General features: G+C 59.5%; 105 protein-coding genes and 1 pseudogene (2 of these 106 only partly in view). 61 read left to right on the top strand and 45 right to left on the bottom strand.

The genetic code is table 11. The features are described from left to right. Both HF327_RS03685 and HF327_RS03680 read left to right on the top strand, forming a co-directional pair. Positions 1–1019: the 3' portion of a GntP family permease gene (locus HF327_RS03685; RefSeq protein ID WP_169106930.1), read on the top strand. Its footprint begins 319 nt before the window's first position; 1019 of the gene's 1338 nt are visible here — the last part of the coding sequence; the start codon falls outside the window, past its left edge; its stop codon occupies positions 1017–1019. Between the two features lie 17 nt (positions 1020–1036). Continuing rightward, positions 1037–2179, top strand: a complete 1143-nt coding sequence (locus HF327_RS03680) for a glycerate kinase (protein WP_169106929.1) — start codon at positions 1037–1039, stop codon at positions 2177–2179. Positions 2180–2265: 86 nt separating this feature from the next. Here HF327_RS03680 and HF327_RS03675 read toward each other — a convergent pair whose 3' ends face one another. Beyond that, the gene (locus HF327_RS03675) at positions 2266–2724 is read right to left on the bottom strand and encodes a helix-turn-helix domain-containing protein (protein ID WP_169106928.1); all 459 of its coding nucleotides are present in this window, start codon (positions 2722–2724) and stop codon (positions 2266–2268) included. Positions 2725–2844: 120 nt separating this feature from the next. On the opposite strand from HF327_RS03675, the gene HF327_RS03670 reads away from it, so the two are divergent. Further along, positions 2845–3351 (top strand): hypothetical protein, encoded by a 507-nt coding sequence (locus HF327_RS03670; protein ID WP_169106927.1) that lies wholly within the window; start codon positions 2845–2847, stop codon positions 3349–3351. A 69-nt stretch (positions 3352–3420) separates the two neighbouring features. On the opposite strand, the gene HF327_RS03665 is transcribed toward HF327_RS03670, so the two are convergent. The 3 genes from HF327_RS03665 to HF327_RS03655 form a co-directional block, all read right to left on the bottom strand. Further along, complete coding sequence (locus HF327_RS03665; protein ID WP_169106926.1) at positions 3421–8262, bottom strand: DUF3320 domain-containing protein; 4842 nt, start codon at positions 8260–8262, stop codon at positions 3421–3423. Positions 8263–8417: 155 nt separating this feature from the next. Further along, positions 8418–8846: a hypothetical protein gene (locus HF327_RS03660; protein ID WP_328701754.1), complete on the bottom strand. Its 429-nt coding sequence runs from the start codon at positions 8844–8846 to the stop codon at positions 8418–8420. Between the two features lie 223 nt (positions 8847–9069). Beyond that, positions 9070–10368, bottom strand: coding sequence for a DEAD/DEAH box helicase (locus tag HF327_RS03655; RefSeq protein ID WP_169106924.1), 1299 nt, complete (start codon positions 10366–10368; stop codon positions 9070–9072). A gap of 123 nt (positions 10369–10491) precedes the next feature. Here HF327_RS03655 and HF327_RS03650 point away from each other — a divergent pair, with 123 nt between their 5' ends. Continuing rightward, entirely contained in the window at positions 10492–11487 is a 996-nt protein-coding gene (locus HF327_RS03650; RefSeq protein ID WP_169106923.1) for a quinone oxidoreductase family protein, read from the top strand. A gap of 333 nt (positions 11488–11820) precedes the next feature. Here HF327_RS03650 and HF327_RS03645 read toward each other — a convergent pair whose 3' ends face one another. From HF327_RS03645 to HF327_RS03615, 7 genes are all read right to left on the bottom strand, one after another. Then, positions 11821–13131: a citrate synthase gene (locus HF327_RS03645; protein WP_099736231.1), complete on the bottom strand. Its 1311-nt coding sequence runs from the start codon at positions 13129–13131 to the stop codon at positions 11821–11823. A 29-nt stretch (positions 13132–13160) separates the two neighbouring features. Further along, positions 13161–13454, bottom strand: coding sequence for an FAD assembly factor SdhE (locus tag HF327_RS03640; RefSeq protein WP_099736232.1), 294 nt, complete (start codon positions 13452–13454; stop codon positions 13161–13163). Then, positions 13454–14158 carry a succinate dehydrogenase iron-sulfur subunit gene (locus tag HF327_RS03635; protein ID WP_099736234.1) on the bottom strand — a complete coding sequence of 235 codons (705 nt, stop codon included), beginning with the start codon at positions 14156–14158 and terminating at the stop codon, positions 13454–13456. Before HF327_RS03635 ends, HF327_RS03640 begins: the two co-directional genes overlap by 1 nt. A gap of 27 nt (positions 14159–14185) precedes the next feature. Continuing rightward, positions 14186–15991 carry a succinate dehydrogenase flavoprotein subunit gene (sdhA, locus tag HF327_RS03630; RefSeq protein ID WP_169106922.1) on the bottom strand — a complete coding sequence of 602 codons (1806 nt, stop codon included), beginning with the start codon at positions 15989–15991 and terminating at the stop codon, positions 14186–14188. Positions 15992–16024: 33 nt separating this feature from the next. Then, the gene (gene sdhD / locus HF327_RS03625; RefSeq protein WP_169106921.1) at positions 16025–16390 is read right to left on the bottom strand and encodes a succinate dehydrogenase, hydrophobic membrane anchor protein; all 366 of its coding nucleotides are present in this window, start codon (positions 16388–16390) and stop codon (positions 16025–16027) included. A gap of 40 nt (positions 16391–16430) precedes the next feature. After that, a complete protein-coding gene (sdhC, locus tag HF327_RS03620; RefSeq protein WP_169106920.1) occupies positions 16431–16856 on the bottom strand; it encodes a succinate dehydrogenase, cytochrome b556 subunit in 426 nt (141 codons plus the stop codon). Positions 16857–17001: 145 nt separating this feature from the next. Further along, entirely contained in the window at positions 17002–17793 is a 792-nt protein-coding gene (locus HF327_RS03615) for a GntR family transcriptional regulator (RefSeq protein ID WP_169106919.1), read from the bottom strand. Positions 17794–18033: 240 nt separating this feature from the next. Between HF327_RS03615 and HF327_RS03610 the strand changes: the two genes are divergently transcribed. From HF327_RS03610 to HF327_RS03585, 6 genes are all read left to right on the top strand, one after another. Further along, a complete protein-coding gene (locus HF327_RS03610; RefSeq protein WP_169106918.1) occupies positions 18034–19023 on the top strand; it encodes a malate dehydrogenase in 990 nt (329 codons plus the stop codon). An 8-nt stretch (positions 19024–19031) separates the two neighbouring features. After that, positions 19032–19838, top strand: a complete 807-nt coding sequence (gene tam, locus HF327_RS03605; RefSeq protein ID WP_169106917.1) for a trans-aconitate 2-methyltransferase — start codon at positions 19032–19034, stop codon at positions 19836–19838. Next, entirely contained in the window at positions 19835–20830 is a 996-nt protein-coding gene (locus HF327_RS03600; protein ID WP_169106916.1) for an HpcH/HpaI aldolase/citrate lyase family protein, read from the top strand. Before tam ends, HF327_RS03600 begins: the two co-directional genes overlap by 4 nt. A 41-nt stretch (positions 20831–20871) precedes the next feature. Further along, positions 20872–21441 carry a hypothetical protein gene (locus HF327_RS03595; RefSeq protein WP_169106915.1) on the top strand — a complete coding sequence of 190 codons (570 nt, stop codon included), beginning with the start codon at positions 20872–20874 and terminating at the stop codon, positions 21439–21441. Between the two features lie 99 nt (positions 21442–21540). Then, positions 21541–24126 (top strand): bifunctional aconitate hydratase 2/2-methylisocitrate dehydratase, encoded by a 2586-nt coding sequence (gene acnB / locus HF327_RS03590; RefSeq protein ID WP_169106914.1) that lies wholly within the window; start codon positions 21541–21543, stop codon positions 24124–24126. Positions 24127–24844: 718 nt separating this feature from the next. Continuing rightward, positions 24845–27757 (top strand): aconitate hydratase, encoded by a 2913-nt coding sequence (locus tag HF327_RS03585; protein WP_169106913.1) that lies wholly within the window; start codon positions 24845–24847, stop codon positions 27755–27757. A 64-nt stretch (positions 27758–27821) separates the two neighbouring features. Here the strand turns inward: HF327_RS03585 and HF327_RS03580 are convergent, their stop codons facing one another. The 6 genes and pseudogenes from HF327_RS03580 to HF327_RS03555 form a co-directional block, all read right to left on the bottom strand. Next, the gene (locus HF327_RS03580) at positions 27822–28217 is read right to left on the bottom strand and encodes a VOC family protein (RefSeq protein WP_169106912.1); all 396 of its coding nucleotides are present in this window, start codon (positions 28215–28217) and stop codon (positions 27822–27824) included. A 147-nt stretch (positions 28218–28364) separates the two neighbouring features. Next, positions 28365–29477 (bottom strand): PepSY-associated TM helix domain-containing protein, encoded by a 1113-nt coding sequence (locus HF327_RS03575; RefSeq protein ID WP_169106911.1) that lies wholly within the window; start codon positions 29475–29477, stop codon positions 28365–28367. Positions 29478–29544: 67 nt separating this feature from the next. Next, a pseudogene (locus tag HF327_RS03570) lies at positions 29545–31758 on the bottom strand (TonB-dependent receptor family protein). A 238-nt stretch (positions 31759–31996) separates the two neighbouring features. After that, complete coding sequence (locus HF327_RS03565; RefSeq protein WP_169106910.1) at positions 31997–32857, bottom strand: ParB N-terminal domain-containing protein; 861 nt, start codon at positions 32855–32857, stop codon at positions 31997–31999. A 194-nt stretch (positions 32858–33051) separates the two neighbouring features. After that, on the bottom strand, positions 33052–34440 hold the full coding sequence (gene trhP / locus HF327_RS03560) for a prephenate-dependent tRNA uridine(34) hydroxylase TrhP (RefSeq protein ID WP_169106909.1): 1389 nt from the start codon (positions 34438–34440) through the stop codon (positions 33052–33054). 27 nt (positions 34441–34467) lie between these two features. Further along, the gene (locus tag HF327_RS03555) at positions 34468–35370 is read right to left on the bottom strand and encodes a LysR family transcriptional regulator (protein WP_169106908.1); all 903 of its coding nucleotides are present in this window, start codon (positions 35368–35370) and stop codon (positions 34468–34470) included. A 146-nt stretch (positions 35371–35516) separates the two neighbouring features. On the opposite strand from HF327_RS03555, the gene HF327_RS03550 reads away from it, so the two are divergent. Beyond that, positions 35517–36275 (top strand): sulfite exporter TauE/SafE family protein, encoded by a 759-nt coding sequence (locus HF327_RS03550; protein ID WP_169106907.1) that lies wholly within the window; start codon positions 35517–35519, stop codon positions 36273–36275. 353 nt (positions 36276–36628) lie between these two features. Here HF327_RS03550 and tolA read toward each other — a convergent pair whose 3' ends face one another. From tolA to HF327_RS03505, 9 genes are all read right to left on the bottom strand, one after another. Further along, positions 36629–37774, bottom strand: a complete 1146-nt coding sequence (tolA, locus tag HF327_RS03545) for a cell envelope integrity protein TolA (protein WP_169106997.1) — start codon at positions 37772–37774, stop codon at positions 36629–36631. Between the two features lie 66 nt (positions 37775–37840). After that, positions 37841–38275: an ExbD/TolR family protein gene (locus HF327_RS03540; protein WP_169106906.1), complete on the bottom strand. Its 435-nt coding sequence runs from the start codon at positions 38273–38275 to the stop codon at positions 37841–37843. Positions 38276–38299: 24 nt separating this feature from the next. Continuing rightward, positions 38300–39004, bottom strand: a complete 705-nt coding sequence (tolQ, locus tag HF327_RS03535; RefSeq protein WP_169106905.1) for a protein TolQ — start codon at positions 39002–39004, stop codon at positions 38300–38302. After that, positions 39001–39417 carry a tol-pal system-associated acyl-CoA thioesterase gene (ybgC, locus tag HF327_RS03530; protein ID WP_169106904.1) on the bottom strand — a complete coding sequence of 139 codons (417 nt, stop codon included), beginning with the start codon at positions 39415–39417 and terminating at the stop codon, positions 39001–39003. Before ybgC ends, tolQ begins: the two co-directional genes overlap by 4 nt. Before the next feature lie 6 nt (positions 39418–39423). After that, positions 39424–40617, bottom strand: a complete 1194-nt coding sequence (locus HF327_RS03525; RefSeq protein ID WP_198460399.1) for a pyridoxal phosphate-dependent aminotransferase — start codon at positions 40615–40617, stop codon at positions 39424–39426. Positions 40618–40802: 185 nt separating this feature from the next. Beyond that, the gene (nusB, locus tag HF327_RS03520; RefSeq protein WP_169106903.1) at positions 40803–41348 is read right to left on the bottom strand and encodes a transcription antitermination factor NusB; all 546 of its coding nucleotides are present in this window, start codon (positions 41346–41348) and stop codon (positions 40803–40805) included. Continuing rightward, the gene (gene ribH, locus HF327_RS03515; protein WP_169106902.1) at positions 41341–41814 is read right to left on the bottom strand and encodes a 6,7-dimethyl-8-ribityllumazine synthase; all 474 of its coding nucleotides are present in this window, start codon (positions 41812–41814) and stop codon (positions 41341–41343) included. Before ribH ends, nusB begins: the two co-directional genes overlap by 8 nt. 17 nt (positions 41815–41831) lie before the next feature. Next, on the bottom strand, positions 41832–42953 hold the full coding sequence (gene ribBA / locus HF327_RS03510; RefSeq protein WP_169106901.1) for a bifunctional 3,4-dihydroxy-2-butanone-4-phosphate synthase/GTP cyclohydrolase II: 1122 nt from the start codon (positions 42951–42953) through the stop codon (positions 41832–41834). A gap of 343 nt (positions 42954–43296) precedes the next feature. Then, positions 43297–43596, bottom strand: coding sequence for a 2Fe-2S iron-sulfur cluster-binding protein (locus HF327_RS03505; protein WP_169106900.1), 300 nt, complete (start codon positions 43594–43596; stop codon positions 43297–43299). A 556-nt stretch (positions 43597–44152) separates the two neighbouring features. Between HF327_RS03505 and HF327_RS03500 the strand changes: the two genes are divergently transcribed. From HF327_RS03500 to HF327_RS03490, 3 genes are all read left to right on the top strand, one after another. Beyond that, positions 44153–45064, top strand: coding sequence for an SDR family NAD(P)-dependent oxidoreductase (locus HF327_RS03500; RefSeq protein WP_169106899.1), 912 nt, complete (start codon positions 44153–44155; stop codon positions 45062–45064). Between the two features lie 313 nt (positions 45065–45377). Next, positions 45378–46904, top strand: coding sequence for a glutamate--cysteine ligase (gshA, locus tag HF327_RS03495; RefSeq protein WP_169106898.1), 1527 nt, complete (start codon positions 45378–45380; stop codon positions 46902–46904). Positions 46905–47061: 157 nt separating this feature from the next. Continuing rightward, entirely contained in the window at positions 47062–48702 is a 1641-nt protein-coding gene (locus tag HF327_RS03490; protein ID WP_236024028.1) for a methyl-accepting chemotaxis protein, read from the top strand. Positions 48703–48718: 16 nt separating this feature from the next. On the opposite strand, the gene HF327_RS03485 is transcribed toward HF327_RS03490, so the two are convergent. Together HF327_RS03485 and HF327_RS03480 are read right to left on the bottom strand one after the other, a co-directional pair. Then, positions 48719–48937: an oxidoreductase-like domain-containing protein gene (locus tag HF327_RS03485; RefSeq protein WP_198460398.1), complete on the bottom strand. Its 219-nt coding sequence runs from the start codon at positions 48935–48937 to the stop codon at positions 48719–48721. Further along, entirely contained in the window at positions 48934–49158 is a 225-nt protein-coding gene (locus HF327_RS03480; protein WP_099736288.1) for a hypothetical protein, read from the bottom strand. The genes HF327_RS03485 and HF327_RS03480 overlap by 4 nt, the downstream gene beginning before the upstream one ends. 153 nt (positions 49159–49311) lie before the next feature. Here HF327_RS03480 and ylqF point away from each other — a divergent pair, with 153 nt between their 5' ends. The 4 genes from ylqF to HF327_RS03460 all read left to right on the top strand — a co-directional run bounded on the left by ylqF (position 49312) and on the right by HF327_RS03460 (position 55031). Beyond that, positions 49312–50262 carry a ribosome biogenesis GTPase YlqF gene (ylqF, locus tag HF327_RS03475; RefSeq protein WP_169106897.1) on the top strand — a complete coding sequence of 317 codons (951 nt, stop codon included), beginning with the start codon at positions 49312–49314 and terminating at the stop codon, positions 50260–50262. 170 nt (positions 50263–50432) lie between these two features. After that, positions 50433–51071, top strand: a complete 639-nt coding sequence (locus HF327_RS03470) for a hypothetical protein (protein ID WP_169106896.1) — start codon at positions 50433–50435, stop codon at positions 51069–51071. After that, a complete protein-coding gene (locus HF327_RS03465) occupies positions 51072–52676 on the top strand; it encodes a putative bifunctional diguanylate cyclase/phosphodiesterase (RefSeq protein ID WP_169106895.1) in 1605 nt (534 codons plus the stop codon). Between the two features lie 57 nt (positions 52677–52733). Continuing rightward, on the top strand, positions 52734–55031 hold the full coding sequence (locus HF327_RS03460; protein WP_169106894.1) for a putative bifunctional diguanylate cyclase/phosphodiesterase: 2298 nt from the start codon (positions 52734–52736) through the stop codon (positions 55029–55031). 64 nt (positions 55032–55095) lie between these two features. Here HF327_RS03460 and HF327_RS03455 read toward each other — a convergent pair whose 3' ends face one another. Beyond that, entirely contained in the window at positions 55096–56292 is a 1197-nt protein-coding gene (locus HF327_RS03455) for a M20 aminoacylase family protein (RefSeq protein ID WP_169106893.1), read from the bottom strand. A 303-nt stretch (positions 56293–56595) separates the two neighbouring features. Here HF327_RS03455 and HF327_RS03450 point away from each other — a divergent pair, with 303 nt between their 5' ends. After that, positions 56596–57618, top strand: coding sequence for a DHH family phosphoesterase (locus HF327_RS03450; protein WP_169106892.1), 1023 nt, complete (start codon positions 56596–56598; stop codon positions 57616–57618). A gap of 65 nt (positions 57619–57683) precedes the next feature. On the opposite strand, the gene HF327_RS03445 is transcribed toward HF327_RS03450, so the two are convergent. Then, positions 57684–58442: a pseudouridine synthase gene (locus HF327_RS03445; protein ID WP_169106891.1), complete on the bottom strand. Its 759-nt coding sequence runs from the start codon at positions 58440–58442 to the stop codon at positions 57684–57686. Between the two features lie 262 nt (positions 58443–58704). Between HF327_RS03445 and rarD the strand changes: the two genes are divergently transcribed. Both rarD and HF327_RS03435 read left to right on the top strand, forming a co-directional pair. Further along, positions 58705–59595: an EamA family transporter RarD gene (gene rarD, locus HF327_RS03440; RefSeq protein WP_169106994.1), complete on the top strand. Its 891-nt coding sequence runs from the start codon at positions 58705–58707 to the stop codon at positions 59593–59595. Positions 59596–59675: 80 nt separating this feature from the next. Further along, positions 59676–60671, top strand: a complete 996-nt coding sequence (locus tag HF327_RS03435) for a diaminopimelate dehydrogenase (protein WP_169106890.1) — start codon at positions 59676–59678, stop codon at positions 60669–60671. Positions 60672–60773: 102 nt separating this feature from the next. On the opposite strand, the gene HF327_RS03430 is transcribed toward HF327_RS03435, so the two are convergent. Continuing rightward, the gene (locus HF327_RS03430) at positions 60774–62069 is read right to left on the bottom strand and encodes an MFS transporter (RefSeq protein WP_169106889.1); all 1296 of its coding nucleotides are present in this window, start codon (positions 62067–62069) and stop codon (positions 60774–60776) included. Next, a complete protein-coding gene (locus HF327_RS03425; protein ID WP_169106888.1) occupies positions 62044–62391 on the bottom strand; it encodes a hypothetical protein in 348 nt (115 codons plus the stop codon). Before HF327_RS03425 ends, HF327_RS03430 begins: the two co-directional genes overlap by 26 nt. A gap of 11 nt (positions 62392–62402) precedes the next feature. Here HF327_RS03425 and HF327_RS03420 point away from each other — a divergent pair, with 11 nt between their 5' ends. Beyond that, positions 62403–62750: a MoaF-related domain-containing protein gene (locus tag HF327_RS03420; RefSeq protein ID WP_099736296.1), complete on the top strand. Its 348-nt coding sequence runs from the start codon at positions 62403–62405 to the stop codon at positions 62748–62750. Between the two features lie 438 nt (positions 62751–63188). On the opposite strand, the gene HF327_RS03415 is transcribed toward HF327_RS03420, so the two are convergent. Continuing rightward, a complete protein-coding gene (locus tag HF327_RS03415; RefSeq protein ID WP_169106887.1) occupies positions 63189–64013 on the bottom strand; it encodes an META and DUF4377 domain-containing protein in 825 nt (274 codons plus the stop codon). Positions 64014–64345: 332 nt separating this feature from the next. Here HF327_RS03415 and HF327_RS03410 point away from each other — a divergent pair, with 332 nt between their 5' ends. Then, a complete protein-coding gene (locus HF327_RS03410) occupies positions 64346–64912 on the top strand; it encodes a DUF2242 domain-containing protein (RefSeq protein ID WP_198460397.1) in 567 nt (188 codons plus the stop codon). A gap of 111 nt (positions 64913–65023) precedes the next feature. Here HF327_RS03410 and HF327_RS03405 read toward each other — a convergent pair whose 3' ends face one another. From HF327_RS03405 to HF327_RS03395, 3 genes are all read right to left on the bottom strand, one after another. Next, positions 65024–65881 (bottom strand): peptidoglycan DD-metalloendopeptidase family protein, encoded by an 858-nt coding sequence (locus tag HF327_RS03405; RefSeq protein ID WP_407927020.1) that lies wholly within the window; start codon positions 65879–65881, stop codon positions 65024–65026. A gap of 273 nt (positions 65882–66154) precedes the next feature. After that, complete coding sequence (locus HF327_RS03400; RefSeq protein ID WP_169106886.1) at positions 66155–67567, bottom strand: YdgA family protein; 1413 nt, start codon at positions 67565–67567, stop codon at positions 66155–66157. A gap of 329 nt (positions 67568–67896) precedes the next feature. Continuing rightward, positions 67897–69714 (bottom strand): glutamine--tRNA ligase/YqeY domain fusion protein, encoded by a 1818-nt coding sequence (locus HF327_RS03395; RefSeq protein WP_169106885.1) that lies wholly within the window; start codon positions 69712–69714, stop codon positions 67897–67899. A 192-nt stretch (positions 69715–69906) separates the two neighbouring features. Between HF327_RS03395 and HF327_RS03390 the strand changes: the two genes are divergently transcribed. The 4 genes from HF327_RS03390 to arfB all read left to right on the top strand — a co-directional run bounded on the left by HF327_RS03390 (position 69907) and on the right by arfB (position 72202). Then, positions 69907–70269 carry a hypothetical protein gene (locus tag HF327_RS03390; protein ID WP_169106884.1) on the top strand — a complete coding sequence of 121 codons (363 nt, stop codon included), beginning with the start codon at positions 69907–69909 and terminating at the stop codon, positions 70267–70269. 135 nt (positions 70270–70404) lie between these two features. Beyond that, positions 70405–70848: a type II 3-dehydroquinate dehydratase gene (gene aroQ / locus HF327_RS03385; RefSeq protein ID WP_169106883.1), complete on the top strand. Its 444-nt coding sequence runs from the start codon at positions 70405–70407 to the stop codon at positions 70846–70848. 74 nt (positions 70849–70922) lie between these two features. Further along, positions 70923–71795, top strand: a complete 873-nt coding sequence (locus HF327_RS03380; protein ID WP_198460406.1) for an alpha/beta fold hydrolase — start codon at positions 70923–70925, stop codon at positions 71793–71795. After that, positions 71792–72202: an alternative ribosome rescue aminoacyl-tRNA hydrolase ArfB gene (arfB, locus tag HF327_RS03375; protein ID WP_169106882.1), complete on the top strand. Its 411-nt coding sequence runs from the start codon at positions 71792–71794 to the stop codon at positions 72200–72202. The genes HF327_RS03380 and arfB overlap by 4 nt, the downstream gene beginning before the upstream one ends. On the opposite strand, the gene HF327_RS03370 is transcribed toward arfB, so the two are convergent. Next, entirely contained in the window at positions 72193–72402 is a 210-nt protein-coding gene (locus HF327_RS03370) for a hypothetical protein (protein ID WP_169106881.1), read from the bottom strand. The two genes, arfB and HF327_RS03370, sit on opposite strands and share 10 nt — an antisense overlap. Here HF327_RS03370 and HF327_RS03365 point away from each other — a divergent pair. Beyond that, positions 72401–73087: an alpha/beta hydrolase gene (locus HF327_RS03365; RefSeq protein WP_169106880.1), complete on the top strand. Its 687-nt coding sequence runs from the start codon at positions 72401–72403 to the stop codon at positions 73085–73087. The two genes, HF327_RS03370 and HF327_RS03365, sit on opposite strands and share 2 nt — an antisense overlap. Here the strand turns inward: HF327_RS03365 and HF327_RS03360 are convergent. The 6 genes from HF327_RS03360 to HF327_RS03335 all read right to left on the bottom strand — a co-directional run bounded on the left by HF327_RS03360 (position 73081) and on the right by HF327_RS03335 (position 79043). Beyond that, a complete protein-coding gene (locus HF327_RS03360) occupies positions 73081–73413 on the bottom strand; it encodes a DMT family transporter (protein ID WP_169106879.1) in 333 nt (110 codons plus the stop codon). The two genes, HF327_RS03365 and HF327_RS03360, sit on opposite strands and share 7 nt — an antisense overlap. A 138-nt stretch (positions 73414–73551) precedes the next feature. Then, on the bottom strand, positions 73552–74358 hold the full coding sequence (gene map / locus HF327_RS03355) for a type I methionyl aminopeptidase (RefSeq protein WP_169106878.1): 807 nt from the start codon (positions 74356–74358) through the stop codon (positions 73552–73554). Next, positions 74355–74624: a ParD-like family protein gene (locus HF327_RS03350; RefSeq protein ID WP_169106877.1), complete on the bottom strand. Its 270-nt coding sequence runs from the start codon at positions 74622–74624 to the stop codon at positions 74355–74357. Before HF327_RS03350 ends, map begins: the two co-directional genes overlap by 4 nt. Positions 74625–74715: 91 nt before the next feature. After that, complete coding sequence (locus HF327_RS03345) at positions 74716–76332, bottom strand: phospholipase D family protein (RefSeq protein ID WP_169106876.1); 1617 nt, start codon at positions 76330–76332, stop codon at positions 74716–74718. Between the two features lie 44 nt (positions 76333–76376). Further along, positions 76377–77984, bottom strand: coding sequence for an alkaline phosphatase D family protein (locus HF327_RS03340; RefSeq protein WP_169106875.1), 1608 nt, complete (start codon positions 77982–77984; stop codon positions 76377–76379). Positions 77985–78065: 81 nt separating this feature from the next. After that, on the bottom strand, positions 78066–79043 hold the full coding sequence (locus HF327_RS03335; protein WP_169106874.1) for an NADPH:quinone oxidoreductase family protein: 978 nt from the start codon (positions 79041–79043) through the stop codon (positions 78066–78068). Positions 79044–79154: 111 nt separating this feature from the next. On the opposite strand from HF327_RS03335, the gene surE reads away from it, so the two are divergent. The 32 genes from surE (at position 79155) to HF327_RS03175 (ending at position 112948) form a co-directional block, all read left to right on the top strand. Further along, a complete protein-coding gene (surE, locus tag HF327_RS03330) occupies positions 79155–79922 on the top strand; it encodes a 5'/3'-nucleotidase SurE (RefSeq protein ID WP_169106873.1) in 768 nt (255 codons plus the stop codon). Beyond that, complete coding sequence (locus tag HF327_RS03325; protein ID WP_169106872.1) at positions 79919–80704, top strand: protein-L-isoaspartate(D-aspartate) O-methyltransferase; 786 nt, start codon at positions 79919–79921, stop codon at positions 80702–80704. Before surE ends, HF327_RS03325 begins: the two co-directional genes overlap by 4 nt. Positions 80705–80717: 13 nt before the next feature. After that, positions 80718–81554 carry a peptidoglycan DD-metalloendopeptidase family protein gene (locus HF327_RS03320; RefSeq protein ID WP_169106871.1) on the top strand — a complete coding sequence of 279 codons (837 nt, stop codon included), beginning with the start codon at positions 80718–80720 and terminating at the stop codon, positions 81552–81554. A 2-nt stretch (positions 81555–81556) separates the two neighbouring features. Beyond that, positions 81557–82615, top strand: a complete 1059-nt coding sequence (locus tag HF327_RS03315; RefSeq protein WP_169106870.1) for an RluA family pseudouridine synthase — start codon at positions 81557–81559, stop codon at positions 82613–82615. A gap of 97 nt (positions 82616–82712) precedes the next feature. Next, complete coding sequence (gene scpB / locus HF327_RS03310) at positions 82713–83825, top strand: SMC-Scp complex subunit ScpB (protein WP_169106869.1); 1113 nt, start codon at positions 82713–82715, stop codon at positions 83823–83825. Further along, on the top strand, positions 83822–85363 hold the full coding sequence (locus HF327_RS03305) for a pseudouridine synthase (RefSeq protein WP_169106868.1): 1542 nt from the start codon (positions 83822–83824) through the stop codon (positions 85361–85363). The genes scpB and HF327_RS03305 overlap by 4 nt, the downstream gene beginning before the upstream one ends. Positions 85364–85483: 120 nt before the next feature. Further along, positions 85484–85909, top strand: coding sequence for a nucleoside-diphosphate kinase (gene ndk / locus HF327_RS03300; protein WP_099736313.1), 426 nt, complete (start codon positions 85484–85486; stop codon positions 85907–85909). Positions 85910–86040: 131 nt separating this feature from the next. After that, a complete protein-coding gene (gene rlmN, locus HF327_RS03295) occupies positions 86041–87162 on the top strand; it encodes a 23S rRNA (adenine(2503)-C(2))-methyltransferase RlmN (protein ID WP_169106867.1) in 1122 nt (373 codons plus the stop codon). Between the two features lie 73 nt (positions 87163–87235). Continuing rightward, entirely contained in the window at positions 87236–88042 is an 807-nt protein-coding gene (gene pilW, locus HF327_RS03290) for a type IV pilus biogenesis/stability protein PilW (protein WP_198460396.1), read from the top strand. After that, positions 88035–89021 (top strand): helix-turn-helix domain-containing protein, encoded by a 987-nt coding sequence (locus HF327_RS03285; protein WP_169106866.1) that lies wholly within the window; start codon positions 88035–88037, stop codon positions 89019–89021. Before pilW ends, HF327_RS03285 begins: the two co-directional genes overlap by 8 nt. 20 nt (positions 89022–89041) lie before the next feature. Further along, positions 89042–90325, top strand: a complete 1284-nt coding sequence (gene ispG / locus HF327_RS03280) for a flavodoxin-dependent (E)-4-hydroxy-3-methylbut-2-enyl-diphosphate synthase (protein WP_169106865.1) — start codon at positions 89042–89044, stop codon at positions 90323–90325. A gap of 243 nt (positions 90326–90568) precedes the next feature. Continuing rightward, entirely contained in the window at positions 90569–91837 is a 1269-nt protein-coding gene (hisS, locus tag HF327_RS03275; RefSeq protein ID WP_236024035.1) for a histidine--tRNA ligase, read from the top strand. A 49-nt stretch (positions 91838–91886) separates the two neighbouring features. Beyond that, complete coding sequence (locus tag HF327_RS03270) at positions 91887–92564, top strand: YfgM family protein (RefSeq protein WP_169106863.1); 678 nt, start codon at positions 91887–91889, stop codon at positions 92562–92564. 2 nt (positions 92565–92566) lie between these two features. Further along, the gene (bamB, locus tag HF327_RS03265; protein ID WP_198460395.1) at positions 92567–93742 is read left to right on the top strand and encodes an outer membrane protein assembly factor BamB; all 1176 of its coding nucleotides are present in this window, start codon (positions 92567–92569) and stop codon (positions 93740–93742) included. Between the two features lie 15 nt (positions 93743–93757). Beyond that, complete coding sequence (gene der / locus HF327_RS03260; RefSeq protein ID WP_169106862.1) at positions 93758–95098, top strand: ribosome biogenesis GTPase Der; 1341 nt, start codon at positions 93758–93760, stop codon at positions 95096–95098. Positions 95099–95202: 104 nt separating this feature from the next. Beyond that, positions 95203–95463: an RNA chaperone Hfq gene (hfq, locus tag HF327_RS03255; RefSeq protein WP_099736322.1), complete on the top strand. Its 261-nt coding sequence runs from the start codon at positions 95203–95205 to the stop codon at positions 95461–95463. Positions 95464–95561: 98 nt separating this feature from the next. Then, positions 95562–96725, top strand: a complete 1164-nt coding sequence (hflX, locus tag HF327_RS03250) for a GTPase HflX (RefSeq protein ID WP_169106988.1) — start codon at positions 95562–95564, stop codon at positions 96723–96725. Positions 96726–96796: 71 nt separating this feature from the next. Beyond that, positions 96797–98185, top strand: coding sequence for an FtsH protease activity modulator HflK (gene hflK, locus HF327_RS03245; RefSeq protein ID WP_169106861.1), 1389 nt, complete (start codon positions 96797–96799; stop codon positions 98183–98185). Between the two features lie 11 nt (positions 98186–98196). Then, positions 98197–99087 (top strand): protease modulator HflC, encoded by an 891-nt coding sequence (gene hflC / locus HF327_RS03240; protein WP_099736324.1) that lies wholly within the window; start codon positions 98197–98199, stop codon positions 99085–99087. Positions 99088–99148: 61 nt separating this feature from the next. Beyond that, positions 99149–99337, top strand: a complete 189-nt coding sequence (locus HF327_RS03235) for a DUF2065 family protein (protein ID WP_169106860.1) — start codon at positions 99149–99151, stop codon at positions 99335–99337. A 93-nt stretch (positions 99338–99430) separates the two neighbouring features. After that, the gene (locus tag HF327_RS03230; RefSeq protein ID WP_169106859.1) at positions 99431–100579 is read left to right on the top strand and encodes an ATP phosphoribosyltransferase regulatory subunit; all 1149 of its coding nucleotides are present in this window, start codon (positions 99431–99433) and stop codon (positions 100577–100579) included. Between the two features lie 37 nt (positions 100580–100616). Next, the gene (locus HF327_RS03225) at positions 100617–101993 is read left to right on the top strand and encodes an adenylosuccinate synthase (protein WP_169106858.1); all 1377 of its coding nucleotides are present in this window, start codon (positions 100617–100619) and stop codon (positions 101991–101993) included. A 41-nt stretch (positions 101994–102034) separates the two neighbouring features. Beyond that, the gene (locus tag HF327_RS03220; protein WP_169106857.1) at positions 102035–102559 is read left to right on the top strand and encodes a phosphoribosyltransferase; all 525 of its coding nucleotides are present in this window, start codon (positions 102035–102037) and stop codon (positions 102557–102559) included. A 303-nt stretch (positions 102560–102862) separates the two neighbouring features. Beyond that, positions 102863–104014 carry a YncE family protein gene (locus tag HF327_RS03215; protein ID WP_456236852.1) on the top strand — a complete coding sequence of 384 codons (1152 nt, stop codon included), beginning with the start codon at positions 102863–102865 and terminating at the stop codon, positions 104012–104014. Positions 104015–104097: 83 nt separating this feature from the next. Continuing rightward, positions 104098–104922: a polysaccharide deacetylase family protein gene (locus HF327_RS03210; protein ID WP_169106856.1), complete on the top strand. Its 825-nt coding sequence runs from the start codon at positions 104098–104100 to the stop codon at positions 104920–104922. Between the two features lie 21 nt (positions 104923–104943). Continuing rightward, a complete protein-coding gene (locus HF327_RS03205; protein WP_169106855.1) occupies positions 104944–105924 on the top strand; it encodes a sterol desaturase family protein in 981 nt (326 codons plus the stop codon). A gap of 14 nt (positions 105925–105938) precedes the next feature. Further along, positions 105939–106817: an EI24 domain-containing protein gene (locus HF327_RS03200; protein ID WP_169106854.1), complete on the top strand. Its 879-nt coding sequence runs from the start codon at positions 105939–105941 to the stop codon at positions 106815–106817. Between the two features lie 286 nt (positions 106818–107103). Then, entirely contained in the window at positions 107104–108519 is a 1416-nt protein-coding gene (gene glnA, locus HF327_RS03195; protein WP_169106853.1) for a type I glutamate--ammonia ligase, read from the top strand. 178 nt (positions 108520–108697) lie between these two features. Beyond that, positions 108698–109213, top strand: coding sequence for a hypothetical protein (locus HF327_RS03190; RefSeq protein ID WP_169106852.1), 516 nt, complete (start codon positions 108698–108700; stop codon positions 109211–109213). Between the two features lie 36 nt (positions 109214–109249). After that, on the top strand, positions 109250–110359 hold the full coding sequence (glnL, locus tag HF327_RS03185) for a nitrogen regulation protein NR(II) (RefSeq protein ID WP_198460394.1): 1110 nt from the start codon (positions 109250–109252) through the stop codon (positions 110357–110359). Positions 110360–110405: 46 nt separating this feature from the next. Then, positions 110406–111923: a nitrogen regulation protein NR(I) gene (ntrC, locus tag HF327_RS03180; protein WP_169106851.1), complete on the top strand. Its 1518-nt coding sequence runs from the start codon at positions 110406–110408 to the stop codon at positions 111921–111923. 284 nt (positions 111924–112207) lie between these two features. After that, entirely contained in the window at positions 112208–112948 is a 741-nt protein-coding gene (locus tag HF327_RS03175) for a hypothetical protein (RefSeq protein WP_236024033.1), read from the top strand. A 36-nt stretch (positions 112949–112984) separates the two neighbouring features. Here the strand turns inward: HF327_RS03175 and xth are convergent, their stop codons facing one another. Continuing rightward, positions 112985–113761: an exodeoxyribonuclease III gene (gene xth / locus HF327_RS03170; protein WP_169106984.1), complete on the bottom strand. Its 777-nt coding sequence runs from the start codon at positions 113759–113761 to the stop codon at positions 112985–112987. Positions 113762–114117: 356 nt separating this feature from the next. Between xth and HF327_RS03165 the strand changes: the two genes are divergently transcribed. Beyond that, on the top strand, positions 114118–114561 hold the full coding sequence (locus tag HF327_RS03165) for a lipocalin family protein (RefSeq protein ID WP_328701756.1): 444 nt from the start codon (positions 114118–114120) through the stop codon (positions 114559–114561). A 54-nt stretch (positions 114562–114615) separates the two neighbouring features. Here HF327_RS03165 and HF327_RS03160 read toward each other — a convergent pair whose 3' ends face one another. Next, a protein-coding gene (locus HF327_RS03160; protein WP_169106983.1) for a metallophosphoesterase crosses the window boundary here: on the bottom strand, positions 114616–115343 show its 3' portion. It continues 355 nt past the right edge of the window; only the last 728 of its 1083 coding nucleotides appear in the window; the start codon falls outside the window, past its right edge; it ends in the stop codon at positions 114616–114618.

Here is a 115343-nt window from a genome sequence, read left to right as displayed (position 1 = left end):
TGGCCTGGACGGGTTTCATCCCCGGCCTGACCATCTTCTGTGACACGGGCTACATCATTCTGAGCGGCATCGCCCGCAGCATCAGCGCCAGCTCCAAGGTGCCCATGCCGCTGATCGCGTCCATTCTGGGGACATCGCTGTATGCCGTGCACTGCCTGGTGCCCACGCACCCCGGTGCACTGGCCGCAGCCACCACGCTGAATGCCAATCTGGGTCTGCTGGTGCTGGCTGGCGTGCTGTTTGCCATTCCCGGCCTGCTGGCGGCTTACTACTGGGCCAACTGGATGTGCAAGGGCAAAGACTACGCACCTGCCGTGGCTGAAGACAGCGAGCAGCAATCCACCGCCAACCTGCCATCGTTCGGTTTCTCCCTGCTGCCCGTGGTGCTGCCACTGGTGCTGATCTCCATCTCTACATTGCTCACCACACTGGGCTACAAAGATGGCTTTGCCACCATTTTTCACTTCATGGGCAACCCCCCTGTCGCCTTGCTGGTAGGCATGTTGTGCGGCATGTGGCTGCTGGCCTGCAACGGCGGCAAAAAGGGTGACTTCAGCGCCGTGCTGGAAGAGGCCATCATCAAGTCCGGCCCCACGCTGATCATTACGGCTGCAGGTGGCATGTTCGGAGCCATCATCAAAGAAACCGGCGTGGGTGGCGCACTGGGCCAGGCTCTGGGCAATGCCTCTATCGGCCTGCTGGTGCCGTTCATCATTGCTGCGCTGCTCAAGACGGCACAGGGTTCGTCCACCGTGGCTGCGCTGACATCGGCGGCCATCATTGCGCCAAGTCTTGCCACCTTTGGTCTGGATTCAGAAACCGGCCGCATCTTTGCGGTGCTGGCCATTGGTGCTGGTTCCATCGTGGCGTCGCACGCCAATGACTCCTACTTCTGGGTGGTGACCAAGTTCTCCCAGATCGAAATGGAAGACTCGCTGCGCGTGTTCACCACCTCCACCATCGTCATGGGCATGGTCAGTTTTGCTTGCATCTGGGTGGCCAGCGCCTTCATGCTCTGAACCGGTAGGACTGCATCATGAAAATTGTGATCGCCCCCGATTCCTACAAGGAAAGCCTGTCCGCGCTGGAAGTGGCCACGCAGATCGAGCTGGGATTCAAGGAAATTTTCCCGGACGCCGAATACGTCAAAGTGCCCATGGCCGATGGCGGCGAGGGCACGGTGCAAGCCATGGTCGAAGCCACGCAGGGCCGTCAGGTTGACGTCGTAGTGACGGACCCGCTGGGCCAGCGCATCACCGGCTTCTACGGCCTGACGGGCGACGGCCGCACCGCCATGATCGAAATGGCTGCGGCCAGCGGTCTGGCCCTGGTGCCACCCGCGCAGCGCAATCCCAACATCACCACCAGCTACGGCACGGGTGAGTTGATCATCGCTGCGCTGGATGCGGGTGCCCGCCACTTGATTCTGGGCATTGGCGGCAGCGCCACCAATGACGGCGGCGCTGGCATGTTGCAGGCGCTGGGCGTGCAACTGCTGGATGCGCAAGGCGTTGAACTGGCACGCGGCGGTGCGCCGCTGGCTCAGCTGGCGCGCATTGACATGAGCGGCTTGGACATGCGCCTTGCCGAATGCCAGATCGAAGTGGCCTGCGACGTGGACAACCCGCTGACTGGCGAGCGCGGTGCATCGGCCATCTTTGGCCCGCAAAAAGGTGCAATGCCTGACATGGTGCAGTCGCTGGATGCCGGCCTCAAGCACTTTGCGGCCATCATCGAGCGCGACTTGGGTGTGGCCGTGGATGCCGTGGCGGGTGCTGGTGCCGCAGGCGGCATGGGCGCGGCCATGATGGCTTTCCTCAAAGGGCAGCTACGCCCTGGCTGCGAAATCATTGCGCGTGCCGTGGGTCTGGAAGCTGCTGTGCGTGATGCTGACCTGGTCATTACCGGCGAAGGCCGTATTGACCAGCAGACCATCTTCGGCAAAACGCCCTTTGGTGTGGCCACCGTGGCCAAGCAGTTTGGCAAACCTGTCATTGGCATTGCCGGTGGTCTGGGTGCCAATGCGCAAGTGGTGCATGAGTATGGCATTGACGCCATCTTCAGCGTGCTCAGCCGTATCTGCACCTTGCAAGACGCGCTGGCCGAGGCCGAGCACAATGTGCGCTCATCGGCACGCAATATTGCCGCCGTGCTGGCCATGGGGCAGCGCATGGGCTGAAGCGCTTTACCAGGCGCTTTGCCAAGTGTTATCCAAAGCCAAAACCCGGTCGCTAGCGCAGGCCGGGTTTTTTTGTTTTCAGAACTTCAAAATGGCGGGCTTTTGAAGAAATCCAGCGCCGCCTTGGCCGCCGCAAAGTTGCGTTCAATCTGCGCTTGCTGTTCTATGGCGGCGGCCTTGCTAGAGACTTCTTTTTGCAGTTTGGAGTCTTTTTGGCTTCTAGCCTTGGTACTGATTGCGCTAGCAGCTATGGTAATGGAAGCGTTTGGGGCACATGCCTGGCTCTCTTTGGCCGGGAGTAATTGCCCCAGATCCAGCGCCGGGTTGAGCTGCCACAGGCAAGAGACATAAGTCGCCATCGCCACCGCCGGGTCCCCGCGCTCAATTCGTGCCATGGTCGGCTGAGAGATACCGAGTTTGCTCGCCCACTGGGCCTGCGTCTCCCCCCGGCTTTTGCGCTGGGCCACGATGCTCTGGGCAAGTTGCTCGATCTGCGCAAGGATGGCTGGCGGAAAGTCTGCGGGGCTGGTGTTCTGGCGAGGCATATGCCAATGGTAGTGGTCCTGAAGGCTGATCCCGGGCTTGCCGGTGCTGCTACTGACAATTCCCTACGAGCAGACCAGGGCTGTAGTGCAAATATCGACGAAGTACCCAGGAGCGCACCCATGAAAATTCTGCACGCTGTTTTTATTGCCCTGCATTCTTTGATTGCCTTGTTGTTCGCGCTTGCCGCCGTGGCCCTGGTCTGGGTGGCGGCCAGCAAAGGCTGGCAGGTGGTTCATGGCGGTATGGAGGGCAGTGTCACGCTGCACCTGGTCGAAGCGCTGGGTACGCTGGCCTCCGGGGTCGTGGCCTTGCAGATTGCGCAGACCGTCATGGAAGAAGAGGTGATGCGCGATGCCCATATCAGCGGCCCGACGCGGGTGCGCCGTTTTCTGTCGCGCTTCATGGTGGTGCTCGTGGTGGCCTTGGCGATAGAGGGTCTGGTGGCCACCTTCAAGGCGCAGGAAGAGCCCGAGAAGCTGCTGTATTCCGCTGCCTTGCTGGTGTCGGTGGGCGTTCTGATGGGCGGCTGGGGCCTATTCGTGCACCTGAACCGCTCTGCCGAAGAGCTGGAGCCCGAAGCCATGGAGGATGCCAAGAGCGAGGACCACAAGGTGGACAAGGGCTGAAGCTGTTTTGCATGACAGGCATGCCAGACGCCCTGAAGATCTCAGGGCGTTTTTTCTGCAAGTCTCCAATCAGGCAGGCAACTGGTACAGCGTGCCGTTGAATCGGACCTCGGCGCTGTGGTGCAGTGCATCGAGCTGTCCCAGAATCATCTCGCGCACCGAGGCGGTGACGGCGTTCAGTCCCAGCATGCGCGCTACGGCCGCAGGCAGCTCGTCGCGCTGGCCGCCCAGGCTGGACTGCAGCGCCTGCTTGATGGCCTGGCGCACTTCTGAGGGCGGCAGGCAGTCGGGACGGCGCAGATTGGCCGAGCTGAGGGCAGAGCGGTCGCGCACGCGCACCGTGCGGCCCGGCAGATCGAGAAAGTCGGTTTCGGCGGTGATGACGCCGTCGGCCAGCAGCGATTGGCGGGCGGCATCCAGCGCATCGCGTACGCGGCTGCCCGCGCGTTGCAGACCCCAAAGGGTGCGCATGCGCGTGGTGAGCTCGTCGAAGTGAACCGGGCCTTCCTGCTCCACCACCTGCAGCACCAGTTGCGCCAGAAGCGAGGTCGGTAGGCTGTGCAGATCCCTGGGTGGCACATCCAGGCGTGCCTCGGCATAGACGGATTCGGGCGCGTCCTTGCCGCGGCTGCCGGTATCTTCCGCAGATTCTGCCTCTATGGCTTCACGCTCTATCACTTCCATAGCTGCTGGCGCAGGTGGAGTCTGGGCTTGCGGCAGATTGGGCTCAAAGTTTTGCTGCGCACGCTGCACGGCGGCCAGCACTTTTTCCGTCTCGGCGCGTGGCTGGCGGAACCAGTCGCAGCCCCAGATGCGCAGCAATCTCCAGCCCTGACTCTCCAGCACCGACTGGCGCAGACGGTCACGGTCACGGGCGGAGCGGCTGTGGTGGTAGCTCATGCCATCACACTCGATACCCAGCAGATAGCGGCCCGGCTGTTTGGGGTCCACCACGGCAAGGTCGATAAAGAAACCGGCAATCCCAATCTGCGTTTCGATCTGCAGGCCTTGCGCGGTCAGCGCCTCGTAAACATCTTCTTCCAGTGGCGATTCCAGATCGCGTCCGCTGATGCTCGCCACAGCCAGCTGGCCCGTGGCGGCGTATTGCAAAAACACCTTGAGCGAGGCAACGCCCTTGCCTTTGCCGCGCTCCAAGTCAATATCGTCAGCGGTGATGGAGGAGAACACTTCGCAGCGCTGCTTGGCGCGCGAGATCAGCACGTTCAGGCGGCGTTCACCCCCATCGGCGCTGACAGGGCCAAAGCGCATGGGCAGATAGCCTTGGGCGTTGCGTGCATAGGCCACCGAGATAAAGATCACATCGCGCTCGTCGCCCTGCACGTTTTCCAGGTTCTTGATGAAAAAGGGTTCATTGGGGTGGGCGACGAAGAAAGACTCGGCTTCGGGCTGCTGGCGGCGCAACAACTCCAGCTCATCCTGAATGGCGATCTTTTGCTGCAATGAGAACGCCGCCACGCCCAGACTGAGCTGAGGTGTTTGCAGTGCGTGCGCCATGATGGCACGCGCAATGGTCTGGGCCTCGATGCGGTTGATGCGCGTGGCACCGCTGTCAAACCGGCCCTCAGGGATGTGGTGAAAACGCAGGCCCATGCCCGCGCGCGCCGTGTAGGGGCTGGGCACGATGAACAGACCGCTGTTGTAGAACTGCTGGTTGGACACCGCAATCAGCGACTGGTGGCGGCTGCGGTAATGCCAGCGCAGCATGAGCTGGGGCATGCCTTTGGCCAGACACAGACTCAGAATGCTTTCCACATCTGCGGCGCCGGCGATGAGCTGCTCTTCATCGTCGTCGTCGAACTCGTCCTGCTCGCTGGTCATTCGCGAGAAGAAGCGCGTGGGCGGCAGCTGGCGGTCATCGCCCACCACCACCAGCTGCTTGCAGCGGGCCATGGCACCCAGCGCATCCACAGGCTCGATCTGGCTGGCCTCGTCAATGACCAGCAGGTCGAACTCGACCGCGCCAGGCTCCAGAAACTGGGCCACGGACAGCGGGCTCATCATGAACACCGGCTTGATGGCCTGCACCGCCTCGCCCGCTAGCTTGAACAGCTTGCGCAGCGGCATGTGGCCGCGTTTGCGGGCAATCTCGCCGTTGATGACACCCAGCGGCCCGATGCCAGAGGCCGTGCGCGGCACCTGTTCGTAATGCGATAGCGCGGACTGGGCGCGTGCCAGTTCAATGCGTTCGATATCCAGTGCGCGGAACTGGCGCACCTTCTGGCTGTGCTGGTCGCCGTTAAAGGCCACCAGCGCAGGATGCGTCTGTGTGGCCTGGCGCAGCAGTGCTTCGTAATAGGCGCGCTCAAAGCTGGGCGACATGGCATCCAGCGTGATGGCGTCCAGCTCCAACTGCTCGACCAACGGGGCCAGCCCCGAGGCGCGAGCCTGCTCGCGGGTGGCGTGGTATTGGGTCCAGTCCAGCAGGGCGGCGGGCTGGGCTATCCACTGTGCCAGTCGCGCATTCAGTGCGGTAAAAGCAATGCCGGATAGCGCTGGAGCACCAAAGGCTTCTGGCGTATCTAACTGGTAATTGGAGAGCATGGCCGACGCTGCTTGCTCAAATCTTTGTAGCGATGCTGTCGCTGTTGCGGCCAGCTCCGCACAGTGCGCAGGCGATGGCAGCTGGGCATAAAGCTGACGAAAGGACTCGCTACGGCCTTGACCGTCCGGGCCGCTCATCCAGCGCAGCACCGCCTGCAGCTGGCTCCAATCGCTTTGCTCGCCCAGCCAGAGCTGGCCAAAGGCGGCCGTTCCATCGGCGCTTTGCTGGGTCAGTGTCTGGCGCAGTCCTTGTGCCTGCAGCAGCGCATCCAGCCACTGAATACGCTCGGTCTTGGTTTTGGGGAGCGCCTCTTTGAGATGCGCCTTGACGTTGGCAATCGCCTGGCGGTAGCCGCCGTTGAAGAGGCGAAACAGTGAATCGCCATGGGCGGCAATGCTTTGGCGGGCGCTGTTCCAGTCCTGGTTCCAGGCCGACTCTGCAAAGCGGCTGCGTAGGCCTTGTGCCTGCTGGCTGAATTGCAGGCCCGTTTCCAGCAACTTTTGCAACTGGCCCAGGCCATGGCTCCAGATGGCACTGGCGACAGACTGCCTGTCTAGCGTGGGCGCAGAGGCCAGTTGCTGAGCGAGTGCAATCTGCTCTTCAATACCTTGAATGTTTTGTGGCGTTAGCGCATTCAGTGATTGCGCGAGTTGCTCACTATTTTGTAGCATCTGCTGCAGAAAATTCTGCACAGCAGGTAGTTGCTGGGCAAAGCGTTCGGCATCCATTTTGAGCAGGGCGGGGTGGCGGACGCCGCGCCATGGATGCTGCTGAACGGGCATGACCTTGCTGGCGGCCTGGCGCAGCGCCTGCACGGTTTGCTGGCGTGCAGAAAAGTCCGTGGGTGTCCAGTCCTGAGCACCTTGCAGCAAGTCGGGCAGGTGGGCAATTTGCACCGCATCGAGCTTTGCCAGCTGGCCCAGAATTTGATAAGGCGTCAGCGTGCAGGGCATCATCGCCTGATGCATGACCTCGCTGTGCGCATTGAGCTGCTGCTGTACGTGGGTCAGCTCGTTGATGATCTGGTCGCGGTGCTCCACACGCGGGCGGCCCAGGTCACGCGTGGCCTTGAGTTCTTCGAGAACCTTGCGCTTGTTGGTGTGGTGGCTGTGTAGTTCCAAGCAGGCGGGGCCAAGGCCCACGGCTTTCAGGCGGCGGTTGACCACCTCCAGCGCCGCCATTTTTTCGGAGATGAACAGCACCTTCTTACCATCGGCAATCGCGGCGGCAATCACGTTGGTGATGGTCTGGGACTTGCCGGTGCCGGGGGGGCCTTGAATGACGAGATTCTCGCCGCGGCGCACGGCTTCGATGGCCAGCGATTGCGAGCTGTCCGCATCCACCACATGGCGCTGGCTGACGACGGGAATCAATTCGTCCACATCGGCATCTTCGGGAAAGATCTGCACGCTGGCCTCGAAACCATGCTGCAGCGCAGAAGTAATCAGCGCCTGCTGATCCAGCCGCTTCTCTGGCGGCCAAGTGCTCGCATCCAGGTCGCGGTACATGAGGAACTTGGCAAAGCTGAAAAACCCCAGCGTCATCGCATCGGGCAGCACTTGCCAGCCGGGCTGGGCAGACGCCATGGTGCTGACGGCTGCCAGATAGGCGGCAGGGTCAAAGTCATCACCGGGCTTGAATTCAGGCAACTCCAGGCCAAAGTCGGCCTTGAGCTTGGCCGCCAGCGAAAGGTTTTCAGTCGCATCTTCCTGCAGCCAGCTCAAGGTAAAGCGCTCGGCAGCGCTTTTGCGCTCCAGTGCCACGGGCAGCAGGATCAGCGGCGCAAAACGCGGCTTGTCTGGCGCATTGCGGTCAAACCATTGCAGATGGCCCAGTGCCAGAAACAGGATGTTGACGCCTTGCTCTTCCAGAAAGGTGCGGGCATCGGAATGCATGTCCAGCAGGCGGCGCTGCAGCTTTTCGCTGCTAAGGCGCGTCTGCAGCTTCAGGTCACGGTGGCGCTGTGCCACGCCGCGCTCGTCGCGTTCTGCGATGGCATCGTCTTCGGGTTGGGGCAGGACGGAAGGCTGCGCTTCGGTGGGGTCCTGCGCAGTCTCGTCGGTCTTGCTCGGCACAAAGCGCATGGCCTTGCCATCCGTCACCAGCAGGCGATAAACCTCGGGCGTCAACTCATCGGCAAAGTGCAGCAGCTTGGCCGTGGCGGCCTGCGGCAGGCTCAGCAGCCGGTTGCGTGTGGACAGGTCCAGCAGTGACTGGCGGCTTTTTTCGAGCTGGCGGGAGATGGGGGTGGAGGGCAAAGCGATTGCAACTGGCGCAGCGGCGATGGCATCGCCAGACGCGCAGGCTTCCGAGCCAGAGGCTGCGCTTGAATTCTCATTGGCGGACATGGGTTTCCCAGATCAATCAGTTGGCACTGACTGTACTGGGAAAAGTAGATGGCTCCAGCGCTGTAAAGCTCTGGGCTAGCGGTACAAGTTACCTTTGGGCTTGCCGAGACGGGATCCCCAAAGTGGTTGGCACGCGCGACCCCATGACTTTCCAATCAGAACTTCCAGCCCAATTCAGCGCTGACAAACCCAGAGCAGTAGCTGCAGGTTTTGGGGCTCAGGCGGCCGGTAATTTCGATGTGCTCTGTGACACGCCACCGGACGAGCGCACCACCAGCGAATTCGACGGGTTTTTTGTAGTGGGTTCGAATGCCTGCAAACAAGCCTGCATCGAAGCTGCCGACTGAAAGGGGCGAATACTCTGCAATGGCATAGGTGCTCCACTTGCTGAGACTGTTTTTGTAGAAGCCCGCCTGAATGGAGAAGTCATTGCCGAAGTCTCTTCGAAGGCCGAGACCTGGGTTGGTGCCATTCCATGTTTTGCCATGTTCTCTTTCCGAGAAGTGATGGCTGAACGTATGCAGATTGAGGGACCAAGTCTCCTCAGCGTGAAGCGCCGAGCAGAAGATCAACAGAGATGACACCACAAGTACTTTAGGGCATTTCATCGATTTTCAGCGCTTAGGCTGCCTTGTTGAGAAATCAGCTTGCTTCGTCTGATTGCAGCTTATCGATGACCAATTTTGTAAAGTTACAAATGAGTCCCGTGAAGATGTAATCAAATGTCTTCATCTGGGGTAGCTCTCTGAGGAACGGCCACAAAAAAGCCGCATTGCTGCGGCTTGTGGTTTGAATGCGAGGCCAGATTTAGATCTTGCTGGTGCCGTTGACTGGTAAAAGTCCTGCAGCGCGCAGCTTGTCTTTCTTGCTGGGTCTGCGGCCCTTGATGCCGCCGTTACCGTCTTGTGCAACGGGCGGTGGCGGCACCTCTTCGGTGGGCTCGAAACCTTCAATTTGTTCCAGTGCGATGTCGAGCTGGTTACGTTTGCAGATCAGCTCCCAGTGCGCAGTTTCTGCGGGCGGGACAAAAGTGATAGCGGCTCCCGCATGTCCGGCGCGGCCTGTGCGGCCAATACGGTGAATATAGTCGGCGGGCGAGCGTGGCAGGTCGTAGTTGATGACCGTAGGCAGCTGCGCAATATCAATGCCGCGCGAGGCCAGATCAGTGGTGATCAGCAACTGCCAGCGTTTGGACTTGAACTGCTCGAGCACATCTTTGCGGGCTCCCTGGCTCATGTCGCCATGGAAGGTGGTGGCGAAGATGCCGGCCTTGTACAGCTTGTCCGCCAGCATTTCTGCGGTGTGGCGCTTGGCGACAAAGACCAGTGCACGCTCCCACTCGGGTTGGCCTTCGCCATCCTTGACCAGCTTGCGCAGCAGCTGGGCGCGGCGCGGGCTGTCCACGGCAATGGCGCGCTGGGTGATGTTTTCGGGGCTGGCCGAGTGTTCGGTAGTGCTGTCAGCATCGACCTGCACGCGCACGGGGTCGTGCAGCAGCTGGGTGGCCAGCGCTTCTACGTTCTGTGGGAAGGTTGCAGAGAACAGCAGGGTCTGGCGCTTGGCGGGCAGCAGGGCCAGCAGGCGGTTGAGTTCTTCGGCAAAGCCTTGATCCAGCAAGCGGTCAGCCTCGTCCAGCACCAGATGTTGAACAGCATTCAGGCGCACGGCGTTGCTGCTGACCAGATCGAGCAGACGACCGGGCGTGGCGACCAGAAAGTCGGCGCTGCCGCGCATCTGCATCATTTGCGGGTTGATGGAGACACCGCCGTAAACCACGCGGCTGCGAGGCTGATCTTGCAGCTTGCGCGTCAGGTCGCTCAGGCTTTCATGCACCTGCTGAGCCAACTCGCGCGTGGGCACCAGAATGAGGGTGGCCAGTGGGCGCACAAAGCCGGTGTGGCTGCGCTTTTGCGCCATCCAGCCTTGCAGCAGCGGCATCAGGTAAGCCATAGTCTTGCCCGAGCCCGTGGGCGCACAGGCCCAGAGGTCACGCCCGGCCAGTACGGCGGGGATGGCCTGGGTCTGGATCGGCGTTGCGTTGTGCAGGCCCAGGTCCTGGGCAGCATTCAAAAGCTCGGCGCGCAGGCCTAGAGGGGCAAAAGACATAGAGGCAGGATGAAAAGAATCAATAGCGGTGTGCAGGAGGCGCATTGTGCGGGAATTACCGCGTCGCAGCAGGGCGCAGGGACAAGCTACAGTCATTCCATTCAAGAAGCAAGGAGCAAAAACATGAGTCAGGCCATGCATCAAGCGATTGTGATTACCGAGTACGGAGGCCCAGAAGTGCTGAAGATGGCTCCCGTGGCCTCGCAGGCTCTGGCGGCGGGTCAGGTCCGCGTGCAGCACACGCGCATTGGTGTGAACTTTCACGATGTTTATGTGCGTTCAGGCCTGTACAAGATGCTGGCGCTGCCTGGCACGCCCGGTATCGAGGCTGTGGGCGTGGTCGCTGAAGTCGGTGAGGGCGTGAGCCGCTTCAAAGTGGGTGAGCGGGTTTGTTATATCTCTGCGGCCTATGCCATTTACGCGGCAGAGCGCGTGATTGCGGCCAGTGAGCTGATCGCCGTGCCCGATGATTTGAGCGACGCACTGGTTGCATCCAGCTTGCTGCGCGGGCTGACGGCTGATGTGCTGCTGCACCGCGTCGCCCAAGTGGGGCAGGGCACGCGCATTCTGGTGCAGGCGGCGGGCGGTGGCATGGGTCAGATTTTGAGCCAGTGGGCCACCCGGCAGGGTGCGATGGTGATTGGTACTGCAGGCAGCGATGCGACAGCGAAAAAGGCCGATCAGGCCGGTTGTGTCGAGGTGATTCGCTACCGGGGTGAGGGTGCTCAGGATGTGGCGGCCCGCGTGCTGGAGTTGACGCATGGCGAAGGCGTCGATGTGGCTTATGACGCCGTGGGCAAGGTCAGCTTTGATGGGTCGCTGGCCAGTTTGAATATTGGCGGGCAGCTGGTGATGTATGGACAGTCGTCCGGCCCGGTGCCTGCGCTGGAGATTGCGCGGCTTGCGGCCAAGTCAAACAGCGTGAGTCGGCCTATGGTGTTCCACTTTGTGAAAAAGCCTGCCGAGCGCGAAGCCATGGCAGCGCGCGTGTTTGAGGCGCTGCGTAAAAAGCACTTCCGCATGGGCGAGCCGCAGGAGTTTGCGCTGGCAGATGCCGCAGCAGCCCACCGCGCACTGGAGGCGCATGGTGCCGTGCAGCCTATCTTGCTGGTGCCTTGACAGCTGCGAACATGACCCTTGATACGTCGTTGCTTCGCCTGTCGTACGCTTGTACTGTCTGCGACTTCGTGCCTCGTTTCGACGCAAACCTCTGATTTGCTGAGTAGTGTTAGCAGCTCTAAGTGAAGCAGCTTGCGATGAATAAGTGAGCGGGTTGCGCTAGAACTGCCCTGGTTTTGAAGGTGAAAGAGGCTGAAGTGATTTGATCATGAGCGCTAACAGCTTCTGTTTTTGTAGCTATGCAGCTGAAATCTCAAAAAAAGCCCGCCAGCTTTTGCAAGCTGCGGGCTTTTGGGCACCTTGGCAAACCCGGCGAGCCGGGTTTGAGGGTGATTAACGCTTGCCGATAGGCTGAACGTCGCGCTGAGCGGCGCCGGTGTACAGCTGGCGAGGACGGCCAATCTTGTACTCGGGGTCACCCATTTGCTCGTTGAGCTGAGCGATCCAGCCCACGGTACGTGCCAGAGCGAAGATGCCGGTGAACAGGTTCACTGGAATGCCGATAGCGCGCTGAACGATGCCGGAGTAGAAGTCGACGTTGGGGTACAGCTTGCGCGAGACGAAGTAGTCGTCTTCCAGAGCAATCTTCTCGACTTGCTTGGCCAGGGCGAACAGAGGATCTTTTTCCAGGCCCAGCTCTTGCAGGATCTCGTTGCAGGTTTCCTGCATGAGCTTGGCGCGGGGGTCGTAGTTCTTGTACACGCGGTGGCCAAAGCCCATCAGCTTCACGCCGCTGGTCTTGTCCTTGGCCTTTTCCATGAACTCGCCAACCTTGGCGATGCCGCCGTTGGCCTGGATGTCTTCCAGCATGTTCAAGCAGGCTTCGTTGGCGCCGCCGTGGGCAGGGCCCCACAGGCAAGCAACGCCAGCAGAGATGGCTGCGAAAGGGTTGGTGCCGGACGAACCGCACAGGCGCACGGTCGATGTCGACGCGTTTTGCTCGTGGTCGGCGTGCAAGATGAAGATGCGGTCCAGAGCACGTTCAATCACGGGATTGACCTTGTACTCTTCGCAAGGGTTGCCGAACATCATGCGCATGAAGTTGCCTGCGTAGGACAGGTCATTCTTCGGGTACATGTAGGGCTGGCCCACGCCGTACTTGTAGGCCATGGACACCAGAGTAGGCATCTTGGCAATCAAGCGGATCGCCGCAATGTTGCGGTGCTCAGGGTTGGTAATGTCGGTGCTGTCGTGATAGAAAGCCGACATGCCGCCCACCAGGCCGGTCAGCACCGCCATGGGGTGTGCATCACGGCGGAAGCCACGCAGGAAGAACTGCATCTGCTCGTTGACCATGGTGTGCTGGGTCACGGTGTTTTCAAACTCGGCCTTCTGGGCTTCGTTGGGCAGCTCTCCGTACAGCAGCAGGTAACAGGTTTCGAGGAAGTTGCAGTTCTTGGCCAGTTGCTCGATAGGGTAGCCGCGGTACAGCAGCTCGCCCTTGTCGCCATCAATGTAGGTGATAGCGGACTGGCAGGCAGCGGTAGAGAGGAAGCCCGGGTCATAAGTGAAACTGCCGGATTGACCGTACAGCTTACGGATGTCGATCACGTCAGGGCCGATGCTGCCCTGATAGACCGGCAATTCGACGCTAGGGGCGCCATTGCTAAAAGACAGCGTTGCTTTGTTGTCAGCGAGTTTCATTTCAAACTTCCTTCTCTAAATTGCCTAGCCTACTGGGGTGAGCCGCCGGGTACGCGCTTGCGCAGCATCTCCAGGACTTCCCTTACTTCTTGGGTGTCGAGTTGACCTTCTGGTTCCTTGCGACGCAAGAAAAGATCCATCAGGTCGTTGTCTGCCAGATCCATCAAGGCAGACATGCCAGCCGCGTTTTGTTGCGTGAGCTGGCTTCCGTAGGTGGCGAAGAACTGCTCAATGAAGAGATCGTTCTCAACCAGGCCACGGCGGCTGCGCCACTTAAGCAGGTCGCGCTCACGTTCACCGAGCAGAGTATTCGTCATCAGCATCAGACGGTTCGACGAACCATCAGCTCCTTGATTTTGCCAATCGCTGCTGTGGGGTTCAGGTGCTTGGGGCACACGTCCACGCAGTTCATGATGGTGTGGCAGCGGAAGAGTCGGTAAGGATCTTCCAGATTATCAAGGCGCTCGCCCGTGGCTGTGTCGCGGCTGTCCGCGATGAAGCGGTAAGCCTGCAGCAGTCCGGCCGGGCCCACGAACTTGTCGGGGTTCCACCAGAACGAAGGGCAGCTGGTGGAGCAGCTTGCGCACAGAATGCACTCGTACAGGCCGTTGAGCTCTTCGCGCTCTTCGGGGGACTGCAGGCGTTCCTTGCTTGGCGTTGCGTACACATCGCTTTGCAGGTAAGGCTTGATCGAGTGGTACTGCTTGAAGAACTGGGTCATGTCCACGATCAGGTCGCGAACCACGGGCAGGCCGGGCAGGGGCTTCAACACGATGTCACCCTTCAGGGTATTCATGTTGGTCAAGCAGGCCAGACCGTTCTTGCCGTTGATGTTCATGGCGTCCGAGCCGCACACGCCTTCACGGCAGGAGCGACGGAACGAGATCGATGGATCCATTTCCTTGAGCTTGACCAGGGCGTCCAGCAGCATGCGTTCGTGGCCGTCGAGCTCGACTTGCACGGTTTGCATGTAAGGCTTGGCATCCCGATCAGGATCGTAGCGGTAGATTTTGAATGTGCGCTTCATTTTGATCTTCTCTCGTGGGCTGCTGGATTAGAACGTACGAACCTTGGGGGGTACGCTTGCAACGGTCAGGGGCTTCAGGTTCACAGGCTTGTAAGACAGGCCGTTCGTGGCGCTATCCCACAGTGTGTGCTTGAGCCATTCCTTGTCGTTGCGGCCCAGCGGGAATTCGGCATGGTCGGCAGGGTGCTCGTAGTCGTACACGGTGTGTGCACCACGACATTCCTTGCGGGCTGCGGCCGATGTCATGGTGGCTTGTGCCACTTCGATCAGGTTGTCCACTTCCAGAGCTTCCATGCGTGCGGTATTCCACACCATGGACTTGTCCTTCAGCGTCACGGAACCCACGCGTTCGCGCAGGGCGTTGATCTTGGTCACGCCTTCGTCCATGCTCTTCTGGGTGCGGAACACGCCAGCGTGTGTCTGCATGGAAGTGCGGATTTCGCCTGCCAGATCCTGGGCGTAAGTGCCTTCCTTGGAGTCCTGCAGCTGGTTCAGACGAGCCAGTGTGCGGTCAGCGCCGTCGGCGGGCACTTCATGGTGCGAGCCAAAGCCGTTGACGAATTCCACAATGTGCTTGCCGGCAGCCTTGCCGAAGACCAGCAGGTCCAGCAGCGAGTTGGTGCCCAGGCGGTTGGCACCGTGCACCGACACGCAAGAGCATTCGCCCACTGCGTACAGGCCGTTCACAACGCGGTTCTGTGTGCCGTCATAAGTCACAACCTGGCCGTTGATGTTGGTGGGGATGCCACCCATCTGGTAGTGGATGGTCGGAACCACGGGGATGGGTTCCTTGGTGATGTCCACGTTGGCGAAGTTGTGGCCAATTTCTTCCACGGAAGGCAGGCGTTTGCGAATGGTGTCAGCACCCAGGTGGTCCAGCTTCATCAGGATGTAGTCCTTGTTAGGACCGCAGCCACGACCTTCCTTGATTTCCTGGTCCATCGAGCGCGACACGAAGTCACGTGGTGCCAAGTCCTTCAAGGTAGGAGCGTAACGCTCCATGAAACGCTCGCCTTCGCTGTTCAGCAAAATTGCGCCTTCGCCGCGGCAGCCTTCGGTCAGCAGCACGCCAGCACCGGCCACGCCAGTGGGGTGGAACTGCCAGAACTCCATGTCCTGCAATGGAATGCCAGCGCGTGCCGCCATGCCCAGGCCATCACCGGTGTTGATGAAGGCGTTGGTCGATGCCTGGAAGATACGGCCAGCACCGCCAGTTGCCATCAGCACAGCCTTGGCGTGCAGCTCGTACAGGTCGCCGGTTTCCAGCTCGAGTGCAGTCACGCCCACCACATCGCCGTCGGAGTTGCGGATCAGGTCCAGAGCCATCCACTCTACGAAGAAATTGGTCTTGGACTTGACGTTCTGCTGGTACAGCGTGTGCAGCATGGCGTGACCGGTACGGTCAGCGGCAGCGCAGGCGCGTTGCACGGGCTTTTCGCCGTAGTTAGCGGTGTGGCCGCCGAATGGGCGCTGGTAGATGGTGCCATCAGCGTTGCGGTCGAAAGGCATGCCGAAGTGTTCGAGTTCGATCACAACGTTCGGTGCTTCGCGGCACATGAACTCAATGGCGTCTTGGTCACCCAGCCAGTCAGAGCCCTTGATGGTGTCGTAGAAGTGGTAGTGCCAGTTGTCGTCGGACATGTTGCCCAGCGAAGCGGACACGCCGCCTTGAGCGGCCACAGTGTGCGAGCGTGTAGGAAAAACCTTGGACAGGGACGCGACCGACAGACCGGCACGCGACAGTTCCAGTGCGGCGCGCAGGCCGGAGCCGCCGGCACCGACGATCACGACGTCAAACTTGCGCTTGGTGATATTTGCTTTGGAGTAGCTCATTCTTAACCTTCAATCGTGGAGACCGAGTCTCAATCAGAGACGCCACAGAACCTGGATGCCCCAGCCGACGCATCCGAGCAGCCAGACAATGGTGGCCACTTGCAGCGAGAGGCGCAGGCCCACAGACTTGACGTAGTCCATCCAGATGTCACGCACGCCAATCCATGCGTGCCAGCCCAGAGCCACAAACAGGGCCAGGGTCAGAAATTTCATCCACTGGGGGGCGAAAATGCCAGCCCACTGCTCGTAGCCCACGGGGCCGCCGACTGTCAAAAAGCGAACCAGCAGTACCACGGTGTACAGAGCCATCAGGACAGCTGTAGAGCGTTGAGCCAGAAAGTCGCGGGTGCCATAGTGCGCGCCGACAACGGTGCGCTTGGAGCCGTAATTCACGGACATGGTTGTTTCCTTATCGTGGGATGTTGTTAACCGGGGCCGATCAGTACAGACCGAACAGCTTGGCGCCCAGCACCACGGTCAGCGCGACGCTGATAACCAGTACGCCAACAGCAGTGGACTTGCCGGTCTGCTTATTCACAGCGTGGTGGTTCACGTCCATCACCAGGTGACGGACGCCAGCGCAGAAGTGGTGCAGATAGCCCCAGATCAGTGCCAGGCAGACCAGCTTGGCAAACCAGCCGAACTGACCGGCGAACACCGAAGTGAAGGTATCAAACGAAATTTCCGACGAGATCGAGTTGTCGAACATCCAGATGATGAACGGCAGCAAGAGTGCCATCAGCAAACCGCTAATGCGGTGCAAGATGGACACGATGCCAGCCAGGGGCAGGCGATAGGTCGGAAGGTCCGAGAAGAAGTTGATGTTGCGGAACTCTGGCCGCTGTTTTGCTTTTTGCTCTGTCATGGCAGGGTACTTTCGTGGATGTAACTGCGTTGTAATCGCTAGTGCGAAGCGACACAAAATTCTATTGCAATGCAGCAGAATCCGTTAGCCGAATTTGCATAGCGTTGATTGGGAATGGGCGCAATCAACGCTTTTACGGGGGGATTCAGTTCAAGGCATTGCGGTAATGGTGAGTGTCCGTGAGGTACAAACCACGTCGTAACTCCATGGGAACATCGTTATATGTGTAAGCCGTGCGCTCTACGCTGAGCAAGGGCGTGGTGCTGGGAATGTTGAGCAGTTGCGCCTGCTCTGCATCCGGGAGAACGGCTCGAATTTTTTCATCAGCCCGCACCATGCGCACGCCGTAATCCAGCTCAAACATGGCGTAAGTTGGGCCCTGGTAATTCGACATTTGTTCTGCAGTCAGGCCCTTGAAGGCGTTGCCTGGCAGCCAAATGTCTTCCAAAATAGTCGGAATTCCTGCGAAGGACAGGGTGCGGCGCACATGCATGACGGCATCGCCGGTGCGAAGCGCCAGGGCGCGAGCCACCTCGGCAGGCGCGCGCAGGCGACGGCATTCGAGAATCCGGCGCTCTGCGCGGCCTTCGCCTTGCAGATCGCCAGCATCGGGGCGAAGATTCAGAAAGCGGTATTGAACCTGTTGTGCGGCATGAGTGGCTACAAACGTTCCCTTGCCTTGACGGCGCATGACCAGGTTTTCAGCGGCCAGTTCATCAATCGCCTTGCGGACCGTGCCTTGGCTGACCTTGAAGCGGGCAGCCAGTTCCATTTCACTGGGAATCAGTTCTCCGGGGCGCCATTCGCCAGCTTCCAGTCCCTGGAGGATCAGGCCTTTGATCTGCTGATACAGAGGGCTGAATGCTGGGGTAGATACGCCGGCGCCAGTGTTATTGCTGGCGTTGTTGTCCGGGGCTGTGTTGTGAGGGGTGGGCATAGTATTTTTTGAAGGGATCGCCTCCGCGATGCAATGTGCAAAAACAAACAGGTTACAAGCAGGTTTGCGTTGGCCGCTAGGTGAGGATCATATCTTATATAAGACATAAGACAAATTGACTGGGATTTGAAATCAGCAGTACACTTGCCGCATGTTTGCGGAGCTTGTGCTACTGGTGGTTACGCTGGTGTTACCTCGAGCCCCTAACATCTCACTTTTTTCCAATATTGGAGTTTCACCATGAGCAAGAAGCCCGTCCGTGTCGCCGTTACTGGCGCAGCTGGCCAAATCGGTTACGCCCTGTTGTTTCGCATCGCATCCGGCGAAATGCTGGGTAAAGATCAGCCTGTCATTTTGCAGCTGCTGGAAATCCCCGACGAAAAGGCTCAAAACGCTCTGAAGGGCGTGATCATGGAGCTGGAAGACTGCGCATTCCCTCTGCTGGCTGGTATTGAAGCACACGCTGACCCTCTGACCGCTTTCAAGGACACCGACTACGCTTTGCTGGTTGGCGCGCGTCCTCGCGGCCCGGGCATGGAGCGTGCTGATCTGCTGGCTGCCAACGCTCAGATTTTTACCGCTCAGGGCAAGGCTCTGAACGCTGTGGCCTCGCGCAATGTCAAGGTTCTGGTTGTGGGCAACCCCGCCAACACCAACGCTTACATCGCCATGAAGTCGGCACCTGATCTTCCTGCAAAGAACTTCACTGCCATGCTGCGTCTGGACCACAATCGCGCTGCTTCCCAGCTGGCTGCCAAGGCCAACTTCGCCGTGGGCGACATCAAGCAACTGACCGTGTGGGGCAACCACTCGCCCACCATGTACGCAGACTACCGTTTCGCTTCCGTGAACGGCAAGTCGGTCAAGGACATGATCAACGACCAGGAATGGAACGCCAACGTGTTCCTGCCCACGGTTGGCAAGCGCGGCGCCGCCATCATTGCGGCTCGTGGCCTGTCCTCGGCGGCTTCGGCGGCTAACGCTGCTATCGACCACATGCGCGACTGGGCTCTGGGCTCTAACGGCGAATGGGTCACCATGGGCGTGCCTTCCAACGGCGAATATGGCATTCCTGCCGGTATCGTGTTCGGCTTCCCCGTGACCACGACTGCTGACGGCGAATACAAGATCGTCGAAGGTCTGGAAATTGATGCTTTCTCGCAAGAGTGCATCAACAAGACTCTGGCTGAGCTGCAAGGCGAGCAAGACGGCGTCAAGCACCTGCTGTAATAAGCACCATGCAAGACTGGAACCCCGCGCTGTATCTGCGCTTTGCCAATGAGCGCACGCGCCCGGCCGCAGAGTTGCTGGCACGGGTGAATCTGGTCGAGCAACCGGCTCGCAGCCTCCACCTCGTGGATCTGGGCTGCGGGCCGGGTAACTCTACCGAGTTGCTGGCCGCACGCTTTGCCAATGCGAGCGTGCTTGGCATCGACAACTCTCAGGCCATGCTGGAGACTGCACGTAAGCAGCTGCCCACGGCCCGGTTCGAAGCGGGTGATATCGCCACCTGGACTTTGGTGGCCAATGAAGCGGCACCTGATCTGATCTATGCCAACGCCTCCCTGCAGTGGGTCGGTGAGCATGAAACCCTGATTCCCCGTCTGTTTTCGCTGCTGACGCCCGGCGGCGTGCTGGCGATCCAGATGCCTGACAACCGTCAGCAACCCTCGCACCGGCTGATGCGCGAAGTTGCGCAATTGCCGCAGTTTGCCCCGTACATCGGCGATGCAGGCAAAGTGCGAACCGAAATTTTGCCCATTGGGGCCTATTACGATTTATTGGCTGCGCCCGAGCATGAGGTGGCAAGCGTTGATGTGTGGCACACCATCTACCAGCACCCTATGGATTCGGCGGCGGCCATTGTGCAGTGGCTCAGCAGCACGGGTCTCAAACCTTTTGTAGAAGGCCTGCCCGCCGCGTTGCAAGCAGAGTTTCTGACTGAATACGAGCGCCGCATTGAGGCGGCATACCCCTTGCGAGCTGACGGCAAGCGCCTGTTGGCTTTTCCTAGACTGTTCATAGTGGCGCAGCGCAAGTCATGACGAAAGAATTGGTTCACCCCGCTCAGGTCTTGCTGGACGCACAAGGCGGCGCTCAGCGTCTGCCTGTTTGTGATCATTACAGCGGCGTGGAAGTGCGCATGCGCAAAAGCCTGCAGTTGCAGGCCGAGATGATGCAAGAGTTCGGCACCTGCGTGTTTGATGTCACGCTGGACTGCGAAGACGGTGCCCCCGTGGGGCAGGAAGCGCAGCATGCAAAGCTGGTGGCCGAGCTGGCTAACGGCGCTGTGCATGGCGCGCGCGTGGCAGCGCGGGTGCATGCGGTGGACCATGAGCACTTTCAGCAGGATATGGACATCATTGCTGGCAACGCTGCAGAACGCCTGTGCCACATCATGATTCCCAAGGTTGAAAGTCTGGATGACGTGCTTAAGGCTGAAAAAGCCCTGCAGCGCGCTACAGGCAAGCGCGTTCCGCTACATGTTTTGATTGAATCGCCCGCCGCAGTGCAGCAGGCCTTTGACATTGCCGCACACCCCGCCGTGCAAAGCATCTCCTTCGGGCTGATGGACTTTGTCTCGGCCCACGGTGGCGCGATTCCGGCATCGGCTATGACGGCGCAGGGCCAGTTTGAGCATCCCATGGTGGTCCGTGCCAAGCTGGAGATCGCCGCCGCCTGTCATGCCCACGGCAAAGTGCCTTCGCATTGCGTAGTGACTGAATTCAAGAATCCACAGGCTCTGCAGGCCTGCGCACAAAAAGCGTCGCGCGAGCTCGGCTACACACGCATGTGGAGCATTCATCCGGATCAGATTCGTCCCATCTTGCGCGCTTTTTCTCCCGCTGAAGATGAAGTAAAGCAAGCGGCACAGATTCTTACTGCTGCAGCAGTGCAGAATTGGGCGCCCATCAATTTTGGTGGTGTACTACACGACCGCGCCAGCTACCGCTATTTTTGGCAGTTGCTTGAGCGCGCTCACCAGACGGGGCAGGCTTTGCCGGTTGAAGTTCAATCCTGGTTTGCCTCGCACTGACCCCCAAACGAACTCATAACAAGTCTGCAGGAGCTATTCCTATGAAGACCCTGATCGCTACTTTGATGATTGCAGCTCCTTTGCTTGCAATCAGCCACTCTGCTGTGGCCGAAACCGCAACCAAGGCTAAGGCCAAGGCTGTGGCTACCAAGAAGGCTCCCGCTGCTAAGAAGGCGCCTGTTGCCAAGAAGGGCAAAGCCGCTGCTGCAGCAGCCGTTGCGGGCGGCGCTGCGGTCGTGGCCGCGGGCCCCGCTTCCGCTGCTTTGAGCACAGAAGACCTGGCCGTCGCCGAGCGCGTGCACAAAGGCCGTATCGCCTGCGAACTGGGAGCTTTTGTCAATGTGAACGCTGATACGGCCAACCCCGGCTACTTCATTGTGGACGGCCGTGGTTTCAAGTACCACATGGTCCCCGTGAAGACCTCGACCGGCACCGTGCGCCTGGAAGACAAAGCCGCTGGTGCGGTGTGGCTGCAGATCGCCAACAAGTCGATGCTGATGAACCAGAAAGCGGGTCAGCGCCTGGCTGACGAATGCATGAGCCCCGAGCAGCAACAAGTGGCCGAAGCCATCCGCAAGAACCCACCTCCTAGCCTGCTGGACAACAAGTAAGTCCCGCGAGGCTGAGGGCTGACCTATCGCACATATGTGTCAGCCCTGTAATTCGCGCTAACCGCGCAGCCTTTTTCAAAAACCATTGGAGAGACCCCCATGTTGAAAGCCTACCGTGACCATGTGGCAGAACGCGCCGCACTGGGCATCCCCCCGTTGCCTCTGGATGCCAAGCAGGTTGCTGACCTGATCGAGCTGATCAAGAACCCACCCGCTGGCGAAGACTCATTCCTGATGGATTTGCTGACTCATCGCGTGCCGCCTGGTGTGGACGATGCAGCCAAGGTCAAGGCTTCCTTCCTGGCCGCCGTGGCTCACGGCGACATCAAGGTGGGTCTCATCTCCAAGGCCAAGGCCACCGAGCTGCTGGGCACCATGGTGGGCGGCTACAACGTTCACCCCCTGATTGAGTTGCTGGATGACGCTGAAGTCGCCGGCGTAGCCGCTGACGCGTTGAAGAAGACATTGCTGATGTTTGACTTCTTCAACGACGTTGCCACCAAGGCCAAGGCCGGTAACGCCAAGGCCCAGGAAGTGATGCAAAGCTGGGCGGATGCCGAGTGGTTCACATCGCGCCCCAAGGTGGAAGAAAAAATCACCGTCACCGTCTTCAAGGTGCCCGGTGAAACCAATACCGATGATCTGTCGCCCGCTCCTGACGCATGGAGCCGCCCCGACATTCCTCTGCACTACCTGGCCATGCTCAAGAACACGCGTCCCGACGCGGCGTTCAAGCCCGAAGAAGACGGCAAGCGCGGCCCCATGCAGTTCATTGAAGACCTGAAGAAAAAGGGTAACCTCGTCTCCTACGTGGGCGACGTGGTCGGTACCGGTTCTTCGCGCAAGTCCGCTACCAACTCCATCATCTGGGCGACCGGTGTGGACATTCCTTTTGTCCCCAACAAGCGCTTCGGTGGCGTGACTCTGGGTGGCAAGATCGCTCCTATCTTCTTTAACACGCAAGAAGACTCCGGCGCTCTGCCCATCGAAGTGGACGTTTCCAAGCTGGAAATGGGCGACGTCATCGACGTGCTGCCCTACGAAGGCAAGATCTTGAAGGACGGCGCCACGGTTGCTGAGTTCCAACTCAAGAGCGACGTGCTGCTGGACGAAGTGCAAGCCGGTGGCCGTATCAACCTGATCATCGGCCGTTCGCTGACGGCCAAGGCTCGCGAGACTCTGGGTCTGCCCGCTTCCACCGCTTTCCGCCTGCCTACAGCGCCTGCGGAAACCAAGGCTGGTTTCACTCTGGCCCAAAAGATGGTTGGCCGCGCTTGTGGTCTGCCTGAAGGTCAGGGCGTGCGCCCCGGCACGTACTGCGAACCCCGCATGACCACCGTTGGCTCGCAAGACACCACCGGCCCCATGACCCGTGACGAGCTGAAGGACCTGGCTTGCCTGGGCTTCTCCGCCGACATGGTGATGCAGTCCTTCTGCCACACCGCCGCTTATCCCAAGTCGGTGGACGTGAAGACGCACCGCGAACTGCCTTCGTTCATCTCCAACCGTGGCGGCGTGGCCCTGCGTCCTGGTGATGGCGTGATCCACAGCTGGCTCAACCGCCTGCTGCTGCCTGATACCGTGGGTACCGGCGGCGACTCGCACACCCGCTTTCCTATCGGTATTTCCTTCCCTGCAGGCTCCGGTCTGGTGGCCTTCGGTGCCGCTACCGGCGTGATGCCGCTGGACATGCCCGAATCGGTGCTGGTTCGCTTCAAGGGTGAAATGCAGCCCGGCGTGACCCTGCGCGATCTGGTGCACGCGATTCCTCTGTACGGCATCAAGCAAGGTCTGCTGACCGTTGCCAAGGCCGGCAAGATCAACGAATTCTCGGGCCGTATCCTGGAAATCGAAGGCCTGCCTAACCTGAAGGTTGAGCAAGCATTTGAGCTGTCCGATGCGTCTGCCGAGCGTTCTGCCGCTGGTTGCACGATCAAGCTGAACCCTGAGCCCATCAAGGAATACCTGACTTCGAACATCGTTCTGATGAAGAACATGATCGCCGACGGTTACTCTGACGCCAAGACACTGCAGCGCCGTATCGAAAAGGTCGAAGCCTGGCTGGCCAACCCTGATCTGCTGTCTGCCGACAAGGATGCTGAGTACGCTCACATCATTGAAATCGACATGGCCGACATCAAGGAACCTATCGTTTGCTGTCCTAACGATCCTGATGATGCCAAGACTCTGTCCGACGTGTCCGGTGTCAAGATCGATGAAGCCTTCATCGGTTCTTGCATGACCAACATTGGTCACTTCCGCGCCGCAGCCAAGCTGCTGGGTGGCCAGCGCGACATCCCCGTCAAGCTGTGGGTGGCTCCTCCCACCAAGATGGACCAGACCGAGCTGATCAAGGAAGGCCATTACGCCGCTTTCGGTACCGCCGGTGCGCGTACTGAAATGCCCGGCTGTTCGCTGTGCATGGGCAACCAGGCCCAAGTGCGCGAAGGTGCTACCGTCATCTCGACGTCGACTCGTAACTTCCCCAACCGTCTGGGCAAGAACACCAACGTGTACCTGGGCTCGGCCGAGCTGGCAGCCATCGCGTCGCGTCTGGGCTACCTGCCTTCCAAGGAAGAGTACTTGAAGGAAATGGGCGTGATCGATGCCGACAAAGCATCCGTCTATCGCTACATGAACTTCAACGAAATCGCTGAGTACGCCGAAGTGGCTGCCAAGATTTAAGCGCCCTCCATGAGTTCGCCGGGTTGCTGACCCGGCTCCTCATGCAAAAAGCCCGTGCAGTTCATGCGCGGGCTTTTTTTATGGCTTTGGTTTTGATCGCTGCTTGCGCTTGATATCAGTGGGCTTCTGTATTAAAAAATACTGAAACCGAATATCAATGTGCGGGATGTGCTATCAATTTTTAAGTCATTGCGTGTAATGCTCCGCCTTCGCAGGGTTGCCCGGCAGGTCGCACGCGGGGCTGGGTTGTTTAATGAAGACAGGGCTCCGCACAAAAGACGAGGCCTTGGTGCTCTGGTGGCCGCAACACCTCAAAGTACGAGCCGCTGATTGGGGTGCACCTGCGGCAGCATCCAGCGATCGTCATAGCGCAGCTGAGCCCTGCGGGGCTGCCGCAATTTGGCTTGTAAAACCCGAATAAGGCCCGAATGCGAGGGCAGCGGCCGGTACGGATGCAAGCAAGACCAGCAAGCCACGCCTGAAGTGCTGAAATTTCTTTGCTATTGAAAAAGTAGCTGCTGGCGATTTCTGATGAACCGCTGTGATGCATTCACTTCAGATATTTGGATGCCGCATTTCAGCAATGCACGGCATTGGAAAAGAGAGCTTTGCCATCAAAGACATGGATAGTGCGTCGTCCCACATCGCTTGATTGCAGGTTATGTGCACAATGTAAATACAAGTGCTTCCCTGTGTCCTATCGATGGAGAGTCTCGCGATGCCTCATGCTTTTGCAAAAACGCTGAAGTCTTTTGAAACCGACGGCGGAAGGAAAGGTCAGTTCTACTCCTTGCCCGCACTCGCCAAGCAGTTCCCTGAAATCAAACGATTGCCGGTATCCATCCGTATCGTTCTTGAGTCAGTGCTGCGCAACTGCGACGGCGAGAAAATCACCGCAGCCCATGTTGAGCAACTGGCGCGCTGGCAGGCAAAGCCGAAAGCTGAGCGGGTCGATGAAATTCCGTTCGTTGTCTCGCGCGTGGTGCTGCAGGACTTTACCGGCGTGCCCTTGCTGGCCGATCTGGCGGCCATGCGCAGCACGGCGGCCAAGCTGGGCAAGAAGCCCAAGTCCATCGAGCCGCTGGTACCTGTGGATCTGGTGGTCGATCACTCCATCATGGTTGATTACTTCGGCACCAAAAAGGCGCTGGACCTGAACATGAAGCTGGAGTTTCAGCGCAACCAGGAGCGCTACCAGTTCATGAAATGGGGCATGCAGGCCTTTGACACCTTTGGCGTGGTGCCGCCAGGGTTTGGCATCGTTCACCAGGTCAACCTCGAATATCTGGCGCGTGGCGTGCACAAGACCAAGGATGGCGTCTACTACCCCGATACGCTGGTCGGTACCGACAGCCACACCACCATGATCAACGGCATTGGCGTGGTGGCCTGGGGGGTGGGCGGCATCGAGGCGGAAGCCGCCATGCTGGGCCAGCCCGTGTACTTCCTCACGCCTGATGTGGTGGGCTTCGAGCTGTCCGGCCAGTTGCGCGAAGGCGTGACGGCGACCGACCTGGTGCTCACGGTCACGGAAATTCTGCGCAAGGAAAAAGTGGTAGGAAAATTTGTCGAATTCTTTGGCGAAGGCACGCGCAGCCTCTCCCTTCCCGACCGGGCCACGATTGGCAATATGGCACCTGAATACGGCGCGACCATGGGCTTTTTCCCCGTCGATGAGAAAACCATCGAGTACTTCAAGGGCACGGGCCGCACCAAGAGCGAAATCCAGGCCTTCGAGGCCTACTTCAAGGCTCAAAATCTGTTCGGCGTCCCCAAGGCGGGCGATATTGACTACTCCCATGTGGTCAAGCTGGATCTTGGCAAGGTCGCGCCGAGCCTGGCTGGTCCCAAGCGGCCACAGGACCGTATCGAGATTGGCAATGTGGCTGCTCAGTTCGATGAACTGTTCAGCGCACCGGTTGCGCAAAATGGCTTCAACCTGCCTGCCGAGCAACTGGCTCGCCGCCATCTTGTGCATCCCGATGGGCCTGAGGCCTTGCAGCCAGACAGCCAGCCGGTGCCTGCCAATGCCGAGCGCAACAAAGTCGAGATGGTGAGCAACAAGCCCACGACCAATAAGGCCGAGGCCAGCGCTATTGCCGTTGATGCAAGCAGCGCCGCCGCATGCGGCAAGAGCTTTGATATGGGCAGCGGCGACGTGCTGATTGCGGCCATCACCAGCTGTACCAACACCTCCAACCCCAGTGTCATGCTGGCGGCGGGCTTGCTGGCCAAAAAGGCGGTGGAGGCAGGGCTCAAGGTCAAGCCGCATATCAAAACCTCGCTGGCCCCCGGCTCGCGGCTGGTGACGCGCTATCTGACAGAGGCAGGTTTGCTGCCTTATCTGGAAAAGCTGGGCTTTGCCCTTGCCGGCTATGGTTGCACCACCTGCATTGGCAATGCCGGTGATTTGACACCCGAGATCAATGCCTCCATCACGCAGAACAATCTGGTCTGCGCGGCCGTGCTCTCGGGCAATCGCAACTTCGAGGCGCGCATTCACCCCAATATCAAGGCCAACTTCCTGGCCAGTCCGCCGCTGGTGGTGGCTTACGCCATTGCCGGCACGGTACGCAAGGACTTGATGACCGAACCCGTGGGCAAAGGCAAGGGCGGCAAGGATGTGTATCTGGGTGACATCTGGCCCAGCAGCGAGGAGATTCAAGGCCTGCTCAAGTACGCCATGAACGGCAAGGCCTTCCGCAGCAACTATGAGCAAGTGGCCAGCGAGCCAGGCAAGCTCTGGGAAAAAATCAAGGGCGTGACAGGGGCCACATACACCTGGCCTGAGAGCACCTATATCGCAGAACCCCCGTTCTTTGCAGATTTTGCTCTCGATTTGAAAGCGCCTTCCACAGGTGCAGAAAGCGCTGCGGGCCCAAAAGGCTCAAACTCCTATGCAGTGCATGGCGCGCGCGTGATGGCCTTGTTTGGTGATTCCATCACCACCGACCATATCTCGCCTGCGGGCTCCATCAAGGAGACCTCACCGGCCGGTAAATGGCTGCTGGAGCATGGCGTGCAAAAGGCTGACTTCAACAGCTACGGCTCGCGACGCGGCAACCATGAGGTGATGATGCGCGGCACCTTTGCCAATGTGCGCATCAAGAATCTGATGATTCCTGCGCAGGCCGATGGTGCACGTGAGGAGGGCGGTGTCACGCTCTACCGGGATGACCATGGCAAGGTGGAAAAGATGTCCATCTATGACGCAGCCATGAAGTACCAGTCTGCAGGCCGTGCCACCGTGGTGCTGGCGGGTGAGGAATACGGCACCGGCTCCAGCCGCGACTGGGCGGCCAAGGGTACGCAGTTGCTGGGCATCAAGGCCGTAGTGGCACGCAGCTTTGAGCGTATCCACCGCTCCAACTTGGTGGGCATGGGCGTGCTGCCGCTGCAGTTCAAGGGCAATGACAGCTGGCAAAGTCTGGGGCTGACGGGTGAGGAATTCATGGATGTGATTCCCGCTGCAGACCTGGCGCCGCAAAGCGATGCGCAATTGGTCATTACGCGCACTGATGGCAGCAAGAAGACGGTGACCGTCAAGCTGCGCATCGACACGCCGATTGAGGTGGACTACTACCGTCACGGCGGCATCTTGCCCTATGTGCTCAGGCAGTTGCTGAGCTGAGGTGGCTGAAAAGCAAAAGGCCTGCTCGCTTGCGCGGCAGGCCTTTTTTTGCCTTGGCTAGGTGCTATTTCATGGAGTGCAGGCCGAACATATTGCCTTCGGTATCGGTCGCCAGGGCAATAAAGCCATAAGGGCCGATGGAGATTTTCTCGCGCTGAAGGCTGCCGCCCTGTTTCGCTACGCGTGCGGCCTGCTCGGCACAGTCTTCGCAGACAAAGTAAATCATGGTGCCGCCGCTGCCGCCGCCGGTTGGACAGCCGGGCATGTGTACCAGCGCGCCGGTCGCGCCGGCGTTGTCCGGCTGGCCCGGAAAAGCCCACATTTCCATATCCGGATGCTCGCCGCCTTCGGGCATGGGCAGCGCCTGCAAGGGGTAGCCGAGAACGGCCTCGTAAAAGGTCTTGGCACGCTGCATGTCTTGCACATAGATCTCGAACCAGCCTACGGGATTCATTGCCATCACGAACTCCTTGCTTGCGCTTTGTGGAGTTGCGATGCTGAGGTGCTTTGCGGCGCGACGCAAGCAGACCTGGCCTCGAATGTCTGTATGGCGTCAGCTGCCGTTGAATTGGCGGATCAAGGAGCTTGGTCTGTTGACGATGAGCGCTCAGGACATTCGGCTTTTGGCCAGCTTTCTGGCCTTGCGGCGCTGCCACCATAGCCAGACGCCGCTGAGGCCTAACCCCGCCAGTACCATCCCAGTCAGGCCATTGATGATTTCCAGCAGCACTCCGCCCAGCTCGCCGGTATGCAGCGGATAGGCAATAGCCACTGCTGCTGCTCCGGGGTCGAGCTCATACCAGCGCTGCACGGCCAGCACGGCTCCGGTGCGGGGGTCCAGCCATACCGAGCTGACGCCATTGGGGTGCGGCTCGCCAAGGGCACGAAAGCGTATGCGCATGGCCTGCTTGGCCTCAGCGTTCTTGGCCGCGATCTGCACAAAGCTGGCCTGGCCGTCGGGCATGGCGGCCCGTGCACCGGCCAGCAGGGCATCCAGGCTGGGCGCCGCGGGCGATGTATCCACTGAAAGCGGTGGCAGCTTGGGGGCTTTGACCGGCGTGGAGCCGCTGAGCGCATTGAGCACATTGCCCAGCGGCCGCCAGGCCATATAGGCACCGGTCACGACCAAGACGGCAATCAGCAAGCCCATGACCACACCGCCTATGCGGTGCAGATCGAACAGGGCGCGTATCAGATTCTTGTTCAGCTCGATATGCCAGTTGCCAGGCCAGCGCTTGGGCCACCAGAGAATGACGCCGGTCAGCAGCAGCAAGACATAGGCCAAAGCCGTCCAGGCCAGTATGGCTTTGCCATTCGCGTCCAGCAGCAGGGTGCTGTGCAGCTTGAACAAGAAGTTGACAAACCCTTCTGTCTCGCCGCGGCGGCCTTGCTCTAGCCCGGATGCAGGGTTCAGATAGACAGTGCCGCGCCAGCTATGCGACTGCACCCTGAGCCAGAGGCTGTCTCCAGCCTCCTGAGGAAGCTTGAAGCGAAAGGTCGCCTTGTCACCGAACTCCTGGCGGGCCTGCTCCAGTATCGGTGCCAGTGCTGCGGCAGGCGTAGCGGCTGGGGCTTTGAACAGCTGGGGATGGGCCAGGCGATCGAGTGGCTGGGCAGCGATGAGCACCGCTCCCGTGAGTCCGGCCAGAATCAGAATCCAGCCCAGGCTCAGGGCGAACCAGCGATGCAGCCGCAGCCACAGAGAACGTAGCGAAGTCATGGAGTCAGAGGTCGTCGCGCCCCAGGCAACCCAGCCACGGAGGCTGGATTCGCTGGGGCGCTGGTGCTTAGAACGGCAGCGAGGCCTGCAGATACACGGTGCGTGGCATGCCCACGTACTTTCCGCCGCCATTGTTGTCGGTGGAACGGGTGAAGTAGCGGCGGTCAAACACGTTCTTCACACCCACGGTCAGGCGCAGGTTGTTCAACTCCTTGCTGGCCTGATAGCTGGTGCGCAGGCCCAGAATCGCGAAGCCGGGAATGTCGCCCAGATTGCCGTTGGCGTCCTCCTGAGTGACATAAGGGTTGGGCTTGCCGCTGGTGCCTGGGGTGCCGGGTGAGCGCTGTTTGGACTGGGCGTTGAGCTCGGCGTTGAAGGTCCAGCGATCGACCGCATAGCGCGCCGACAGCCCGGCGGTGTGGCGGGCGTACAGCGGAAGGTCGCGTCCAGCAAACGGTCCGGCCTGGCTGGTGGCTTGGGTGAAGGTATAGGTCGCGCCCAGCGAGAAGCCTTTGAGCGCAGGATAGTTCTTGCCGAAGTCGTAACGCAGTGCCGATTCCAGGCCACGATGGCGTGTCGCACCCAGATCGGTCCAGATGCCGTTGCCCGTGCCGTCGCCGGGCCGGTCCAGGAACAGCTCCTTGTCGAAGTCGATGTTGAACAGCGTCAGCTCGCCATTCCAGGTGTCGCTTTTGTAATGCGTACCCAGCTCATAGGTCTTGGCTGACTCGGGATAGAGCTGGTTATTGGACGACTGGGCCAGCTGAGCATATTGCTGCGGACCGAACGATTTGCCTGCATTGGCGAACACCGTCCACTGGTTGTTGACGCGCTAGAGCACCGACAGCGTGGGCAGCCATTCGTTGGCGGCAGCCGTCGGGTAGATGGCTGCGGCGGTGGAGCCCTTGTAGTCCACCACATTGTTGAAGCTGCGTATGCGTTCGTAGCGCACGCCGGGCGTGATGGTCCAGTTGCCCACGTCGATGCGGTTGTCGATATAGAAGGCATTGGCCGTGGTGCCGCCCTGGCTGGTCTGGGTGACATTCAGCGGCAGCGCCATGGCGTTGACCTGGCCCGGCACATAGAAGCCCGAGGTGGCCAGCGCCGTCTCTGAGCTTTTTTCTTTCAGGTAGCGGTAGCCCACGCTGACTTCCTGCACCACGGAGCCGGTCTCGAAAATGCGCGAGTAGCGCGGCTCCACGCCGTAGTAGCTGTAGTTGCGCGGCGCGGCCGTTAGGCTGCGCTTGCCGGCATTGGCACCGGTGGCGTCACGCTCGATATAGCTGCCGCGAAAGGAATCCACGTAGTAGCTCAGCACTTCGAAGTTGTCGCGGCCATCCTTGTAGCTGTACTTGAGCGAGCCGTCGGTACGCCGGCCCGTGAACTGGTCGTAGTTGCGCGTGCTCTGGAACGGGTCGGCTGCGTATTGCTTGGTGGTCAGGCCGCCGGGCATCTGGCCCTTGCCCTCGAAATGGTGCAGCGATGCGGACAGGCTGCTCTTGCTCGTGAGCTGGTAGCTGCCCTTGAGCAGCAAATCGTCGACATCGGTTCTGTCGTTGCTGCTGCGCCAGCCCTTGCCATGCGTGCCGGAGTAAAGCAGGGCTAGGCCCAGACCGGCCTCGTTGGTGCCACCCACAAACAGGCTGGGGCTGGTCTTGGTGTTGCCGCTGTGGCCGTAGATTTCCGTGCCTATGGAGGCTTCGGCGGCAAAGGTCTTGGGAATGGCGCGGGTCGTGAAGTTGATGATGCCGCCCACGTTCTGCGGGCCGTAGCGTACAGAGCCGGCTCCGCGCACCACGTCGATGGATTCCAGGTTGCCCAGCGCCACGGGGGCCAGCGATAGCTGCGGCTGACCGTAAGGTGCATAAGAGACGGGGATGCCGTCCTGCAGCACATAGGAGCGCGGCGAGAGGCGCGCTGTCAGGCCGCGCACGCTCAGGTTCAGCGAAATATCGCTGCCGCCCGTGCCATTGCTGTCCTGAACCTGCACGCCGGGCACCAGGCGCAGCGCTTCGCGCAGTGTGGTGGCTCCGCTTTCCTGAATGCGCTCGCGTTCGACAATGGTACGGGCACCGGGGTGCTCCAGCACTTTTTCGGCATTGGGCGTGTCGCCGTCCAGCCAGTTGCCGGTGACGGTGACGGAATCCAGTGCGACTTCCGGCGCGGCCGTGGTCTGTGCATGAAGAACGGGGCTGGCAAAACTGCCAAAGAAGGCTGCGACAGCGGCGGCTGCGCAGCTCAAACGGAATGCGCGATGAGAGGAGTGATTTGGGTTGGCCATAGGGTGTTGTGTGTGCACACACAATGGCTGGCTTGCAGTCAGAGCGTAGCTCCGTGGCGGCACGGACTACGTCAAAAGCGCGCTTGGCTATGTGGCGTTTATAGGCAGGCGCCGATATTAATGAGAACAGCTGTCATTTGGCTGTTTGTGGTTATATGGCTGCGCAAAATACAACAGCCTCCCCATCCGGCATTCGCCAGTTGGGGAGGCTGCATGTTTTTGCTGCGGCGCGTTGGCTTTAAGCCTGTTCGGCCAGCAGCTCCTGCAAAGTCTTGACCTGCATGCGCAGGCGCTCGTTCTCGGCTTGCAGCTCGGTTACGCGGGCTTGCAGCTCTTCGGCGCTGGCAGCGGGTGCCGCTTCTGCCGACTCATCGGCTTCGGGCTTGGCAGCCTTGGGCTTTTTCTTGGCGTCGCGCACGCGCTTGGCGGCTTGTTTGAGTGCATCGGCACCTTCGGCGGCCACGGCCTGTTGTTCTTCCTCCGGCAGGGTGGCAACGACGGCAGCCGCGTTGAGTGACAGCTCGCCGGCCTTCACGGCGGCGACCACTTCAGGCGCCGCTTTTTCCTGGATCGTCTCGATCATCTTGACCTGGCCAGCCGACAGGCGGGCGGCACGTGCCAGCGCTTCGCGTGTGTCCAACGCCTCATCGGGGACCTTGGCCACGCTGGCGAGTGCCTGGGCGACTGCGGGGTCGGTATCGCCTTCCCATGGGGCTTCCTCGCTGGCGGGCTGGGATGCTTTGGCTGCGTTCACCGCAGCGGCCGCAGCAGCACGGCGCTCGGCAATGATTTCGCGCTTGCGCAGGGCCAGCACACCGCGCTGGAAGTCAGACACTGAGCGGCGGCCCAGGTGCTGGTCGATCATCCACAGGTGGACGTCGTCTATGTTCTTGAACTGCGTGGCCTGAATGGTGTTGAAGGGCAGGCCGTGTTTTTGGCAGATGCCGTAGCGGTTGTGGCCGTCGATCAGCAGATCATCCCAGACCACCAGCGCATCGCGGCAGCCTTCGGCGAGGATGCTGCGCTCCAGCGACTCATGCTCGTCAGCGGTCAAAGGGTCGATATAGGCCTTGAGGCCTTCGTCAATGCGGAGATCCATGGTGTGTCTGTTCGTGTGTGGCCGCTGGCAGTTTGCCGGGGGTCACTATCAATAAATGAGCTGCTTGCGCCTGATATTCATGCATTTCAAAAATAATTTCATTGAAATTTGAAGCAGAACGGGTGCAAGAAGCTACGGAAAAAAGAGCAACGCCCCAGCGTATGGGGCGTTGGAAGAGGTAACGCTAGTTGAGCTTACAGCAGGCGCGAAATCAGCGCGCCTTCAACCGGGCCTTCGAGCGGAATGCGCACGCGGATCGGGTTGCCTTGGGCGACGTCCACGGGCTTGCCTTCCAGGTCAAACATTTTTTCCAGCTTGATCTGGCGATTGCCCTGGGGGTGAATGACTTCAATCGTGTCGCCCACCGCAAAGCGATTCATGGTTTCCACCTCGGCCATGCCGTCGGCGTAGCTACGCACCGCACCCACAAAGTGGCTGCGCTGCAGCACGCTGTGGCCGGTTTCGTAGTTTTGGTAATCGTTGGCAGGACGGCGCTCCATCAGGCCGCCGGTGTAGCCGCGGTTGGCCAGGCCTTCGAGTTCGGTGATCAGCTCGGGGTTGAAGGGACGACCAGCCACGGCGTCGTCAATCGCGCGGCGGTAGGTTTGTGCCGTGCGAGCCACGTAGTACAGGCTCTTGGTGCGGCCTTCGATCTTGAGCGAGTCCACGCCAATCTTGGTCAGGCGCTCCACATGCTCCACAGCGCGCAAGTCCTTGGAGTTCATGATGTAGGTGCCATGCTCATCTTCCATGATGGGCATCATCTCGCCAGGGCGGCCTTTTTCTTCCAGCAAGTAAATCGCGTCAGCCTTGGGGTGGCGCTGTTGGTCACCGCAGGTGCTGGTGAACTGGTTGTCCAGATCGTTCTTGGCGTCTTCAAAGTTGAAGCCGTTTTCCATGGTCTGGCCCAGCGCTTCGCCCGTGTTGGGGTCCACAGCCGCATTGTGCGTCTTGTAATCCCAGCGGCAGGCGTTGGTACAAGTGCCCTGGTTGGGGTCGCGGCGGTTGAAATAGCCCGACAGCAAACAACGACCGGAGTAGGCAATGCACAGCGCACCGTGCACAAAGACTTCCAGCTCCATGTCCGGGCATTCCTGGCGGATCTTTTCGATCTCGTCCAGGCTCAGCTCGCGCGACAGGATGATGCGCTCCACGCCCATTTTCTGCCAGAACTTGACGGTGGCGTGGTTGGTGGTATTGGCCTGCACGGACAGGTGAATGACCTGCTCTGGCCATTTTTCCTTGACCATCATGATCAGCCCGGGGTCGGCCATGATCATTGCATCGGGCTTCATGGCGATGATGGGTTCGATGTCGCGCAGATAGGTGCGGACCTTATCGTTGTGGGCAATCAGATTGCTGGTCAGGAAGAACTTCTTGCCGCGCGCGTGCGCTTCGGCAATGCCCTGGCCGATCTGCTCCAGGCGGAATTCGTTGTTGCGCGCTCGCAGCGAGTAGCGTGGCTGGCCGGCATACACAGCGTCGGCACCAAAGTCATAGGCGGCGCGCATCTTGTCGAGCGAGCCGGCAGGCAGCAGCAGTTCGGGGGCTTTGAGGGTCATGATGGCTCTATTGTCCTGCATCCCGCTTTTCATTACGACTTGATAAGGCTAGGCGGACTGGCTCAGGTGTGTGAGTAACTGCCGCACGGGCAAGGACAGGCCTGTCATGGCCGTTGTGCATAGGAGCAGCTGACGCTGGGCCCAGTCATCGCCCAGCGGTACGGCCACCACGCCGGTGCTGGCGCAGTGACGCTGGACCGCCGCCAGCGGCAGCACGGCAATGCCTACCTTCTGGCCGACCAGCTGGCACAGGCCTTCAAAATGTGGCAGCTGTACCTGGGTGCGCAGCAACTGGCCGTTGATCTGCTGCGCCTGTTTTTGCAACAACTGTTGCAAGGCCGAATCGCGCGCCAATCCCACCCAGTTCTCATGCTGCAGCTCGTGCAGGCGCAGCTGTTGCCGCTCTGCCAGGGCATGGCCCAGGGGCAGAACGGCCGCCAGCGGGTCTGGCCGCCAAGGCTGACAGTGCAGGCCGGTCAAGCCTGCTGCATCTTGCATATCCCAGGCGACCACACCCAGATCACACAGACCCTGGCGCAGGTTGGACAGCACCGCGCTGCTGGCGCCTTCCTGTAGCTCGAGCGCAATCTGCGGGTGCTGGCCCAGAAAGCCGCTGATGGCCAGAGGCAGGTGCTCGCGTATGGCCGAGGTGTTGCCGCGCAGCCTGATCTGCCCGGCCAGGCCCGCGCCGAACTCGCCCATGGCGCCACGCAGCTGCTGCATTTGCGCCAGCACCTGGCGTGCGTGCTGCACCAGCGTGTGGCCGGCCGCTGTGGCCTGCACGCCCCGCGGCTTGCGTAGCAGCAGAGCGCAGCCCAGCAACTCCTCCATGCCGCGAACGCGTTCGCTGGCCGATGCCAGGGTGAGATGGCAGCGCTGCGCCGCGGCCGTCAGGGTGCCGCAGTCCAGGATGTGCACAAACAGCTGCAGATCGGTGAGGTCAAAGCGCATGAGATTTAAGACTTAGTTTGATACTAAGTCTCGGTTTAAGAGATCCCGCTAGCCAATTGGCTGATATCTAGAGATTATTAGGAATGCAAAGAGTTTTCTGAATTCTTTTTCTTATTTTAGGGTTCGGTTAATACGAAGGATTGACAATGTGGGATGAAGGCTGGATGGCCGCGGCGGCTATTGTCGTATTTGGGTTGGCTGGGCTGGTGAAGGGCGTGGTCGGGCTGGGCTTGCCCACGGTATCCATGGCCTTGCTGGCGATTTTCATGCCGCCCGCCCAGGCGGCGGGTTTGTTGTTATTGCCTTCACTGGTTACGAATCTGGTGCAACTGCGGCCTGTAGCCGGTTTGCTGCCGCTGCTCAAACGCCTGGGCTGGATGCAACTGGGCATTGTGCTGGGTACGCTGGGCGGCATGGCGCTCTGGGGCGGGGTGGGGAGCTTGCCTGCGGCACGTACGGCTCTGGGTTTGGCGCTAGTGGTGTATGCGCTCTGGGGTCTATGCGGCCCCAGCCTGCAGGTGCCTCTGCGGCATCAGGCCTGGCTGGGAGCTTTATGTGGCTTACTGACCGGTGGCATGACCGCGCTGACGGGTGTGTTTGTAGTGCCTGCCGTGGCCTTTTTGCAGTCTTTAGGCTTGGCGCGGCCAGCGCTAATGCAGGCCATGGGGTTGTGCTTTACGACGTCCACCCTGGCGCTGGGGGTAGGCTTGCTATGGCTGGGGCAAGGTCTGGGGCCTCAGGGCGAGGGGTCTGCAGCAGGTCTGCTGGCGTCGGCGTTGATGTTGATCCCGGCCCTGGCTGGCATGCATTGGGGGGAGTTGTTGAGCCACAAAATTTCGGCAATAGGCTTCAAAAAGCTACTGATGCTGAGTTTGCTGGGTTTGGGTGCTTACCTGTGTTGGTGATTGAACCAGCGTCTTTGCATGCACCCGAGGTCCGCGGGAATGCTCGCCTTCGGGGGGAAGCGTCTAGCCAAACAGGCGGTGAGGCCGGCAAGCCCGTGGAGGGAGTCATGTCCTATGGCGTGTTGCCTGAGTTCAGTTTTGACCCGTTCATGGCGGGAGCCGGCGGTGTATGGCAAGCGCGTGCTGTTTCTGGATGAGGATGGGTGATTTGCATTCATCTATGTTCACGCCTGCTGCAGTGCGTAACACCGGTATCGCAATGAAAGGGCTTGAAGACTTTTTGCCTTCAAGTCCTTTTCTATTGAGCGCAAGCAGCTATGAATTTCATAGTTTCTGCGCCGTTGAGCAGTGCATCAATCTTGCGGTCTGAAGCCGATAACCAGGTCGGATGGCACCTTGCCGTCGATATCGCGCGGTAGTTTGTCGGTCTTGTGCAATGCGCGGACCACGGCCTCATCCCAGGCGGCATTGCCGCTGGACTTGGAAATCGTTGCTCCAGTGATGGTGCCGTCCGGCGCTGTACGCACGCGAACCTCGGCGCGCGGGTTGCCGCTGATGGCGTCTGGATAGACGATATTGGGCTTGACCTTGGCAGCGACTTTCGCTCCGTAACCTGCCGATGGGCCGCCGCTGGTACTGCTGCCTGCTGCACCGCCTGAGCGACTTCCGCCGGTGCCGCTGTGGTCGCTGCCACCGCTTCCGCCGGCATTACCTGATCCTCCGGCCAGACCTTGCAGGCGAGCCAGTTCGGCCTTGCGGCGGTCATCGGCGGCCTTGGCGTCTTTGGCCGCTTTTTCTTTAGCGTCCCTGGCAGCCTTCTCTTTGGCTTCCTTAGTGGCTTTATCCTTCTCGGCTTTTTCTTTTTCAGCCTTCTCTGATTTTTCCTTGGCGGCCTTGTCCTTGGCCGCTTTCTCTTTTTCGGCTTTCTCGGACTTTTCCTTTTCCGCTTTTTCCTTGCGTTCCTTCTCTGCTTTTTCGGCCTTCTCGGCTTTTTGCTTGTCCAGTTTGTCCTGGCGCGCCTTTTCAGTCCTGTCCTTTTCCGCTTTTTCCTTGCGATCCTTCTCGCGCTCTCGCTTCTCCTGGGCTTCCTGCTCGGCCTTTTCCTTCTTTAGCTGCTCCTGCTTCTTCTTTTTGGCCAGCGCCACCTCGGCTTCATGATCGTCGTCATGGGCCTGGGCTTTGGGGGGGGGCGTAGGAGCAGGTGTCGGCATGACCACCGGCTCAGGTGGTGGAGGGGGCGGAGGAGGTGGTGGCTCGGGTACCGGCTCGGGCGTGGGATCGGGCAGAGGAGGTGGCGTTACCGCGGCGGCAGAAGCTGGGGCAGAACTGCTCCAGACCTCGGCTTCGACCATGGCTTGCTCGGCTTCTTTGGGGGTGCGCACTGTCCACAGCAGAGCCGCAATCAGCAGCCCGTGCGCGGCCAGAGCGAGCGACCATGAGCGCACCCGGCCTTGGTGGCGGGGGGGCGCAAACTGATCGCGATCTTGCTGGTTAGGCATGGTGAATGAGGGGTCTGCTCTGGAGGCCATGCTCAAGCGTGGCGGGGCAGAGCTTTATGACTGGGTTCAATTGCTGGAAGAAGAGACAACGCCAAAGGCGATGCGTTTGACGCCAGCCTTGGAGAGCGTGGTGTGTGCCTTCATGACGTCATCGAAGGGCAGGCCTTTGTCGGCGATGATCTGAATGGCGCTGTCTTCGCCCTGGCCTTCTTGCCAGGACTGGGCCAGGCCCTTGAGGTCATCGAGCTTGACGGTCTGTGTACTGCTGCCGTTCTTGAACTGAATGCTGCCGTCTTTATCGAGCAGCACATAGGCAATGTTCTTGGTCGGAGGGCGCGAGGACTTGCCTGCGCTTGGCACATTGATGGAGCCCGGCGTGAGCATGGGTGCGGTCACCATGAAGATGATGAGCAGCACCAGCATCACGTCGATGAAGGGCACCATATTGATTTCGTTGACGGTGCGGCGGTTACGACCACCGCGTGAACTCATGGCTGGCATGGACTTACTCCTTGCGTTGAGTCATCAGTGGCCGGAGGCGGATGCATGGGCGCTCGAGCCCACATTGCGCTGCAAGATATTGGAGAACTCTTCGATGAAGGTTTCTTCCTGGCTGGCAATGCGGTCCACGTTGTGGGCGTAGCGGTTGTAAGCCGTCACCGCAGGAATGGCCGCAAACAGCCCCATGGCTGTGGCTACCAGCGCTTCGGCAATACCGGGGGCGACGGTGGCCAGCGTGACTTGCTCCATGTTGGCAAAGCCGGTGAAGGCGTGCATCACGCCCCAGACAGTGCCGAACAGGCCGACGTAAGGCGAGACCGAGGCCACGGTACCCAGAAAGGACAGACCGGATTCCTTCTCATCGAGCTCGCGCTGGAAGCTGGCGCGCATGGCCCGGCGTGTGCCGTCCATCAACGTGGCGACGTCATCCATACGGCGCTCGCGCAGCTTTTGATACTCGCGCATGCCGCTGGCAAAAATACGCTCCATGGGACCGCCGGTTTTGGCGTTCTGCGCCGCAGAGGCGTAGAGGTCATTGAGGCTGGTGCCCGACCAGAAGTCTTGCTCGAAGTTGTCGTTCAGCGTGCGTACACGCTTCAAGGTTTTGGCCTTGTTGAAGATGGTGGCCCAGCTGGCGATGGATGCGATCACCAAAATCAGCATGACCAGTTGAACCACCCAGCTGGCCTGCAGGATGAGGCTGAGGATGGACATGTCTTGGGAGTTCATGAAAGTTGCTCCAGGATATGGTTTGGAATTCTCGTGGGGCGCATGGTCTTGCCATCCACCCATCCAATGCGGATGGAGCCCGTGCACAGCAGCGCTGGCTCCAAAGCTTGATTGTTGGGGTTTGCCAGCAGCGCCTGCTGCTCAATGACGAGCGAGGCGCGGCCGGCGCTTTTCAGAGCGGCGGAGACACGTAGCTGGTCATCAAGCCGGGCCGGGCGCAGATATTCAAGCTGCGCAGAGGTTACGACAAAGATGCCGCCGGTTTGTTCCCGCAGATTTTGCTGAGCAATGCCCAGCGAGCGCAGCCATTCGGTGCGCGCACGTTCAAAGAACTTGAGGTAGTTGACGTGGAAGACGCGGCCGCTTGCGTCAGTGTCTTCCCAATAGACTCGAATGGGGAACTCAAAAGCCATGGTTCATTAGCCCAGAAGCTTCTTCAGGCGCGCAATGGCTTCCTGCAGCTGCTCCATGGAGTTGGCTGTGGAAAAGCGCACATAATTTGCTGTCTCGGCATGACCAAAGTCGCGGCCGGGCGTAATGGCCAGGTGGGCCCGATTCATCACTGCATAGGCAAAGTCCCAGCTTCCCTTGACGCCGAGCTTTTCAGCGGCGGCGCGGCAGTCGGCCCAGGCGTAGAAGGCTCCATCGGGCTTGACGGGCACGGGCAGGCCAATCGATTCCAGGGCCGGAATGAAATAGTCGCGACGGGCCTTGAACTCGGCACGGCGGCGTTCGTACTCGGCAATGCTCTCGGGCTCGAAACAGGCCAGTGCCGCATATTGCGAGATGGTGCTGGCGCAGATGAACAGGTGCTGGGCCAGCATCTCGATGGGAGCGACCAGTGCTTCGGGCACCACCATCCAGCCCAGACGCCAGCCGGTCATATTGAAATATTTGCTGAAGCTATTGATGGAGATGATGTCATCACCCAGCTCAAGGGCCGATTGGCTATAAGCGTCGTCGTAAGACAGGCCCAGATAGATTTCATCGACGATAGTCAGCCCACCCTTGGCGCGCACCACTTCGTGAATGCGGCGCAGCTCATCGGGTGCAATCGAGGTGCCCGTGGGGTTGGACGGTGACGCCAGCATTACGCCGCGTGTGCGCTCGCCCCAAGCGGCTTCCACCTTGGCGGCGCTGAGTTGAAAGCGCTCTGCAGCCGAGGAAGGAATCAGTACCGGCTTGCCTTCGGCGGCCGAGACAAAATGCCTGTTGCAGGGGTAACTGGGATCGGGCATGAGTACCTCGTCGCCCTCATCAATCAGCGCAAGGCAGGCCAGCTGCAGAGCTGCCGAAGCACCGGCGGTAATGATGATGCGGCGCGCAGGCACGTTGATGCCGAAGCGGCTGGCATACCAGCCGCTGATTTTTTCGCGTAGCTCGGGCAAGCCGGGGGCCTGTGTGTACTGGGTACGCCCGGCGCGAATGGCGCGTTCAGCGGCTTGCTGCACCAGAGGCGGGGCGGTGAAGTCGGGCTCGCCAATGTTGAGATAAATCATGGGCGAGCCGCTGGCGCTGGACTGGCGTGCCACTTCCTGCGCGTGCTTTGCCATTTCCATGACGTAAAAAGGCTCTATGCGTTGGGCGCGGCGGGAAAGCTCAATAACGGACATGGACGAAGAAAATCTTTCAATCAATCAGCAATGGGCACCAGCCTGTTCTAAGGCTGCGCTCATAAAAAAACTGCAACCAGCCAGCGGATGCACGATAGCACCTGTGGCCTGGTCGCAGTATTTGCATTGACTATGCATGAGGCGGCAGCAGGGCCGCGTAAGCACGGCCCATGGGTCGGCCCAGCTTAGTTGGCAGACTTGTTCTGGGCCGAGCGGTCGTGCGTCACTTCTGTAGCGCGCAACTCTGGTGCCAGGCCGTTGAGCACGGCGTTCACATACTTGTGACCGTCGGTGCCGCCAAATTCCTTGGCCAGCTCGATGCACTCGTTGAGCACCACGCGCCATGGCACGTCGAGGCAGTTCTGGAACTCGTACACGCCAATCCACATGCAGGCATGTTCGACGGGTGAGATTTCGGCCAAGCCACGGTCCAGCTTGGGTGCAATCAATGCGTCCAGAGCGGCTTCGCTTTCGGCACAGCCGCGAAGCAGGGCGTCGTAGTGCACCACGTCGGCCTTGTGAAAGCCAGCCAGGTCGCGCGTGAATCGGTCGATCTCCAGGATTTCGTTGCGGCCAACAATGTGCTGGTACAGGCCTTGCAGCGCAAATTCACGTGCGCGGCTGCGGTTGGATTTGGAGCCCGCCTTGCGCGCGCCGGTGCTGGTCAGGCCCGTGCGGCTTTGGCGAGTAGGTCGGCCGGAGGCCGACGAGCTGGATTGTTCGTCACTCATGATTGTCGTAAGAGTTGAGCAGATTGGCCATTTCCACGGCAACACGGGCGGCATCGCGACCCTTGTCCACCTGGCGGGCAATGGCTTGCTCCATGTTTTCAGTGGTGATGATCGCATTGGCGATCGGCAGGCGGTAGTCCAGGGACAGGCGTGTAACGCCCGAGCCCGATTCATTGGCTACCAGCTCGAAGTGGTATGTCTCCCCACGGATGATGCAGCCCAGCGCCACTAGGGCGTCGTACTGATCGGTGTCGGCCAGTGTCTGCAGGGCCACGGGCACTTCCAATGCGCCGGGGACTGTGACATGGTCGATGTTCTCGGACTTCACACCCAGTGCCAGCAGCTCATCGCGGCAGGAGGCAAAGAGGGTGTTGGTAATGCTTTCGTTGAAGCGAGCTTGCACGATGCCGATCTTCAGATCAGCGCCGTTCATGTTCAGGCCTTGGCCTTGTTCTGCGTTTTGCATCTTGTATTTTCCGTCTCTTATGCTTTGGGGATGTAGCCGGTGATTTCCAGTCCGTAGCCAGCCATGCTGGGCATGCGACGGGGTTGGCCCATCAGCTGCATCTTGCTCACGCCGACTTCGCGCAGAATCTGCGCGCCCACACCATAGGTGCGCAGGTCCATGCGGCCGCGTTCGGGGGCCTGGGCAGATCGTGCCTTGCCTTCAAACTGGGTCAGCAACTCGTCGCCGGATTCGCTGCAGTTGAGCAGCACGGCCACGCCCTGGCCGTTGTCGGCAATGTATTTCAGGCTTTCATCTAGGCACCATGAGTGCTGGTTGCGGCCCACTTCCAGTACGTCCAGCACCGACAGAGGCTCGTGGACGCGAACGGGTACGGTGTTGTTGGTCTGCCATTCGCCCTTGACCAGCGCCAGGTGCACGGAGCCGCTGGGTACGTCGCGGAAGGCGTGGGCGATGAACTCGCCGTGGGCCGTCTGCATGGGGCGGCTGCCCACCTTTTGCAGCAGCGATTCATTGCGGCTGCGGTATTCGATCAGGTCGGCAATGGTGCCTATCTTGATGCCATGCTCGGCGCAGAACAGCTGCAAATCGGGCAAACGGGCCATGGTGCCGTCGTCTTTCATGATCTCGCAGATCACGGAGGAGGGCGAGCAGCCTGCCAGAGCGGCCAAGTCGCAACCGGCTTCGGTGTGACCCGCGCGCATGAGCACGCCGCCATCAACGGCTTGCAGCGGGAATATGTGGCCGGGCTGAACCAGATCGGTAGGCTGGCTGTTCTTGTCCACGGCCACTTGAATGGTGCGGGCGCGGTCAGCGGCGGAGATGCCGGTGGTCACGCCTTCGGCGGCTTCAATGGAAATGGTGAAGGCTGTGCTGTATACCGTGCCATTGCGCGCGGCCATGGGCGGCAGCTTCAAGAATTCGCAGCGCTCGCGGGTCAGCGTCAGGCAGATCAGGCCACGGCCAAAACGGGCCATGAAGTTGATGGCTTCGGGCGTGACATGGTCCGATGCCAGCACCAGATCACCTTCGTTTTCACGATCTTCCTCATCAACGAGAACGACCATACGGCCTGCGCGCATTTCCGCCACGATGTCTTCGACGGGCGAGATGGGCACGGGTTGGAGGGAGCTGTTCATGGAATGCCTTCTTGGACGTGATCTTGATGCGATGCAAGCAGTCAGGGCTGGCGCACGACACGCACCAGTGAGGCATTGCCAGTGCCGCCTAAGAGAGGAGGGGCGATGGCAGGACTTCCAAAGAACGTGTGAAGCGGGTAAGCCGCTTTCTGCAGGGCAAGGCCTTGCGGAAAACATCCATTCTATTGCAGTGCGAGCTTTCAGTGCAGTAGTTACCCCATGAAACCATGATGTAGTACAAGCAGGCTCTGAAATGGACATAACCCAATGTTGAGGCAGCAAGCAACAGCTGCCTCGCGGCGAGACTGCAGTCCCCCTTCAATGGGGGAAGCCGCAAAGCGGCTCAGGAGGCATCCATCAGCACTACATCGCTTTCAGGAAAAGCGCAACAGGGCAGCACATAGCCCTCGGCCTTCTCTTCGGGTGTCAGGCCCGGCCATTCAATGTCATAGCGCACACTGCCCGACACCATCTGGCCCAGACAGGTGCGGCAAGTACCGTTGCGACAGGAGCTGGGCCAGTCCACGCCGCCGCCTTCCAGAGAGTCCAGCAGGGACTGGTCAGCCCATGCGTCGACCTGCTGCCCGCTGGGCTCGCACTTGGCAATAAAGAAGGGTGGGGCGAAAGGAGAGTCGTTGGACATGGGGTTGAGAAATCGGACTATGCAAAACCCGTGTTTGTAGCCGGTTTGCCAAGGCCGTGGGGTGGTGATGGATTGCCTGTTTTTTAATCAGATATTTGCAAGTTGTTTGAAATCAATGACTTGTGTGACTTATCCCTGTGGAAGGTTCAGTTGTTCACAAGGATGTTCAGCGCAGGATGGGATAAGTAGCGCTTGGGTGGAAAAAATTGATTAAAAAATAGGCGATATAAAAAAGATTATCCAGATCAAGGGTTTGAGCCTTTATTGCCAAAGCTATTCAGGCTTGTCCACAGGCTTGTTGCTGAAAAATGGGGACAAGGTTGGCGCGAGTGAGAGAGCACTTTTGCTATCTATTTGAAAGCTGCTTGTTCCTGATTTTTATGATTCCCAATCGATTTTCTATCTGGAGGCCATGTGATTCAGGCATAAGAAGCTCTGAAATAAATAGCAGTCTCCTGACTTACCCGCAAGCAGTCGCAAACGCTACGTTGCGCTGCAACATGCCCGCGTACATTGAAGCTCTAAAAGCAATGGTTTGAGCAAGGAGCAAGACATCATGGCAATGGATTTTCAAGGTCGTGTAGCTATCGTGACGGGTGCGGGTGGTGGTCTGGGGCGTTTGCATGCGCTGGCGCTGGCCCGGCGCGGTGCCAAAGTGCTGGTCAACGATCTGGGTGGCTCGGTCGATGGTTCGGGGGGCTCGGCGACTGCCGCGCAAAAAGTGGTCGATGAAATTCGCGCCGCAGGTGGCGAGGCGATTGCCAATGCCGCATCGGTGACGGACTTTGACGCCGTGCAGGCCATGGTCAAACAGGCCATCGCGGCCTGGGGCCGCGTGGATATTCTGGTCAACAACGCAGGCATTCTTCGTGACAAGAGCTTTGCCAAGATGGACATGGCGGACTTTCGCCTCGTTGTCGATGTGCACCTGATGGGCGCTGCCCACTGCTGCAAGGCCGTGTGGCCGTATATGCAAGAGCAGAACTATGGCCGCATCGTGATGACGACCTCGTCCACGGGCCTGTATGGCAATTTTGGTCAGGCCAACTACGGTGCGGCCAAGCTGGCGCAGGTGGGCTTAATGCAGACGCTGGCCATTGAAGGCGCCAAGAGCAATATCCGCGTCAATGCATTGGCGCCCACGGCGGCCACGCGCATGACGGCGGGCCTGCTGCCTGAGCCCGTGCTTGAGGCCCTGAAGCCCGAAGCCGTGGTACCCGCCATGCTGGTGCTGGCCCATGAAACTGCCCCCACGCGCACCATTCTCTGCGCCGGTGCGGGTGGGTTTGAGGCTGCGCATATCACCATGACCGAAGGTGTCTACCTGGGCATGGGCGATCAGGTGCCCGATGAGCTGGCTACGCGTCTGGCTGAAGTCACGGCCAGCGAGGGCCAGCAAGTGCCGGGCAGTGGCGCTGTGCAGGGGCAGGTTGAAGTGGGCAAGGCCATGAAGGCGCACGGCCATTGAGCCGGTTTGTACTGATCTGCTCGTGCTTTGGCGGTGTAAGAAGTGCATCAATAGTCGATTAGCACAGCTGAAAAAAGCCCTCTTGTGAGGGCTTTTTCTGTGTGGGAGTGAGCAGGTGCTCTCTTTTTGTTGCTGATTAAACTGACAATTTTCTGGCTCGTGCGCATGCTTTATGCGCTTCAACAGGCCGAAAAACGTGGTTAAGCGGCCAGCCGCCATCGCGTTTGGTCCGGTTTCTCTATCATTCGCCGACTGGGCGCGATTGGGCAGACGAAGTTTGTCGTCAGCGTCTTCACCAATAAGGTAAACAAGAATGAAGACATCGCAGGCCACCGTGGACATGCCTTCAGCCGAGCGGCTGCTGGGCATTCGTCGCGGTATCGAGAAAGAGGGATTGCGGGCACTGGGCACAGGCTCGCTGGCCCTGACGCCGCACCCGGCCGAGCTGGGCTCGGCTCTCACGCACCCCCACATCACCACCGATTACAGCGAGTCGCAGCTTGAACTCATTACCGGCGCGCGTCTGGGCGTGCAGGAGTGTCTGGATGAGCTGACCGAAGTCCACCAGTTTGTGCTGCGCAATTTGAGCGAGAGCGGTGAGCTGATGTGGAACTCCAGCATGCCCTGCCGCTTGCCCACGGATGAAACCATTCCCCTGGGCCGCTACGGCAGCTCGCACTCGGGCCGCTCCAAGAGCGTGTACCGCATGGGTCTGGGTCACCGCTATGGCCGCCGCATGCAGACCATTTCCGGCATTCACTACAACTGGTCGCTGCCCGGTGTGACTAGCGATCAGTATTTTGCGCTGATTCGCAACTTCCGTCGCAATGCCTTTGTGCTGCTGTACCTGTATGGTGCATCGCCTGCGCTGTGCCCCAGCTTTGTGGAAGGGCGCGAGCACCGCCTGCAGCCGCTCGGCGATGGCAAGGACGCGCTGTATCTGCCCTATGCCACATCGCTGCGCATGGGGCGACTGGGCTATCAGAGCGATGCCCAGTCCACCATCTGCGTCAGCTACAACGGGCTGGAAGGCTATGCCGATTCGCTTCACGAAGCGCTGACCCGCCCTTACGCGGCTTATGAGCAACTGGGCGTACGCAACCCCGGTGGCGACTACAACCAGCTGGGCACCGGCCTGCTGCAGATCGAAAACGAGTTCTACGGAACCATTCGCCCCAAGCGTACCGTGAAAAGCGGCGAGCGCCCGCTGCATGCCCTGCGTGAGCGCGGCGTGGAGTATGTGGAAGTGCGCCTGATGGACATCGACCCGTATGAAACCGTGGGCATTGCCCCGGCCACCATGCGCATGATTGACGTCTTCTTGCTGCACTGCCTGCACACAGACAGCCCTCAGGATACGCCGCAGGAGATTGATGCCCTCAAGCACAACCAGCATCTGGCCGCCGAGCAAGGCCGTGAGCCAGGTCTGACGCTGGAGCGCAATGGCCAGCAGGTGCGGCTGACCGACTGGGCACTTGAAGTGCTGCAGCAATGCCGCCCTTATGCACAGGCGCTGGATGCGGCCCACAACAGCGGTGATTACAGCGCAGCGCTGGAGCAGGCGCTGGCCCGTGTGCAGAACGCGCAGACCACGCCTTCGGCCCATGTGCTGCAAGAGCTGGTGGATGGCTACGACAGCCGCTTTATCGAGTTCATGACCACCCAGTCCGCCAAGGCGCGCGATACCTTGCTGGCCATGCCCTGGACGGCTGAGCAGCAGGCACGCTTTGAACAGATGAGCGCAGAGTCTGTGGCCGCGCAGCAGCGCATTGAAGCTGCCGACACGCTGACTTTTGAAGAGTGGCGCCAGCGCTATATGGACCCGGCCAGCCTGCGCTGATCCATTCAATCGATAGCAGAAAGCGCTTGCAGTCTCTGGGTTGCAGGCGCTTTTTCTGTATGGATGGCGCGGCCGTGTCATCGCGATGTCATCTGTGTTTCATATCGTAACCATCGACGGGTAGCGACACGCTCCCGCGTTTGATGAGCGATATGGCATGTCTTTGAAAAATTTCCAGAATCTTTCCGTGGCGCACAAGATGTGGGCCTTGTTTGTGGGCCTGCTGCTGTGCAGCGTGCTGGTGGCGGGTGGGTTGTTTGGCTATTTGCAGAATGTGGAGCAGCGTGTCAGCGCCGCCGTGCAGGCCACGGACAAGCGCATCAACCTGGCCCTGCGCTGGCAGGCCCTGACGCTGCAAAGCGTAGAGGCGGCCCTGGCCAGCGTGCTTTCGTCGGAAGAGCATTTGATTGCCCAGCTCTCGCAAAAGGCTCGGGGACTGATGGCGCAGGCCAGCGGCTTGCAGCAGCAGGTGCAGGCCGATGCCCAGACCGCGCTGGACCGCGACGGACTCGCCACGGTGGAGCAGGAGCGCAAGGCTGTGCTGGGGATTTATGAACAGGCCTATCAGGCACGCGATCTGGGCAAGGCCTGGGAAGCACAGAAACTGGTGGACGAGCAGCTGATACCTGCGGCTAAGCGCTATGTGCAGGCACAAGATGCCTTCATCGCCGCCCAGCAGCAGCAGCGCCTGAATGCCGAGCAGCAGGGCCGCGCGCAAAGTGCCATTGCCAAGCGTATGGCTGCAGGCGTGGGTCTGTGCGTGGGGTTGCTAGGCGCTCTGCTGTCGCTGGCGACGATCCGTTCCATCACCACGCCCTTGGGTGAGGCCGTGCAGCTGGCGCAGACCATTGCGGCGGGAGATTTGAGCTATGCACCGCAAAGTGTCCGCAGGGATGAACTGGGCCAGCTCATGCAGGCCTTGGCGCAGATGACCCAGCAGCTGCGCGGACTGGTGGGCGAGGTGCAGGGCGGGGTGGAAGCCGTAGCGGCTGCATCCAGCCAGATGGCGCAGGACAACAGCGACCTGTCGGACCGTACCGCCCATGCGGCGGTGCAGCTCAAGGCCACGGTCAGCAGCATTGAGAACATGGTCACCCTGGTCACGCATGCGGCCGACAGCGCCCGGCATGCCGATCAGAGCGCACGCAGCGCAGCCGAAGCCGCAGCCAGCGGCGGCAGTGTGGTGCAGGAAGTGGTGCGCAATATGGAGCACATGGCGCACAGCAGCCAGCAGGTGGCGGCGATTGTGGGCGTGATTGACGGTATCGCCTTTCAGACCAATATCCTGGCGCTGAACGCAGCCGTAGAGGCCGCACGTGCCGGATCGCAAGGCCGTGGCTTTGCCGTGGTGGCGGCCGAGGTGCGGGAGCTGGCCCAGCGCAGCAGCGAGGCGGCCAAGCAGATCCGCCAGCTCATGGAGAACTCCACCAAGCAGATGAAGTCTGGTCAGTCGCTGGCGCTGCAGGCCGGCCAGCGCATGGAGCATATCGTGCGCGATGTGCGTACCGTCAGTGGCCTGATTGCGTCGATCACCGAGGCGGCACAGGCCCAGAATCAGGGCATCGCCCAGATCAGCGATGCCGTGCAGGCGCTCGATCACATGACCAGCCAGAATGCCGGCCTGGTGGCCGAGTCCAGCGCCGCTGCGCGCGAGCTATTCCATCAGGCACAAAGACTGGAGGCGGGAGCCGGACGCTTTCGCATCGATGATCTGGCGCGTCTGGAATGCGTTTCAGGTGCTACGAAAAATGATGGTCAAGCGCACGCTCTGCTTGGGCTGCAGCCTGAAATAGCTTGATTTGATGAGTCAGGGCTCAGACGGCGGCCAGGGCCTCGGCCGCATCTTCCAGCCAGAAGCCTAGAGCGCCGTAATAACCTTCCCACACACAGCCGTTGCAGCCGCGCCCGCAGCAGCTTGTGGGCTCTGGCGGCGGCTTGCGCAATGTGACGGCTGCCTGGGTTGCCCGGCCTTGCCAGAGCGCAATCTGGCTGCGGGCCTGGCTCAGAGGCTGAAGCAAAGCCTCGGTGCTCACTTTTTGAAGCGCACCCACAGATGCTGACCGATAAAGGCCAGGCCCAGCACCAGCGCAAACCAGCCCACGATATGCGACTGGGCAAACAACTGGGCAATGCCGCTTTCGGGCTTGAAGACAGGGGCCAGCAAAATAATGATGCCGATCAATGCAATCGTCAGACCCTTGATCAGAATTTCGTTGCGGGCTTTGGATTTTTGGGGGGCGGAGGGCAGGGGCATAAGCGAGCAGGCAGGTCAGAAAAGCAGGAGGAGATTATCCTTGCGCGCCTGAATTCACTGACATAAAAGGGTGTTTGCGCAAATCAGGCGACCCGCCGCGGCGGCGCGCCGACTCTTGTTCCTGACGCCCACCATAAAGAAAGATCTCTGCTTATGGCCATCCAATGGTTCCCCGGTCACATGCATTTGACGCGTCAGGCCATCATGGAGCGCGTCAAGGATATTGATGTGGTCATCGAGGTTCTGGATGCGCGCTTGCCGGGCTCCAGTGCCAACCCTCTGCTGCAGGAAATGACAGGCCACAAGCCGCGCCTGAAGATTCTGAACAAGCAGGATATGGCCGATCCCACCCAGACCAAGGCCTGGATTGACTGGTACAACGCTCAGAGCGAAACGCGTGCCATCGGGCTTGATGCCTCTGAGCCGGCCCCCACCAAGCGCCTGATCGAGCAGTGCAAGCTGCTGGCACCCACACGCGGCGGTCTGGCCAAGCCCATGCGCGTGCTGATCTGTGGCGTGCCCAACGTGGGAAAGTCCACGCTGATCAACTCCATGAGCGGCAAGACCCAGGCCAAGACCGGCAACGAGGCCGGCGTGACCAAGCTGGAGCAGCGCATTGTGCTGGCCGATGACTTTTACCTGTGGGATACGCCCGGCATGTTGTGGCCGCGCATCATCGTCGAGAAAAGCGGCTTCAACCTGGCCGCCAGCGGTGCCGTGGGTCGCAATGCCTACGATGAAGAGCTGGTGGTACTGGAGCTGCTGCTGTATCTGCAGAAAAACTACGCCGGTATGCTGGCCGCCCGTTACAAGCTGGGCCTGAATGACGAAGAAATTGCAGCGCTTCACGACGATGAGTTGCTGACCCTGATTGGCAAAAAGCGCGGCGCGGTGATGAGCGGTGGCCGTGTGAACCTGCAAAAAGCGGCCGAGCTGGTTCTGACCGACTTCCGCGACGTGACCATTGGCCGCATCACGCTGGAAACGCCTGCAGAGTTTGAAGTCTGGCTGGCTGCGGGTCAGCTCAAGGATGCGGAACGCCAGGCCAAGAAGGATGCTGCTGCGCTGGCACGCAAAAAAGGGCGTAAAGCACGTTTGACCTAGCACTTTTGCCTACGTGCTCAAGCATGAATTTTGTTTAAAACTATTCCCATGAAAATGTTGATAGCTAAAACAAGATGTTCACACTTGAGCCATCCATAGAAAAAGCCAATTCGCCTTCTTTGGCTTATGCCCGGGCGGGGGGGGTGCTAGTCAGTCTCTGGTATTGCTCCATGGGCTGGCTTGCCACTCTTTTTGCGGACCCTGGCCATGCGCGAGTTTGGGCTGGGCCGATTGCCACGGCCATTGCGGCAGTCACCTTGCTGCTGACCTGGCGTGGCTATTGGCGCTGGGGCGCGCGCTGCCTGGTGAGCGGAGCGCTGGCTCTGACGACCTTTCTGGCTTGGATTACGGTGTTTCAGCCGACGGTCAGTGTGCTGATTCTTACCGTGCTGGTGGTGTTCGCGGCATGGACGCTGGGCATTGTTGAAGCGAGCCTGGCGGGCATTGGCGTCATGCTGCTGGGTCTGATGCTGGCCTATAACGGGCATGCCCGCTGGGAGCAGGTGCTATCGATCACGTATGTCATGCTGTTCTTGCTGGGCATCACCTGGCTGATGGTGCAGGGCTATAAGCGCCACCTGAGTGAGTTGAAGTCGTCTTTGATTGCGCTTGAGCAGCACAAGCGTCAGCTGAATGTGCTGTTTCAAGCGGTTGAGCAAAGCACATCCAGCATCATGATCGTCGACGTTGATAAGGGCGCTGAGGTCTATGCCAACCAGAAATATCGTCAGCGCATGGGCCGTGATGACCAAAGTGAGCATGGCCGCCGGGTTACCGGCGCAGGCATGACGGCTGCCCAGCGTGTGTAGATGTGGACGCTGCTGAATGTCGGCAAGACCTGGGAAGATGTGGTGTATCTCGTGCGCGAGAACGGGGCCACTGTGATTGACGAGATGCGCGTGGCACCCGTGCTGGACGAAAGCGATCAACTGGCTTTTTTGGTGGAAACGCGTACGGACATTACGGAAAAGATGGAGGCGGAGAACCGCATCCGTCATTTGCAGCACTACGACGGCCTGACACAGTTACCCAATCGCAAAGGCTTGCTGCACGAGTTGACCGAAATGCTTGAAGCGCAGAGTGAGGCGGAGCTGCATGGCACCGCCAACAACTTCAGCCCCTACCGCAACGGTCATGACTGGCACAGCTTGCTCATCGTTGATATTGACCGCTTTCAGAATTTTGAAAATTCCCGCTCCCGGCTCTGGACAGATGCCTTGCTGCAGGCATTTGTCGCCCGGATGAAAGCCCTGGTGCCAGATGCCGCCATCATGGCCCGTATCCGCGGTAGCCGGTTTGCCGTGGTGGTTAAAGGCGTTGGCAAGGCGCGGCATGAAGCCCGTATCGGAGCCTACGCAGTGGCTCAGGAGCTGCAGCGCGGCCTGAGCCTTGTTCAGGTCACCGGCTTGCCTGAGGGGGCTGAAGCGGTGCAGCTGGCCTGCAGCGTGGGCTTTACCGTGTTCCCGTTTGTGGAGGAGGGGCTGAAGGCTGACAGCGGCGACCATGTGCTGCGCCGCGCCGGGGTGGCTTTGAGCCAGGCACGCCATCAGGGGGGGGATCAGGTCCATGCGTATTCAGAAATACTGGATGAGACCATGCAGCGGCGCATGACGATTGAAAAAGAGCTGTTTGTCGCGATTCAAGAGGGGCAGTTGCGGGCCTTTTTGCAACCCCAGGTCGATATGTATGGTCGAGTGCTGGGGGGGGAGGCTTTGGTGCGCTGGCAGCATCCTGAAAAAGGCATGGTCTCGCCCGGTGAATTCATTCCCGTGGCCGAGGACTGCGGCCTGATTGTGCCGCTGGGCGACTGGATGCTGGAGCAGGTGTGCTTGCTGCTTAACGACCCACGTGTGAGGGCCGCGGGCTATTCGCTCTCTGTGAATGTCAGCCCTCTGCAGTTTCAGCATGCAGACTTTGTGGAGAAGGTCAAAAGTGCAATACAGCGCTCTGGCATAGATCCGCGCAAGTTGACGCTGGAAGTGACAGAGAGCTTGCTGCTCAGTGATGTGGATCACGCCATTCAGAAAATGGTGAACCTGGTGGCCTTGGGTGTGCAGTTCGCTCTGGATGATTTTGGGACGGGCTACTCATCACTGGCCTATCTGATGCGCTTGCCTATTCAGGAGCTCAAGCTCGATCAGGTCTTTATCCGCGATCTGCGGGTCAATGCAGAAAGCCGGGTGCTGGTTGAGGCCATCCTTATGCTGGCCAAGGCCAAAGGCCTGCGAGTGGTGGCCGAAGGCGTGGAAGAGCTGGAGCAGGCCGAGCTGCTGCGAGCGCTTGAACCCAGCATTCTGTGCCAGGGCTACTGGTTCAGCCGCCCGGTGCTAGCCGAGGAGTGGATGGCCAATCCTGCTCTGGCTCACACTGAGAGTCCTGGGCCCAATCCCGTTCTAGGTTGCTTGACCGATTGAAATAATCGAGAACAGCTTCTAGCATTCGAGATCTTCATTGAGTGCCAAAGGGCTTGCATGCAGCGTCATTTTGTCGAGGCCGGATACCGCTTACCCATGCGGCGCATGGTGTGGCTGGGCTGCCTGTGGATGCTGGGTCTTGGCGCATTGATGACGCTGGTGGGGTGGCTCAGCCCTTCCATTGATCCTCAGGTAATGGTCATTACGCTGGCCATCACGGTGCTGTCACTGGTGTGCATGGGACTGGCGCGCGCCAGGCAGTGGGATTGGGTGGTGCGCTGCTTTGTCTGGGGGCACTGGCTGCTGAGCTTGCTGCTGGTTTGGCGTGCTGGCGGCTTTTACAGCTCGGCGGTGATTGCTTTTCCGGCCTGGCTGGTGATTGCGGTCTGGATGTTGGGGCTGCGTGCTTCATTGCTGATGTTTGCGGCGTCTATTACGGCTCTGGGTGTTTTCTGGTGGTTTTTTCCGATGATCGACCGCCCTGCAGCCATGCAGTCCACGGCAGCGCAGATGGGTTTGATTTATGTGCCGGGCATGCTGGTGCTGGTGCTGATGATCAGCCTGCAGGCGCGATTAATTCTTGGCCGCCGGGTGCAAAAAGGGCAGGCAATGCTGGCCACTCTTCAAGCCAGCCAGAATGAGCTGCGCAAGTTCTACCTCGCAGTCCAGCAAAACCCTGAGAGCATCGTTATCACCGATACCGAGCTCAAGGTGGTCTATGTCAACGATGCCTTTCTGGTCCGCTCTGGCTACAAGCGCGAGCAGGTGTTGGGCCAGTCCACTGAACTGGTTTCTACCATTGGCATGGACCTTGGCAGCCGTCAGCGTGCGCTGGCGCAGCTGGCCTCGGGCACGATCTGGCGCGGAGAGATGACCAATCGCGCCAGCAATGGTGAGGCGCTGCGTGAATCCTTACTGGTCGTGCCCATTCGCACGCCACAGGGCGAGGTCGTCAACTACGTGGAACTCAAGCGCGACTTGTCCGAGCGCGTGCTGGCAGAGCGCCATATTCACGATCTGGTCTATCTGGATTCGCTCACCGGCCTGCCAAACCGCCATTCGCTCACCTTGCACCTGCGCGAGCTCATTCATACCCAGCAGGGCGACTGCCATGGTTTGCTGTTGCTGGATGTGGACCGCTTCTCTGTGTTCAACGATGTGCATGGCATGCAGCACAGCGATGAACTGGTGCAGGCGATGGGAGCCAGACTGGTGGAGGTTCTGCCCGACGATACCTGGATAGCGCGGATTGCGGCTGCTGAGTTTGCTATTGTTTTTGCTAGCTTGCACCCTCATGCAGAGGGGGTGGAAGAGCAACTGCGGCAATATGCGCACACCTTGAAGAAGGCCTTGCAAAAGCCCTTCAGTCTCAATAGCTGGGTGGAAACCGAGCTGGTCAGCTGCTGTATGGGCGGGGTGGTGCTGGAGCCCGCCAGCCGTGGTGGCAATGGCAATGACGCGCTGCGTTTTGCCAGTGTGGCTCTGCACGAGGCCAAGCAAAAAGGGCCGGGCAGTCTGGTGCTGTTTGAGCCCCGCATGGCGCAGGATGTGCACCGCCGCGTGCGCATCGCCAAAGACTTGCACAACGGCATCCCCCAGGGGGAGTTGCGCATGTATCTGCAGACCCAGGCCGATGCACGCGGCCGCTGCGTGGGGGCTGAAGTGCTGGTGCGCTGGCAGCACCCGAAGTGGGGGCTGGTCAGCCCGGCGGAGTTCATTCCGGTAGCAGAGGAGTCTGAGCTGATCGTGCGGCTGGGTGACTGGGTTCTGCGCCGGGCCTGCTTGCTGCTGGCAACGCCCGCACTGGCCGGGCGCGGGCTGCGGCTGTCGGTCAACGTCAGCGCTTTTCAGTTCGGGCATGAGGACTTCATGTCATCGCTGGAGCAGGTGTTGCAAGAGACCGGTGCCAATCCGCACCAGCTGACGCTGGAAATTACCGAAGGCGCGGTGGTGCGTGATCTTGATCAGGCCCGCACGCGCATCGAGGCGCTGACCCGCATGGGCATAGAGGCTTCTCTGGATGACTTTGGTACCGGCTACTCCAGCATGTACAGCTTGCAGCGCCTGCCGATTCAGGAGCTCAAGATTGACCAGAGCTTTGTGAGCGGCAGCCACCGATCAGAGAAAGATGCCGCCTTGGTTGAGGCCATGCTGCTGATGGCGCGCCGCCTGCAACTGCGGGTCGTGGCTGAAGGGGTGGAGTTGTCTGAGCAGGCGCTGCAGCTCACGCAATGGAACCCGGACATCGTTTTGCAAGGCATGCTGCTCGGCAAGCCCCTGCCAGAGCAGGAGTGGCTGTCCAAGGTGCTGGGCGTTGACCAAGGCGGTACTCAATCTGCCGCTGAAAAGACATGAAAAAGCCCGCACCCATTGCTGGATGCGGGCTGGAGGCTATGAATAGCGTAGTTGGCCTGATGCCTTAAGCGGCTGGCTGCTCGAAGTAGCGACGTGCCAGCAAGTCCCAGAACTTGGAGCCGCGACCGATGTTGTCATCGTTGAAGTCGTAGGCCGGGTTGTGCAGGCTCACGCCGGGCTGGTCGCCCTTGGCATTGCCAATCCAGCCATAGGCGCCGGGCACGGCTTCGAGCATGAAGCCGAAGTCTTCGGAGGTCATGGCGGGCAGCACGTCGTCAAATGCGTTGTCATTGCCGACCACTTCACGCATCACGGCAGCCATGAACTTGGCTTCTCTGGCGTGGTTGGTGGTATTGGGGTAGGAGCCGGGACGCAGCGTGAACTCGGCGGTGCACAGATGGGCGGCGGCGACATGGCTGCTGATGCGCTTGAGACCCTCGATAAACATCTCGCGCGTCTCCTTCTTCAAGGTGCGCACGGTGCCCGCAATGATGGCGTCATCGGGAATGATGTTTTCCACGGTGCCACTGGTGATCTTGCCTACGGTGAGCACGGCCGAGTCCAGCGGATCGGTGCTGCGCGAAACCAGGGTCTGCAGCTGGGTCACGATGGCGCAGGCCACGGGAATCGGGTCCAGCGTGGTGTGGGGCATGGCCGCATGGCCGCCCTTGCCGTGGACCTTGATCTGAAAGCGCAGCGTGGAGGCCATGATGGGGCCCACGCGCACGGCCATTTGACCTGCGGGAAGCGAGGGCCAGTTGTGCAGCGCAAACACGGCTTCGCAGGGGAATCTCTCGAACAGGCCGTCGTCCATCATGGCCTTGGCACCCGCTCCGCCTTCTTCGGCGGGTTGGAAGATCAGGTGCACCGTGCCATCAAAGTCGGGGTGCTGCGCCAGCGTGGTCGCTGCGCCCAGCAGCATGGTGGTATGACCGTCGTGACCGCAGGCATGCATGCGGCCCTTGTTCTGGCTGATGTGGCCGAAGGTGTTGATTTCCGTGACGGGCAGGGCGTCCATGTCGGCGCGGATACCGATGCTGCGACCGGGGTTGTCCTTGCTGCGGCCCTTGCCGTAAATGCTGGCGACGATGCCAGTCTGTCCCAGGCCCCGGTGCACGGTCAGACCGAGGGCTGTGAGGTATGCGGCGACTTTGTCGCCTGTGCGGTGCTCTTCGTACTTGAGCTCAGGATTTGCGTGCAGATCGCGACGGAAACTGAGCAAGGTGCCGAGGTGAGGTGTGATATCGGGAGTAGATCGCATACAGGGGCCGCGGAGCACCCAGCGCTATAACTGTCATGGCAAGCGAGCGAGGCGGGCCTGCCGGTGACCGCAGCATTTCAATAGCAAGACCCCCATCATAGGCGTATGCGAAGGCGGGGGGCTTAGGTAGATACCGACATCAGGGGCATCAAGGCGTGTGCTAGCCAAGCCAGTAGCAAGTGGTGACTTACCAAAAATTGCATGCCATTTTGGACTTCAAGAAGCGTTCATCGCACCCTGCTGTGGCTGCGGCAAAGCCCGCGCAATGCCGCGCTGCACGGCAAACGGCGAAAATAGACGAATATGACCGCCCTGAACGCCAAACTCCCCCTGTTCCAGCAGCTGCTGGTGCGTCCTGATCGCAATGATCCCAACCCACTCATTCTTTATCATGGCCGCCGCTGCCCCGATGGTTTTGGTGCAGCGCTGGCTGCCTGGCTGTTCTACGAAGGTCAGGCTGAGTTCCGGGGGCTCGATCATGGCGAGATTCAGACCGCTGATGACCTCGGCGACCTGACAGGCCGCGCGGTGTATGTGCTGGACTTCGCTTTTGAGCCCGTGCTGATGGCCGAGATCGAATCGCGTGTGGCCAAGCTGGTGGTGCTGGACCACCACAAGAGCGCCGCTGAAAAGCTCAGTGGCTATCAGTGCCGCTGCGGTGTGGTGCACTTTGACATGAACAAGTCCGGCGCTCGCCTGGGCTGGGAGTTCTTCCAGTCTGACAAGCCTGTGCCAGGCCTGATTCGTTACATCGAAGACCGCGACATCTGGAAGTGGGAGTTTGCCGAAAGCGCAGCCTTCCTCGCCGCGCTGGACATGGAGCCGGTGCGCAGCTTTGAGCGCTGGGCCGAAATTGCCGCTTTCACGCCCGAGCAGGAAGCTGTTTACATGGCCCGTGGCGGTGCCATGGACGAGAAGTTTCAGAAGCTGTGCGCCGACATTGCCGATGGCGCTCAGGTGCTGGTCTTCAACGGCAAGCAGGGCCTGATGGTCAACTGCCCTGGCATGTTCCACAGCCAGGTGGGCGACCTGCTGGCCCGCAAGAGCGGCAGCTTTGCCCTGATGTGGCATGCCAATCACAAGGGCACCAAGGTGGGCCTGCGTTCGCGTTCGGACTTCAACTGCATTCCGCTGGCCGAAAGTTTCGGCGGCGGCGGTCACGCACAGGCCTGCGGTTTCAAGATGCCCAATGAGCGCCTGGTCGAGCTGCTGCAGGGTGGACTCAGGGCCGACCTCGAAACCGAGTATGAGTTTGTGGCTGCGCCCAGCCTGCAGTTTGACGAAGAGGGTAAGTGGATTCGTGAAACGCCCAAGGCTGCGCTTTAATTCATAAAAAATCATAGCTGCGAGTGCTTGATGGATAAGCGTTAGCAGCTATTTTTTATGAAATCTTAGGTAATAGCCTGCCAGCCCGGCAAGGCCAGCAGTTTTTGCCAGTCCTGCGCTTCTGGCACATGGCTCAGTGCAGACCAGTTGGCCTCGAAGCGCAGCGGCTGGCCACTCACGGGGTGGGCAATCTCCAGGGCCTTGGCATGCAGCCACAGCCGCTGCTGGCCCAGTCGTTCTGCCCACCAGCGGTTCAGCGGGCCTTTGCCGTGGGTGGCATCGCCAATGATGGGGTGAGCCACGTGTTTGAGGTGGCGGCGAATCTGGTGCCTGCGGCCCGTGGTGGGCAGGGCCTGTACCAGGCTGATACGGGTTTCGGCATGGCGGCCGTCATAGCTCTCGGGCCATGACAGTTGTGACAGGCAGCGCAGCGTGGTGTGGGCTTCTTGCACGGGCGCATCGTCTGGGGCGTCGTCGGGTTTCAAGGCGTGATCGACCTCCAGCGCACCGGGCAGCCAGCCGCGCACCAGGGCCAGATATTCCTTGCGGGTTTGGTGCGCCGCAAAACTGGCGGCCAGCGCCTGAGCGGCTTCCTTGTGCAGCGCCATGACCAGCACGCCGCAAGTGCCCTTGTCCAGCCGGTGCACGGGCCAGACATGGCGACCCAGCTGGTCGCGCAGCGTCTGCATCACAAAGCGGGTTTCATGCGCATCCAGCCCCGTGCGGTGCACCAGCCAGCCTGCGGGCTTATAGACCACGACCATGTGCTCGTCCTGCCAGAGGATGTGCAACGGGGGATGGACGGGCAGGGCGGTTTCGGTCATGGCAGGCTAACGAGGAGCAGAGGGCGAAAACAGGGCGAGCCGCACTCTAACCCAGCGTTGCTGACCTTGCCGTGGCGGGCTTTGTGTTTTGCCAGTTGCAGCAGTCATGCGCCGCGCACGGTGGGGGTGAGTGCAGGGCTGGCGGACAATGGCTGCGGGACGGTGCAGGCGCTTTGCATGGACTGTCATGCTTCTTTATTCATAGCTTTTAGTGCTTGATTGATAAGCGCTTGAGGCTGTTTTTGCTTGGTATTTTGCTGTGATCTTCAAGGGCGTTGTCGTCTCTGTTCTGTCGTGCGTGCTGTTCGCGTCTCTGTATTACCTTTCGCCCTTTCTAGCCCCGCTGGATGGCGAGCAAATCTTTGGCTGGCGCGTACTGGTCACGCTGCCCTTCACCACCGCTTTGCTTTGCGTGGTCAAAGAGGTGGCTGCCGTGCGTGCGCTGCTGGCGCGGGGGTTAAAGCAGCCGGTGTTTGCATTGCAACTGTTGCTGAGCGCGGCGCTGTTGGGGGTGCAACTCTGGCTCTTTATGTGGGCGCCCATGAATGGGCGCGCGCTGCCCGTGTCGCTGGGCTACTTTCTGCTGCCGCTGGTGATGGTGGTGGCCGGGCGCGTGCTGTTTGCCGAGCGGCTGACGCGAGCCCAGGCGCTGGCTACGCTGGTGGCGGCCGTGGGTGTGGGCCATGAAATCTGGCAGGCCGGCAGCATGTCGTGGGAGACCTGGGTCGTCGCGCTGGGCTACACCGTCTATTTCTCGCTGCGCCGCTGGCTGCACACCGATACGCTGGCCGGGCACTGGGTCGACATGGCCTTGCTGCTGCCCGCAGCCATTGCCTTTACGCTGCGTGCACCCCATAGCTGGCCGCTGGTGGCAGAGCATCCGGCGCTGTGGCCCTTGCTGCTGGTGCTGGGCGTGGTCAGCGCTGTGGCGCTGGCGCTTTACATGATTGCCAGCCGCTGGCTGCCCATGGGCCTGTTCGGCCTGCTGTCGTATGTCGAGCCAGCCCTGCTGGTCGTTGTCGCATGGCTGCTGGGCGAAAGCATTGCGCCGCAGCAGGTGCTGACTTATGTCCTGATCTTTGCCGCCGTGGGCTTGCTGATCGGCGATGGCATCTGGCATTTATGGCGTGGGCGTTCACACAGGCTTCACTGAGATGGAGACAGTCCTTGCCCCAACTTGGTGCGCAGGGCGGCAATAATTGCTTTTTTGTCTCTTTGAAGGAATCGCTCGCCATGGCATCGACCACATCCCCTATTCGCGTTGGCATTGTTGGCTACGGCAATCTGGGGCGCGGCGTGGAAGCCGCCGTCGCCAAGAACCCCGACATGCAGCTGACGGGGATTTACACACGTCGCAACCCTTCGCAGCTCCAGCCTCTGAATGTCGGCACACCCGTGCACGCCATGGACGTACTGCTGTCCCACAAGGGCCAGGTCGACGTGCTGATTCTCTGCGGTGGCTCCAAGGACGACCTGCCCAAGCAAGCCCCCGAACTGGCAGCTCACTTCAATCTGATCGACAGCTTTGACACCCACGCCCGCATCCCCGAGCACTTTGCCAATGTGGACTCGGCCGCTCAGGGCAGTCAGTGCACGGCGCTGATCTCGGCCGGCTGGGACCCCGGCATGTTCTCCATCAACCGCGTGATGGGCGAAGCCCTGCTGCCCGATGGCGCGACCTACACCTTCTGGGGCAAGGGTTTGAGCCAGGGCCATTCCGACGCGATTCGCCGTGTGGACGGCGTGGCTGGCGGCGTGCAGTACACCATCCCCGTGGAAGATGCGGTGAACAAGGTACGCTCTGGCGTGCGCCCCGAGCTGAGCACCCGCGAAAAGCACAAGCGTGAATGCCATGTGGTGTTGAAAGACGGGGCTGACGCCGAAGCCGTGCGCAAGACCATTGTGGAAATGCCTCACTACTTCGATCAGTACGACACCACCGTGAGCTTCATCACGGCCGAAGAACTGGCCCGTGACCACGCTGCCATGCCCCATGGCGGTTTTGTGATTCGCAGCGGCAATACCAGCGCCGAAAACAAGCAGGTTATCGAGTACCGCCTGCAGCTGGACAGCAATCCCGAGTTCACCTCCAGCGTGCTCGTGGCCTACGCCCGCGCTGTGCACCGCATGGCGCAAGCCGGCCAGCATGGCTGCAAGACCGTGTTTGATGTGGCTCCCGGCATGCTTTCGCCCAAGAGCGCTGCCGAACTGCGCGCTGAGCTGCTGTAAGTTTTCAGCGCCTTCAGTCAAAAAGCCTCGCCAATGTTGCGAGGCTTTTTTATACAAAAAATGGCTGTGGTCTTTGTCTATTGAGCGCAAGCGGCTATCAAATCAGGACTCCTTGCCAGTGCCCACGCGCGCTGCATCTTCCAGTTTGTCCACATCGCGCAGGGGCTTGAACAGTGTCATCCACGCACCCACCACGCCCAGTGTGCACAGGCTGCCCAGAATGGCGGCAGGCACCACGCCAAACCAGGATGCGCTGCTGCCCGCGCGGAACTCGCCCAGCTCGTTGGAGGAGCCGATGAACAGCATGTTCACCGCATTCACGCGGCCGCGCATATGGTCGGGTGTGGAAAACTGCACCAGCGCGCTGCGAATGTAGACGCTGACCATATCGGCCGCCCCGGCCACGGCCAGCGCCAGCATGGACAGCACAAACCAGTGCGAAAGCGAAAACACCAGATTGGCCAGACCGAACACGGCCACGGCCGCAAACATCACCTTGCCCACGCGGCGGTTGATGGGGCGCGAAGCCAGCCACAGTCCCATGCACACCTCGCCCACGGCCATGGATGAACGCAGCAGGCCCAGCCCTTGCGGGCCGACCTTGAGCACTTCGTGCGCATAAACGGGTAGCAGCGCAATCACGCCGCCCAGCAATACGGCAAAAAGGTCCAGTGAGATGGTGCCCAGAATAATGGGCCGTGTGCGCATAAAGCGCAGCCCTTCGGCAAAGCGCTGCCACATGGTGCTTTGGTCATCAGCGCTGGGCGCTTTGAGGTTGGCAAAGCGCACGGGCACCTGGCTCAGCAAAGCAGCGCCCAGAATCAGGCTGATGCCGCAGACCGCATAGGTCAATACACCTCCGCCCAGCGCATAAAGCAGGCCGCCCAACACTGGTGCGGCGATGGCTGAAATGCGCATCAGCATGCTGTTGGTCGCCAGCGCCTTGGCCAGTTGCTCGCGGGCCACGATTTGCGGCAGCAGGCTTTGCAGTGCCGGGCCGCTGAAGGCGCGGCTGCAGCCGAACAGCACCAGCACTGCGTAAATCCAGTTCACATAATGGGTGCCGCTCTGGGACAGCAGCCATAGCAGGCCGGAGCAGACAGAAGCCAGCAGCCAGCTGATGGTGAGAAGGCGCTTGCGGCTCATGCGGTCGCTGAGGTCACCAGCCGGTATCAGCAGACACATCATGGGCAGGAACTGAGCCAGGCCCACATAGGCCAGCGACAGTGGCTCGCGCGTGATGTCGTAGACCTGCCAGGCCACAACGACGGCCTGCATCTGCTGCGCAAACATGGTCAGCATGCGCGCCAGTACAAAACTCAGAAAAGCGGGGTCGCGCAGTGGTGCAGCACTGGGTGCATTAGGCGCAGATTCAGGGGAAGGCGAGGGACGAGGCAAGAGGAATTCCGTGATGGCGGCCAATGCCGATATGCGCTGATGCGCCTGCCGAGCAATGTAAAAAATCAGACATCAGAGTATCTGCGATTGCCCTGTGCCGTGCAGAAGTCATGGGCAAGGAAGTGATCACTGTCGGCCTTGCGATGAGCTGACCTGAACGCTGCGAATGATGAGAAAACGGAGGAGTGAAATCCCGCTGTTTGTTAAAAAATATTTTCCGACGATGGCATGAGCGTCTTTCCCACAACTGGAAAAACGCCGGAGATTCACCATAGCTATACGCAAAAAGGTTGGCGTTGCGATTGAAAACGTTTTCATTCAAGGAGTCCCATCATGTCCATGCTTTCGATGCAATACGCTGGAACGCTTCTGGGGCGCGAAGCAGTCATTGAATTCCCGGACAGCCATGCCGAAGTTCGCTACACCGCCAAGGGACAGATGCGCTGGCGCGTGGTGGACTCCCAGGGCCATGTGTCCAAAGGCTGTGAAAAGCTCAGTTATCTGCAGCTCAGCGATCACCTGCACTTTCTCAACTGGATCGAGAAAACCGGCTTTACCGTCAGTCAGGTCATCGACTCCGCCAAGGGCACGGTTCAGGCCTTCTGGTCCTATGCCGATGAGCAGTGTGAAACAGGTCATCGCTCTTCCATGTTTGTGGAAGGCCGCTTCCGTCTGCGTTGAATTTCTCGGCTCTCGCTAAAGCCTTGTGGCAGCGGCGAGGTCTGAACTGTTTTTTGTGTGTGAAGTCAGTGTCTCTCCTCTCTTGCCAGCATCTGAAAGGTGCTGGCTTTTTTTGTCCGTGAAACATGGGAGCAGAGATGCGTCACTGCGTAATTTTTGATCGCGTGCCTAAGCGCCATTGGTGGTGCGGGTTTATGGCGTTCCAGGGGTGCTTGTCCACAGGACGCTCCACAGTGATTGGGTATAACCCGTAGATCTGCTCATGTCTCTGCTATGGATGGAGCAGCAATAGCTAAGTCGCTTTGATCAAAGGGAATTTTTTCTTGTGAGCGCCAATTCAATGTGAGTTGGGTGCGTGAAACATTGGCGCCCTGAAACGCGCCCTGGAAACAAAAAAGCCGACGCTGTGGTCGGCTTTTTTGTGCAGGCTGCGCTGACTTATTTGCGTTTGTCTGCAATGGCGGAGGAGACCACCATGTCCAGCACATAGGCATAGCTGGATGCATCGGCAGGCACGTTCTGGCGCTTGAAGCGGTTGATGCGCAGCACATTGCTCACGCCTGCTTCGTGCTTGTAGCCTTCAATTTCGCTGTAGAAATTTTCCCACGGACCGGTATAGGTCTTGACGCCGTTTTCGCCGTAGCGGATTTCACGCACTTGCAGGCATTGGTAATCCTTCATCACACCATGGCTGCAGGCTTTGCGCTCGGGGGCCACTTCCAGAAAGATGCGTTCGGGAGCGCTGCCGTACTGCGTCTGGGGGGTGGGTTTGCCGCTGAGCTGCCAGCGTGTGCCATCGATGAACTGGACCGTCAGGCGGGGCTGCTCTTGCGTGGTTCCACCCAATTGCACATTCCACTGCTTGCTTGTGGGCAGGATGCGGGCGACTTTTTGCTCCAGCATCATGAGCTGGCTGTCGTTGCAGGCACGCAGTGTGCTCACGGTGCGTTGCACGTTCAGGCGCTGGCCTTCAACGCTATAGCCTGCAGAAATGACATTGCACAGGTTTTTGACCATGACGCGCTGGTCGGCAAACTCCAGCTCGATAGGCGCATTGTTGCCGCTCAGAAACCAGCTCTGGTCTTCAGCGCCAGCAGGGGAGAAGGCTTGTTGCAACTTCCAGTGGTAAGCCGTCAGAGATGCGGCATCGCCAGCGGGGCCGTTGGGGCCCGGCTTGCTGACGCCACCACCGCTAGTCGTGCCGCAGGCGGCCAGCGTCATGGAGGCAACTAGAGGGAGGCACCAGGTCCAGCGAAATTTCATGAGGATTCCTTCAATGTGAAATAGGGGGAGATGGCAGCAAGCTGCGTCTGAGGCATCAGAGTCGTGTTGACGATATCAGTTCCCCGTGTACCTCTGTGACCTTAACCGAATGCTGGCAGCGCTTTTGCGATTTGAGTCGTTCACATTGTCAGTAAATGCTGCGACGATGGCTATAGGGGCGGTCAGCAAGCTTGGCGTATGCCGTGAAGGCGCTGTAAATATGGCAAAAATCCGTATTTCCGGCATTGGTTCGCCGGTCAAGGACTTGTCAAGCTGCTACCCTTGAGCGCTGAGGGTGCGCATTGCGCATGTCTAGGTATCAAGGAAATTGTGTGCGCTTAGGTGGAGTTGCTTTGTCTGCAAAGAGTTTTTTGAATCTGGGTCTTGCCAGTGTGCTGGTCGGTCTGTTGAGCGCCTGCGGCACCTCCCAAACGGTGCACGAGCCGCTGCAAGAGACTTTTGATTCAAGCTCCACGTTCTCTCGCGGCTTTGATGCGACGCCTGCGCAGACCTGCGAGGCGGCGCGCCGGGCTTTGCTGAGCCAAGGCTATATCGCTACGGCCAGGACCCAGGAGCTGATTGAAGGGCGCAAAAACTTCCAGCCCAATGTCGATACGAATCTGGAAATCAATTTCCGTGTGGTGTGTGTGCCGCAGACCAGCGATGGACAGGTCAGTTTGGGTTTTGCCACGGCATTGCAAGATCGGTACACGCTCAAGAAAAGTGCGAACTCGGCCAGTGTGGGCGTGAGTGCGCTGGGCTCGCTGTCTCTGCCGTTTTCATCCAGCACGGACTCGCTGGTCAAGATTGGCAGCGAGACCATTTCCAGGCGCAGTTTCTACGACAGCTTTTTTGAGCTGCTGGAAAGCTATCTCAAACAGGACAAGGAAACGCCTTGAGTACATAAGGATAAAATGGCCTTGCAACCCTTGATGGGCTTGCGGTAGTCATATCAAATGCATAGCGAAAAGCGGCTTTTTAAGCCGCTTTTTTGTGGGTGTGAGTTTCGCTTAAATAAACAGAGCCGGGTCCACCATGGCGCGGTTGAGCATCACGCTCCAGTGCAGATGTGGGCCGGTCACGCGGCCTGTAGCGCCAACCTTGCAGAATGCGTCGCCTGTTTGCAGCATGTCGCCGACCTTGCAGTTCACCTGGCTCAGATGGCAGTACATGCTGAGCAGGCCGCCGCCATGATCCAGCCAGACCGTGCCGCCATTGAAGAAATAATCGCCCACATCAATGACCTTGCCGGGCAGCGGAGCCTTCACCGGCGTGCCCGTTGGCGCAGCAATGTCCATGCCGCTGTGCGGATTGCGGGCCTGGCCATTGAAGATGCGGCGCAGGCCAAAGCTGCTGGAGCGGCGGCCGGGCACAGGCACCTGCATTTGCAGGCTGGCAGCCATGGGCAGCGGCTGGCTCAGGCTGGTCATGACCGTTTTGAGGTGGGCGGCCTCGCGTTCATAGCGGGCGTTGTCTTCGGGGGAGAGGTCCACGGTCTTGGGCGAGACCTTGAGGCGCTGTTCCACATACTTCTTGTCTTGCACCAAGAGGCGCTTGTCGCGTAACTGGCCGTCCATTTCCACGGGCAGGGTGTATTCACCGGGAGCGGTTGAAAGAGGAATGCCGATCAGCGCCGTCCACTCAATCATGTCGCCAAGCACCAGCGCGGGTGCATCGTTGTAGCTGAACTTTGGGCGGGTCGATGCTGGACCTAGCGAGAGGCGGGCTACGCCGCCGGGCACGCGGCTGTCTTGTGGCCAGACGCTGTCGCTTTGTGCGGCTTTGGCAGCCCATGCGGGGGCGCTGGCAATGCTTGCCGTCAGGCCCATCCATTGCAACAGGCGGCGGCGTTCAAGAGCTATGTTCATGTTCATCTTTGATTAAAAAAGGGCTGTAGCCCATATCTATCAAGCGCTGGCTGATACAGGAACGATAGCACGAGGGAAGCCGCTGTCAGCGCAGGTGGGGCCAAAGGGTGTGCAGAAGATTGGCTCTTGAATGAATAGCTGCGCACGCTTGTGAGGCGTGCACAGCAGGGCAAAACGGCCCAGACGTTTAACGCATGATGAGAAAGGCGATGATCGCAATCACCGCCACGATGGCGAGCAATGTCACCATCTTCATGCCTTGGCTTTTGCCATTTACTCCATGGCCTCGGTCATCAGCATGGCCGTGCCTTCCTGACTCAGAGGCTTGCCATTGGCCTGAATTTCACCTTGGGCAAAGACAATCTCGGTGCGAATTTTTCCGTCCTGGTCTTCAAAAATACCTTCCTTCGTGAGCAACTCCAGGCTGCCCTGAGTCTGGAACTTGGCGGCGGAGTCAATCTCCTCGGGCTGGTAATCGCTTTCATCGTCGAGATTGGCGATCAGGCTGGCGCGCTTGCGCGATTGGATCAGGCTTTCCATCAGGGGTTTGGGTATATCGGCCTTGACGCTGACCTTCAGATCCTTGAGCAGATTGCCCATTTTTTCGCTATCCCCCAGATATTGAACGGCGGCAGAAAATTCGCTCACGCCTTCAGGTGTGCGCATGGACAGGCGCTTGATTTCAATCGACGGCTGGCGCGCCAGAGCCTGTGTCAGTGACTTGAGCATTTTTTCGCGGAAATCTTCGCCAGACATTTTGTCTTCATCGTCCGTGGCTTCTTCACCCTCGGCGCGCTGCGCGTTCATGCGCTTGCTCATCTCCATGGCCTGGTTGATCCAGCCTGCATCGACATTGTTGAAGGCCATCTCCAGCACTAGGTCGTTGGCCTGCTTGTCTTCCAGCTTGGCGCTCTTGATGCCAGATTTGAGTGTCATCTCAACCACATCACCCTTGAGCAGGGTGTCCGAGTCCATGCTGATGCCCTCGAAATGGCTGACCGAGGTTTTGTCGTCTTGAATCTTGCTGGTTGCAAACTTGGCAATATTCATGGCAAACGGGCCGGTCCAGAACTTCTGGCCTTCGGGCTGCTTGATGTCAAAGCGAATCTCGGCCTTGTCCATCGTTGCGCTGCCTTCGGCATCCTTGAATTCCAGGCCTGCAAAATGGCCTGTGCCCTTGGCGCCCTTCAGGTTGGCGGGCATGTCCCAGTCGATCTTCATGCCGCCCCAGGTCATGTCGCTGTCATTGACCTTGGCGTTCACGGCGGGCGAGGTCATGACGTTGGAGCTGCTGCGGCCCCAGCCGACTTTGGTTGCGACCTCTAGCGGTGAGCGACCATCGAGCGCTGCTTTCAGCGCGGGTTCCACATCGTCGGGAAGATTGAAGCGGGTATGAATTTCGGCAGCATGTCCCAGAGGCAAAGGGCCGTGGCTGATCTTGTGCTCCGCAGTGAATTGCGTGGGCTCATCATCGTTTTCCAGCGTCCAGACCGTTTTGGCGGTGGAGGAGAATGCTCCGCGCTCGTAGCTGGTGATCTGAACCTTGACGCCGTAGTCGCTGCCCTTGGCAAGGCCTTCAGTAAATCTTTGCTGCAGTTTTCCGCCCATGTAATAGCTGGTGCCCAGAGCGCCTGCGACGACCACGGCTACCGCCGCTGCAATACCGATGCCTGCTTTCTTATTCATTGATTCCCTTTGATGATTGATGAAAAGCTTTTAATGAATTAATTGATTAACTTTGATAGTTAATCTAGAGAAATTGATTCTAGAAAGAAAAAGGCGAAATTAAGCAATTTCACAAAGTTTTATGGCGCTGCTTTGAAAGTACAAAATTTAAATACCGCTGGTATTTGATTTTTATCTGGGTTCAGAGAAAGTCAATTTCTGTGTATGGCTGAGAAAGCTCAGAACCCTGCTTCGGGTCTGTATTTCAGGTACGTGCGATGCATGCTTGAATAAAAAAAGGCTGCCGAGAATCCTCGGCAGCCTTTATCAATGCTTGAAAGCAAGCAGCTTTACTTGCCCCAGCTGTCCTTGAGGCCGGTGATCTTGTTGAACACGGGCTTTTCAGTGCTGTGGTCCTTGCGGTCAGCCACAAAGTAGCCAAAGCGCTCGAACTGGAACTTGTCATCGGGCTGGGCGCTTTTGAGCGAAGGCTCCACGTAGGCCGTCACCACCTTCAGGCTGTTGGGGTTCAGCAGCGTCAGGAAGTCCTTGCCGCCCGCATCAGGCTGGGCGTCGGTGAACAGGCGGTCGTAAAGGCGCACTTCGGCTTGCAGGCCGTCGCTCACGCCCACCCAGGTGATGGCGGCCTTGACCTTGACGGTATCCGCACCGGGCGTGCCGCTCTTGGTGTCTGGCACCACGGTGGCCAGCACCTTGATGATGTGACCGTCAGCGTCTTTTTCGCAGCCGGTGCACTCGATCACATAGCCGCCCTTGAGGCGCACCTTGTTGCCTGGGAACAGGCGCTTGTAGCCCTTGGGTGGTTCTTCGACAAAGTCTTCACGCTCAATCCACACTTCACGGCCGATGCTGAAGTGGCGCTCGGCCACAGGCTCGCCTTCGGCGGGGTGAGGCAGGGCAGGCAGGGTGCAAGGCTCCAGATAGTCGGCGCTGCCAAATACTTCGGCCCAGTTGCTGAGTTCGAGCTTGACGGGGTCCAGCACGACCATGGCGCGGTGGGCCTTGTTTTCTAGGTCTTCGCGCAGGCAGCCGTCCAGCGTGCCGTAGTCGATCCAGGCGTAGTCCTTGGTCACGCCAATGCGTTCGCAGAAGTTGCGGATGGATGCTGGCGTATAGCCTCGGCGGCGCAGGCCCACCACGGTAGGCATGCGGGGGTCATCCCAGCCCGTGACCAGGTTGTTGTCCACCAGATGCTTGAGCTTGCGCTTGCTGGTGATTACATAGGTCAGGTTCAGGCGCGAGAACTCGTACTGGCGTGGCTGGGGCGAGTCAATCAGGCCGCCTTCGCGCAGGTGGTCGAGCAGCCAGTTGTAGAAGGGGCGCTGATCTTCAAACTCCAGCGTACAGATGGAGTGGGTGATGTGCTCCAGCGCGTCCTCAATAGGGTGCGCGAAGGTGTACATCGGGTAAATGCACCACTGGTTGCCGGTGTTGTGGTGCTCTGCATGGCGCACGCGGTAGATCGCGGGGTCACGCAGGTTGATGTTGGGCGCAGCCATGTCGATCTTGGCGCGCAGCACGGCAGCGCCATCGGCCAGCAGGCCGGCCTTCATGTCGGCAAAGCGCTGCAGGTTTTCTGCCACGCTGCGATCACGGAAGGGGCTGTTGACGCCGGGACGGGTGAAGTCGCCGCGGTTGGCCTTCATGTCGTCGGCAGACTGCTCGTCCACATAGGCCAGGCCTTGCTCGATCAGGTAGACCGCACAGCGGTGCATGAAGTCGAAGTAGTTGCTGGCGAAGTACAGGTTGTCGTTGCCGCTGGCATCTTTCCAGTCAAAGCCCAGCCATTTGACGGCATCGATGATGCTGTCTACGTATTCCTGCTCTTCCTTTTCAGGATTGGTATCGTCAAAGCGCAGGTGGCAGACGCCGCCGTAGTCGCGGGCCAGACCAAAGTTCAGGCAGATGGCCTTGGCATGACCAATGTGTAGATAGCCATTGGGCTCCGGCGGAAAGCGGGTACGGATCTTGGCCTGATCGACCTGACCGCTTTGGTGGTGCTGGGCATCACCGGGCGTACCGCCCCAGTGGCGGGTGGCATAGGTGCCCTTGTCCAGGTCGGATTCAATGATCTGGCGCAGAAAGTTGGTGGGCTTGACCGCCTCGGGGGCGGCGTTGGTGGATTGGGAGGCGTCAACAGAGCTCATTGCACCATTTTAGGCTGGCTGCCATGACCTCGTGTTGACCTGCGGACACTGCTGCTGTGCATTTGGTCACAATATCTGGCGGGAACCGGCCAACCGAATCTGAGTCACAAGCGTTATATCCTCAGGGCTGAAGACTCCGCATAGATCTGCAAGCTCTGCCCTCGATGACTCATAAACAGAGGAGAGATTGTGATGTTCAAAACCACTTCCCCCCGCATTGCCAAGTGGCTGGCGGCTGCTTCCATGGCTGTCGCAGGCTTGATGGCGGCTTCGGGCGCTCAGGCGCATGGCGGCGGCGTCAGCTGGTCGATTGGCGTGGGTGTGCCCGGCGTTGCTGTGGGCGTGGGGGCTCCGGTTTATATGCCGCCTCGTCCTGTGTATTACGCACCACCTCCCGCTGCGTACTATGCGCCTCCCCCTCCTGTGTATTACGCACCTCCTCCGGTGTACCGTCCTGCTCCCGTCATGGTGGTGCCCGGACCCGGTTATTACCGCGGTGGCTACGGATATGGCTATAGGCACGGACATCGTCACAACCACCATCACCACCGTTAATGGAGGATTGAGTTTTGGGCATTACGCCCACCGCTCACAAAACCACGGCTGCTCAGGCAGCCGTTTTTTATGCCTGCAGCAATGGTGTAGCGCTCGCATAATCCGGGGCAGTCATAGAACAAGGAGAGTGCTTCCGTGAAAACCGTTTACGTCCTCAATGGCCCCAATCTGAACCTGCTGGGCATGCGCGAGCCTGCCATCTATGGCTCGGCCACGCTCGACGATGTCAAAAAGCTGTGCGAAGCCGCCTGTCAGCGCCACGGCCTGGCGCTGGTATTCCGTCAGACCAATCACGAAGGCGAACTGGTGGACTGGGTGCATGAAGCCGGACGTCTGCAGGCCAAGGGCGAGCTGGCAGCCGTCATCATGAATGCCGGTGCCTATACCCACACCAGCGTGGCGATTCTGGATGCGATCAAGGGCACGGCCGTGCCGCTGGTGGAGCTGCACATCAGCAATGTTCATGCGCGCGAGAGCTTTCGCCACCATTCCTATCTGTCTGCTGCTGCCCGTGCGGTGATGTGCGGCTTTGGCGTGGCGGGCTATGGCCTGGCCATTGATGCGGTGGCGGAGTGGTGATTGCGCTCAGTACTGAGCGCGCTTGCTCTCTTGAGCAAGTCTCGCAGGAGCTGGGGCTGCCCCTGCCGCCTTTGATGCTGCAGTTGCAGGCCCGCTCTCAGCGCGTGGTGACTTCACTCAGCGCAGAAGAGGGCAGTGGGCAGATGGTCTGGCATGGCTGGCAGCCCCCTGCGGGTGTGGCGCCGCGCGGACTGCCTTTGGTGATGCTGCATGGCGGCAGCGGCAGCTGGACGCACTGGCTGCGTGTGATTGAACCCCTGACCGCCGCCGGTTACAGCCTGTGGCTGGCGGACTTGCCCGGCTTTGGTGAGTCCGACGGCGTGCCCGGTGGCATGGATGTGGACACCATGCTGGAGCCGCTGGCCTATGGCATCAAGCAGTTGCTGGGTAATGAAAGTACTGGTGCAAGCACGGGTCCCGTCTGTGATCTGGTGGGTTTTTCCTTTGGCGGCATGGCGGCAGGCTTGTTGGCCGCAGCTCACCCAGAGCTGGTGCAGCGCCTGCTGATGGTGGGTGCACCGGGTATGGGCATGACTGAGGGGCGGGCTGTGCGCCTCAAAGGCTGGCGCCATCTGTCGGGACTTGAGGCGCAGATGCAGGCGCATCACCACAATATTGCCGAGCTGATGCTGCATGATGCATCGCTGATTGACGACGAGACACTGGCCCTGCATGCGCTCAACGTAGCGCGTGACCGCCTGCCGCGCAGACGCCTGTCGCGCACCGATGTGCTGGCGCAGGCATTGACCCATGTGAAAGTGCCCGTGGCGGCCATTTACGGCCGGCATGACCCGCTGTACGTGGGGCGCTTGCCCGAACTGCATGCGCTGATGCAGCGCCAATGCGCTGGCCCGCTGCACTGGCAGGTGATGGAAGAGGCCGGCCATTGGGCGCAGCATGAGAGTCCTGCGGAATTTTGCGCGGCACTGCAGCAGGCCCTGCCATGAGCAGCGCAGCAGCCTTTGTGCTGACGGAAGCCGATGTGCAGTGGAGCGCTGTGCGCTCCCAAGGGCCGGGCGGCCAGAACGTAAATAAGGTGGCCAGCGCTGTACACCTGCGTTTTGACATTCGTGGCTCGCGTTTGCCAGACGATGTGCAGCAGCGCCTGCTGGCGCTGGGCGATTCGCGCATCACTACCGAGGGCGTGGTGGTCATCAAGGCACAAAAGTACCGCACGCAAGAGCACAATCTGTGGGATGCACTGGAGCGGCTCAATGCGCTGGTTGCCACCGTGGCCAGACCACCGCGCCCGCGCAAGGCCACCAAGCCTACATGGGGCTCGCAGCAAAGACGGCTGCAGGGCAAAAGCGTGCGCTCTGGCATCAAGGCACTGCGTGGCCGGGTTCAGGATTGATACTGTTTTAGGCCGCTGGCGCAATGACTGCAAGCGCTGGCAGCTATCAAAAAGTCCTTGATTACAGCGCCGTGGCCATTTGCGCCACACAATAGCGTGCTGCGGGTCTGCGCTATATTTTTTTGATAGCTGCCACCGCAGAATACAAAAGCACTACAGGCGGTTTTCCTCTTATTTTTACCTCCTTTGGGAGTTTTCATGACCACACTGCCTTTGACCTACTTAGAGCGGCCTGCTCAACCCGCCGCCGGGCGGCCCGCATGGTTGCTGGTGCTCATGCATGGTGTGGGCAGCAACGAGCAAGATCTATTTGCTCTCGCGGGCTATGTGCCGCCGCAGTTTCATGTCATCAGCCTGCGCGCGCCGTTTGCCATGGGCATGGGGGCGTATGCGTGGTTTCAGTTCACGGTGGATGCCGACGGCACGCGCCACATCAACGTGCCTCAGGAGCAGCAGGCGCGCACGCTTGTACAGCAGACGATTGAGCAGGCGGCGCAGCAGCTCGATATTCCGCCCGAGCGAGTGGTACTGGGCGGCTTTAGCCAAGGCGGCATCATGAGCCTGAGCCAGCTGCTGACCCAGCCGCAGACACTGCGCGCCGCACTGATCTGGCACAGTCGCCTGCTGCCTGAGATTGCATCGCTGCATGCGCCCGCTGCCGCGTTTGCGGGCAAGTCAGCCTGGGTGAGCCACGGCACTTACGACAATGTGATTCCGCTGACCAGCGCGCATGCCATTCGGGACAGACTGGGTGCCTTGCCCATGCAGCTGACGTATCACGAATACCCGGGTGCGCATGAAATTCGCCCGGAAGAACTCAAGGCCAGCATGCAGTGGCTGCAGGATTTGACGGAGCCTGCGCAAGCCCCAGACGCTGATCAATGACCGGCGGTTTTTGAAAAGATATTGATCACCAGCACGCCGCCCACAATCATGGCCATGCCAGCCAGGGCGGGGGCGTCCAGCTTCTGCCCTTGCCAGAAATAGGCCACGGCCGATACCAGCACGATGCCCACACCGGACCAGATGGCGTAGGCCACGCCCGTGGGCACGGTGCGCAACGTCATCGACAGCAGGTAAAACGAGATGGCATAGCCGACCAGCGCCACGCCCGTGGGCATTAGTTTGGTGAAGCCGTCCGACTTGGCGAGAAATGAGGTGGCAATCACCTCGCAGATGATGGCCAGGCCCAGATACAGGTAATTTTTCATGGCAAGCACTTTAGTGCGAGTGAGTCCTGCCTGTTTTACCCGCTGTGCCAAAACCCCGTGCCGGATCTGGCCCACCTTGCCAAATTTTTATGGCTGTGCGCACATCGCCAGCACGGGGCGATGTGCGCAGTTGTTGCCTTAGATCGTGGGGTAGCTGCCTGTGCCTTCGGGCCAGGGCGTCAGCACATCAAAGCCGGTTTCCGTCACCACCACCATGTGCTCCCACTGGGCGGAGAGCGATTTGTCATTGGTGATGACCGTCCAGCCGTCTGCCAGCTCGCGTGTGGCAGCCTTGCCGGCGTTGAGCATGGGCTCGATGGTGAAGATCATGCCGGGCTCCAGCACCAGCCCTTGGCCGGGCGTGCCGTAGTGCAGCACCTGTGGTTCGTCGTGGTAGACCTTGCTGATGCCGTGACCGCAGTACTCACGCACGATGGAAAAGCGCTCGCGCTGGGCCACGGTTTGAATGGCGTGACCCACATCACCCAGCGTGGCACCGGGCTTGACGGCGTGAATGCCGGCGACCAGTGCTTCATAGGTTGTGTTGACCAGACGCTTGGCCAGGTTGCTGGGCTGGCCCACGTAGTACATGCGGCTGGTGTCGCCAATCCAGCCTTCGGGCGTGGTGACGGCTACGTCGACATTGATGATGTCGCCTTCCTTGAGGATTTGCTTGGCATCCGGGATGCCGTGGCAGATCACATGGTTGACGGAAGTGCAGACGGTCTTGGGAAAGCCGTGGTAGCCCACATTGGTGGGCGTGCATTGGAGCTCATTGACGATGTAGTCGTGGCAGATTTTGTCCAGCTGGTCGGTGCTGACGCCGGCTTGCACATGGGGCGTGAGCATGGCCAGCACCTGAGCGGCCAGACCACCGGCCTTGCGCGAGAGAAAAATGTCGGATGCGTCGTGAATCGGCACCATTTTTTGTTTGCCGCGCTTCATTGCATGCCTCCCACCAGGCGCACAGAGCGGGGGCGGCGTGCAGAGGCCTCTACCTCATAGTCTGTCAGCGGCTGCAGTTGCAGCGTGCGTTCAGCCTCTTGCAGCAGTAGGGCGCAAATACCTTCGTAATTGAGCTGAGGGTGATGCTCGGCCAATTGGCCTACGCGCAGCCAGTGTTCGGCCTGAGCATTGATAGAGCGGCCAAGGGCCGCGCTGGAGACACGAATCTGGTCGTGTAGCTGGTCTGAAATTTTGACGATTCCCATGGGCACGCATCATACGGCGGGTATACGTTTCGTATATTGGTAGTCGAAAATTGCATGGTTGAGCGGGCGGATTTTTACAGCGCTGACTTGACTACAGAAAGCCTTCTATAGGCAGCCAGCTCAGCACCCGCACCATGGCGCGCTTGAACCAGCTGGTGCCCGGGTCGTGGCTGAAGGTTTGCAGCTGACCTGTTTCACTGATCCATTGCAGCTTGCCGCTGGCATCCAGTTGTACTTTGTAGGCCAGCATGGGCAGGTACTGATCGAGCGTCTGGCTGACCTCTTGCGCCAGTTTGGGGTTCAGTATGACCAGCCCCTGCTCGGTATTGAGCAGAGCTGAGCGTGGGTCGAAATTGAAGGAGCGGACAAACAGACGCTGTCCATCAATGGCAAAGGTCTTGGCGTGCAGGCTGGCACCGGAGCTGCCAGCCACTCCGCCCTTGCTGCCGCTGAATGCGGCGGGCGATGGCGCTTCTCCATAGGCTTTGGGGGCATTGCGTGGCTGCAGATCAATCTGGCGGCGCATTTCGTACAGCTCGACCCCGAGTTTGAGCAGAGGCTTGCGATATTGCTCATAGCCCGCATGCACGGCGGCGACGTCGGTGGCCTCAAGGCTATTGGTCAGAATGCGCACCTTGATGCCCTGAGCGCGCATTTGTGCAAAGGCGTTGATGCCGGCCTGTGTGGGCACAAAGTAGGGCGAGATCAGGTCCAGCGACTGGGCTGGTGTGCCAATGGCCGGTTGCAACTGGGCCAGCATCAAGTCTTCTTTGCCTGCCAGGCTCAAAACCTTGGCGGGGTCGTCGCTGACCAGCGTGGCGGCAGCCCATTCCAGCGGCAGATTGCCCGAGAGCAAATCCTGGCTGAACCGGCTTTGCTGCACGGCCTGAATATAGGCCTGGGATTCAGGTCGCAAGGTGTCGGCCTGCAGGCTGCTATAGACCTGCTGCACGGCTTGCTCTGGCATGGGTGGCAGAAGGCTGGCGCTGGGATAGGCGGACTGGCTGTTCCAGTAACGATCAAAGTCGCGGCCAATATCGGGCACCACGGTGCCGACAGCGACCACATCAAGGTCGGCAAATAGCACGCCATCCGTGGCGGCAAAGTACTCGTCGCCAATATTGCGGCCCCCGACGATGGAGGCCTGGTTATCTGCCGTAAAGCCCTTGTTGTGCATGCGCCGCTGGGTGCGCGAGAACTCTGTGACGTAACCCAGCACTTTGGGTGTGCGCAGGGCAAAGGGGTTGAGCAGGCGCACTTCAATGTGGGGATGCTGATCCAGCGCAGCCAGCGTGGCATCCATGCCGGCGGTGCCGCCGTCGTCCAGCAGCAGTCGCACGCGCACGCCGCGGTTGGCTGCCTGCAGCAGTTCATTGAGCAGTAGGTGACCCGTGGTGTCGTTGCGCCAGATGTAGTACTGCACATCCAGCGTGTGCTGGGCCGCTCGGGCCAGCAGGGCGCGGGCGGCGTAGGCGGCATAGGCATTGCTCAACGGGTGAATGCCGCTCAGCTTGGGGTGCGCTTGCTGCAGTGGTGCCAGCGCCTGACCGAGCCGTGACTGGGTTGCAGCTTCTGTACTCAGTGATTGCGTGGTGGTGCGCTCGGGCATGGGCGGCAGGCTGCAGCCGGTGAGCAGGCCCGCGATCAGCAAGGCGGCCGTGCTGGGCCACAGGGAAAGTGCGAAGCGAAGGGCCTGTGTGTGTTGCATCGCGCCAGTATGCCGCAGGCCTTCCGATGACTTTGAGGAAACTCTCAGGCGATTTTTTCGGGGCCGGGCCTGCCGTCTTGCACGACAAACCGGGCCAAGGTGTAGATGCTGCTGTCGGCCTGCAAGGGGTTGGTGACGGCGCGCAGCTCGCAACTCATGGCTTGCGGCGTGATATGGAGCAGGCTGTAGCCGCGCTCGTCGCTGCGGGCATAAAGCACCTGCGGGTTGTGGGCAACGATGGCATCGACCTTGGCCTGCGTGGTGCCGCTGCGCGAGCTGATGGAGGTGCCGCAGAACTCGCTGGCAACGATGGGGTTGTCGCGCCCCGGCGCTTGCGCACTTTGCTGGGCAATGGCGCAGACATAGTTCTGGTGAATGTCGCCGCCCAGCACCACGGTGTTGCGCGGGCGGGTTTGGCGGATCTGACTCACCAGCCGCTGGCGGGCGGCAGGGTAGCCGTCCCAGCTGTCGGTGGCTTGTTTGCCGTTCTTGAAGCTGCGCGGTGAGAACAGCGTGGTCTGCACCAGCGATGTCCAGCGCGGTGCGGTGGCTGCGCTCTGTGCATCGGTTTTCAGCTGCTGACCGAGCCAGCGCTCTTGTTCCCAGCCCAGAAAGCTGCGCGTCGGGTCTTGCAATGCGGTGCAGGTTTCGATGTCGACCGTGCCGGTGCTGGCTTGGCCCGGTGTGCGGCAGGCTTGCAGATCGCGGTACTGGCGCCCATCCAGCATGTGCAGCCGTGCCAGTCGCCCCCAGTTCAGCGTGCGGTACAGCGCCAGCCGTTGCTGGTTGCGCAGCATGGCGGCTGGGCGCAGCGGCATGTTTTCATAAAAAGCCTGCCATGCTGCCATGCGCCTTTCTAAAAAGTGAGCGGGCTCCCCTCGTCCATATTGGGCTACATAGTCATTTTCTACTTCATGGTCGTCCCAGATAACGGACCAGTTGCACACGGCATGTGCGGCTTGCAGGTGTGCATCGCTTTTGTGCAGGGCATAGCGGTCGCGGTAATCCTGCAGTGTGTGGGCTGTGCGCAAAGGCTGGGGGCGAGCCAGGCCTTCTGCTTTTTCGGGTTGGGCATATTCATAGATGTAGTCACCCAGAAACAGAACCATGTCGGGTGCATCCTGCGCGACTTGCCGCCATGCGGTGTAAAAACCGTGTTCCCAGCGCTGGCACGATGCCACGGCAAGGCGTAACTGGCGTACATCGGCATTGGCCAGCGGCGCTGTGCAGCAGCGGCCTGTGATGCTGGTGGCATCGCCACACATGAAGCGGTAGAAGTACCAGTGGTCTGGCGCCAGCCCATCGACCTGCACGCGCACGCTGTGGCCCCATTCGGCAGTGGCCTTGGTGTTGCCGTTGGCGATGATCTGGCGAAACTGTTCGTCATGCGCCACCTCCCAGTGCACCTTGAGCGGGGGCAACTGCGGGGCGTCTGTCGTGCCCAGTGACTCGGGCGGGGTGGTCAGCCGGGTCCAGATGAGGATGTTGTTGCTCTGGGCATCCCCGCTGGCCACGCCTATCGTGAACGGGTTGTAGCCCAGCGCATTGCTGGCACGGGCCCAGAGCGGCAGGCTGCCCACCGCCGTGGCAAAGCCAGAGGCAATGAGAAAGCGACGGCGTTGCAGCGTGGGGCTGTTTTTCAGAGCGGACATGGCAGTGTGATGAATACGGTCTGCTGGCAGTATGCGCGCCGCTTATCTTGTTTTTATGAACACCGCCATGGCGTCCTTTATTTACGCGTTGACCATCACCAGCTTGCCCTGGACTTGGCGCGAACCCATGCGTTCGTAGGCGGCAAACAACTCGCTCATGGGCATGGTGCGGTCAATGACGGGCTTGATCTTGCCCTGTGCGTACCACTGGGCTAGCTCCTGCATCATGGCGGCGTTGTTCTGTGGCTCGCGCTTGGCAAAATCGCCCCAGAACACACCAACCAGCGATGCGCCCTTGAGCAAGGCCAGATTCAACGGCAGTGACGGAATGGGGCCAGATGCAAAACCGATGATGAGGTAACGCCCGCGCCAGGCGATGGAGCGGAAGGCGGGCTCGGCAAAGTCGCCGCCCACGGGGTCATAGATGACATCCGGGCCTTTGCCATCGGTGGCAGCTTTGATGGCTTCGCGAAGATCGCCCTGGCTGTAGTTGATCGTGATGTCCGCGCCTTGGGCCTTGCACAGGGCGCATTTTTCATCGGTCGATGCTGCGGCAATCACGCGTGCACCTGCGGCTTTGGCAATTTGTATGGCTGCCGTGCCTACGCCGCCTGCTGCACCCAGCACCAGTACGGTTTCTCCCGCCTTGAGCTGACCCCGGTCGATTAGCGCGTGGTGGCTGGTGGCGTAGGTCATGATGAACGCAGCGGCATCTACAAAGGGAAAATTGTCTGGAAGCGGCATGCATAGTGCAGCAGGCGCTAGTGTATGCGTCGCAAATCCGCCGGTTCCAGACAGGCAGGCCACATGCTGGCCCACCTTGAGGTGCTTGACGCCTTCGCCCACGGCCTGCACCACGCCAGCGTACTCAGAGCCGGGCACAAAGGGCAGCGGCGGCTTGATCTGGTATTTGTTCTGCACGATCAGCAGGTCGGGAAAGTTCAGGCTGGCGGCCTTGACCTCCAGCAGCACCTGACCGGGGCCGGGCTGGGGTGTGGGTAGCTCGGTCCACTGCAGAGTCTCAACGCCGGTGGGGGTGGTGCAAAGCCAAGCGTGCATAGGGTGTCTCCTGATCTTTATGGGTGAAGAATGCCCGCTGATGATAGAAGTGTGGTGCGAATGCTGCGTGTCTCTGCCGTGACCTTGGAGCCGCCTACAATCCGCTCATCCATGAAGATTCTTATTTGCAATGACGACGGCTTTCAGGCCCCCGGTATCGTGTCTTTGCACGACGCCCTGCGCACCGTGGCAGACGTTGAAGTGGTGGCCCCGGAGCACAACAACAGCGCCAAGTCCAACGCCCTGACGCTGAACGCGCCGCTGTATGTGCACAAGGCCTATAACGGTTTTCGCTACGTGAACGGCACACCGGCTGACTGCGTGCATATCGCGCTGACAGGATTGCTGGGCTACCGGCCCGATCTGGTGGTCTCCGGTATCAACAACGGCGCCAACATGGGCGACGACACGATTTACTCTGGTACCGTGGGTGCGGCCATGGAAGGCTTTTTGTTTGGCATTCCTTCCATTGCCTTCTCGCAGGTGGACAAGGGCTGGGCCGAAATTGAAGCCGCAGCCGCAACAGCCCGCCAGATGGTGCAGGACATGCAGTCGCAGCAACTGATTGGCACTGCTCCCTGGTTGCTTAACGTGAATATTCCCAATATGCCGCTGGAGGCACTCAAGAGCATCAAGCTGTGCCGTCTGGGGCGCCGCCACTCGGCTGAGCAGGCTATTCAGCAGCTAAGTCCGCGTGGCGAGACCATGTACTGGATCGGAAGCGCAGGCGCGGGCAAGGATGATTCCGAAGGCACGGACTTCCACGCGACGGCCCATGGTCATGTGGCCATGACGCCGCTCAAGGTGGATCTGACCGATTACGACAGTCTGGGTTACTGGGCTCAGACCGCCAGCAAACTAGCGGGTGTGGCATCGTGAGCGAGCGCCGCTCGCCCCAGGTGCCTGGCTGGATCGCCCGCTCCGTGCAAACCGGCGTCAGCGCAGCGCGCTCGCCAGTGGCTCCACGGCCCATCAATCCCTTAGGTGTGGCGGCTTCGCCTGTGGGGGTAGGGCTTGATTCATCGACAGTGCGCGCGCGCATGGCCCAGCGCATTGGCGCGGCAGGCGTCAGCAACCCCGCAGTGCTGCAGGCGATGGCGACGGTGGAGCGCCATCGCTTCGTCGATAGCGCCTTGGTTAACCAGGCTTATGAAGACACCAGCTTGCCGATTGGTCTGGGTCAGACCATCTCCAAGCCCAGCGTGGTGGCACGCATGATGGAGTTGTTGCTCGACTCTGACGCCGCCAGAAGCGGCCAGGGTCGTGTGCTGGAGATTGGCACGGGCTGTGGTTACCAGGCCGCTGTGCTGGCCATGGTGACCAAAGAGGTGTATTCGATTGAGCGTTTGCGTGGCCTGCATGAAAAAGCACGCAGCAATCTGCGGCCCATGCGCCTGTCCAATGTCCATCTGATTCTGGGTGACGGCATGGTGGGATTCGCCAGTGGCGCGCCTTATGCGGGCATCATCTCTGCTGCAGGCGGAGACACCGTGCCACAGGCTTGGTGCGATCAGCTGGCCATCGGTGGGCGTCTTGTGGCGCCAGTCGTAATTGCCTCTGGTAAGCAGGCACTGCTGGTGATTGACAAGAGTTCACACGGTTTTACGCAAACAGTTTTAGAAGCAGTTAACTTTGTCCCTCTAAAATCAGGGATCGCCTAGAAGGGAATAGCTTATGTTGGTATCGCGAAGTCTTGGTGCATTGGGAACGGCAGTGCTGGCAGGTGTCATCCTGGCTGGTTGCTCCACCCAGGCAAACAGGGCTCCTGTGGAAGATCGCGGACAGCCGTCGTCTTCCACCTCTTCCGGTGTGGATGTCAAGTCTCTGCCCGGCGCAGAAAACGCAGGCAAGCCTGGTTACTACACCATCAAGCCCGGTGACACGCTGATCAAGGTCGGTCTGGAGCATGGCCAGAGCTGGAAAGACATCGCTCGCTGGAGCAATCTGGACAACCCCAATGTGATCGAAGTCGGTCAGGTGGTGCGCGTGGTGCCGCCAGGTCGTGATGTGGCTTCTGCACCTTCGACAAGTGGTGGTCGCGGTGTGGCGCCTGTGGTGGTGGGTGGTGGCAGTGCTGCTACCCCGACGCCTGCTCCTACCCCCGCGCCTTCGAGCAGTCCGGCTCCCGCAGCCAAGGGCGCGGATGATGTGGACTTCATCTGGCCAGCCAGTGGTTCGCTGATTGCCGGTTTTGATGAGCAGCGCAACAAGGGTTATGACATCAGCGGCAAGGCCGGTGACTCGGTCGTAGCTGCTGCGGATGGTCGCGTGGTGTATGCGGGCGCTGGCCTGCGTGGCTACGGTAACCTTATCATCCTGAAGCACAACAACACCTATCTGACCGCCTACGCCCACAACCAGTCTTTGATGGTCAAGGAAGATCAGTCCGTGAAGAAGGGTCAGAAGATTGCCGAAATGGGCAGCACCGATGCGGACCGCGTCAAGCTGCACTTTGAAGTGCGTCGCCAGGGCAAGCCTGTCGACCCTTCGCGTTACCTGCCCTCTCGTTAAGCATGGCATCGCAAGGTAAAAAAACCTCACAAGCCCCTGCCCCGCAGGGGCTTGTGTCTTCTGACTCCCCCGAGCAAAGCTGGGATGAGGCGGCTGAAGACCTGATGTCCGGCGCAGAAGTCGAACAGCGCGAGCTGACCGCCACCACTGAGCACCATGGTCAGCGCGCCGACAAGGTGCTGGCGCTGGGTGTGTCGGAGTTCTCGCGCAGCTATCTGCAGCAGTTGCTGGCGGATGGTGCCGTCACGCTCAACGGCAAGGTTTTGAGCAAGCCCTCGGCCAAAGTCAGCGTAGGTGACCTGTTGCGCGTGGAAATGCGCCCCACCCAGCAGAGCATGGCCTTCCAGCCGGAAGAGATGGATTTGCAGGTGGTCTATGAAGACGACGATCTGCTGATCATCAACAAGCCTGCAGGTCTGGTCGTGCACCCTGCGCCAGGCAACTGGACGGGAACGCTGCTCAACGGCCTGCTGGCACGCGATGAAAAAGCGCGTCAGGTGCCGCGTGCAGGCATTGTTCACCGGCTGGATAAAGACACCAGCGGCCTGATGGTAGTGGCGCGCAACCGCAGCACCATGGATGCGCTTATCAAAATGATTGCTGCGCGTGACGTGAGCCGCCAGTATCTGGCCATTGCGCACAAAGACTGGGGCAGTCGCAAGCACCGCGAGGTCAGTGCGCCCATTGGTCGCGACCCGCGCAATCGTCTGCGCATGGCGGTGGTCGATTTGAATTTGCACCCCGGAAAGCAGGCTCGCACTGATTTTGATCTGCTCGATGGTGACGCTACACACAGTCTGGTGCGCTGCACGCTGCACACCGGCCGCACGCACCAGATCCGGGTGCATATGGCATCGCTGGGTCACTCGCTGATTGCCGACACGCTCTATGGCGGCCAGCAAGAGGGCGGGCTGGAGAGGCAAGCACTGCATGCTTTCAGGCTGGCGTTTGAGCACCCGGTGAGTAAGAAGCCACTGGTGCTGTATGCCCCGCTGCCACAAGACATGGCTGCAGCACTGGATTTATGGGGGCTGCGTTACAATAGCCCTGAAAGCCTCTGACCATCACTCGCATGGCACTGATGGGGCGCTTCCACTCTCTTAGAAACAGGCGACCCACCAGTCATGGTGCGGCAGCCGCTCCCGAAACGCTGCGCCCATGAATACGGTAGATGCCAAGCGGGTTCTTGAAACAGCATTGATTTGTGCCTCGCAGCCCGTAACGCTGCGGGATATGCGCTCACTTTTTGATGATGTGCTGGGCTCGGACACGGTTAAGGATTTGCTGCTGGACTTGCAAAAGGACTGGGCCCTCAAAGGCGTAGAACTGGTGCAGGTGGCTTCAGGCTGGCGTTTTCAAAGCCGGCCTGAGATGCGTGTGTATCTGGACAAGTTGCACCCCGAAAAGCCGCCCAAGTACACCCGAGCAACGCTGGAGACGCTGGCCATCATCGCCTATCGTCAGCCCGTCACGCGCGGGGATATTGAGGATATTCGCGGCGTCACGGTCAACAGTTTGCTTATCAAGCAGCTGGAAGATCGGGGCTGGATTGAAGTGATTGGCCACCGGGAAACCGTAGGTCGGCCTGCGCTGTTTGCCACGACGCGCCAGTTTCTCGATGATCTGGGTCTGCAGTCGCTGGATCAGCTGCCCATGCTGGAAGAAACGCAAGCCCAGCAAAGCCTGTTCAAGGCGCTGGATGGCGAAGAGGGTGGGCCAGCGCTTGCGCCAGATGCCAGTGTGGATGCGGGTGCTGAGACGGCTGCGGAAGCGGATGTCGAAGTCTCTGTCGATGCTAATGCATTGAAGCAGGTGCCAGAGCCTGCGGTCGAAGACGTCGGGCAGGCTGAACTGCTGCCGCAGTCTGAGGTTCAGGAGTTTGAGTCAAATCAGCCCCAAGCCCATGAGGAGCAAGCGCAGATTGCTATTGAAACGATAGAGGTTGAAGCGCCTGAGACTGAAACGCCCGACATTGACGTGGTTGAGAGGGGAGAGCCCGAGCAGGTGAAATCCCGCCAGGCCAGACCGGTCAAGCCTGCAAGGCCCGCCAAGGCGGCGGTGCCTGAGGAAAAGCCGGTGGTCAAGAAGTCTGGCCGACCTGAATGGGTGGGGCTGAAGGCATTTCTCGATGATGACTACGGCGCCGAAGAAGACGAGACCGTAGAAGACAAGAACACTGCGCTGGTCGATGTTGCATTGCAAGCCGAGCCAGCAAACGAGCGAATTGTGGAGGATGACGATGTAGTCATCCCCGAAGGAAAACCGGAATGAACAACGAGACATCGAACCAGATGCCTGAACCCGCAGACGCTTCACCTGAAGCCGAGCCGGTCAAGAAGGCCCGCAAGCCTCGCGCGCCCAAGCCCGTCGCTGAAGCGCCCAAGCCCGGCGCAACGCGCAAGCAAGGCAAAAAGAAGACCAATGCGGCTGAGGCCAAGCTGGCCCGCAAGCGTGCTGAAGCACGTGCTGCCGAATTTGAGGCCACTCAAGCACTGGAAGCCTCTGATGAGGAGTCGCTGAATGCTGCAGAACTTATAGCTGATGACGCAGGCGTCGTGAGCACTGTGGCGCAAAAAGCCGCTAAGGGTCAGAACATCGACTTTGCCGATGTGATCTCGGGTGACTTCGACGACGAAGAAGAAAACGGCACCGAAGCGCCCAGCAAGCGCGTGCTGGCTCCCCAAGTCGACTCGCCCAAGCTGCACAAGGTGCTGGCGCAAGCCGGCATGGGCTCGCGTCTGGAGATGGAGCAGCTCATTCTGGAAGGCCGTATCTCGGTCAACAACGAGCCAGCCCACGTGGGCCAGCGCGTTCAGTTTGGCGATACTGTCAAGGTCAATGGCGAGCCCATTCGCTTCCGTATCGATCCACCACCCGCACGCGTGATTGCCTATCACAAGCCCGTGGGTGAAGTGGTGACGCATGACGATCCTCAGAACCGTCCCACCGTGTTCCGCAAGCTGCCTAAGCTGCAACACGGAAAGTGGCAGTCGGTGGGCCGTCTGGACTTGAACACCGAAGGCCTGCTGTTGTTCACGAGCTCCGGTGAGCTGGCGAACTCTCTGATGCACCCCCGCTTCGGTTTGGAGCGTGAGTATGCCGCCCGCGTGCTGGGCAAGTTGGACAAGGAAGAGAAGCAGCGCCTGCTCGATGGCGTGCAGCTGGAAGACGGCGAAGCCAGCTTCGGCGCGGTGGAAGACGGCGGCGGCGAAGGTGCCAATTGCTGGTACCGCGTCACCATCTCCGAAGGCCGCAACCGCGAAGTGCGCCGCATGTTTGAAGCCGTGGGTCACGCGGTCAGCCGCCTGATCCGTATTCGCTATGGCGCGATGATGCTGCCCCGCGGCCTGAAGCGCGGCGCTTGGGTGGAGCTGGATCAGGCCGATATCAAGGCTCTGATGTCGGCTGCAGGCATGAAGGAGCGCGCACCGGTTGAGCGCACCAATGCCGGCGCCCGTGGCGCCAACAACCGAGGCGGCGCTCGCGCGACCGGTCGCAGCATTTCTCGCGGTGAAGGCGCGAATCCCCCCGCGCCTCAGGGTCGCCGCGAAGGCGGTGGTCAGCGCCGTGGTGAGTGGGATGGCAACCGTCCCGCGCCTACGGGCATTTTTGGCGATGGCCGTGATGGTCAGCGTGGCAACAAGGGCGCCAACCGCTCGGGTGCTGGCGCTGGTCGCTCGCAAGCTGCAGGCAATCAGCCAGACCCAATGCGTACCGCTGCTAGCTATATCGGTAGCGATAGTCTCTCGCGTGCGCGCCAGAACGCCAAGCGTCGCCCCAGCGGTGGCGGTCGCCGCGGCGGTCGTTAAATCGACGGCTGAAAGCATTTCAGTGGTGCCCGGGCTTCAAGGTCTATGGCGGCACCGCTAAAATCAAGTGTTTTGCTTTTTTGGCAAAAACCCATAGTAACCCTGACTAGGAAAATCATCATGGCTATCGAACGCACTCTCTCCATCATCAAGCCCGACGCAGTTGCCAAGAACGTGATCGGCCAGATCTACTCTCGTTTCGAAGGCGCTGGCCTGAAGGTTGTGGCCTCCAAGATGGCTCACCTGTCCCGCCTGGAAGCTGAACAGTTCTACGCTGTGCACGCTGCCCGTCCTTTCTTCAAGGATCTGGTGGACTTCATGATCTCCGGCCCCGTGATGATCCAGGCTCTGGAAGGCGAAAACGCCATCCTGACTAACCGCGAACTGATGGGCGCTACCGATCCTAAGAAGGCTGAGAAGGGCACCATCCGCGCCGACTTCGCCGACAGCATCGACGCCAACGCCGTGCACGGTTCTGACGCTGCTGAAACTGCTGCTGTGGAAATCGCTTTCTTCTTCCCCGGCATGAACGTGTACACACGTTAATTCCACGCTAGCCTCACAGCATGCTCTCGCTGACGCCAGTGCTTTGCTTTCGCGAAGCCGGTGTCAGCATCTGAAATTGCTGGCCACGGCGTGGCAAATCCCGTTCGCAAGACGCCTCGCCACATGCCGATATGAATACAAATTTGCTTGATTTTGACCTCGAAGGACTGACCGCTTATTGCGAGCAGCTCGGGGAGAAACGTTTCCGTGCAACGCAGCTGTTCCGCTGGATTCACCAGCGTGGCGCATCCGATTTTGACCAGATGACCGATCTGGCCAAGTCCTTGCGTGAAAAGCTTAAAGGCCGGGCCCATGTCACTGCTTTGCCTGTGGTGTCCGAGCATGTCTCGACCGACGGCACCGTGAAGTGGTTGTTTGATGTGGGTGACGGCAATGCCGTTGAAACCGTTTTTATTCCTGAAGACGACCGCGGTACCTTGTGTGTCTCGTCTCAGGCAGGTTGCGCCGTAGGTTGCCGCTTTTGCTCGACCGGGCATCAGGGCTTCAGCCGCAATCTGACCACGGGCGAAATCCTCGCCCAGCTGTGGTTTGCAGAGCATTCGCTGCGCAAGCGCTTGGGCACCGAGGAACGTGTCATCTCCAACGTGGTGATGATGGGCATGGGCGAGCCCCTGCAGAACTACAGTGCGCTGGTGCCAGCGCTGCGCGTGATGCTGGACGACCATGCCTATGGCATGTCGCGCCGCCGCGTGACGGTATCCACCTCCGGCGTGGTGCCCATGATGGATCGCTTGTCCCAGGACTGCGCGGTGGCGCTGGCCGTGTCGCTGCATGCACCCAACGACCCGCTGCGTGACAACCTGGTGCCGCTGAACAAGAAGTACCCGATTGCCGAGCTGCTGGATTCTTGCGTGCGCTATCTGGAATTCGCGCCGCGCGATTTTCTGACCTTTGAATACTGCATGCTCGACGGCGTCAATGATCAGCCTGAGCATGCGCGTCAGCTGATAGAGTTGGTGCGCGCGCGCGGCGACGGCAAGAACTGGTGCAAGTTCAACCTGATTCCGTTCAATCCGTTCCCAGCTTCAGGGTTGCTGCGTTCGCCTTCGGCGCGTGTGACCGAGTTCGCTGCCATGCTCAGCAATGCTGGCATTGTGACGACGGTTCGCAAGACCCGTGGCGATGATATTGACGCCGCCTGCGGTCAGCTGGCCGGTGACGTGAAAGACAGAACGCGCGCTGCTGAGCGTATGGCCAAGCAGCGCATCATCCCGCTCAAGCAGGTGTCTTGACGGAGTTTGAATACATAAGGGACAGTACATGCGGGCAGTGGCACAGCGATCGGTTTGGCAACATTGGGGCTTGATGGCCCGGTGGGGAGTACCGGTTGCGGTTGCAGCGCTGATGGGCTGTACCACGACAACGACGACAACCACGTCTTCGACCTCGGTGCCTCAGGCTTCGGTAGTCGGGACCGGGGGGGCTCAGATTGCGGATGCGCATCGCCGTGCGCAAATCCGGCTTGAACTGGCGGCCAGCTACTTTCAGGCCGGACGCCTTGACATCGCTCAGGATGAAGTCGGTCAGGCTCTGAGTGCCCGCCCTGATTACGCCGATGCCTACGGCTTGCTGGCTCTGATCCTCATGCAGAACCGGGACTGGACGCAGGCCGAAATTGCCATGCGCAAGGCGATCGACCTCAACCCGCGCGATGGCAACCAGCTGCACAACTACGGCTGGATGCAGTGCCAGCAAAAGAACTTTGACATTGCCAACCAGTGGTTTGACAAGGCTTTGCAGGCCCCTGGCTATCGTGAGCAGCCTAAGACCTTGCTGGCCAAGGGCATGTGCTACCAGCAGGCAGGGCAGCTGGAGCAGGCCTATGAGAACATGTTTCGCGCCTATGAGATGGATGTGGGCAACCCCGCTGCTGGCTACAACTTGGCAAATGTGCTCTGGCTCAAGGGTGATCTGAAAAAAGCCCAGTTTTACATCCACCGCTTGAATAACAATAGCAACCAGGCCAGCGCAGACAGCCTCTGGCTGGGTATCAAGATAGACAGGGCATTGCACGACGACATTGGAGTGCGTCAACAGGCCAATCAACTGCGTGATCGCTTCCCGCAATCGCGCCAGTGGTTGGCCTATGAACGCGGAGCCTTCAATGAGTGACGGTGCGGTGGAAGAGGAAACTATGCAAAGCGAAGAGCAGGTGCAAACGCCGGTCCATGCCACAGCGGGGACCATGCTGCGCCAGGCGCGGGAAGCGGCCCGTATACAACTGCCCACCATGGCAGCCACACTGAAAGTGCCGCAGCGCAAGCTGGAAGCGCTGGAGGCCGATGACCATGAGTCCTTCCCGGACCATGTGTTCATGCGCGCTCTGGCCATGGGCATGTGCCGAGCTTTGCATATCGATGCCGAGCCTGTACTGGCTCTGCTGCCGCAAAGAGCGCTGAAAAGCCTCGCCAAGACCGGCCCTGGTATCAATGAGACGGTGAAGGTGCGCAGCAACTTCAAGTCTTCGGCTGCGCCGTTGGGCTCTGGCAGTGGCAGTTCACGCAAGATTGCTGCTGGTGTGCTGGTACTGCTGGCCGCAGCTGCGGCTGTCTATTTCGTGCCATTCCATCCGTCGGTGGATGGTGCAGAGGGTGGTGTTGCAGGCGCGCAGCAGTCCGAAGCTGCAAATCATTCTGATGCCTCAGACCCGACTGCCGCAGTGCCTCTGGGTCAGGCGTCTAATAGTGCCGAGGCTGAAACGGTGGTGACAGAGCCATCGGCTGAACCCGTGGCCCATGGTGCAGCACCAGCGGTTGCGCCCGCCACTGCTGCGTTGACTCCTGAAGGCGCAACTCCCGCTGCTGCAGCAACCGCAGCGTCTGCTTCAGCCGTGGCGACGCCCGTAGCAAGCACCGGTGCATTACTCGCCCTGAAGGTGAGTACTGGTCAATCCTGGGTCAAGGTCAAGGATGCGACGGGCAAGGTGGTGCTGGAAAAAACCTTGGCCAAAGATGAGTCCGCGACTGCTGAAGGTCAGGTGCCCCTGACTGTGATTGTGGGCAATGCCAAGGGCACGCAAGTAACAGTACGTGGTGAACCGCTCGATATTTCGACCACGCGTGACAACGTGGCTCGCTTCGAGGTGAAGTAAACCATTCGAGGTAAACAAGAGTGCAAGATTCTCAAAATTTGCAGCAGCCAGCCGAGCAGGGCATTGCCATAGCCAGCCCGCTGCCGCGCAAGTCGCGTCAGGCCAAAGTGGTATGGCGCAACAACGTGGTCACTGTGGGGGGCGATGCGCCCGTTCGCGTGCAGTCCATGACCAATACCGACACCGTGGATGCGGTAGAGACCGCCATTCAGGTGCGTCAGCTGGCGCAAGCTGGCTCGGAGATGGTGCGCATCACCGTGAACACGCCTGAAGCGGCGGCGGCGGTGCCCTACATCCGCGAGCAACTTGATCGCATGGGCGAGTACGTGCCGCTGGTGGGGGATTTTCACTACAACGGCCACCGCCTGCTGACCGATTACCCCGATTGCGCGCAAGCGCTGTCCAAGTACCGCATCAACCCCGGTAACGTGGGTAAGGGCGACAAAAAGGACAAGCAGTTCGGTCAGATGATCGAGATTGCTGCCAAGTACGATAAGGCCGTGCGCATTGGCGTGAATTGGGGCTCGCTGGACCAGGAAATCATGGCCGAGCTGATGGATCAGAATTCGCGCCGCGCCAAGCCCTGGGAAACGCGCCAGGTCATGTACGAGGCGCTGATTACCTCGGCCATCACCTCTGCAGAGCTGGCCAAGAATATCGGTCTGAACCCCGACAACATCATCCTGTCCTGCAAGGTCAGTGGTGTGCAGGATTTGATCTCTGTCTACCGCGAGCTGGCTCGCCGCTGCGACTATGCGTTGCATCTGGGCCTGACCGAGGCGGGCATGGCCACCAAGGGCACGGTGGCATCGACTGCTGCGCTGTCTGTGCTGCTGCAAGAGGGGATTGGCGACACGATTCGTGTCTCGCTCACGCCCCTGCCGGGCGAGGCACGCACGCAAGAGGTGGTGGTTGCTTCCGAAATCTTGCAGGCTCTGGGTCTGCGCGTGTTTGTGCCCAGCGTCACGGCCTGCCCCGGCTGCGGTCGCACGACCAGCACCACGTTCCAGGAACTGGCCAAGAAGATCGACGATTTTCTGCGCGGTGAAATGCCCGTGTGGCGCACCCAGTTCCCCGGTGTGGAGGCGATGAAGGTGGCTGTGATGGGCTGCATCGTCAATGGTCCTGGCGAGAGCAAGCATGCTGATATCGGTATCAGTCTGCCCGGCAATGGCGAGGCGCCTGCTGCACCGGTGTTTATCGACGGTGAAAAAGCGCTGACCCTGCGCGGCGAGCATATTGCGGAAGAGTTTCAGACGCTGGTGCTGGAGTATGTGCAGCGCCGCTACGGCGCGAAAACCTGAGTCATCAGGGGTCAGGCTGCATCAATAGCCGCCTGAAATCGGCTGGTCATTGGGCTTGCTGGCACAATGCCAGCGAGTTAAGACTTTGGAATTGATAGCTGCTAGCGCGCTATCTGTATGGATTTGAATAAGGTTTCTAGGCAAAAAGCTTGATTGCCGAGCGCAACTTGCTCTTGTTTTGCTAGTAACTCCAATGTGAGATTTCACGTGGCCAAGAACGAAAAATTGACTGCCGTCAAAGGCATGAACGACATCCTCCCGCCCGATTCGGCGCGCTGGGAATGGTTTGAATCCAAGGTGCGCGACCTGATGGGCCGCTTTGCCTATCGCAATATCCGCACGCCCATCGTGGAGCCCACAGCCCTGTTTGTGCGTGGTCTTGGCGAAGTGACCGATATCGTCGAAAAGGAGATGTACTCCTTTGAAGACAAACTCAATGGCGAGCACCTGACTCTGCGCCCTGAAGGCACAGCCGGTGTGGTGCGCTCTGTAGTGGAGAACAATCTGCTGTACGAAGGCGGCAAACGCCTGTTCTACATTGGTCAGATGTTCCGCCACGAGCGCCCCCAGCGCGGTCGCTATCGTCAGTTCCACCAGGTCGGTGTTGAAGCCATGGGCTTTGCGGGCCCTGAGCTGGATGCGGAAGTGATTTTGCTGGCTGCGCAGCTGTGGAAAGAGCTGGGCATTAATGATGTGCGCCTAGAACTCAATAGCCTCGGTCAGCCCGACGAGCGCAAGGCGCATCGCGCGGCATTGATTGCCTACTTCGAGCAGCACACCGATGCAATGGATGAAGAAGCCAAGCGCCGCATGCACAGCAACCCGCTGCGCGTTCTGGACACCAAAAACCCTGCCATGCAGGAGATGGTCAATGCGGCGCCCAAGCTGATGGACTATCTGGGTGATGCCTCCAAGGCGCACTTGAAGGCGGTGCAGGACATTCTGGATGCCAACGATGTGGCCTGGTCGCTGAACCCGCGTCTGGTGCGCGGCATGGATTACTACAACCTCACCGTTTTCGAGTTCATCACTGACAAGCTTGGCTCCCAAGGCACCATCTGCGGCGGCGGTCGTTACGACTATCTGATCGAAGAAATTGGCGGCAAGCCCGCTCCGGCCGTGGGCTGGGGCATGGGTGTTGAGCGCGTGCTCGAAGTGCTCAAGGAAATTGGCACCGAGATCCCTGCGCCTGCCGCTGATGTTTACGCCATCATTCCCGATGCCTCTTCGCTGCCTCAGGTCTTCAGGACCGTGCAGCAGCTGCGCACCGCCGGCGTGGCTGTGCAGATGCACGCTGCCGCAGGTGGCTCGGCTGAAGGCATGGGCTCCATGAAATCTCAGTTCAAAAAGGCCGACGGATCGGGCGCACGCTTTGCGCTGATCTTCGGCAGCGATGAACTGGCTCAGGGCAAGGTCACCGTAAAGTCGCTGCGCGACGGCGAAGGCCTGCAATCCCAGCAATCGCTGGCGGATGTGGCCCAGTGGGCTGACAGCCTAAAATCAGCGGTTTGATTCTCCGCTTCTCGTTTTCTGACCAGCGTTCCATTCAACCAAAGTAGCCATGGCAAACCATCTAGATCTTGAAGAACAAGAGCAAATTGAGCAGCTCAAGCATTTTTGGAACTCCTGGGGGACTCTGATCACCGCCATTCTGGTGGTGGTCTTCGCCGCTCTGGCTGGCTGGAATGGCTGGCAGTACTGGCAAAAGCGTCAGGCCGTTCAGGCCTCGGCGCTGGAGTATGCGGTCGATGAGGCCTTGCTTGCCAAGGATGCTGGGCGTGCTGACCATGCGTTTGCCGAGCTCAAGGAAAAGTTCGCTGGCACTATCCAGGCGACACAAACCGCACTGCAGATGGCCAAGGCCTCGGTAGAGGCGGGCAAGCTCGATGACGCCAAGGCTCAGCTGAGCTGGGTGGCAGAAAAGGGTGATGAGGGCTACAAGGCTCTGGCCCGCCTGCGTCTGTCGGCTGTGCTGGAAGAGCAAAAAAACTACGACGAAGGTCTGAAGGTGCTCGAGGCTTCCATGCCTGAGTCCTTTGCCGGTCTGCAGGCCGATCGCCGTGGTGACCTGTATGCCGCTCTGGGCAAGCAGGCCGAGGCAATCACTCAGTACCAGTCTGCCTATAAGGCGATGGACAAAGAACTGGACTACCGTCATCTGGTGGAGTTCAAGCTCAATGCGCTGGGTGCTGCTCCTGAAGCTGCCACTCTGGTCAAGACAACGTCGTCGGAGAAATAATCTTGAAGACTTTTGCCCATCCCATGAAATCGGCTGCTCCCGCAGCGAAATCTGCAGCCCGCGTGCTGATGTTGACTGCGTTGACGGCATCGCTGGCCGCCTGCTCCATGTTCAGCGGCAAGGACAAGCCCAAGCCTATGGATTTGGGTCCTAACCCCGCCAAGATTGCGGTGCATCAGGCGTGGACTGTCAAGCTGGGCAGCGAAGTGCCTTTGGCCATGCCGGCTCTGGTGCAGGGCAATAACGTGACCGTGGTGACCAAGGATGGCAGCGTCACGACGCTGGATGGCAGCACGGGCAGCCAGGTGGGCAAGTTCAACGTGGGCGAAGCGCTGACCACGGGCGTTGGCAGTGATGGCCAGCGCACCGCTGTCGTCACACGCAGCAACCAGCTCATGGTGTTTGCGGAAGGCAAGCAGCTGTGGAAGCAGACGTTGAATGCCGCGGTTTATACGCCACCGCTGGTGGCTGGTGGCCGCGTGTTTGTGATGTCTGCGGATCGCTCGCTGGCCGCATTTGATGGCAATAACGGCCGCGAGTTGTGGTCGGTTGAAGGCCCCAGCAACGAACCGCTTATTTTGCGGCAGCCCGGCGTTTTGCAGGCTGTTGGTAATAATCTGGTTGTAGGCGTCTCTGGCCGTCTGGCCGGAGTTGATCCTGACAATGGTTCCGTGCGCTGGATGGCGCCTCTGGCCGCACCGCGTGGCACGAACGATGTGGAGCGACTGGTTGATCTGGTAGGCCCCGTCAGCCGTGTTGACGGCAGTGTCTGTGCTCGCGCGTTCCAGGCGTCGGTTGGCTGTGTGGATGTCAGCAATGCCAACGTGCGCTGGACTCAAAGCTCCAAGGGCAGTGATGGCGTGGCTGGCGATGCGCAGGCCGTGTTTGGCGCTGAAAGCAATGGCACGGTGCAGGCATGGAGCCGCAATGATGGTCAGCGCCTGTGGTCCATTGACAAATTGCAGTACCGCAAGCTGACCGCACCACTGGTGCTGGGCCGCTCGGTGGTGCTGGCTGATGATTTTGGGACAGTGCACATGCTCTCGCGTGAAGATGGCTCTGCACTGGCCCGTTTGGAAACTGACAAGGCGGGAGTCGCCACGTCGCCGGTTGTCGCTGCCAATACTTTGGTCGTCGTCAGCCGTAGCGGCACGGTGTATGGCTTCAAGCCTGATTGATAGATTGTTTTTGGAATGAAGCCAGTTATTGCCCTGGTAGGGCGCCCCAATGTGGGCAAGTCGACGCTGTTCAATCGACTCACCAAGTCGAGAGATGCCATCGTCGCTGACTTTGCAGGGCTGACGCGTGACCGCCATTACGGCCAGGGTCGTCAGGGCAAGCATGAGTACATCGTCATCGATACCGGTGGTTTCGAGCCTGACGCATCGCGCGGCATCTTCAAGGAGATGGCAAAGCAGACGCAGCAGGCAGTCGCCGAAGCCGATGTGGTGATCTTTGTGCTGGATGCCCGTGCCGGTCTTGCCGGTCAGGACCATGAGATCGCCAATTACCTGCGCCGTCTGGGGAAGCCCACGCTGCTGGTGGCCAACAAGGCCGAAGGCATGAAGGACGGCCTTCAGCTCACTGAGTTCTATGAACTGGGTCTGGGCGAGGTTCAGGCGGTGTCTGCGGCTCATGGCCAAGGTGTGCGCGATCTGGTTGATATGGCTCTGGGTCTGCTCAATCTGCCAGAGCCTGAAGAAGAAGTCTTTGGAGATGATGACCAGCGCCCCGTGCGTTTGGCCGTTGCTGGTCGCCCCAATGCAGGCAAGTCCACACTGATCAACACCTGGCTGGGTGAAGAGCGTCTGGTGGCCTTTGACATGCCGGGTACCACGCGTGATGCGATCACTGTACCGTTTGAGCGCAATGGTCAGAAGTTTGAACTGATCGACACGGCGGGTCTGCGCCGCAAGGGCAAGGTGTTTGAGGCGATCGAGAAGTTCTCGGTGGTCAAGACACTACAGGCCATTGAAGGTGCCAACGTGGTGCTGCTGCTGATTGACGCCACGGCTGGCGTGACCGATCAGGATGCGCACATTGCGGGCTTTATTCTCGAAAGCGGTCGCTCGGTGGTGTTAGCCATCAATAAGTGGGATGCCGTGGACGATTACCAGCGCCAGATGCTGGAGCGCTCCATCGAGACGCGGCTGTCCTTCTTGAAGTTCGCTCCCATGCACTTCATCTCTGCGCAAAAGCGCCAGGGTATCGAGCCGCTGTGGAAGTCCATCATTCAGGCGCACCGTGCAGCCACCTGCAAGATGCCTACGCCTGTGCTGACGCGCATTCTGCTGGAGTCCATCCAGTTCCAGACGCCCAAGAAGGTTGGCGCGTACCGTCCCAAGATGCGTTACGCCCACCAAGGCGGCATGAATCCACCCATCATCGTGATTCATGGCAACTCGCTGGAGCATGTCACCGAAGCGTACAAACGCTTTCTGGAAGGTCGTTTCCGCAAGGAATTCAATCTTGTGGGAACCCCGTTGCGCATTGACTTGAAAACCTCCCATAATCCTTACGCCGACAAGGATTAACTGTTGTCGCGAAACCCTAGGGAAAACCCTTTTTTGAATGGTTTTCTCAGGGCCTGTGGTAACGTGTCGGTTTACAACAACACTCCTCGAACACGGAGAATATCGTGAGCAACAAAGGTCAACTCCTCCAAGATCCGTTCCTGAACGCACTGCGTCGTGAACATGTGCCGGTTTCCATCTATCTGGTGAACGGTATCAAGCTGCAGGGCCAGATTGAGTCGTTTGACCAATACGTGGTGCTGCTGCGTAACACCGTCACCCAGATGGTTTACAAGCACGCCATCTCCACCATCGTTCCCGGCCGTGCCGTGAACTTCTCGGCCGCTACTCCGGCTGATAACGACGCCGAAGCCACTGCTTCTTAAGTTTTTTGCGTCAACGCCCGCCGGCTTGCCCGGCGCGGCTTACCCTACGGGACAGGTATTTGAGTTCTGAATCCTTTGAACGTTCCGCGTCTGCGCCAGTGTTGCTGGTGGGCGTGGATTTTGGCGTTCCCCATTTCGACGACGAGCTGGAAGAGCTGGGCCTGCTGGCTCAGACTGCTGGCTTGCAACCCGTGGCGCGCTTGACCTGCAAGCGCAAAGCTCCTGATCCAGCACTGTTTGTGGGCAGCGGCAAGGCGGATGAAATCCGCATGCTGGCCCAGATGCACGGCGCCAAGGAGGTCTGGTTTGACCAGTCCCTGAGCCCGGCGCAGCAGCGCAATCTTGAGCGACATATCCAGATGCCGGTCAACGACCGGACCATGCTGATCCTGGAAATTTTTGCCCAGCGTGCGCGCAGCCACGAAGGCAAGTTACAGGTGGAGTTGGCCAGACTGCAGTACATCAGCACCCGCCTTGTGCGTCGCTGGAGTCACCTGGAGCGCCAGGCTGGCGGTATTGGCGGCCGTGGCGGCCCCGGTGAAAAGCAGATTGAGCTGGATCGCCGTATGATTGACGAGTCCATTAAACGCACCAAAGAGCGTTTGAAAAAAGTCAAAAAGCAGCGCACCACACAGCGCCGTCAACGCTCGCGCCGTGACGTTTTCAATATTTCTCTGGTTGGCTACACCAACGCTGGTAAATCCACGCTGTTCAATGCCATGGTGAAGGCTCGTGCCTACGCTGCGGATCAGCTTTTTGCCACGCTGGATACGACAACCCGACAGATGTATCTGGTCGAGGCTGAGGAATCAGTGTCTCTGTCAGATACCGTTGGTTTTATTCGCGATTTGCCGCACGGTCTGGTGGATGCTTTCCAGGCTACCTTGCAGGAGGCGATTGACGCCGATCTGCTGCTGCATGTCGTGGATGCATCGAATCCAGGTTTCCCGGAACAAATACAACAAGTTCAAAAAGTTCTGGCGGAAATCGGGGCAGATGACGTGCCGCAGATTCTGGTCTTCAACAAGCTGGATGCGATTGATCCCGAACGGATGCCTGCCGAGTTGCAGGATATGTACGAGCTCGATGGTGAGCCAGTGCCGCGTGTGTTTGTCAGTGCTCGCTCTGGGCAAGGGCTCGCGCAGCTGCGACAAATGTTGGCTGACCGGGTTTTGCAGGTACGTGAAGAGGCAGCAAGCGAAGAAGTTGAGGCTCGGGGCGATACGTCCTGGATGTCCTCTGACGACGACGCACAACACTAGGGGCTTATGTTCCTATTGGGCACAATGCTTGCCATGGTCCATGTCTTTTTGAAAATACAGAGACGTCTCGCATGAATTTTTCACAACGCGTCCATCGCCTGGCGGTGTTGCCGCAACGCATTCGCGGGATGTTCAATTTGAACGATCCGCGCTGGGGTCGTGGCGACAATAACAACGAAGATAGCTCCAAGCCCGATAACTCGGCACCAGAGGGGGAGCGTCCTTCGCCACCTCCTGCTCCGGAGCAGCGTCCAAGGCCATCTTCTCAGCAAGGCGGCCAGCCGCCTGATCTGGAGGAAGTCTGGCGTGATCTCAATCGCAAGCTCTCGGGTTTGTTTGGTGGTGGCTCCGGCAATGGCCGTGGCGTACCGCCTGCGCGCAACGGTGGCCAGCCCACAGAACCTTTCAATCCCGGCAAGGGCATGTTCCTGATTGCTGGTGTGGCGGTGCTGATCTGGCTCGGTACAGGCTTTTTCATCGTGCAGGAAGGCCAGCAGGCCGTCATCACGCAGTTCGGTAAGTACAAAAGCACGGTGGGTGCAGGTTTCAACTGGCGCCTGCCTTATCCGGTGCAAAAGCATGAGCTGGTCTATGTCTCGCAGATTCGCTCTGCGGATGTGGGTAGCGACAACATCGTGCGTAGCACCGGTTTGCGCGAATCGGCCATGTTGACTGAAGACGAGAACATCGTCGAAATCAAGTTTGCTGTGCAGTATCGCCTGAGCGATGCACGTGCCTGGTTGTTTGAAAGCCGCAGCCCTTCCGAAGCCGTGATTCAGGTCGCTGAATCTGCGGTGCGCGATGTGGTTGGCAAGATGAAGATGGACACCGCTCTTGCTGAAGAGCGTGACCAGATTGCCCCCCGCGTGCGTGACCTGATGCAGTCCATTCTGGATCGCTACAAGGTGGGCGTGGAGGTGGTGGGCATCAATATGCAGCAAGGCGGTGTGCGTCCGCCAGAACAGGTCCAGGCGTCGTTTGACGATGTGCTCAAGGCCGGTCAAGAGCGTGAGCGCGCCAAGAACGAGGCACAGGCCTATGCCAACGACGTGGTGCCTCGCGCCACAGGTACGGCGGCACGTCTGAGTGAAGAGTCTCAGGCCTATAAGGCCAAGATCGTGGCTCAGGCTCAGGGTGATGCCGGTCGTTTCAGCTCGCTGTACACCGAATACCAGAAAGCACCTCAAGTCACACGCGATCGTCTGTACCTTGATGCCATGCAGCAGGTCTACAGCAACGTGACCAAGGTGCTGGTCGAGTCGCGTCAGGGTTCCAACCTGCTGTACTTGCCACTGGACAAGATCATGCAGGGTGTGAATGGAGCGGCAGTACCTGCTGCTTCGGGTGATGCTGCTGCGGGGGGCGCTTCGACGACTCCTGCTGCCGCACGTGTAGTACCCAATCCCGCCGGTGACGCTCGCAGCCGCGATGCCCGTAGCCGCGATCGTGACGCACGCTAGGAGAGAATGCAGTGAATCGAATCGGATTTTTTGTCACCAGCATTCTCGTGGTGCTGGCTTTGTTGAGCTCCACCCTGTTTGTGGTGGATCAGCGCCAGTTTGGCGTGGTCTATGCGCTGGGTCAGATCAAGGAAGTGATTACCGAGCCCGGTCTGAACTGGAAGATGCCTCCTCCATTTCAGAACGTGCGCTACATTGACAAGCGTTTGTTGACGCTGGACAGCACGGACACCGAACCCATGCTGACGGCTGAAAAGCAGCGCGTGGTCATTGACTGGTATGTGCGCTGGCGCATCTCTGAGCCTTCGGAATACATCCGTAACGTGGGCTTGGATGAGTCTGCAGGTGCCATGCAGCTCAATCGTGTGGTACGCAACGCCTTCCAGGAAGAGATCAACCGCCGCACTGTGCGCGAGCTGCTGTCTTCCAAGCGCGAAACATTGATGGCCGACGTCAAGCGTGAAGTGCTGGAAACCGTTCGCGGTGCCAAGCCCTGGGGCGTGGACATCGTGGACGTGCGTATTACCCGCGTGGATTACGCCGAGACCATTACCGAGTCCGTCTATCGCCGTATGGAGGCGGAGCGCAAGCGCGTAGCGAACGAGCTGCGCTCTACGGGTGCTGCTGAAGGTGAAAAAATTCGCGCCGAGGCAGACCGTCAGCGTGACATCACCATCGCCAACGCTTACCGCGATGCCCAGAAGATCAAGGGTGAGGGCGATGCTGAAGCCGCTCGTGTCTATGCCGAAGCCTTTGGCAAAGACCCACAGTTCGCGCAGTTCTACCGCAGCCTTGATGCGTACAAGGAGAGCTTCTCCAAGAAGAGCGATGTGCTGGTGCTGGATCCGTCGCAAAGTGAGTTCTTCAAGGCTTACCGCAATGGCGGCTCAGGCAGCAAATAAGCTTTGACTTGTATTGAAACAATGGCCCCTGGAGGGCCATTGTTTATTTCGGGAGGCGTAAATGGATTGGTGGGAATCGTTGGGCATGGCGATGGCCATGGTGCTGGTGCTTGAAGGGCTGCTGCCGTTGCTGGCTCCAAGGCAATGGCGACTGATGTTTACGCAGCTATTGCAGCTCAAAGATGGGCAGCTACGCTTTTGTGGATTGTTGTGTATCGCAGCGGGCGTAATTTCGCTGGCCTTGCTATAAATACCGTCGATACTGGCTAGGCGTTGCGGGTCAAATTGGGGAGGGCTGGCAAAGCCGGTAGAATCACGTTTTTAACAGCCTCCCCATTTCTCCATGTCTGCTTGGGTCCTGCCGGATCACATTGCCGATGTTTTGCCTTCCGAGGCACGGCACATCGAAGAATTGCGTCGAGGATTGCTCGATACTGCGCGCAGCTATGGCTATGAACTCGTCATGCCACCCATGCTCGAGTATCTGGAGTCCTTGCTGACGGGTACAGGCGAAGCTCTTGCCCTTCAAACCTCCAAACTGATTGACCAGCTCTCTGGTCGCACCATGGGCTTGCGTGCCGATATGACGCAACAAGTGGCGCGCATTGATGCTCATCTGCTCAATCGCAAAGGCGTGACTCGCCTGTGCTACTGCGGCCCCGTGGTGCATGCGCGCCCCGATCGCCCGCGAGCCACACGTGAGCCCTTCCAGTTTGGCGCTGAAATCTATGGTCACGAAGGTCTTGAGGCCGATCTGGAAGCACTGCTTCTGGCGCTCGACTGCCTCAAGGGCGCAGGCGTCAAGGATGTCATCGTGGACTTGGCCGATGTGCGCATCGTGCGCAGCCTGCTGGCGGGTGTGATGGTGGATGAGTCGGTGCTGCGTGGTGTGCATGCGGCGCTGGCTTCCAAGGATGCGACAGAGCTGGCGGCACTGACCGTCGACTTCCCTGAAGCTTCGCGCGAAGGCCTGATGGCCTTGCTGCAGCTGTATGGCGGCATGGAAGTGCTGGATAAGGCAGAAATCGTGCTGGAGCGTACTGCTGGCGTGCGTGATGTGCTATCACATTTGCGTTGGCTGGTGCAGCGCCTGGATGGCGTCAAGGTCAGCTTTGATCTGGCGGATCTGCGAGGCTACTCTTACTACAGCGGCACGCGTTTTGCTATTTATGTGCCCGGTGGCAGCGATGCCCTGGTGCGCGGTGGCCGCTATGACGAAGTGGGTGCAGTGTTCGGTCGTAACCGACCTGCTGCTGGCTTCAGTCTGGATATCAAACAACTGGTGGCTGTCGTGCCCGAGCGTCCGCTCAAGGCTGCCATTCGCGCTCCCTGGGGTGATGACGTGCAAGTGGCTGCTGCCATTGCCGCATTGCGTCAGCAGGGCGAGACGGTGGTCTGCGTACTGCCTGGGCATGAAAGCGAAGTGGACGAGTTTCACTGCGACCGTGAGCTTGCCAATGTTGGCGGGCAATGGGTCGTGCAAGCCATTTAAGGCTTTTGACTAATTCTTCGATTTATCGGATTGAGATATGAATACATCCAAAGGTCGCAACGTCGTCGTAGTCGGAACCCAGTGGGGTGACGAGGGCAAGGGCAAGCTGGTTGACTGGCTGACCGAAAGCGCCAACGGCGTCGTGCGTTTCCAGGGCGGCCACAATGCGGGTCACACTCTGGTCATCAATGGCGTGAAGACGGCTCTGCACCTGATTCCCAGCGGCATCATGCGCCCTGGCGTGAAGTGCTACATCGGTAACGGCGTGGTGCTGTCCGTGGGCAAGCTGTTTGAAGAAATCGAAGGTCTGGAAAAGGCCGGCGTGCAAGTGCGTGACCGTTTGCGCGTGTCCGAAGCCTGCCCGCTGATTCTGCCTTTCCACGTGGCACTGGACATTGGCCGCGAAGCAGCCCGTGAAAAGGGCGGCGTGCAGAAGATCGGTACGACCGGCAAGGGCATTGGCCCTTCCTACGAAGACAAGATCGCCCGCCGTGCTCTGCGCGTGCAAGATCTGAAGCACCCCGAGCGCTTCGCCACCAAGCTGCGCGAGCTGCTGAACCTGCATAACCACATTCTGGTCAACGTGCTGGGTTCCAAGAACTTCGACTTCGGCGCTGGTCTGGCTCCTTACATGAAGGACGGCGAGATTCAATTCGAAGTCGTGTATGAAGAAGCCATGCGCCATGCAGAGCTGCTCAAGCCCATGATCGCCGACGTGTCGCGCGAACTGAACGCTGCGCACGCTGAAGGTGGCAACCTGCTGTTTGAAGGCGCCCAAGGCACGTTGCTGGACGTGGATCACGGCACTTACCCCTATGTGACTTCGTCCAACTGCGTGGCGGGCAACGCCGCTGCCGGCGCTGGCGTGGGCCCTGGCATGCTGCATTACATCTTGGGTATCACCAAGGCGTACTGCACTCGCGTGGGTGGCGGTCCTTTCCCTACCGAGCTGGAATGGGAAAAGGAAGGCACTCCTGGCTATGTGATGAGCACTGTGGGTGCCGAAAAGGGTGTAACTACAGGCCGTTCGCGTCGCTGCGGCTGGTTTGACGCTGCGCTGCTCAAGCGCTCGGCGCAGATCAACGGTCTGTCTGGCCTGTGTATTACCAAATTGGACGTGCTGGACGGCATTGAAGAGCTCAAGCTGTGCGTGGGCTACGAGCTGGATGGTGAAACCATCGACCTGCTGCCCCTGGGTGCCGACGATATCGAGCGTTGCAAGCCCATTTATGAATCCATCCCCGGCTGGACTGACTCCACCGTGGGCGTGACCGAGTACGACAAGCTGCCTGTGAATGCGCGTCGTTACCTGGACCGCATCCAGGAAGTAACGGGTGTGCCGATTGCCATGGTTTCCACAAGCCCTGACCGCGATCACACCATCCTGATGCATAACCCCTACAGCGCTGCGTAAGCGAGCTGGGGTTTCACTGAAATTTCAAAGGAACTGTGCCCATGTTGACTGAAGACGGTAAGCACCTGTATGTGAGCTACGACGAGTACCACGGTCTCATCGAAAAGCTCGCTGTCAAGATTCACCAGTCCGGCTGGGAATTCGACACCATCCTGTGCCTGGCACGCGGTGGTCTGCGCCCAGGCGATATCCTGAGCCGTATTTTCGATAAGCCCTTGGCCATCATGTCCACCAGCTCCTACCGCGCCGAAGCCGGTACGGTGCAAGGCCATCTGGACATTGGTCGCTTCATCGCCACGCCCAAGGGTGATATCTCTGGCCGCGTGTTGCTGGTGGACGATCTGGCCGATTCGGGCGCTACGCTCAAGGCCGTGATTGCCATGCTCAAGACCAACTATGCCCCGATTTCCGAGCTGCGCAGCGCCGTGATCTGGACCAAGGGTGTGTCGACTTTCGAGCCTGACTATTCGGTGGACTATCTGGGTACCAACCCCTGGATTCACCAGCCGTTCGAAGGCTACGATTCTCAAAGCCCTGAAAAGCTGGCAGAGAAATGGAAGGAATGAGCACCTTGCTCAGCCTTGCAAAAAAGGAGCCCTCTGGGCTCCTTTTTTTATAGAAGCATGATGCTCATCATTAAGTGAGTAGTACGTGCCTTTATTCCAACGGTTTCAAGTATTTTTAGTACTGAATGACATGCAATGCAGGCGCTAGCTGCTCCTGCTTTTGATGTTTTTCCATAGTATGAGCCAGCGCCGCTAAGGCTTCAGCTGGGTTGTACAGCAGCAAGTTCTGCAAACAGTTGGCTTGTGTGGGCAGTGGCTGCTCTGGCGCGGATACACTGCAGGAATTCTGAGAAGGTGGTGGTTGTGGGACGTCTTTCTATTGGGCGCACTGGCGCTGCTGTGGCATTGGTAATTGGTGTGGGGGCGGCGGCCTGGCTGGGTGCTTCGGCAATGCCTGGATTCAAATCTGCGACGGCTGCTTCGACTCAGGCATCGCCAGCGGCAAAGCCTGCAGCGACGGCGGCGACAACCGCGGCAGCTTCTGACGCGTCCGTTCGTCCGGCAGTCGTCATGCCGGCACAGGCATCGCGTGCCGTACAAGGCCCGACGCCTATTTTTGTGCTGAATTCTCTGGATGCCTCCATCAGCGTGGTCGACCCTTTGACCTGGAAGGAGCAATCGCGCATTCCTACGGGCAAAGAGCCGCATCACCTGTATCTGACGCCTGACGAAAAGTCGCTGGTTGTAGCTAATGCGCTGGGTGATTCGCTGTCGCTGATTGACCCGCGTACAGGCGCTGTGCAGCGCGTGATTCGTGACATCGTGGACCCTTACCACCTGCGCTTTTCGCCCGATATGAAGTGGTTCATCACGGCGGCCAACCGCCTCAATCACATTGACTTCTACCGCTGGGATGCGGCGACGCAGACCCCCACGCTGGTCAAGCGCGTGTCCACGGGCAAGACGCCTAGCCATCTGTTTGTCGACGCGCAAAGCAGGACGCTTTACTCGACCATGCAGGACAGCGATGCGCTGGTCGCCATCGACATCGCAACGCAGACCATCAAGTCCCGCGTGCCCACCGGTCCTATGCCGGCGGACGTCTATGGAAGCCCTGATGGCAAGAAGCTGTTTGTGGGACTGACCGGCGGGGATGGCGTGGAGGTGTTTGACCTCACGGGTGCTGAGCCACGTAGCGTGGGACAGATTAAGACGGCAGCGGGCGCACATGCCTTCCGCGCTGCGGGCGATGACCGCCATCTGTTCGTGAGCAACCGTGTGGCCAACACCATCAGCAAGATCGATATGGTCACCAGCCAGGTCGTCGCCAATTACCCGGCACCGGGTGGCCCGGACTGTATGGATGTGTCGGCTGACGGCCGCTACATCTATGTGGCCTCGCGCTGGGCGCGCAAGCTCTCTGTGATCGACACGGTAGAGAAGAAGGTGGTTAATCAGGTCAATGTGGGCAAGTCACCCCACGGTGTCTGGACACTGTCCCACGCTGCACGCTAAGGGAGACTCTCCCTGCTGCAATCAAACAGCGGGGAGTACTTCATGCGTGTTGAGCGCGGGCCAGCTCCCCTGAAGGAGGGTGGATGCAAAGACGTCAATTCATGCTCGCATCCGCGGCGGCTGGCCTGCCCGGGTTGTCTGTGGCTGATGATTTTTCAAAAAAGATAGCTGCTAGCGCATGCAACAAGCCGGTCTACCTGACTTTTGATACGGGGCACATGGGCATTGCCAACCTGGTCGCCCAGGTGCTGCAAAAGCACAAGGTACAGGTCACTTTCTTCGCGGCCAATGAGCCGGCGAAAGAGGGCGGTAGCAGTCTCAGCGACTTCTGGGTACCTTGGTGGAAGGCGCGTGCCGACGAGGGTCACCAGCTCGCATCGCACACCTTTGACCACATGTACTGGCTGGCTGATGTTCGCGACAAGGCCACAGGGCAGGTCACGCACTTCAAGGTCAAGCCATCGGCAGGGCCCAGAGCAGGGCAGAGCTTTGTGGTCTCGGTGGCCGAATACCAGCAAGAAATTGCCCGCGCCGCCCAGCGGCTCACCCAGATGACCGGACGCAAACCCTTGCCGCTGTACCGCGCGCCGGGCGGCAAGACATCGCCCGCATTGATTGCTGCAGCGCAGCAGGGTGGTTATCAGCATATTGGCTGGGCACCTGCAGGTTTTCTGGGCGATGAGCTGCCCAGCGATAAATACCCCAATGAACGTTTGCTGTCGCAAGCGCTCAAAAACATACGCGGCGGCGATATCTTGCTGGCCCACCTTGGTATCTGGTCACGTCAGGACCCGTGGGCACCAGCGGTGCTGGAGCCGCTGATCGTCGGCCTGCTGGACAAAGGCTTTTGCTTCCGTACGCTGGTCGAGCATCCTGCGTATCAAGGCTGGATTGCGCAGCACCGCTGAGTGCCGCGCCAGGAGTGATTTGTGGACTGGTTGATTCAGATTTTTGGCGATGCGCAGCAACGCCTGTTTGAGGGCGTGGTGCAGCCTTTTCTGTTCCACTTCGGCATGGCCAACCTGCTCGAAGATGGTTACGCCGCCACCGGCTGGCTGCTGGTCGGCCTGCTGCAGATTGCCATCATGATTGTTGTCATCGTGCCGCTGCAGCGCTGGAAGCCGGTAGAGCCCGTGGTGGACCGCCAGGCTATTCGCGTGGACATCATCTATACGCTTATTCACCGGCTGGGTCTATTCCGTCTGGCGCTGTTCTTCAGCATTGACCCGATGTGGGACGCCGTCATGGGCACGGCCCATGTCTGGGGCTTTCCCGCTTTCCATCTGGACGATCTCTGGCCGGGCGTGACGGACAACGCTTGGGTCAGCCTGCTGCTGTATCTGGTGGTGTTTGATCTGGTCGAGTACTGGATTCACCGTGGTCAGCACGGCCTGCGCTGGTGGTGGAAGCTACATGCGCTGCACCACTCCCAGCGTCAGATGACGGTTTGGAGCGACACCCGCAATCATTTGCTCGACGATGTCATTCACGACGCCATCATCGTACTGGTGGCCCAGCTCATTGGCGTAGCCCCCGGCCAGTTTGTGGCGATTGTGGCGCTGACTCAGCTCAGCGAGAGCTTTCAGCATGCCAACGTGCGTATCTGGTTTGGTCAGCTGGGAGAGCGCCTGTGGGTTAGCCCACGCTTTCATCGCCGTCACCATGCCCTCGGCATTGGTCATGAGCCCATGGCACCGGTGCGCAACAAAAAGGTGCACGGCAACAACTTCGGCGTGCTGCTGCCCTGGTGGGACATGCTGTTTGGAACGGTCAACTTTGATCTGCGCTATGACCCGACCGGTGTTCGCGATCAAGTGCAACCGGATGCGCAAGGCCAACTGCGTGACTATGGCCGTGGCTTCTGGGCGCAACAATGGCGGGGCGTCCTACGACTGATGGGTCGCGCTTAAGGCCTTCCTTCGGTATGCTTGCTGGCATGGGCTTGCTACTCGACTCTTTTTGGCGTGCATTGGCGTATTGCCTGCATAAGCGGGTTATCGCCTGGTCACTGCTGCCTTTGCTGGCTATGGCCTTGCTGACCTGGGTGCTAGGCTACTTTTTCTGGGCGGATGCCGTTCAGCGGGTGCAAAACCTGCTCGACGGCGTAGGTTGGCTACATTCCATCTGGGTGTGGCTGCAAGAGCACGGAATGAGCTACGCCTCTGAGGTGGTTGCTTCTATTTTTGTAGTGCTGGGGGCCACACCTGTGTTGGTGGTTGTCACTCTGCTGTTTGCAGGGCTCTTCATGGCACCGGTGCTGACCTCGCTGGTCGCTGAAAAACGCTTTGCTCAGCTTGAGAAAAAACACGGTGCATCTACGGTTGCCAGCGTGCTCTGGTCAGGCGGCTCCACCTTGATTGCCTTGCTGGCTTTGTTGGTAACGCTGCCGCTGTGGGTCTTTCCACCTTTGATGCTGGTGGTCGCACCGCTGATCTGGGGTTGGCTGACTTACCGCGTCATGGCTTTTGATGCTTTGGCTGAACATGCCAGCAAAGACGAGCGCCGCAACCTGTTTGTGCGTTACCGCATGTCGTTGATTTTGATGGGCATCATCTGCGGCTATCTGGGGGCCGCGCCGGGAATCGTCTGGGTTTCGGGTCTGGTGTTTCTGGCCGCATTCTGGATTTTGATTCCCATTGCCATCTGGATTTATGCGCTGGTGTTTGCTTTCTCGGCGCTGTGGTTTGCGCATTTCTGTCTGAGCGCGCTGGAGCAGATGAGGGCGCAGTCCACACCGCAGGCTGCAGACCCCAAGGTGCCATTTGCCCACGATGTCGCTGATACAGCTCAGATCACGCGCTGAGTCGGCTTGCAGGCATTCGCATTGCATGCTGCGCACCAAAATCAGTCATTTCTCAAATATGCACCAATCTGGTGCAATTAAATCGCCAAATTGGTGCAATCAAGAGTGGGGCTCAGGCAGTGCGACAATATGGGCCTGTTTGGTGCAGTGTGCGAAACACAGGTTGCTCAGCGTATCTGTAAGTGACAAATATGTTGGATCACCGTAGTGCAACGGAAGTTGGCACGTAAACTGCTTAATAGTATTTATTCTTTATTTGATCAGCCACGTTGGCAGGAGAGATCTAATGGCGAAGACCGTAGCAGATGTGATGCAGATGGTGCAGGATAACGAGGTCAAGTTCGTAGACCTGCGCTTTACCGATACCCGTGGCAAGGAACAGCACGTGACCGTGCCCGTGTCGCACTTTGACGAAGACAAGTTTGTCTCCGGCCACGCTTTTGACGGCTCTTCCGTCGCGGGCTGGAAGGGTATTGAAGCTTCGGACATGCAACTGGTGCCCGATCCCAACACCGCCAACATCGATCCCTTCTTTGAAGAAACCACACTGATTTTGCAGTGTGACGTGATCGAGCCCGGTGACGGTAAGGCCTATGACCGTGACCCCCGTTCCATCGCCAAGCGCGCTGAAGCCTATCTGAAGGCCTCTGGTCTGGGCGACACCGCCTACTTCGGACCCGAACCCGAATTCTTCATCTTCGACGGCGTGCGCTGGGGTACCGAGCCTCACAACCCCTTCTTCGAAATCGAAGAATACGAAGCGCCATGGAACACTGGAACCAAGTTTGAAACCGGCAACCGTGGTCACCGTCCTCGTAACAAGGGCGGCTACTTCCCAGTGCCTCCCGTTGACAGCACGCAAGACATGCGCGCAGAAATGTCGCTGTTGCTGGAAGCTGTCGGTATTCCTGTTGAAGTGTTCCACCACGAAGTGGCCGGCGCTGGTCAAAACGAAATCGGCACACGCTTTTCCACGCTGGTTGAGCGTGCTGACTGGACACAGCTGCAAAAGTACATCATCTGGAACGTAGCCAACACCTACGGCAAGACGGCTACTTTCATGCCCAAGCCCTACGCTGGCGACAACGGCTCTGGCATGCACGTGCACCAGTCCGTGTGGAAAGATGGCAAGAACCTGTTTGCTGGCGACGGCTATGCCGGTCTGTCTGACTTCGCGCTGTACTACATCGGCGGCATCATCAAGCACGCTCGTGCTCTGAACGCCATCACCAACCCCGGTACCAACAGCTACAAGCGTCTGGTTCCTGGTTTTGAAGCTCCTGTGAAGCTGGCTTACTCGGCCAAAAATCGCTCCGCTTCCATCCGTATTCCTTACGTGAGCAACCCCAAGGGTCGCCGCGTGGAAGCCCGCTTCCCCGATCCACTGATGAACCCCTACCTGGGTTTTGCGGCTCTGCTGATGGCGGGTCTGGACGGTGTGGAAAACAAGATCCATCCCGGCGAAGCAGCCACCAAGGATCTGTACCATCTGCCCCCCGAGGAAGACAAGCTGGTGCCTACCGTGTGCCACAGCCTGGACCAGGCCCTGGACGCTCTGAACGAAGACCGCGCCTTCCTGACCAAGGGTGGTGTGTTCTCCGACAGCATGCTGGATGCCTACATCGAGCTGAAGATGGGCGAAGTGACTCGCTACCGTCAGTCGGTGCACCCTGTCGAATACGACATGTACTTCTCGCTGTAAGGCGAGGAGCAAAAGAGGCGGCGCAAGCCGCCTTTTTTATTGCACAGTTCTTGAGGTAGCGTGGCCCATAAGGAACCAAACAGGACGGCAGCAATCAAGTAGTGAATAAACCCGCAAGCTTGGAGCGATACTCAAGGTATCGCGGACTTGCTGTCGCTGTCTGCCTGAGAGGGAACGAATGAAGAAGCTTTATGTGTTGTCGTTGTTGCTTGCAGCGTCTGGCGCTGTCTTTGCGCAGGATGCGATTTACCGCTGTGGCAATGAATACACCAACAATGTGGCGCAGGCCAAGGCCAAAGGCTGCAAGCCGGTGGATGGCGGCGGCGTCACCGTCATTCATGGCACACGTTCATCTGGCAGCAGCGCTGGCACATCCACTGCGCCGGCCAAGCCCAAACCTGCAAACTCTAGCAGCGCAGTGCCTGCGCCTGTGCGCAGCGATAACGCCGCTCAAAAAGCACGTGACTCTGATGCCCGAGCCATCTTGCAAAGCGAGCTGAGCAAGGCACAGGCCCGTTTAAGCGAGTTGAAGGCGGAGTACAACGACGGCAACCCTGTGCGCACGGCGCTGGAGTTGCGCAACCCTCAGGGCTACCCAGAGCGGGTGGCCAAGCTAAAAGCCGATCTTGCCCGCCAGGAGAGCGATGTCGCGGGCATCAAGCGAGAACTGGATCGCTTGCCCGCAGGCAATTAATCCAGTCCATGGGGCTGGTTACATCTGATTGATTGCATGAGTTCAACCGCTGACTTGCCCCCCGATGCGTCCAACCTGGAGTTGGATGAAACCGACCAGAAAAACTACCAGTCTTTAGACTGGCTTTGCACCTTGATTGCCGTGCTGGATGAGCGCGGAATGGTACGTTTTGTCAATGCGGCGCTTGAGAATGCGCTGGGCCAGTCGCGCCGCATCATGGTGGGTAGCGAATTTGCCACCTGCGTAGCCGAGCCCGCTTTGCTGGACAAGGCCCTGAGCGGTGCGCGTTCCAATGATTTCGCGGCGCTACGCTTTGAGGCCAACTTGCTGCGTCTAGGGCTGGAGCCATTGCCGATTCATGCGGCAGTCTCTCTGGCGGAGAAGGCTGGGCATGTGATGGTGGAGATGTGGCCGCTTGAGCAGCAGGCCCGCCAGGACCGGGAAGAGCGCATTCGCGAACAGGCTCAAGCCAACAAAGAGCTGATTCGCAATCTTGCGCATGAGATCAAGAACCCCTTGGGCGGTATTCGCGGTGCCGCGCAGTTGCTGCAGATGGATCTGGTCATGCCGGAGCTGCTGGAATACACCACCGTCATCATCCATGAGGCAGATCGCCTGCAGGCCCTGGTTGATCGTTTGCTGGCCCCGCATCGCCAGCCGCATGATGTGGGTGACGTGAACATTCACGAGGTGTGTGAGCGGGTTCGTTCGCTGGTGTTGATCGAGTACCCGCAAGGGCTCAAGATCCTGCGTGACTACGATATATCCATCCCCGAGTTCCGAGGCGATAGCGCGCAGCTGATTCAGGCCCTGTTGAACATTGTTCAGAACGCCGCGCAGGCACTGGGCAGGCGTATTGCTGAGGGCGATGCGGAGATCATTCTCAAGACCCGTGTCGCCAGGCAAGCCACTTTAGGGCGGGAGCGCCACAGACTGGCACTGGAATTGCATGTCATTGATAACGGTTCAGGTGTACCCGATGCCATCAAGGAGCGAATCTTCTATCCCCTGGTATCTGGCAGAGATGGTGGTTCAGGCCTTGGTCTGACGCTCGCTCAGACCTTTGTTCAGCGCCATCATGGCTTGATCGAATGCGATAGCCAGCCCGGGAGGACGGATTTCCGAATTCTGATTCCGCTGCCATAAAGCCTGACATTACAAATATTCCGAACAGGGAAAGGGTGTTGCACGAATGAAGCCGATCTGGATTGTGGACGACGACCCTTCCATCCGCTTTGTGCTTGAAAAGGCATTGGGGCGTGAAGGTTGGCCCATTCGCAGCTTTACCCAAGCGCGTGATGTTCTCAAGGCCCTGGCAGATGTAGACAGCAGTGATCCAGAGCGCCAGGCCCCGCAAGTGCTGGTCAGTGATATCCGCATGCCCGGTGGCTCGGGCCTTGAGTTGCTGGAGCAGGTGAGGGCGCAGCAACCCGGCCTGCCCATGATCATCATGACGGCTTACTCCGATCTTGATAGCGCTGTCTCCGCATTCCAGCGTGGCGCGTTTGAATATCTGCCCAAACCTTTTGACGTGCCCAAGGCGGTGGAACTGATTCGCCGCGCAGTTGAAGAGAGCCAGCGCGAAGAAGTGGCCGATGTGCAGGCCCCGGTGCAGGCCGAAATGCTGGGTCAGGCCCCGGCCATGCAGGACGTGTTCCGCGCCATTGGCCGATTGAGCCAGAGCCAGGTCACGGTCTTGATCACAGGGGAGTCCGGTGCGGGTAAGGAGTTGGTCGCTAGAGCCTTGCACAAGCACTCCCCCGTGGCTGGAGGGCCGTTTGTAGCTATCAATACCGCAGCGATCCCCAAAGACTTGCTGGAGTCCGAGCTGTTCGGGCATGAGCGCGGTGCATTTACCGGCGCGCAGACCCAGCGCCGGGGGCGTTTCGAGCAGGCCGAGGGCGGCACGCTGTTTCTTGATGAAATCGGCGATATGCCCTTCGAGCTGCAGACGCGACTGCTGCGCGTGCTTTCTGACGGGCATTTTTACCGGGTAGGCGGTCATCAGGCCGTCAAGGCCCATGTGCGCGTGATTGCTGCCACCCATCAGGACTTGGAGCTGCGCGTCAAGGATGGGGCTTTCCGGGAGGACTTGTTCCACCGCTTGAACGTCATTCGTCTGCGTTTGCCAGCCCTGCGTGAGCGCAAGGAAGATGTGCCCATGCTGACCCAGCATTTTCTGCAGCAAAGTGCGCGCCAGCTGGGGGTTGAGCCCAAGCGCATGAGTGGCGTTGCCATGAACCGGCTGCAGACTTTTGGCTTTCCGGGCAACGTGCGCCAGCTGGAAAATATCTGTCACTGGCTGACTGTCATGGCACCTGCGCAGCAGATTGCACTCAAGGATTTGCCGCCCGAAGTGCTCAATAGCGGTGCAGTAACAGAGGTGCCAGCACTGCCAGTTGCTGCACAGCCTGCTGAGAAAGTGGGGCTTGTGCTCAGTGCAGAGGCTACTCAGCCTTTCATTCAATTACCTGCAGAAGTTGAAGGCTGGCTGGAAGGGCTTGGCAAGCAAGCGCAGGAGCTGCTCGCAGAGGGGCATAACGATGTGTGGGATCAACTCTCCCACAAGTTTGAAGCGCAGTTGTTGCGTACCGCACTGGCCGCTACCCATGGCCGACGCGTTGAGGCAGCAAGCCGCTTGGGTATTGGCCGCAATACCATTACACGCAAGCTGCAGGAGCTGGGGCTGGAGAACGAAAACTTTGATTGAGTCCCCGGTCAAGGGCCCTATCTCGAAGGTGAATTTTCAGTTTTCTGGCTTGTATTTGCTGTGTTAGATGAGGCCGTAATTGCCCTTGCTCTCTTTTTGAGTGCACTAGTCCTACAAAGTGCAATTACGGCTGACGACAATAGCGTCTAGATGACGAGACAAAAATTGACAAATGTCTTGTCAATTGGATCACTGCTTTGTCCGCTGACCTGCTTTCCCCCCATCACCGGTCTGCAACAGCGCCTGACTTCCTGTCTGCAGACAGCTGGTCGCTTTTGCCGAAGATGCCGGAGGCGCAAGAAGCTTTCTGGCACACACGGTACACGTTTGAGCCCTACTTCGTTGCCGGGCGCGGCTTTGATCAGTATGCGCCGGCCTATCTACTGGGCTGGCAAGCTGGCCGTGAGCAAGGGGACAGTCAGCAGGGCTCGCCCAGTTTTGAATCTCAGGAAAACGAATTGCGCGCCCGCTGGCTGCAAGCACATGGCAGCAGCTTGCTCGACTGGGCACAGGTTAAAGCCGCCGTCAAAGCTGCTTTTCGCCGCACTGTTGCACTGCAAAAGCTGGAGGAGCAGCTCAAGCCTTTGGGTGATACCGCAAAAATGGGTCTTGCGCTGGTATTGCAGGCTGGACAGAGTTTTGCAGAAAGCTCAAGCTCTTTTTTGCGCACAGCGGAGTCCAGCATGGCCAATGATGCGCTGCGCCGCTTCTCACATGACTCTCACAAGCTGGTGGCCGAGCTGGAAGGCCTGGTTGACGGTAACTCTTTACAAAAGGCGATAGCCGCCGAAGAGCATTCAGGCCTGCTGGTGCGCCTGCGCAGGGTCTGGGCTGACTATCTGGGTGCGGCGGCTACTGAGACATTGAGCGGCGTTTTACAGCGCTTGCAGACATGGCTGGACAGAACTGAGCGCATTGCTCAGCAGGCTTTGCCGTCAGATGTCATCAAGCTGCTTAAGCACCATGTTCTGGTGCTGCGCGGTCACGTTGAGGCTTTGCAGTGGCTGAGCCGCGGCCCAGCCTGAGACATATTCAACGCATTTGGCAGCAACCCGCTCATTTCAACCCAGCGTTACCACCACAGGGGTGTGATCGCTGGGTTGTTTGTTTTTGCGAGGAGTGCGGTCGACAGCACAGGCCGTCACACTGCTTTTCAGTGCGTCGCTGACCAGAATATGGTCGATGCGCAGGCCGCGGTTCTTCTGGAAGCCCAGCATGCGGTAATCCCACCAAGAGAAGCTTTTTTCGGGCTGTTCAAACATGCGAAATGAATCACTCAGGCCCAGCTTCAGCAAATCCTGAAAATGCCCGCGCTCTTCAACTGTGTGGTGAATCGTATCCTTGAGTCCGACAGGATCATAAGAGTCACGATCCTCGGGGGTTACGTTGAAGTCGCCCACCAGAACCAGACGCGGATGCAAAGCCAGCTGTTCTTTGACCCAGTCATGAAGCGCCTGTAACCAGCGCATCTTGTAGGCAAATTTTTCGGAGCCCGGCTCTTGGCCGTTGACGAAGTAGCCATTGATCAGGCGAATCTCGCCCGAGGGTGAATCAATCGTTGTTGCAAGAATGCGGGCTTGCTCATCCTCTAAGCCGGGAATATTGCGCACCACATCGCGGCCAGCTTCTCGTGTGATCCAGGCCACGCCGTTATAGGTTTTTTGCCCGTGGCTGATGGCCTTGTACCCGGCTTCTTCAAAAGCCATATGGGGGAATTTATCGTCAGTGAGCTTGAGCTCTTGAAGGCCCAGCGCATCAACGGGGTTCGCTGCCAGCCAGTCTAGTACCTGGGGCAGACGCACCGTCAGAGAGTTCACATTCCAGGTGGCAATTTTCATCGTCATAAAAACTTCATTCAATCAGTGGTGTTTTCGTCTTCGGCGTTCTGAGGTGAGTCTAGTCGCCAGTCACTCAAGACCTTGCCGAAGCGGCGTTTCCATCATTCTGAATGCGTAGCGCATTGAGGTGTTTTTCAAGGGATTCGTGGCGATGTTGTCTGTCTCACCGTTCATCTGAATGCAAAGCCCGCTTTGGATGCGAGGCCTGCTGAGCGATGGTTGAATAGGGCTTTTAAGCTGAGGGCACAACAATGCATTTATCGAGAAGCTCTTTGATTCGTACAGCGGCTTTGACCGTGGCCGCTGCAGGCGTTGCTGCGGTGGTTTCGGGTTGCGCAGTCTCGGTGCCAAGAGGCATCACGCCGGTCACGGGTTTTGATGCCAAGCGCTATATGGGCACCTGGTATGAACTGGCCCGTATCGACCATCGGTTTGAAAAGGGTTTGACGGAGGTATCGGCCAACTACAGCCTCAATGACGATGGCTCGGTGTTGGTGGTCAACCGGGGTTATGACGCGGCCAAGAAAGAATGGCGTCAAGCCAATGGCAAGGCGCGCTTTTTGGGTGAATCCGATGTGGCTGCGCTCAAGGTCTCGTTCTTTGGCCCGTTTTATGGCGGATACAACGTGGTGAGTCTGGATGATGATTACCAGACCTCGCTGGTGATTGGCGATAGCCTTGACTATTTCTGGCTGCTCTCGCGCAGCAAGTCCATTCCTGAGCAGAAGTTCAAGCAGCTGCTTGAAAAGGCCCAGAGCCTTGGTGTAGATCTGAGCCGTGTGCTGCTTGTCGCGCAATAAGATCCGGTAGCGTAGCCATTGAGACGCAGGGGCTAAGCGCGTAACCAGCTCGGCTTAGTCCCGCAAGACCACCTCGACCCCAAAATTTTCAGTTGCGGCTTGCATGCCATCATCAAAGACCAGTACACGTTCGGGCCAGCGCATGGCGGCTAGTTTGCTGCGTTGAATGGGGTCATCGCCGCGCAGGCGATCCAGCCAGCGTGCGCCGACGGAATAGTCCACGCAAAACACATTGCTGCGCAGGCCATGCCATGACAGGGGCGAGGTGCCGCCGAACAGGTTTTCAAACTGCGCACCATGCGCGGGCGCATCGGCGGCGCGCATGCGTCGCCAGTAGTGGCCGACGATCACGGCGGGCGTTTCGTTGTATTCATTCCACCAAGCCACGCGCTCCACAAAACGCCATTTGCCGCCTGCGTAAAACGGGTTGCGGCACTCACGCTCCACGCCGGCTGTCAGCACCTTGAGGGGGTTGACCATGGCTTTGTTCAGCTCGTTTTCGCTGTGCGCGGGCAGAAAGGGCGGCTCGTAGCGGTAGTCTTCAAGGCTGTGCGGCCAGCTGAGTTCTTCCTGGCGCATGCGCTCAGCCACGCGCTGGGCGGCGGACTGTGCATCGGCAAGCGCTTCAAAGTGATCGTAGGAGGCGCGGGCGCTGCCGCTGGGCAGTTTGCGAATCATGGCGATTTGCTCGGGCCGCCATGCGGCGTGCACGATGCGCAGGTCATCGCGCTCCAGCGCAATGGGCAGTTGGTTCAGTAGCCTGAGCATGGCCGGTGCTTGTG

The sequence above is a fragment of the Comamonas suwonensis genome (assembly GCF_012844455.2).
In the GTDB taxonomy this organism is placed as follows: domain Bacteria; phylum Pseudomonadota; class Gammaproteobacteria; order Burkholderiales; family Burkholderiaceae_C; genus Comamonas; species Comamonas suwonensis.
Note: the sequence above shows the minus strand (reverse complement) of the source record. Positions and strands in the feature narration are given on the sequence as shown.

Bases quoted from the DNA above. Each gene is read 5' to 3' on its own strand.
- xth (WP_169106984.1), bottom strand. From the start codon at position 113,761: ATGAAAATTGCCACCTGGAATGTGAACTCTCTGACGGTGCGTCTGCCC.
- pilW (WP_198460396.1), top strand. From the start codon at position 87,236: ATGGCCCGGTGGGGAGTACCGGTTGCGGTTGCAGCGCTGATGGGCTGT.
- der (WP_169106862.1), top strand. From the start codon at position 93,758: ATGAAGCCAGTTATTGCCCTGGTAGGGCGCCCCAATGTGGGCAAGTCG.
- HF327_RS03305 (WP_169106868.1), top strand. From the start codon at position 83,822: ATGAACAACGAGACATCGAACCAGATGCCTGAACCCGCAGACGCTTCA.
- hisS (WP_236024035.1), top strand. From the start codon at position 90,569: ATGAACGACATCCTCCCGCCCGATTCGGCGCGCTGGGAATGGTTTGAA.
- HF327_RS03480 (WP_099736288.1), bottom strand. From the start codon at position 49,158: ATGCCCCTGCCCTCCGCCCCCCAAAAATCCAAAGCCCGCAACGAAATT.
- HF327_RS03680 (WP_169106929.1), top strand. From the start codon at position 1,037: ATGAAAATTGTGATCGCCCCCGATTCCTACAAGGAAAGCCTGTCCGCG.
- HF327_RS03675 (WP_169106928.1), bottom strand. From the start codon at position 2,724: ATGCCTCGCCAGAACACCAGCCCCGCAGACTTTCCGCCAGCCATCCTT.
- HF327_RS03190 (WP_169106852.1), top strand. From the start codon at position 108,698: ATGAAGAAGCTTTATGTGTTGTCGTTGTTGCTTGCAGCGTCTGGCGCT.
- HF327_RS03610 (WP_169106918.1), top strand. From the start codon at position 18,034: ATGAGCAAGAAGCCCGTCCGTGTCGCCGTTACTGGCGCAGCTGGCCAA.
- HF327_RS03550 (WP_169106907.1), top strand. From the start codon at position 35,517: ATGTGGGATGAAGGCTGGATGGCCGCGGCGGCTATTGTCGTATTTGGG.
- HF327_RS03285 (WP_169106866.1), top strand. From the start codon at position 88,035: ATGAGTGACGGTGCGGTGGAAGAGGAAACTATGCAAAGCGAAGAGCAG.
- HF327_RS03670 (WP_169106927.1), top strand. From the start codon at position 2,845: ATGAAAATTCTGCACGCTGTTTTTATTGCCCTGCATTCTTTGATTGCC.
- HF327_RS03365 (WP_169106880.1), top strand. From the start codon at position 72,401: ATGACCACACTGCCTTTGACCTACTTAGAGCGGCCTGCTCAACCCGCC.
- arfB (WP_169106882.1), top strand. From the start codon at position 71,792: ATGAGCAGCGCAGCAGCCTTTGTGCTGACGGAAGCCGATGTGCAGTGG.
- gshA (WP_169106898.1), top strand. From the start codon at position 45,378: ATGAAGACATCGCAGGCCACCGTGGACATGCCTTCAGCCGAGCGGCTG.
- HF327_RS03665 (WP_169106926.1), bottom strand. From the start codon at position 8,262: ATGTCCGCCAATGAGAATTCAAGCGCAGCCTCTGGCTCGGAAGCCTGC.
- ntrC (WP_169106851.1), top strand. From the start codon at position 110,406: ATGAAGCCGATCTGGATTGTGGACGACGACCCTTCCATCCGCTTTGTG.
- sdhD (WP_169106921.1), bottom strand. From the start codon at position 16,390: ATGTCCGTGAATTACGGCTCCAAGCGCACCGTTGTCGGCGCGCACTAT.
- acnB (WP_169106914.1), top strand. From the start codon at position 21,541: ATGTTGAAAGCCTACCGTGACCATGTGGCAGAACGCGCCGCACTGGGC.
- HF327_RS03525 (WP_198460399.1), bottom strand. From the start codon at position 40,617: ATGTCCGTTATTGAGCTTTCCCGCCGCGCCCAACGCATAGAGCCTTTT.
- HF327_RS03540 (WP_169106906.1), bottom strand. From the start codon at position 38,275: ATGCCAGCCATGAGTTCACGCGGTGGTCGTAACCGCCGCACCGTCAAC.
- glnA (WP_169106853.1), top strand. From the start codon at position 107,104: ATGGCGAAGACCGTAGCAGATGTGATGCAGATGGTGCAGGATAACGAG.
- HF327_RS03420 (WP_099736296.1), top strand. From the start codon at position 62,403: ATGTCCATGCTTTCGATGCAATACGCTGGAACGCTTCTGGGGCGCGAA.
- HF327_RS03320 (WP_169106871.1), top strand. From the start codon at position 80,718: ATGTTGGTATCGCGAAGTCTTGGTGCATTGGGAACGGCAGTGCTGGCA.
- HF327_RS03635 (WP_099736234.1), bottom strand. From the start codon at position 14,158: ATGAAGCGCACATTCAAAATCTACCGCTACGATCCTGATCGGGATGCC.
- HF327_RS03655 (WP_169106924.1), bottom strand. From the start codon at position 10,368: ATGTCTTTTGCCCCTCTAGGCCTGCGCGCCGAGCTTTTGAATGCTGCC.
- HF327_RS03340 (WP_169106875.1), bottom strand. From the start codon at position 77,984: ATGTCCGCTCTGAAAAACAGCCCCACGCTGCAACGCCGTCGCTTTCTC.
- HF327_RS03345 (WP_169106876.1), bottom strand. From the start codon at position 76,332: ATGCAACACACACAGGCCCTTCGCTTCGCACTTTCCCTGTGGCCCAGC.
- scpB (WP_169106869.1), top strand. From the start codon at position 82,713: ATGAATACGGTAGATGCCAAGCGGGTTCTTGAAACAGCATTGATTTGT.
- map (WP_169106878.1), bottom strand. From the start codon at position 74,358: ATGAAGCGCGGCAAACAAAAAATGGTGCCGATTCACGACGCATCCGAC.
- HF327_RS03415 (WP_169106887.1), bottom strand. From the start codon at position 64,013: ATGAAATTTCGCTGGACCTGGTGCCTCCCTCTAGTTGCCTCCATGACG.
- HF327_RS03615 (WP_169106919.1), bottom strand. From the start codon at position 17,793: ATGCCCACCCCTCACAACACAGCCCCGGACAACAACGCCAGCAATAAC.
- HF327_RS03585 (WP_169106913.1), top strand. From the start codon at position 24,845: ATGCCTCATGCTTTTGCAAAAACGCTGAAGTCTTTTGAAACCGACGGC.
- ylqF (WP_169106897.1), top strand. From the start codon at position 49,312: ATGGCCATCCAATGGTTCCCCGGTCACATGCATTTGACGCGTCAGGCC.
- HF327_RS03505 (WP_169106900.1), bottom strand. From the start codon at position 43,596: ATGTCCAACGACTCTCCTTTCGCCCCACCCTTCTTTATTGCCAAGTGC.
- tolA (WP_169106997.1), bottom strand. From the start codon at position 37,774: ATGCCTAACCAGCAAGATCGCGATCAGTTTGCGCCCCCCCGCCACCAA.
- HF327_RS03595 (WP_169106915.1), top strand. From the start codon at position 20,872: ATGAAGACCCTGATCGCTACTTTGATGATTGCAGCTCCTTTGCTTGCA.
- HF327_RS03640 (WP_099736232.1), bottom strand. From the start codon at position 13,454: ATGCTGATGACGAATACTCTGCTCGGTGAACGTGAGCGCGACCTGCTT.
- tolQ (WP_169106905.1), bottom strand. From the start codon at position 39,004: ATGAACTCCCAAGACATGTCCATCCTCAGCCTCATCCTGCAGGCCAGC.
- HF327_RS03490 (WP_236024028.1), top strand. From the start codon at position 47,062: ATGTCTTTGAAAAATTTCCAGAATCTTTCCGTGGCGCACAAGATGTGG.
- sdhC (WP_169106920.1), bottom strand. From the start codon at position 16,856: ATGACAGAGCAAAAAGCAAAACAGCGGCCAGAGTTCCGCAACATCAAC.
- HF327_RS03470 (WP_169106896.1), top strand. From the start codon at position 50,433: ATGGGCTGGCTTGCCACTCTTTTTGCGGACCCTGGCCATGCGCGAGTT.
- nusB (WP_169106903.1), bottom strand. From the start codon at position 41,348: ATGAGTGACGAACAATCCAGCTCGTCGGCCTCCGGCCGACCTACTCGC.
- HF327_RS03645 (WP_099736231.1), bottom strand. From the start codon at position 13,131: ATGAAACTCGCTGACAACAAAGCAACGCTGTCTTTTAGCAATGGCGCC.
- HF327_RS03580 (WP_169106912.1), bottom strand. From the start codon at position 28,217: ATGGCAATGAATCCCGTAGGCTGGTTCGAGATCTATGTGCAAGACATG.
- HF327_RS03400 (WP_169106886.1), bottom strand. From the start codon at position 67,567: ATGAATAAGAAAGCAGGCATCGGTATTGCAGCGGCGGTAGCCGTGGTC.
- glnL (WP_198460394.1), top strand. From the start codon at position 109,250: ATGAGTTCAACCGCTGACTTGCCCCCCGATGCGTCCAACCTGGAGTTG.
- ribBA (WP_169106901.1), bottom strand. From the start codon at position 42,953: ATGAACAGCTCCCTCCAACCCGTGCCCATCTCGCCCGTCGAAGACATC.
- sdhA (WP_169106922.1), bottom strand. From the start codon at position 15,991: ATGAGCTACTCCAAAGCAAATATCACCAAGCGCAAGTTTGACGTCGTG.
- HF327_RS03565 (WP_169106910.1), bottom strand. From the start codon at position 32,857: ATGGATCTCCGCATTGACGAAGGCCTCAAGGCCTATATCGACCCTTTG.
- HF327_RS03600 (WP_169106916.1), top strand. From the start codon at position 19,835: ATGACGAAAGAATTGGTTCACCCCGCTCAGGTCTTGCTGGACGCACAA.
- HF327_RS03395 (WP_169106885.1), bottom strand. From the start codon at position 69,714: ATGAGCTCTGTTGACGCCTCCCAATCCACCAACGCCGCCCCCGAGGCG.
- HF327_RS03465 (WP_169106895.1), top strand. From the start codon at position 51,072: ATGTGGACGCTGCTGAATGTCGGCAAGACCTGGGAAGATGTGGTGTAT.
- HF327_RS03575 (WP_169106911.1), bottom strand. From the start codon at position 29,477: ATGACTTCGCTACGTTCTCTGTGGCTGCGGCTGCATCGCTGGTTCGCC.
- HF327_RS03555 (WP_169106908.1), bottom strand. From the start codon at position 35,370: ATGCGCTTTGACCTCACCGATCTGCAGCTGTTTGTGCACATCCTGGAC.
- HF327_RS03380 (WP_198460406.1), top strand. From the start codon at position 70,923: ATGCTGCAGTTGCAGGCCCGCTCTCAGCGCGTGGTGACTTCACTCAGC.
- hflK (WP_169106861.1), top strand. From the start codon at position 96,797: ATGAATTTTTCACAACGCGTCCATCGCCTGGCGGTGTTGCCGCAACGC.
- ndk (WP_099736313.1), top strand. From the start codon at position 85,484: ATGGCTATCGAACGCACTCTCTCCATCATCAAGCCCGACGCAGTTGCC.
- HF327_RS03500 (WP_169106899.1), top strand. From the start codon at position 44,153: ATGGCAATGGATTTTCAAGGTCGTGTAGCTATCGTGACGGGTGCGGGT.
- surE (WP_169106873.1), top strand. From the start codon at position 79,155: ATGAAGATTCTTATTTGCAATGACGACGGCTTTCAGGCCCCCGGTATC.
- HF327_RS03210 (WP_169106856.1), top strand. From the start codon at position 104,098: ATGCAAAGACGTCAATTCATGCTCGCATCCGCGGCGGCTGGCCTGCCC.
- HF327_RS03370 (WP_169106881.1), bottom strand. From the start codon at position 72,402: ATGAAAACTCCCAAAGGAGGTAAAAATAAGAGGAAAACCGCCTGTAGT.
- HF327_RS03235 (WP_169106860.1), top strand. From the start codon at position 99,149: ATGGATTGGTGGGAATCGTTGGGCATGGCGATGGCCATGGTGCTGGTG.
- HF327_RS03405 (WP_407927020.1), bottom strand. From the start codon at position 65,881: ATGAACATAGCTCTTGAACGCCGCCGCCTGTTGCAATGGATGGGCCTG.
- rlmN (WP_169106867.1), top strand. From the start codon at position 86,041: ATGAATACAAATTTGCTTGATTTTGACCTCGAAGGACTGACCGCTTAT.
- HF327_RS03225 (WP_169106858.1), top strand. From the start codon at position 100,617: ATGAATACATCCAAAGGTCGCAACGTCGTCGTAGTCGGAACCCAGTGG.
- HF327_RS03270 (WP_169106863.1), top strand. From the start codon at position 91,887: ATGGCAAACCATCTAGATCTTGAAGAACAAGAGCAAATTGAGCAGCTC.
- HF327_RS03435 (WP_169106890.1), top strand. From the start codon at position 59,676: ATGGCATCGACCACATCCCCTATTCGCGTTGGCATTGTTGGCTACGGC.
- ribH (WP_169106902.1), bottom strand. From the start codon at position 41,814: ATGCAAAACGCAGAACAAGGCCAAGGCCTGAACATGAACGGCGCTGAT.
- HF327_RS03200 (WP_169106854.1), top strand. From the start codon at position 105,939: ATGCTTGCTGGCATGGGCTTGCTACTCGACTCTTTTTGGCGTGCATTG.
- HF327_RS03460 (WP_169106894.1), top strand. From the start codon at position 52,734: ATGCAGCGTCATTTTGTCGAGGCCGGATACCGCTTACCCATGCGGCGC.
- HF327_RS03650 (WP_169106923.1), top strand. From the start codon at position 10,492: ATGAGTCAGGCCATGCATCAAGCGATTGTGATTACCGAGTACGGAGGC.
- HF327_RS03230 (WP_169106859.1), top strand. From the start codon at position 99,431: ATGTCTGCTTGGGTCCTGCCGGATCACATTGCCGATGTTTTGCCTTCC.
- HF327_RS03315 (WP_169106870.1), top strand. From the start codon at position 81,557: ATGGCATCGCAAGGTAAAAAAACCTCACAAGCCCCTGCCCCGCAGGGG.
- HF327_RS03445 (WP_169106891.1), bottom strand. From the start codon at position 58,442: ATGACCGAAACCGCCCTGCCCGTCCATCCCCCGTTGCACATCCTCTGG.
- HF327_RS03350 (WP_169106877.1), bottom strand. From the start codon at position 74,624: ATGGGAATCGTCAAAATTTCAGACCAGCTACACGACCAGATTCGTGTC.
- HF327_RS03360 (WP_169106879.1), bottom strand. From the start codon at position 73,413: ATGAAAAATTACCTGTATCTGGGCCTGGCCATCATCTGCGAGGTGATT.
- HF327_RS03175 (WP_236024033.1), top strand. From the start codon at position 112,208: ATGCCGGAGGCGCAAGAAGCTTTCTGGCACACACGGTACACGTTTGAG.
- HF327_RS03390 (WP_169106884.1), top strand. From the start codon at position 69,907: ATGTTCAAAACCACTTCCCCCCGCATTGCCAAGTGGCTGGCGGCTGCT.
- HF327_RS03220 (WP_169106857.1), top strand. From the start codon at position 102,035: ATGTTGACTGAAGACGGTAAGCACCTGTATGTGAGCTACGACGAGTAC.
- HF327_RS03335 (WP_169106874.1), bottom strand. From the start codon at position 79,043: ATGCACGCTTGGCTTTGCACCACCCCCACCGGCGTTGAGACTCTGCAG.
- ybgC (WP_169106904.1), bottom strand. From the start codon at position 39,417: ATGGCTTTTGAGTTCCCCATTCGAGTCTATTGGGAAGACACTGACGCA.
- trhP (WP_169106909.1), bottom strand. From the start codon at position 34,440: ATGCAGGACAATAGAGCCATCATGACCCTCAAAGCCCCCGAACTGCTG.
- tam (WP_169106917.1), top strand. From the start codon at position 19,032: ATGCAAGACTGGAACCCCGCGCTGTATCTGCGCTTTGCCAATGAGCGC.
- HF327_RS03455 (WP_169106893.1), bottom strand. From the start codon at position 56,292: ATGCGATCTACTCCCGATATCACACCTCACCTCGGCACCTTGCTCAGT.
- HF327_RS03450 (WP_169106892.1), top strand. From the start codon at position 56,596: ATGACCGCCCTGAACGCCAAACTCCCCCTGTTCCAGCAGCTGCTGGTG.